The 115,343-nt window shown below is 38.9% G+C and carries 116 protein-coding genes (2 of these 116 running past the window's edge); 67 read left to right on the forward strand and 49 right to left on the reverse strand.

The window, feature by feature from the left end; translation table 11 throughout:
• Positions 1-966: the 3' portion of an efflux RND transporter permease subunit gene (locus SHI21_RS06470; protein WP_323575463.1), read on the forward strand. It extends 1,371 nt beyond the left edge of the window; the window shows 966 of its 2,337 coding nt (coding positions 1,372-2,337); its start codon lies beyond the left edge, outside the window; it ends in the stop codon at positions 964-966.
• Here the strand turns inward: SHI21_RS06470 and phhA are convergent, their stop codons facing one another.
• Both phhA and SHI21_RS06480 read right to left on the reverse strand, forming a co-directional pair.
• The gene (gene phhA / locus SHI21_RS06475) at positions 967-1,761 is read right to left on the reverse strand and encodes a phenylalanine 4-monooxygenase (RefSeq protein WP_323575464.1); all 795 of its coding nucleotides are present in this window, start codon (positions 1,759-1,761) and stop codon (positions 967-969) included.
• Positions 1,758-2,183: an SRPBCC family protein gene (locus SHI21_RS06480; RefSeq protein ID WP_323575465.1), complete on the reverse strand. Its 426-nt coding sequence runs from the start codon at positions 2,181-2,183 to the stop codon at positions 1,758-1,760. Before SHI21_RS06480 ends, phhA begins: the two co-directional genes overlap by 4 nt.
• Before the next feature lie 137 nt (positions 2,184-2,320).
• On the opposite strand from SHI21_RS06480, the gene SHI21_RS06485 reads away from it, so the two are divergent.
• The 4 genes from SHI21_RS06485 (at position 2,321) to SHI21_RS06500 (ending at position 4,991) form a co-directional block, all read left to right on the forward strand.
• Positions 2,321-2,554: a hypothetical protein gene (locus SHI21_RS06485; RefSeq protein ID WP_323575466.1), complete on the forward strand. Its 234-nt coding sequence runs from the start codon at positions 2,321-2,323 to the stop codon at positions 2,552-2,554.
• Between the two features lie 28 nt (positions 2,555-2,582).
• Positions 2,583-2,795 carry a hypothetical protein gene (locus SHI21_RS06490; protein WP_323575467.1) on the forward strand — a complete coding sequence of 71 codons (213 nt, stop codon included), beginning with the start codon at positions 2,583-2,585 and terminating at the stop codon, positions 2,793-2,795.
• A gap of 76 nt (positions 2,796-2,871) precedes the next feature.
• Positions 2,872-3,540: a response regulator transcription factor gene (locus SHI21_RS06495; protein WP_323575468.1), complete on the forward strand. Its 669-nt coding sequence runs from the start codon at positions 2,872-2,874 to the stop codon at positions 3,538-3,540.
• 2 nt (positions 3,541-3,542) lie between these two features.
• Positions 3,543-4,991 (forward strand): sensor histidine kinase, encoded by a 1,449-nt coding sequence (locus SHI21_RS06500; protein WP_323575469.1) that lies wholly within the window; start codon positions 3,543-3,545, stop codon positions 4,989-4,991.
• On the opposite strand, the gene SHI21_RS06505 is transcribed toward SHI21_RS06500, so the two are convergent.
• On the reverse strand, positions 4,988-5,530 hold the full coding sequence (locus SHI21_RS06505) for a hypothetical protein (RefSeq protein WP_323575470.1): 543 nt from the start codon (positions 5,528-5,530) through the stop codon (positions 4,988-4,990). The two genes, SHI21_RS06500 and SHI21_RS06505, sit on opposite strands and share 4 nt — an antisense overlap.
• A gap of 315 nt (positions 5,531-5,845) precedes the next feature.
• Here SHI21_RS06505 and SHI21_RS06510 point away from each other — a divergent pair, with 315 nt between their 5' ends.
• Both SHI21_RS06510 and SHI21_RS06515 read left to right on the forward strand, forming a co-directional pair.
• Positions 5,846-6,325: a hypothetical protein gene (locus SHI21_RS06510; RefSeq protein ID WP_323575471.1), complete on the forward strand. Its 480-nt coding sequence runs from the start codon at positions 5,846-5,848 to the stop codon at positions 6,323-6,325.
• 14 nt (positions 6,326-6,339) lie between these two features.
• Entirely contained in the window at positions 6,340-7,059 is a 720-nt protein-coding gene (locus SHI21_RS06515; protein WP_323575472.1) for a YceI family protein, read from the forward strand.
• On the opposite strand, the gene SHI21_RS06520 is transcribed toward SHI21_RS06515, so the two are convergent.
• The 3 genes from SHI21_RS06520 to SHI21_RS06530 form a co-directional block, all read right to left on the reverse strand.
• Entirely contained in the window at positions 7,060-7,569 is a 510-nt protein-coding gene (locus tag SHI21_RS06520; RefSeq protein ID WP_323575473.1) for a hypothetical protein, read from the reverse strand.
• 14 nt (positions 7,570-7,583) lie between these two features.
• On the reverse strand, positions 7,584-8,855 hold the full coding sequence (gene tyrS / locus SHI21_RS06525; RefSeq protein ID WP_323575474.1) for a tyrosine--tRNA ligase: 1,272 nt from the start codon (positions 8,853-8,855) through the stop codon (positions 7,584-7,586).
• Positions 8,856-8,961: 106 nt separating this feature from the next.
• Positions 8,962-9,345 (reverse strand): hypothetical protein, encoded by a 384-nt coding sequence (locus SHI21_RS06530; protein WP_323575475.1) that lies wholly within the window; start codon positions 9,343-9,345, stop codon positions 8,962-8,964.
• Between the two features lie 162 nt (positions 9,346-9,507).
• Between SHI21_RS06530 and SHI21_RS06535 the strand changes: the two genes are divergently transcribed.
• Together SHI21_RS06535 and SHI21_RS06540 are read left to right on the forward strand one after the other, a co-directional pair.
• Positions 9,508-9,870: a thiol-disulfide oxidoreductase DCC family protein gene (locus tag SHI21_RS06535; protein ID WP_323575476.1), complete on the forward strand. Its 363-nt coding sequence runs from the start codon at positions 9,508-9,510 to the stop codon at positions 9,868-9,870.
• Between the two features lie 27 nt (positions 9,871-9,897).
• On the forward strand, positions 9,898-10,911 hold the full coding sequence (locus SHI21_RS06540; RefSeq protein WP_323575477.1) for a cation diffusion facilitator family transporter: 1,014 nt from the start codon (positions 9,898-9,900) through the stop codon (positions 10,909-10,911).
• An 85-nt stretch (positions 10,912-10,996) separates the two neighbouring features.
• Here SHI21_RS06540 and SHI21_RS06545 read toward each other — a convergent pair whose 3' ends face one another.
• Entirely contained in the window at positions 10,997-11,212 is a 216-nt protein-coding gene (locus SHI21_RS06545; RefSeq protein WP_323575478.1) for a hypothetical protein, read from the reverse strand.
• A gap of 80 nt (positions 11,213-11,292) precedes the next feature.
• Here SHI21_RS06545 and serS point away from each other — a divergent pair, with 80 nt between their 5' ends.
• The gene (gene serS, locus SHI21_RS06550; RefSeq protein WP_323575479.1) at positions 11,293-12,570 is read left to right on the forward strand and encodes a serine--tRNA ligase; all 1,278 of its coding nucleotides are present in this window, start codon (positions 11,293-11,295) and stop codon (positions 12,568-12,570) included.
• A gap of 8 nt (positions 12,571-12,578) precedes the next feature.
• On the opposite strand, the gene SHI21_RS06555 is transcribed toward serS, so the two are convergent.
• Positions 12,579-13,307, reverse strand: a complete 729-nt coding sequence (locus tag SHI21_RS06555; RefSeq protein WP_323575480.1) for a phosphatase PAP2 family protein — start codon at positions 13,305-13,307, stop codon at positions 12,579-12,581.
• A 193-nt stretch (positions 13,308-13,500) separates the two neighbouring features.
• Here SHI21_RS06555 and SHI21_RS06560 point away from each other — a divergent pair, with 193 nt between their 5' ends.
• Positions 13,501-14,136 (forward strand): response regulator transcription factor, encoded by a 636-nt coding sequence (locus SHI21_RS06560; RefSeq protein WP_323575481.1) that lies wholly within the window; start codon positions 13,501-13,503, stop codon positions 14,134-14,136.
• Here SHI21_RS06560 and SHI21_RS06565 read toward each other — a convergent pair.
• Entirely contained in the window at positions 14,108-14,890 is a 783-nt protein-coding gene (locus SHI21_RS06565) for an NAD(P)-binding domain-containing protein (protein ID WP_323575482.1), read from the reverse strand. The two genes, SHI21_RS06560 and SHI21_RS06565, sit on opposite strands and share 29 nt — an antisense overlap.
• 61 nt (positions 14,891-14,951) lie before the next feature.
• Here SHI21_RS06565 and SHI21_RS06570 point away from each other — a divergent pair, with 61 nt between their 5' ends.
• From SHI21_RS06570 to SHI21_RS06590, 5 genes are read left to right on the forward strand one after another with little or no spacing between them, the layout of a single operon-like run.
• Positions 14,952-15,383: a c-type cytochrome biogenesis protein CcmI/CycH gene (locus SHI21_RS06570; RefSeq protein ID WP_323575483.1), complete on the forward strand. Its 432-nt coding sequence runs from the start codon at positions 14,952-14,954 to the stop codon at positions 15,381-15,383.
• Position 15,384: 1 nt separating this feature from the next.
• Entirely contained in the window at positions 15,385-16,026 is a 642-nt protein-coding gene (locus SHI21_RS06575) for a hypothetical protein (protein ID WP_323575484.1), read from the forward strand.
• A 13-nt stretch (positions 16,027-16,039) separates the two neighbouring features.
• Positions 16,040-17,404, forward strand: coding sequence for a TldD/PmbA family protein (locus SHI21_RS06580; RefSeq protein WP_323575485.1), 1,365 nt, complete (start codon positions 16,040-16,042; stop codon positions 17,402-17,404).
• Positions 17,405-17,420: 16 nt separating this feature from the next.
• Positions 17,421-18,662 (forward strand): metallopeptidase TldD-related protein, encoded by a 1,242-nt coding sequence (locus tag SHI21_RS06585; RefSeq protein ID WP_323575486.1) that lies wholly within the window; start codon positions 17,421-17,423, stop codon positions 18,660-18,662.
• Entirely contained in the window at positions 18,662-19,099 is a 438-nt protein-coding gene (locus SHI21_RS06590) for a hypothetical protein (RefSeq protein ID WP_323575487.1), read from the forward strand. The genes SHI21_RS06585 and SHI21_RS06590 overlap by 1 nt, the downstream gene beginning before the upstream one ends.
• On the opposite strand, the gene SHI21_RS06595 is transcribed toward SHI21_RS06590, so the two are convergent.
• A complete protein-coding gene (locus SHI21_RS06595) occupies positions 19,092-19,439 on the reverse strand; it encodes a hypothetical protein (RefSeq protein ID WP_323575488.1) in 348 nt (115 codons plus the stop codon). The genes SHI21_RS06590 and SHI21_RS06595 overlap by 8 nt on opposite strands.
• Before the next feature lie 257 nt (positions 19,440-19,696).
• On the opposite strand from SHI21_RS06595, the gene SHI21_RS06600 reads away from it, so the two are divergent.
• A complete protein-coding gene (locus tag SHI21_RS06600) occupies positions 19,697-20,053 on the forward strand; it encodes a hypothetical protein (protein WP_323575489.1) in 357 nt (118 codons plus the stop codon).
• Positions 20,054-20,096: 43 nt separating this feature from the next.
• On the opposite strand, the gene SHI21_RS06605 is transcribed toward SHI21_RS06600, so the two are convergent.
• The 3 genes from SHI21_RS06605 to SHI21_RS06615 are packed head-to-tail and all read right to left on the reverse strand — an operon-like array spanning position 20,097 to position 22,957.
• Positions 20,097-20,828 carry a YebC/PmpR family DNA-binding transcriptional regulator gene (locus SHI21_RS06605; protein ID WP_323575491.1) on the reverse strand — a complete coding sequence of 244 codons (732 nt, stop codon included), beginning with the start codon at positions 20,826-20,828 and terminating at the stop codon, positions 20,097-20,099.
• 40 nt (positions 20,829-20,868) lie between these two features.
• Positions 20,869-21,372, reverse strand: coding sequence for a GNAT family N-acetyltransferase (locus SHI21_RS06610; RefSeq protein ID WP_323575493.1), 504 nt, complete (start codon positions 21,370-21,372; stop codon positions 20,869-20,871).
• A 1-nt stretch (position 21,373) separates the two neighbouring features.
• Positions 21,374-22,957: an ABC-F family ATP-binding cassette domain-containing protein gene (locus tag SHI21_RS06615; RefSeq protein ID WP_323575495.1), complete on the reverse strand. Its 1,584-nt coding sequence runs from the start codon at positions 22,955-22,957 to the stop codon at positions 21,374-21,376.
• Positions 22,958-23,172: 215 nt separating this feature from the next.
• Here SHI21_RS06615 and SHI21_RS06620 point away from each other — a divergent pair, with 215 nt between their 5' ends.
• From SHI21_RS06620 to SHI21_RS06630, 3 genes are read left to right on the forward strand one after another with little or no spacing between them, the layout of a single operon-like run.
• The gene (locus SHI21_RS06620) at positions 23,173-23,445 is read left to right on the forward strand and encodes a hypothetical protein (protein WP_323575497.1); all 273 of its coding nucleotides are present in this window, start codon (positions 23,173-23,175) and stop codon (positions 23,443-23,445) included.
• A 2-nt stretch (positions 23,446-23,447) separates the two neighbouring features.
• Positions 23,448-23,579 carry a hypothetical protein gene (locus SHI21_RS06625; protein WP_323575498.1) on the forward strand — a complete coding sequence of 44 codons (132 nt, stop codon included), beginning with the start codon at positions 23,448-23,450 and terminating at the stop codon, positions 23,577-23,579.
• Between the two features lie 22 nt (positions 23,580-23,601).
• Entirely contained in the window at positions 23,602-26,301 is a 2,700-nt protein-coding gene (locus tag SHI21_RS06630; RefSeq protein WP_323575499.1) for an SNF2-related protein, read from the forward strand.
• Between the two features lie 10 nt (positions 26,302-26,311).
• Here SHI21_RS06630 and SHI21_RS06635 read toward each other — a convergent pair whose 3' ends face one another.
• Positions 26,312-27,256, reverse strand: coding sequence for an HD-GYP domain-containing protein (locus SHI21_RS06635; RefSeq protein WP_323575501.1), 945 nt, complete (start codon positions 27,254-27,256; stop codon positions 26,312-26,314).
• Positions 27,257-27,423: 167 nt separating this feature from the next.
• Here SHI21_RS06635 and SHI21_RS06640 point away from each other — a divergent pair, with 167 nt between their 5' ends.
• The 16 genes from SHI21_RS06640 (at position 27,424) to SHI21_RS06715 (ending at position 37,844) form a co-directional block, all read left to right on the forward strand.
• Positions 27,424-29,046 (forward strand): ABC-F family ATP-binding cassette domain-containing protein, encoded by a 1,623-nt coding sequence (locus SHI21_RS06640; protein WP_323575502.1) that lies wholly within the window; start codon positions 27,424-27,426, stop codon positions 29,044-29,046.
• Positions 29,047-29,051: 5 nt separating this feature from the next.
• Positions 29,052-29,681, forward strand: coding sequence for a 2-hydroxychromene-2-carboxylate isomerase (locus tag SHI21_RS06645; RefSeq protein ID WP_323575503.1), 630 nt, complete (start codon positions 29,052-29,054; stop codon positions 29,679-29,681).
• A 2-nt stretch (positions 29,682-29,683) separates the two neighbouring features.
• The gene (locus SHI21_RS06650; RefSeq protein WP_323575504.1) at positions 29,684-30,241 is read left to right on the forward strand and encodes a peptidylprolyl isomerase; all 558 of its coding nucleotides are present in this window, start codon (positions 29,684-29,686) and stop codon (positions 30,239-30,241) included.
• A 35-nt stretch (positions 30,242-30,276) separates the two neighbouring features.
• The gene (locus SHI21_RS06655; RefSeq protein WP_323575505.1) at positions 30,277-30,759 is read left to right on the forward strand and encodes an FKBP-type peptidyl-prolyl cis-trans isomerase; all 483 of its coding nucleotides are present in this window, start codon (positions 30,277-30,279) and stop codon (positions 30,757-30,759) included.
• The gene (locus tag SHI21_RS06660) at positions 30,759-31,736 is read left to right on the forward strand and encodes a hypothetical protein (protein ID WP_323575507.1); all 978 of its coding nucleotides are present in this window, start codon (positions 30,759-30,761) and stop codon (positions 31,734-31,736) included. Before SHI21_RS06655 ends, SHI21_RS06660 begins: the two co-directional genes overlap by 1 nt.
• A gap of 17 nt (positions 31,737-31,753) precedes the next feature.
• Positions 31,754-32,209 (forward strand): 6-pyruvoyl trahydropterin synthase family protein, encoded by a 456-nt coding sequence (locus tag SHI21_RS06665; RefSeq protein ID WP_323575509.1) that lies wholly within the window; start codon positions 31,754-31,756, stop codon positions 32,207-32,209.
• Between the two features lie 8 nt (positions 32,210-32,217).
• Positions 32,218-32,874 carry a GTP cyclohydrolase I FolE gene (gene folE, locus SHI21_RS06670; RefSeq protein ID WP_323575510.1) on the forward strand — a complete coding sequence of 219 codons (657 nt, stop codon included), beginning with the start codon at positions 32,218-32,220 and terminating at the stop codon, positions 32,872-32,874.
• A gap of 153 nt (positions 32,875-33,027) precedes the next feature.
• Positions 33,028-33,348: a hypothetical protein gene (locus SHI21_RS06675; protein ID WP_323575511.1), complete on the forward strand. Its 321-nt coding sequence runs from the start codon at positions 33,028-33,030 to the stop codon at positions 33,346-33,348.
• A 167-nt stretch (positions 33,349-33,515) separates the two neighbouring features.
• The gene (locus tag SHI21_RS06680; protein WP_323575512.1) at positions 33,516-33,815 is read left to right on the forward strand and encodes a hypothetical protein; all 300 of its coding nucleotides are present in this window, start codon (positions 33,516-33,518) and stop codon (positions 33,813-33,815) included.
• A 102-nt stretch (positions 33,816-33,917) separates the two neighbouring features.
• Positions 33,918-34,976: an SAM-dependent methyltransferase gene (locus tag SHI21_RS06685; RefSeq protein ID WP_323575514.1), complete on the forward strand. Its 1,059-nt coding sequence runs from the start codon at positions 33,918-33,920 to the stop codon at positions 34,974-34,976.
• The gene (locus tag SHI21_RS06690; RefSeq protein WP_323575515.1) at positions 34,976-35,440 is read left to right on the forward strand and encodes a DUF2062 domain-containing protein; all 465 of its coding nucleotides are present in this window, start codon (positions 34,976-34,978) and stop codon (positions 35,438-35,440) included. The genes SHI21_RS06685 and SHI21_RS06690 overlap by 1 nt, the downstream gene beginning before the upstream one ends.
• A complete protein-coding gene (locus tag SHI21_RS06695) occupies positions 35,428-36,222 on the forward strand; it encodes a DUF1295 domain-containing protein (RefSeq protein WP_323575516.1) in 795 nt (264 codons plus the stop codon). Before SHI21_RS06690 ends, SHI21_RS06695 begins: the two co-directional genes overlap by 13 nt.
• Positions 36,223-36,320: 98 nt before the next feature.
• Positions 36,321-36,656, forward strand: a complete 336-nt coding sequence (locus SHI21_RS06700) for a hypothetical protein (RefSeq protein WP_323575517.1) — start codon at positions 36,321-36,323, stop codon at positions 36,654-36,656.
• 183 nt (positions 36,657-36,839) lie between these two features.
• A complete protein-coding gene (locus tag SHI21_RS06705) occupies positions 36,840-37,148 on the forward strand; it encodes a hypothetical protein (RefSeq protein ID WP_323575519.1) in 309 nt (102 codons plus the stop codon).
• A gap of 32 nt (positions 37,149-37,180) precedes the next feature.
• Entirely contained in the window at positions 37,181-37,519 is a 339-nt protein-coding gene (locus SHI21_RS06710) for a hypothetical protein (protein WP_323575521.1), read from the forward strand.
• Between the two features lie 25 nt (positions 37,520-37,544).
• The gene (locus tag SHI21_RS06715) at positions 37,545-37,844 is read left to right on the forward strand and encodes a hypothetical protein (RefSeq protein WP_323575523.1); all 300 of its coding nucleotides are present in this window, start codon (positions 37,545-37,547) and stop codon (positions 37,842-37,844) included.
• Here SHI21_RS06715 and SHI21_RS06720 read toward each other — a convergent pair whose 3' ends face one another.
• Positions 37,845-38,876: a serine/threonine protein kinase gene (locus SHI21_RS06720; protein WP_323575525.1), complete on the reverse strand. Its 1,032-nt coding sequence runs from the start codon at positions 38,874-38,876 to the stop codon at positions 37,845-37,847.
• A 7-nt stretch (positions 38,877-38,883) separates the two neighbouring features.
• Positions 38,884-39,663 carry an S-adenosylmethionine decarboxylase gene (locus SHI21_RS06725; protein ID WP_323575526.1) on the reverse strand — a complete coding sequence of 260 codons (780 nt, stop codon included), beginning with the start codon at positions 39,661-39,663 and terminating at the stop codon, positions 38,884-38,886.
• A 130-nt stretch (positions 39,664-39,793) separates the two neighbouring features.
• Here SHI21_RS06725 and speE point away from each other — a divergent pair, with 130 nt between their 5' ends.
• The 4 genes from speE (at position 39,794) to SHI21_RS06745 (ending at position 45,724) form a co-directional block, all read left to right on the forward strand.
• The gene (speE, locus tag SHI21_RS06730) at positions 39,794-40,687 is read left to right on the forward strand and encodes a polyamine aminopropyltransferase (protein WP_323575527.1); all 894 of its coding nucleotides are present in this window, start codon (positions 39,794-39,796) and stop codon (positions 40,685-40,687) included.
• Positions 40,688-40,982: 295 nt separating this feature from the next.
• A complete protein-coding gene (locus tag SHI21_RS06735) occupies positions 40,983-43,250 on the forward strand; it encodes a hypothetical protein (protein ID WP_323575528.1) in 2,268 nt (755 codons plus the stop codon).
• A 217-nt stretch (positions 43,251-43,467) separates the two neighbouring features.
• Entirely contained in the window at positions 43,468-44,931 is a 1,464-nt protein-coding gene (locus SHI21_RS06740; protein ID WP_323575530.1) for a hypothetical protein, read from the forward strand.
• Between the two features lie 46 nt (positions 44,932-44,977).
• Positions 44,978-45,724, forward strand: coding sequence for a hypothetical protein (locus SHI21_RS06745; protein WP_323575531.1), 747 nt, complete (start codon positions 44,978-44,980; stop codon positions 45,722-45,724).
• Between the two features lie 28 nt (positions 45,725-45,752).
• Here the strand turns inward: SHI21_RS06745 and SHI21_RS06750 are convergent, their stop codons facing one another.
• From SHI21_RS06750 to SHI21_RS06780, 7 genes are all read right to left on the reverse strand, one after another.
• Positions 45,753-46,874 carry a patatin-like phospholipase family protein gene (locus SHI21_RS06750; RefSeq protein WP_323575532.1) on the reverse strand — a complete coding sequence of 374 codons (1,122 nt, stop codon included), beginning with the start codon at positions 46,872-46,874 and terminating at the stop codon, positions 45,753-45,755.
• Entirely contained in the window at positions 46,859-47,272 is a 414-nt protein-coding gene (locus SHI21_RS06755) for a response regulator (RefSeq protein ID WP_323575533.1), read from the reverse strand. The genes SHI21_RS06750 and SHI21_RS06755 overlap by 16 nt, the downstream gene beginning before the upstream one ends.
• 15 nt (positions 47,273-47,287) lie before the next feature.
• The gene (locus SHI21_RS06760) at positions 47,288-48,718 is read right to left on the reverse strand and encodes a PAS domain S-box protein (RefSeq protein ID WP_323575534.1); all 1,431 of its coding nucleotides are present in this window, start codon (positions 48,716-48,718) and stop codon (positions 47,288-47,290) included.
• 182 nt (positions 48,719-48,900) lie between these two features.
• Positions 48,901-50,055: a hypothetical protein gene (locus SHI21_RS06765; RefSeq protein WP_323575535.1), complete on the reverse strand. Its 1,155-nt coding sequence runs from the start codon at positions 50,053-50,055 to the stop codon at positions 48,901-48,903.
• Positions 50,056-50,167: 112 nt separating this feature from the next.
• Positions 50,168-51,229: a hypothetical protein gene (locus SHI21_RS06770; RefSeq protein WP_323575536.1), complete on the reverse strand. Its 1,062-nt coding sequence runs from the start codon at positions 51,227-51,229 to the stop codon at positions 50,168-50,170.
• Between the two features lie 91 nt (positions 51,230-51,320).
• The gene (locus SHI21_RS06775; protein ID WP_323575537.1) at positions 51,321-52,196 is read right to left on the reverse strand and encodes a hypothetical protein; all 876 of its coding nucleotides are present in this window, start codon (positions 52,194-52,196) and stop codon (positions 51,321-51,323) included.
• A 26-nt stretch (positions 52,197-52,222) separates the two neighbouring features.
• Positions 52,223-53,131: a TIGR02147 family protein gene (locus SHI21_RS06780; protein WP_323575538.1), complete on the reverse strand. Its 909-nt coding sequence runs from the start codon at positions 53,129-53,131 to the stop codon at positions 52,223-52,225.
• A 289-nt stretch (positions 53,132-53,420) separates the two neighbouring features.
• Here SHI21_RS06780 and SHI21_RS06785 point away from each other — a divergent pair, with 289 nt between their 5' ends.
• Positions 53,421-54,635 carry a class I SAM-dependent rRNA methyltransferase gene (locus tag SHI21_RS06785; RefSeq protein WP_323575539.1) on the forward strand — a complete coding sequence of 405 codons (1,215 nt, stop codon included), beginning with the start codon at positions 53,421-53,423 and terminating at the stop codon, positions 54,633-54,635.
• Here SHI21_RS06785 and SHI21_RS06790 read toward each other — a convergent pair.
• Entirely contained in the window at positions 54,632-55,159 is a 528-nt protein-coding gene (locus SHI21_RS06790) for a DUF2799 domain-containing protein (protein WP_323575540.1), read from the reverse strand. The genes SHI21_RS06785 and SHI21_RS06790 overlap by 4 nt on opposite strands.
• 167 nt (positions 55,160-55,326) lie before the next feature.
• Between SHI21_RS06790 and SHI21_RS06795 the strand changes: the two genes are divergently transcribed.
• A complete protein-coding gene (locus SHI21_RS06795) occupies positions 55,327-55,998 on the forward strand; it encodes a transglycosylase SLT domain-containing protein (RefSeq protein WP_323575541.1) in 672 nt (223 codons plus the stop codon).
• An 18-nt stretch (positions 55,999-56,016) separates the two neighbouring features.
• Here SHI21_RS06795 and SHI21_RS06800 read toward each other — a convergent pair whose 3' ends face one another.
• Both SHI21_RS06800 and SHI21_RS06805 read right to left on the reverse strand, forming a co-directional pair.
• Complete coding sequence (locus tag SHI21_RS06800; protein WP_323575542.1) at positions 56,017-56,421, reverse strand: hypothetical protein; 405 nt, start codon at positions 56,419-56,421, stop codon at positions 56,017-56,019.
• A gap of 9 nt (positions 56,422-56,430) precedes the next feature.
• Positions 56,431-57,657 carry a C1 family peptidase gene (locus tag SHI21_RS06805; protein ID WP_323575543.1) on the reverse strand — a complete coding sequence of 409 codons (1,227 nt, stop codon included), beginning with the start codon at positions 57,655-57,657 and terminating at the stop codon, positions 56,431-56,433.
• Positions 57,658-57,858: 201 nt separating this feature from the next.
• On the opposite strand from SHI21_RS06805, the gene SHI21_RS06810 reads away from it, so the two are divergent.
• Positions 57,859-59,706 (forward strand): hypothetical protein, encoded by a 1,848-nt coding sequence (locus SHI21_RS06810; protein WP_323575544.1) that lies wholly within the window; start codon positions 57,859-57,861, stop codon positions 59,704-59,706.
• Positions 59,703-60,377 (forward strand): Type 1 glutamine amidotransferase-like domain-containing protein, encoded by a 675-nt coding sequence (locus tag SHI21_RS06815; protein ID WP_323575545.1) that lies wholly within the window; start codon positions 59,703-59,705, stop codon positions 60,375-60,377. The genes SHI21_RS06810 and SHI21_RS06815 overlap by 4 nt, the downstream gene beginning before the upstream one ends.
• A 158-nt stretch (positions 60,378-60,535) precedes the next feature.
• Here SHI21_RS06815 and SHI21_RS06820 read toward each other — a convergent pair whose 3' ends face one another.
• On the reverse strand, positions 60,536-60,916 hold the full coding sequence (locus SHI21_RS06820) for a YbaN family protein (RefSeq protein ID WP_323575546.1): 381 nt from the start codon (positions 60,914-60,916) through the stop codon (positions 60,536-60,538).
• On the reverse strand, positions 60,913-61,782 hold the full coding sequence (locus SHI21_RS06825) for a LysR family transcriptional regulator (protein WP_323575547.1): 870 nt from the start codon (positions 61,780-61,782) through the stop codon (positions 60,913-60,915). Before SHI21_RS06825 ends, SHI21_RS06820 begins: the two co-directional genes overlap by 4 nt.
• 205 nt (positions 61,783-61,987) lie before the next feature.
• On the opposite strand from SHI21_RS06825, the gene acnA reads away from it, so the two are divergent.
• From acnA to SHI21_RS06855, 6 genes are all read left to right on the forward strand, one after another.
• The gene (gene acnA, locus SHI21_RS06830; protein WP_323575548.1) at positions 61,988-64,651 is read left to right on the forward strand and encodes an aconitate hydratase AcnA; all 2,664 of its coding nucleotides are present in this window, start codon (positions 61,988-61,990) and stop codon (positions 64,649-64,651) included.
• Between the two features lie 212 nt (positions 64,652-64,863).
• Positions 64,864-66,759 carry a S41 family peptidase gene (locus SHI21_RS06835; RefSeq protein WP_323575549.1) on the forward strand — a complete coding sequence of 632 codons (1,896 nt, stop codon included), beginning with the start codon at positions 64,864-64,866 and terminating at the stop codon, positions 66,757-66,759.
• Between the two features lie 148 nt (positions 66,760-66,907).
• Positions 66,908-69,091 carry a carboxy terminal-processing peptidase gene (locus SHI21_RS06840; protein ID WP_323575550.1) on the forward strand — a complete coding sequence of 728 codons (2,184 nt, stop codon included), beginning with the start codon at positions 66,908-66,910 and terminating at the stop codon, positions 69,089-69,091.
• 5 nt (positions 69,092-69,096) lie between these two features.
• Complete coding sequence (locus tag SHI21_RS06845; RefSeq protein ID WP_323575551.1) at positions 69,097-69,321, forward strand: hypothetical protein; 225 nt, start codon at positions 69,097-69,099, stop codon at positions 69,319-69,321.
• 35 nt (positions 69,322-69,356) lie between these two features.
• Complete coding sequence (locus tag SHI21_RS06850; protein ID WP_323575552.1) at positions 69,357-70,031, forward strand: RDD family protein; 675 nt, start codon at positions 69,357-69,359, stop codon at positions 70,029-70,031.
• 50 nt (positions 70,032-70,081) lie between these two features.
• Positions 70,082-70,468, forward strand: coding sequence for a hypothetical protein (locus SHI21_RS06855; RefSeq protein ID WP_323575553.1), 387 nt, complete (start codon positions 70,082-70,084; stop codon positions 70,466-70,468).
• Between the two features lie 34 nt (positions 70,469-70,502).
• Here the strand turns inward: SHI21_RS06855 and SHI21_RS06860 are convergent, their stop codons facing one another.
• Entirely contained in the window at positions 70,503-71,591 is a 1,089-nt protein-coding gene (locus tag SHI21_RS06860) for a type IV pilus twitching motility protein PilT (protein WP_323575554.1), read from the reverse strand.
• Between the two features lie 57 nt (positions 71,592-71,648).
• Between SHI21_RS06860 and SHI21_RS06865 the strand changes: the two genes are divergently transcribed.
• Positions 71,649-72,662 carry a glycosyltransferase family 9 protein gene (locus SHI21_RS06865; RefSeq protein WP_323575555.1) on the forward strand — a complete coding sequence of 338 codons (1,014 nt, stop codon included), beginning with the start codon at positions 71,649-71,651 and terminating at the stop codon, positions 72,660-72,662.
• On the opposite strand, the gene SHI21_RS06870 is transcribed toward SHI21_RS06865, so the two are convergent.
• Both SHI21_RS06870 and SHI21_RS06875 read right to left on the reverse strand, forming a co-directional pair.
• Positions 72,613-74,286, reverse strand: a complete 1,674-nt coding sequence (locus tag SHI21_RS06870; RefSeq protein ID WP_323575556.1) for an amidohydrolase family protein — start codon at positions 74,284-74,286, stop codon at positions 72,613-72,615. The genes SHI21_RS06865 and SHI21_RS06870 overlap by 50 nt on opposite strands.
• A complete protein-coding gene (locus tag SHI21_RS06875; RefSeq protein WP_323575557.1) occupies positions 74,286-75,326 on the reverse strand; it encodes a DnaJ domain-containing protein in 1,041 nt (346 codons plus the stop codon). Before SHI21_RS06875 ends, SHI21_RS06870 begins: the two co-directional genes overlap by 1 nt.
• A 55-nt stretch (positions 75,327-75,381) precedes the next feature.
• On the opposite strand from SHI21_RS06875, the gene SHI21_RS06880 reads away from it, so the two are divergent.
• Positions 75,382-76,383, forward strand: coding sequence for an enolase C-terminal domain-like protein (locus SHI21_RS06880; RefSeq protein ID WP_323575558.1), 1,002 nt, complete (start codon positions 75,382-75,384; stop codon positions 76,381-76,383).
• 9 nt (positions 76,384-76,392) lie between these two features.
• Here the strand turns inward: SHI21_RS06880 and SHI21_RS06885 are convergent, their stop codons facing one another.
• The gene (locus SHI21_RS06885) at positions 76,393-77,634 is read right to left on the reverse strand and encodes a hypothetical protein (protein ID WP_323575559.1); all 1,242 of its coding nucleotides are present in this window, start codon (positions 77,632-77,634) and stop codon (positions 76,393-76,395) included.
• A 108-nt stretch (positions 77,635-77,742) separates the two neighbouring features.
• Here SHI21_RS06885 and SHI21_RS06890 point away from each other — a divergent pair, with 108 nt between their 5' ends.
• The 3 genes from SHI21_RS06890 to SHI21_RS06900 are packed head-to-tail and all read left to right on the forward strand — an operon-like array spanning position 77,743 to position 80,522.
• Positions 77,743-78,432, forward strand: a complete 690-nt coding sequence (locus SHI21_RS06890; RefSeq protein ID WP_323575560.1) for a hypothetical protein — start codon at positions 77,743-77,745, stop codon at positions 78,430-78,432.
• A 27-nt stretch (positions 78,433-78,459) separates the two neighbouring features.
• The gene (locus SHI21_RS06895) at positions 78,460-79,596 is read left to right on the forward strand and encodes a glycosyltransferase family 4 protein (RefSeq protein ID WP_323575561.1); all 1,137 of its coding nucleotides are present in this window, start codon (positions 78,460-78,462) and stop codon (positions 79,594-79,596) included.
• 56 nt (positions 79,597-79,652) lie between these two features.
• Complete coding sequence (locus tag SHI21_RS06900; protein WP_323575562.1) at positions 79,653-80,522, forward strand: flagellin N-terminal helical domain-containing protein; 870 nt, start codon at positions 79,653-79,655, stop codon at positions 80,520-80,522.
• Here the strand turns inward: SHI21_RS06900 and SHI21_RS06905 are convergent, their stop codons facing one another.
• The 8 genes from SHI21_RS06905 to SHI21_RS06940 form a co-directional block, all read right to left on the reverse strand.
• The gene (locus SHI21_RS06905) at positions 80,523-81,887 is read right to left on the reverse strand and encodes an ATP-binding protein (RefSeq protein ID WP_323575563.1); all 1,365 of its coding nucleotides are present in this window, start codon (positions 81,885-81,887) and stop codon (positions 80,523-80,525) included.
• Entirely contained in the window at positions 81,868-82,584 is a 717-nt protein-coding gene (locus SHI21_RS06910) for a response regulator transcription factor (RefSeq protein WP_323575564.1), read from the reverse strand. The genes SHI21_RS06905 and SHI21_RS06910 overlap by 20 nt, the downstream gene beginning before the upstream one ends.
• Before the next feature lies 1 nt (position 82,585).
• A complete protein-coding gene (phoU, locus tag SHI21_RS06915; protein WP_323575565.1) occupies positions 82,586-83,224 on the reverse strand; it encodes a phosphate signaling complex protein PhoU in 639 nt (212 codons plus the stop codon).
• Between the two features lie 17 nt (positions 83,225-83,241).
• Entirely contained in the window at positions 83,242-84,018 is a 777-nt protein-coding gene (gene pstB, locus SHI21_RS06920; RefSeq protein ID WP_323575566.1) for a phosphate ABC transporter ATP-binding protein PstB, read from the reverse strand.
• A gap of 2 nt (positions 84,019-84,020) precedes the next feature.
• Positions 84,021-84,869 (reverse strand): phosphate ABC transporter permease PstA, encoded by an 849-nt coding sequence (gene pstA, locus SHI21_RS06925; protein WP_323575567.1) that lies wholly within the window; start codon positions 84,867-84,869, stop codon positions 84,021-84,023.
• Positions 84,870-84,873: 4 nt separating this feature from the next.
• Positions 84,874-85,788 (reverse strand): phosphate ABC transporter permease subunit PstC, encoded by a 915-nt coding sequence (gene pstC / locus SHI21_RS06930; RefSeq protein ID WP_323575568.1) that lies wholly within the window; start codon positions 85,786-85,788, stop codon positions 84,874-84,876.
• A gap of 110 nt (positions 85,789-85,898) precedes the next feature.
• Positions 85,899-86,117 carry a hypothetical protein gene (locus tag SHI21_RS06935; RefSeq protein ID WP_323575569.1) on the reverse strand — a complete coding sequence of 73 codons (219 nt, stop codon included), beginning with the start codon at positions 86,115-86,117 and terminating at the stop codon, positions 85,899-85,901.
• 113 nt (positions 86,118-86,230) lie between these two features.
• Positions 86,231-87,238, reverse strand: a complete 1,008-nt coding sequence (locus tag SHI21_RS06940) for an HD-GYP domain-containing protein (RefSeq protein WP_323575570.1) — start codon at positions 87,236-87,238, stop codon at positions 86,231-86,233.
• Between the two features lie 264 nt (positions 87,239-87,502).
• Here SHI21_RS06940 and SHI21_RS06945 point away from each other — a divergent pair, with 264 nt between their 5' ends.
• The 3 genes from SHI21_RS06945 to SHI21_RS06955 all read left to right on the forward strand — a co-directional run bounded on the left by SHI21_RS06945 (position 87,503) and on the right by SHI21_RS06955 (position 97,669).
• A complete protein-coding gene (locus SHI21_RS06945; protein WP_323575571.1) occupies positions 87,503-91,180 on the forward strand; it encodes a tail fiber domain-containing protein in 3,678 nt (1,225 codons plus the stop codon).
• A gap of 179 nt (positions 91,181-91,359) precedes the next feature.
• Positions 91,360-92,322, forward strand: a complete 963-nt coding sequence (locus SHI21_RS06950) for a hypothetical protein (protein WP_323575572.1) — start codon at positions 91,360-91,362, stop codon at positions 92,320-92,322.
• 241 nt (positions 92,323-92,563) lie between these two features.
• On the forward strand, positions 92,564-97,669 hold the full coding sequence (locus tag SHI21_RS06955) for a tail fiber domain-containing protein (protein ID WP_323575573.1): 5,106 nt from the start codon (positions 92,564-92,566) through the stop codon (positions 97,667-97,669).
• 48 nt (positions 97,670-97,717) lie between these two features.
• Here SHI21_RS06955 and SHI21_RS06960 read toward each other — a convergent pair whose 3' ends face one another.
• A complete protein-coding gene (locus tag SHI21_RS06960; RefSeq protein ID WP_323575574.1) occupies positions 97,718-98,224 on the reverse strand; it encodes a hypothetical protein in 507 nt (168 codons plus the stop codon).
• A gap of 319 nt (positions 98,225-98,543) precedes the next feature.
• Here SHI21_RS06960 and SHI21_RS06965 point away from each other — a divergent pair, with 319 nt between their 5' ends.
• Positions 98,544-98,705, forward strand: coding sequence for a hypothetical protein (locus SHI21_RS06965; protein ID WP_323575575.1), 162 nt, complete (start codon positions 98,544-98,546; stop codon positions 98,703-98,705).
• Between the two features lie 59 nt (positions 98,706-98,764).
• On the opposite strand, the gene sfsA is transcribed toward SHI21_RS06965, so the two are convergent.
• The gene (sfsA, locus tag SHI21_RS06970; RefSeq protein WP_323575576.1) at positions 98,765-99,457 is read right to left on the reverse strand and encodes a DNA/RNA nuclease SfsA; all 693 of its coding nucleotides are present in this window, start codon (positions 99,455-99,457) and stop codon (positions 98,765-98,767) included.
• Positions 99,458-99,563: 106 nt separating this feature from the next.
• Between sfsA and SHI21_RS06975 the strand changes: the two genes are divergently transcribed.
• On the forward strand, positions 99,564-100,907 hold the full coding sequence (locus tag SHI21_RS06975) for an HD-GYP domain-containing protein (protein ID WP_323575577.1): 1,344 nt from the start codon (positions 99,564-99,566) through the stop codon (positions 100,905-100,907).
• A 2-nt stretch (positions 100,908-100,909) separates the two neighbouring features.
• On the opposite strand, the gene SHI21_RS06980 is transcribed toward SHI21_RS06975, so the two are convergent.
• A complete protein-coding gene (locus SHI21_RS06980) occupies positions 100,910-102,283 on the reverse strand; it encodes an HD domain-containing phosphohydrolase (protein ID WP_323575578.1) in 1,374 nt (457 codons plus the stop codon).
• Positions 102,284-102,426: 143 nt separating this feature from the next.
• On the opposite strand from SHI21_RS06980, the gene pyrE reads away from it, so the two are divergent.
• The 3 genes from pyrE (at position 102,427) to SHI21_RS06995 (ending at position 105,469) form a co-directional block, all read left to right on the forward strand.
• On the forward strand, positions 102,427-103,056 hold the full coding sequence (pyrE, locus tag SHI21_RS06985) for an orotate phosphoribosyltransferase (protein WP_323575579.1): 630 nt from the start codon (positions 102,427-102,429) through the stop codon (positions 103,054-103,056).
• An 84-nt stretch (positions 103,057-103,140) separates the two neighbouring features.
• Positions 103,141-104,412, forward strand: a complete 1,272-nt coding sequence (locus SHI21_RS06990) for a citrate synthase (RefSeq protein ID WP_323575580.1) — start codon at positions 103,141-103,143, stop codon at positions 104,410-104,412.
• Entirely contained in the window at positions 104,384-105,469 is a 1,086-nt protein-coding gene (locus SHI21_RS06995; protein WP_323575581.1) for a class I SAM-dependent methyltransferase, read from the forward strand. The genes SHI21_RS06990 and SHI21_RS06995 overlap by 29 nt, the downstream gene beginning before the upstream one ends.
• Here the strand turns inward: SHI21_RS06995 and SHI21_RS07000 are convergent.
• Together SHI21_RS07000 and SHI21_RS07005 are read right to left on the reverse strand one after the other, a co-directional pair.
• Positions 105,466-106,269 (reverse strand): transglutaminase domain-containing protein, encoded by an 804-nt coding sequence (locus SHI21_RS07000; RefSeq protein WP_323575582.1) that lies wholly within the window; start codon positions 106,267-106,269, stop codon positions 105,466-105,468. The genes SHI21_RS06995 and SHI21_RS07000 overlap by 4 nt on opposite strands.
• A 120-nt stretch (positions 106,270-106,389) precedes the next feature.
• A complete protein-coding gene (locus SHI21_RS07005) occupies positions 106,390-106,848 on the reverse strand; it encodes a hypothetical protein (RefSeq protein WP_323575583.1) in 459 nt (152 codons plus the stop codon).
• Between the two features lie 193 nt (positions 106,849-107,041).
• Between SHI21_RS07005 and SHI21_RS07010 the strand changes: the two genes are divergently transcribed.
• A complete protein-coding gene (locus SHI21_RS07010) occupies positions 107,042-109,426 on the forward strand; it encodes a hypothetical protein (protein WP_323575584.1) in 2,385 nt (794 codons plus the stop codon).
• Between the two features lie 47 nt (positions 109,427-109,473).
• On the opposite strand, the gene rpmE is transcribed toward SHI21_RS07010, so the two are convergent.
• On the reverse strand, positions 109,474-109,704 hold the full coding sequence (rpmE, locus tag SHI21_RS07015; protein WP_323575585.1) for a 50S ribosomal protein L31: 231 nt from the start codon (positions 109,702-109,704) through the stop codon (positions 109,474-109,476).
• 152 nt (positions 109,705-109,856) lie between these two features.
• A complete protein-coding gene (locus SHI21_RS07020; RefSeq protein ID WP_323575586.1) occupies positions 109,857-110,147 on the reverse strand; it encodes a hypothetical protein in 291 nt (96 codons plus the stop codon).
• A 102-nt stretch (positions 110,148-110,249) separates the two neighbouring features.
• Here SHI21_RS07020 and rpmG point away from each other — a divergent pair, with 102 nt between their 5' ends.
• Positions 110,250-110,429 carry a 50S ribosomal protein L33 gene (rpmG, locus tag SHI21_RS07025; RefSeq protein ID WP_102244260.1) on the forward strand — a complete coding sequence of 60 codons (180 nt, stop codon included), beginning with the start codon at positions 110,250-110,252 and terminating at the stop codon, positions 110,427-110,429.
• Positions 110,430-110,569: 140 nt separating this feature from the next.
• On the forward strand, positions 110,570-112,015 hold the full coding sequence (locus SHI21_RS07030) for an HD domain-containing phosphohydrolase (protein ID WP_323575588.1): 1,446 nt from the start codon (positions 110,570-110,572) through the stop codon (positions 112,013-112,015).
• Here SHI21_RS07030 and SHI21_RS07035 read toward each other — a convergent pair.
• Both SHI21_RS07035 and SHI21_RS07040 read right to left on the reverse strand, forming a co-directional pair.
• The gene (locus SHI21_RS07035; protein WP_323575589.1) at positions 112,012-113,046 is read right to left on the reverse strand and encodes a DUF4340 domain-containing protein; all 1,035 of its coding nucleotides are present in this window, start codon (positions 113,044-113,046) and stop codon (positions 112,012-112,014) included. The genes SHI21_RS07030 and SHI21_RS07035 overlap by 4 nt on opposite strands.
• A gap of 5 nt (positions 113,047-113,051) precedes the next feature.
• On the reverse strand, positions 113,052-113,825 hold the full coding sequence (locus tag SHI21_RS07040; RefSeq protein ID WP_323575590.1) for a hypothetical protein: 774 nt from the start codon (positions 113,823-113,825) through the stop codon (positions 113,052-113,054).
• Between the two features lie 199 nt (positions 113,826-114,024).
• On the opposite strand from SHI21_RS07040, the gene SHI21_RS07045 reads away from it, so the two are divergent.
• A protein-coding gene (locus SHI21_RS07045) for a S8 family serine peptidase (RefSeq protein WP_323575591.1) crosses the window boundary here: on the forward strand, positions 114,025-115,343 show its 5' portion. Its footprint extends 370 nt past the window's final position; the window shows 1,319 of its 1,689 coding nt (coding positions 1-1,319); it begins with the start codon at positions 114,025-114,027; its stop codon lies off the right edge, out of view.

Consider the following 115,343-nt stretch of genomic DNA (forward strand, 5'->3'; position numbering starts at 1 on the left):
GGAAGGGCGATTACGCCTTCTGCGATTTTAACCCGCGATTTAGAGCAGGTTAAGTCGTTAGAGACATGGCTTAAGAGTGAGGAAAATGATGAAATAATTGATCAGGTTATTTCATACAATACGCTTGTGCCGGATGATATGCAGACTCGTTACTCTCGCATTCAGAAAATGAAAGGAAAGATTAACGAACTTTCACCAAAAGAGATCGAAGAAAAAACTCAGTTGAGTTATGAGCAGGTCCAACGCTGGTTAAATACATCACCTTATGGAGATGAGCTGGTTCCTGATTCTCTTGCTGGAAATTTTGGTAAAGATAAAAATATTATTTTAGTTTACCCGAAAGAGCGCCAGGGGACTTATGACAATATTAACCGCTACGCTGGAGTTCTCCTGAAGGCCAAAAAGCTTTTCCCGGGAATGGAAGTAGGGTCTGATACATTAGTATTCTCTGCGATTTTAAACCACATCATCGAAGATGGAAAAATCGTTTTAGTTCTCTTCTTAGTTGGAGCATTTTTTGTGTTCTGGCCGGACTTTAAGAATCTTAGATACGCACTGATTTTAGAAGGTCAGTTGATCATCGGATGTCTTTTACTCGTGGCCTTAATGGGACTATTCCATGAGCCGTTTACGATCTTAAACGTCGCCATTATTCCTGCGGTACTCGCGGCCGGAATTGATATGGGGGTGCATCAGATCCACGATGAAATTGAACACAAGGATCAGCCGTTACCGAACCCGAGAAAACGTGGAGAAGCTCTCTCTGCGGCCAGAAGAATTTCAGGGCCCGTTCATTTGGGAATGCTGACATCTATCTGTGGTTTCGGAGCACTACTTTTTGCTGAAGCAAAAATGCTTAACGGAGTAGGTTGGATTTCCATGATGGGACAGATTTCAATGTATCTGATCTGTATGGTTCTCTTCCCAATGCTTAAAGATTACGTTTACTCATTTAAGAAAAAATAGTTATTTCGCTTTCTTTTTACGTTCAAATTTGGCCGGGAAGTCTGGTAATAAAAAAGACTCCTGTGCCATTTTTAACGGATCCTTCTCAATCAATTTAAATAAATCATCAAAGCTATTAATGACAAAATACACCGGCTGAAGAATATCAATTCTAAAAGGTGTGCGAAGAGCGTCCATGGGATCAAGCTCACGTCTTTCTGGAATGTCACTTTCAACAGAGTAGATCACTTCTGATTTCGAAGATAAAATCCCGCCACCGTAAGCTTTAATTTGTCCCTCTTCTCTGATGAGACCAAACTCAATGGTGAACCAGAACAATCTAAACATTCTCATTTGTGTTTTTTTATCTGCTAAAAGAGCAAGCTTTCCATACTGGTGCATGAACTCAGCGTAAGGAGCGTTTGTCAGCAATGGACAATGCCCAAAAAGTTCATGAAAGACATCGGGCTCCTGGATATAGTCAATATCTTCGGGAGTGCGGATAAAGTTCGCGGCCGGAAATCTTTTGTTCGCCAGCAAACTAAAAAATTCTTCAGGCTGAATAAGAGCGGGAACAGGTTCAACTCCCCATCCAGTATGTTGTTTTAAAATTTCAGTGATCTCAAAATGCTGAGGGATCTTATCAGTGAAATGTAGTAGCTCTACACCTTTTAGATACTCTTTTGAAGCGCGTGTTTGCATTAATTCTTTTTGTCTCTTAAGCAAAAAGGCCCAGGTTTCATTTTCAGTATTTCCATAATGAGCACGCCCATCCTTATCAAGAGGGAGTGATTCATAGACGTGTTTTGCTTTCATGACAGCTCTCTTTTATAAATGGATTTTCTCATGGAAAACATGGCGTACAAGGCGGGATAAATTAATTTATCCATGAAGGCATTTCCAGTTGAGTATTCGATATCATCAACCACGTTGCACATATTATTTCCAGTGCGCTCAATTCTATGAACATGCAACCAATGCTTAAGTGGGGGAGGAATGATCACGCCACGATCGACGAAATAAATTTCATCTTCACTTTCATAATAATCAGTGATGTGACTGACCCATCTTTGACCTGCAACTTTTAAGTGAACTTCATCACCTTTTTTGCATCCGTCAAAACGCTCAACAACTAAATTAACCACCGGAGGTTTGAGTGCCTCAAAGAGTTTTAAGTTGAATTGGGCGAAAACCTCGCGGAAGTTTTTTTGAATTGGGGTCGATATGAGAATTTTCATTCTTGTTTCTCGGTCTTTTAAAGGTTTTGCTTAGTCTTATTAGGTTCTTAAAAGTTGATAAAAAGCATCGGAACAGAATTAATTTTTTTTAATTTCACCTAAATGTCATTTTAATCTCGGTGACCGATACTTGGTACATGAAAACGTTGTGCATCTTACTTTTTACCGTTTTTTTGGCCATGGCGGCTGCTGAGGATACTTCTCAGAGAGCTTTCCCCGGAGCTGATGCGGCAGCAAAGAAAAGTGCAAAGGTAACTAAGAGTACCAAGGCCTATCGCAAAGCTAAAGAGGAATGCCTCAAAAAGAGCGAAGAGCTTAAGGGAAAAAAATTAACTGATTGTATTGTAGATTATCAAAAAGAAGCGAAATAGTTTGCTTCTACCTAACCTAGGGAGTTTTATGAAATCTTTATTAGTAATCGCTATGGCACTTGTTTCTGTTTCTTCATTTGCTGCTGACCACAAAGATGCTGCTCACAAAGCTGCAATGGAAGCTTGCAAAGAACACTCAAAAGATAAAAAAGCTATGGAAGCTTGCGTAACTGAAAAAATGAAAGCTCCAGCTATGGAAGCTTCTGCTCCAGCTGCTGCTCCAGCTCCAGCTCACAAATAGTCTTTAAAGAAATTTAAGATAATTGTAGGGGAACTCATTGAGTTCCCCTTTTTATATCTCTATAATGACTTCACCTATGAGAATATTAATAGTCGAAGATCAGCCGAAAATGGCAAGTTTTATCAAAAAAGGTCTAGTTGCCCAAGGGTACATGGTCGATATATCTGAAACCGGAATGGGTGCAGAGAGTATGACTGTTGAAACCGAATACGACCTGGTCGTCCTAGACGTCAATCTTCCCGATCAAAATGGAATGGATACCGCAAGACATTTAAGACGCGACGGATTCCGTATGCCGATTTTAATGTTAACGGCACTCGCTACAACCAAAGATAAAATTCATGGCCTTGATTCTGGAGCAGATGACTATCTGACGAAGCCTTTTGAGTTCGAAGAACTCCTGGCCCGCATTCGTGCACTTCTTCGCCGCAACCACGGAAGTGAAAGTTCAAAACTTCGCTTTGGTGATATTGAACTGGATTTGGTTCAAAGAAGAGTGGTGCGTGCTCAAACTGAAGTGAATCTGACTGCTAAAGAATTTTCACTTTTAGAATACTTCATGAGAAATCCCGGGCGTCCTATTACCCGCATCGAAATCAGTGAACACGTTTGGGATGTTAACTTCGATACCAATACAAATATCATCGACGTTTATATCAACATGTTAAGAAAGAAAATTGATTCGCCATTTGATAAAAAAATGATCCATACCATGGTTGGATTTGGTTACATCTTAAAAGATTAATTATGTTCCTATTGCAAAAAATCAGTCTGAAACTGAGACTCTCACTTTTGTTTGGTCTCATCTTTACCGGAATGCTTTCTGGTTTTTGCTATATTCTTTATACACAATTCTCAAAAATTCAGATTGCCGAGTTCGATACCAGTCTTTACAACTACGCAGTCGATGTGGCCGAGTCTTTAGACATCGATAAATTTGGTGATGTTGAATTCGATTCAAATATTTTAAAGCTCAATGAAAAAATCCTGCCCTTTACACTGAAAAATAGTTTTATATCAGTATTGGATATTAACGGGCACATTATTGAAACGCGCCCGCATTTACATGAATCACAATTTTCGCCTTTGACTGAAAACGTCGTGGCACGTGTCTTAAAACAAGGTGCAAGTTTTTCAACGATGGTTTTTGAGAAAACTCCTCACCGAGTGATTAACTATCTTCTTCCGGTGCTTCATAAAGACACTCCGTTAATCCTGCAGATCTCAGTTCCAGAAACAGACTTCTTAATCATTAACCGCAACCTGATTAAATTTTTCTATATCAGTGTTCCGGTGATGTTATTTATCTCGCTGCTTATCGGATACTTTTTTGTGAGACGAGCGCTGTCGCCTATGATGGAGATTATTAATAAGACAAAAATAATTGAAGTCTCTAACCTGGAAGAGCGTGTTCCTGTTCCCCAAAGTAAGGATGAGATCTGGCAGCTTGCAGACACCATCAACCATCTTTTAAGTCGTCTGGATGAAACCTTCAGTGCTCAAGAGCGCTTTATTCAGGATGCTTCTCATCAGCTCAAAACACCACTGACTATTATGAAAGGTGAATTGGAAGTTTTTAAATCAGAAAAAAGAAGTGAAGTCGAAACGAATGCGATGATTGAAAGTGTCTCTCAGGAAGTAAACTTCTTAATCAAGCTGACAAACAATCTTTTAATTCTTGCCCGCGTAGATAGCGGGACAATTAGTTTAACATTCTCACCAAATCGCCTGGATGAAATTGTCATTTCACAGGTTTCACGTTTATCAAAACTGGCCGTGATGAAAAACATTTCTCTACAGATTAATTTTGATTCTTTTTACAATGCTACAGAAGAAGAACTCACTATTATGTGTGACCGCGACCTGGCCGGAGTTTTATTTTATAACCTGATTGAAAATGCCATCAAGTACTCGCCGGAGCATTCAACTGTCGAAGTGGTTGGGATTCATAAACCTGGATCTCTGGTTGTAACGGTGTCGGATGAAGGGGACGGAATAGAGTGCGATAGCCTGGAGAAAATCTTCGAGAGATTTTATCGCCTGCAAAGAACAGCGACGAAAGCACAGGGAAGCGGGCTAGGGCTTGCAATCTGTAAAGTTGTGGCCGATTCATTAAACGCTAAAATCTGGGCCGAAAAAAATGTCGGTCGTGGATCAAAGTTTTACTTCGAAATTAATAACCAAAAATTATCTTAAGCGGCCTTTAAGTAAAAGCACTTAATCTGGTCATTTGAATACAACGTTGAAAATGGGCTTAGCCATGAGTTTTCTGAAACTCTGAACACAATTTTGTGATCGAAGCTTTTAGGAGAGTTCTTTAAAAGTGATTTTGGAAATAGTGCCAGAGGTGAGCCTTCAAAATGAAACTCGATTTTTTTACTTTCAGGTAATTTTCCTGAGTATAAAGCAGCAAGGCAAATGTAAGCGCCATAGTCGTGAGCTTCAATGACTAACGTATCACTCTTGCATTTAACGATCTGATCAATCAAAGCTTTCGCATCCGCGTTCAAAGTAAATGGACTGATTTGACGGTAATGATTTAGCACTCGTCTGTGGCGAGTTGATAATTGCTTTTTTTCTTCCGGTGAGAAATTCAGGAAATCAAATGACGACATCATCGTCTGGTCAAAACCTGCTTCAAGGGGTTCAGTGCTATAGTTCATCAGCGTTTTCTTCATAGACTTAGCTTCAGGCGAAAACAAAATTTTACCTTTGAAGTTATGAGACTTTTGCATCGATGAGTCCTTGTAGAAGGGGGAGTTCCCTAATAATAAACCCTTTCGGTGCAGTTTTTAAAAAGCTGAGAAAAAGTTGAGGGGGTCTTGCAGTTTTGAGCATTTATTGGACGTAGGAGCTTTTTATTTACGCCTCATTTTGTGGTAAATGACCTGGATTTTAGAAAAGAGCAGCATATGGCGGGGACGGGGCCTTAAATTAGGCCTAGTCTCTCAATAACCTTAATTAGTATCCTATTTATCCATTTATATAGAGAAAAAGAAGGGCCTCGTTTCTCTTTTTTTTTCCTATTTTTATCTCTATAATTTCTAAATATGAAACGCCTATTGAATACTAAACTCTTTATCGCTGTTATTTTTTTTTGCATTGGTTTTTTTACCAATCATCTGCTGACAAAAGTCAGAGGGGCGCCTATGATCGCCACTAATGACGAGCGCTTTCCCGTCGATATTGATGACTTTGATCATACCAGCATGATGGATACGATTAATCGTTTAAGTAAGGAAAGAGCAGAAGCACGTGCCAGCGCTATGGGAGATGTTTCAAAGCGTGAAGACGACGACAATGTTTATTATGATATCCCACAAAAAACAATCAATGGGGTTGAACATAGACTCAATGTTGAAGTCAAAGATGGTATGATTAAAATCAGTGAAGACCAAAAATCATCTGGTGATACGTTGGTTGAAACTTCATCTGAAAGAATGTTCTCAATTGATCCAGGTCTGGATGGCGACAAAGCAGAAGTCATCAATGAAAAAGACAAGATCGTTATCAAGATTCCTAAAAAATAATTAAGGGGCCCAATATGAAATACTTATTACTACTACTTGCTCTTGCTATCGCCTTATCAACGGCATCGCATGCAACGACTCTTGAGATCGTTAGAGAGCACTCTCGTGTCTCTTTTGATGTTGATTATATGATGATGACAAAAGTAGAAGGGCAATTCAAAGGCTACCATGGCTTTTTTGAAATCAATGATAAAGAAAATCAACTTTCAAATATCAGAGTTGAAGTGACAAGTGACACTGTTGACACGAATGATACGAAAAGAGACTTCCATGTGAAAGGTCATGAGTTTTTATACGCCGCTGTTTACCCTGATATCATTTTCAAAGCAGCAGGCCCTGTGACAATTTCAGATGCTAAAAAATTCGAAGTAAAAGGTGATGTGACTCTAAGAGGAATTACGAAACCATTGGTGCTTACGGGCGTTTATAAAGGTAAAGGAAAAGACCCTTGGGGGAAAGATAGCTACTTCTTAGAAATGACAGGAGAAGTGAATCGCAAAGACTTTGGTATTGTTTGGAACAAACAAGTTGATACAGGCGGATACTTACTGGGTGATATGGTGAGATTAACGATCATCGTTCAAGCACAAAAGATTGGTGATAAAACGCCTTTTTCAACTCATATGATTCCATCGACGAAGGGGATTGTTGAAAGACATGACTTAAAGACGGGGAAGATCAAGAAACTTACGACGCCAACAGATCCAAAAGATCAGTCAGCGCCGAAGAAATAATTATTTAAAACGGAAAGAGAAATTAATCATTGGTCTGACTGTAGATGTTGTAACGTCTACGTTAGTCGTTTCATTCGATTGAGTGATCGAGTGGTACACAATACTTGCTCCGATAAAGAAGTTTGTGTTCACTTTCATTTCATAACCAAGACCTGCAATGTAGCTATGTCCTGTATCACTTGATCCATCGAATTTCACGTATGGATGCCATGCCAGTGCCACTAAAAAAGTCTTGTCTTGATTGAAGTAATAATTAATACGTGGACCAATTTCAGTTGTTCCCACTCCGCCACCAGTCGACTGGTTATCTGTCACAATAAAGTTGGGTCCAAGATAAAGTTGCTCTTTAACTGCTACAGGCATAGCAATAAAAAGGTGTCCTTCTTTTTTTGTGTAGTCAGTTTTGTCTACAGTCGTCGAATCGTAGAAGACTGACATGTCAAACATCAGGTCTGCTTTAGCGACTGTTGATCCAAGCAATAGTAGAGCTGTTAATAAAATCCTTTTCATTTGTTACTTACTCCTTAAGCAAATTTAACAACACAATAATTCTTTTTACCTTTTCTAATAACCAGACATGTTTCAGAGGCCAGGTGAGATTCATTCATCACGGCCATCATTTCAGGAACAGTATCGTTATTTAAGTACACACCCTTTTGTTCTACAGAGCGTTTTGCTTCGCCCTTACTTCCAAATAGAGGAGTGGCAGCTAGCATATCTAAATACGGGATTCCAGCTTGAAGGTCAGAGCGTTTTAATTCAACTGATGGAACATCTTTGAAGATGGCAATCAGGTCTTTATCTTTTAGGTTCGTGATCTTCTCACCGAAGAAAATTTTTGTTGCTGATAGGGCAGCATTCAATCCTTCTTCTCCGTGAACAAGTTTTACAACTTCAGCGGCAAGAGTTTTTTGTGCTTCTCTCATGTGCGCTTCAGTTTTAGTTTTTTCTTCAAGCACAGCAATTTGATCCAGGCTTAAAAATGTAAAATACTTTAAGTACTTCACAACAGAAGTGTCATCACTGTTAAGTAGGTATTGGTACATCTGGTATGGAGATGTCATTTCCGGGTCAAGATAGATCGCTGTTCCACCTTCTGACTTTCCGAATTTATTTCCGTTAGCATCAGTCACTAGTGGAATAACAATCCCGTAAACCTGACGTGAGTCCATTTTACGAGTGTAGTCGATACCAGCTGTGATGTTACCCCATTGATCACCGCCACCCATTTGCAGGATAACGTCGTTGTGAAGAGCAAGGTGACGGAAGTCGTAGGCCTGAAGCATTTGGTAGCAAAATTCTGTAAAGCTTAATCCCACTTCTGATTCGAGTCTCTTTTTCACAGAGTCTTTAGCAATCATGTCAGAAATTCTAAATCTCTTTCCAACGTCTCTTAGAAATTCAAGGAATGAGAATTTTCCCATCCAATCATAGTTATTCACCATGATCGCAGGATTTGGTCCATCGAATTTTAAAATTCGTTGGAATTGCTTTTTTTGAGCTTCAATATTTTCTTTAATCACTTCTTCAGTAAGTAAAACTCTTTCAGTACTTTTTCCTGAAGGGTCACCGATCATTCCCGTTGCACCACCTAGAAGAACGTAAGGCCTGTGACCAGCATCTTGAAAGCGCTTCATCGTGATGATAGCAAACAGGTTTCCGATTTGAAGAGACTTTGCTGTTGGATCATAACCAATATAAAAAGAGATTTTCTTTGTATTTAAGATTTCTTTGATTTCAGGGTTTGAAACATCAGCGATCAGGCCGCGACTTTCTAATTCTTCGTAAAAATTCATGAGATATTTTCCTTTGAAATGAATAGAAGAATTATGACAGAAAAATGGCGATAAGAGAATCCTCGCGAAGGTGATTCTCTATATTATTGAGTTATTTGAACTTTTTTTATTTGAGAAATGCTTGTAGATCGCTAATTAGCGAGTCTAAACGCTTAGAGTAATTTTGAATCCCGGCGTAGTCCAGCTTGATTTCTTTCGTCGCTAGTTCTGCGCGATCTTCTCTGATATTTTGGAAACGGGCCGCGAAGCCGACATGAGCGTATTCCGCTTCTTCACGACGGTTTTCGTCGGATGCATTATTCATTTTAGTGGCAACCAGGCTGATAAGGGCCATGGCCTTTTGTTGTTTAACATTCAGACCTTGTTCCAGATCCTGCAACCACATTGCTTCAACCGCCTGTAGTTTTCCTTCTTTCACGTCTGCAAGATTCGCCTTTTGAGCGAAAGCTGGTGTGGTAACTAGGATAGAAAGGACGATTAAAAACTTCATAAAAACTCCAAGCATACTGCTTATAAAACCAACAGCTGTTTAAAAATAAGACAGCTTAAGTCCTTCTATTACTCCCATAAGAGTTGATTTTTCTATTGGGTGAAGACTCTCTACCTAGTCATATTGCAGTAGGGATGCCAAGATTGGGGAGAGGCGATAAATATGGATAAAATAGTGTTTTACGACGGGCAGTGTGGGTTATGTCAGAGGTCTGTCTCTTTCCTTGCTAAAATTGATAACAAGAAAGAACTTATCTTTGCACCATTAAACGGTCAGACCTATAAACAATTTTTTAAAGGCAGTAGCGATCTTACGACGGTGGTGTTTTATAACCGTGAGCAAATCTCTGTGAAGAGCGAGGCCATTATCGAAGTTTGTAGAAGCTTAGGTGGTATAAAAAAACTAGCTATGCTCCTTAGAATTATCCCTCTGAAACTAAGAGATAAGATCTACGACTTAATTGCGGATCAACGAAAAAAAGTTTCATGTATCATACTATCGAAAGATGAACGTTTTTTGAAATAAGAGACATTCTTTGTTATAATCCTTTTAATGGAAGTATCAAAAAGTCATCCTCACAATTCACGCGGCGATAAAGAAAAAATCTGGATTCCAGTGATCTCGCTTATTGTAGGAATTGTACTTTTATTTTTTAAATTCTACGCCTACAAAATTACGAATTCCCAATCTATTTATTCTGATGCTCTGGAAAGTATCGTCAACATTGTTGCCGGCATTATCACTTTGATCGTTATTGTTGTTGCTGCAAAACCTGCTGACGATGACCATCCTTATGGACATGGAAAAGTCGAAAGTATGGCCGCGAGTTTTGAAGGTGGGGCGATTTTATTTGCAGGGCTTTTAATTATTTTAAAGGCCGTTGAAGTTTATTATCGCGGCGAGATTGTCACTGAACTTGATATGGGATTACTGATTACTGTTGGAACAGGTGTTGCCAACGGACTGATGGGTTATATCATTTTGATTCGAGGGAAGAAGTTGCATTCGGAAGCATTGAGATCGAGTGGAACGCACTTGATGACAGACATGATGACGAGTATTGGTGTTGTCATCAGTTTAGTATTGGTGAAGTTTACAGGTTACATGTGGATTGACCCGGTGATTGCGATTATTTTTGGATTTATGCTTTGTATCTCGGGAGCAAAAATTCTTATTCGTTCTGGTTATGTTTTGATGGATGGATTGGATAAAGAAACTTTGCAGGTTGTCGCTAAACTTTTTGAGAAGAACTATAGACCGGGTGTGATTGATATTCATTACACGAGAGTGATTCGAAGCGGGAGCTTCCATCATATCGACTGTCACATGGTGATTCCTGAATTTTGGACTGTGTCTGAAGCTCATTATTTTAGTGATAATTTCGATATGAGTTTTTTGAAAGACTATCCGGTTGAAGCTGAATTGCGAATTCATCTTGATCCGTGCAGGAGAGTTTACTGTGAAAATTGCGAAGTGAAAGACTGTCCTATCAGAAAGAAGGATTTTATTAAGAGGATTTCGTTAGATAATATGGAAGAAGTGACGTCGCCGATAGAAAGCCGATAAAAAAATGCAGCCGCAGCTGCATTTTTACGACTTATAAAAATATAAAGAGTCTAAAGTTTTTCGAAGAGTTTATCGGCTAAACGGACTACTTTTTAAGGCCAGCAACTTTTGTATTAATCGCCATCTCATACTGCTTTAAAATATCAGAATCAAGTTCCGTCTTCTCAATCGACTTAATCGATTTCATCGAATTTTTCATTTCTTCGCACGAGTGGATTCCACCATCACCATCGACCGGACGGTTTCTTCCGCCTTCTTTCATCCAAGTGATTTCTCTGCTACAAAATTTACAACGGGCCATGACTAATCCTTGCGTTTTCCTATACAATAAATGCCATCTTTATGGCATTATAGGAGTGCTTATTATAACAAGGGATAACCATGCTAGATATTAAATTCATCAGAGAAAATTCTGACATTGTGAAGAATGCCTGCAAATTAAAGAACATTACTCTAGATATTGACCAACTACTTGCACTGGATAAAGAGCTAGTAGGGCTCAAAACTGAGGAACAAAACCTTTTAGCTCAAAAAAACGCACTAACAGCGAAGATTCCCAAGGCTTCTGCTGAGGAGCGCCCAACTCTTATTGCTGAGAGTAAGGCCCTTGATGAAAAGGCCAAAGCTATTAAGCCTCGCGCTGAAATCGTTGAAGCAGAACTTCAAAACCTTCTGTGGATCACTCCACAAATTCCTTCTCCAAAAGCACCGGTTGGAAAAGACGATAGTGACAACGTTGAAATAAAAAAACACGGAGTCCTACCGAAATTTGATTTCAAGCCTCTTGATCACGTAGCTCTACTTGAAAAAAATAACTGGGCAGACTTTGAGCGAATCGCAAAAGTTTCTGGTTCGCGTTCATACTCTCTTAGAAATGAAATGGTTTTAGTTGAAATGGCGATGCATAGAATGGCCATGGATAAATTAATGAAGAAAGGTTTTAACCTTGTTTCAGTTCCAGCATTCGCTCGTGAAGAAGCTTTATACGGAACAGGACACTTCCCGGCAGGAAGAGACCAGGCCTATTTCATTCCAGAACATAATCTTTATCTTGCAGGAACTGCTGAAGTTCAAATCAACTCACTTCATGCAAATGAAATTTTAAAAGAGTCTGAGTTGCCTATTTTATACGCAGGATACTCACCATGTTTTAGAAGTGAAGCAGGATCATACGGACGTGACGTTCGTGGTTTAATCCGCGTTCACCAATTCATGAAAGTAGAGCAATTTGTTATTTGTAAAAATGACCCAGGTGAATCAGAGAAGTGGCACCAGAAGCTTCTTGAAACATCAGAAGAAATCGTTCAGGACTTAGAACTTCCATATAGAATTGTAGAATGCTGTACGGGAGATATGGGAACTGGAAAAGTTCGTATGTACGATGTTGAAGCATGGGTTCCATCAGAAGAAAAATACAGAGAGACACACAGCTGTTCAGCACTACACGATTGGCAAGCTCGTCGTACTCAGACAAGATACAGAGACGGGGAGAACAAAGTTCAATTCGTTCACACGTTAAATAACACTGCGATTGCGACTCCAAGAATCCTGGTGCCATTTTTAGAAAACCACCAGCAAGCTGATGGCTCAATTAAGATCCCAGCTAAACTTCAACCATACATGGATGGAAGAAAGTTTATTGGTAAGAAAGAAGAATAAAAAACTAATTAGAAATCGTAAATAAGTGCAAGGCCCTTCGTATCCCAATCAAAAATAGGGACTATTGTAAGGGCCTCTTTTTCTTCCGCGCCATCTGCTTTTTTCTTATCTACTTTCGATATCCCAATTCCATAGGCCATACCAATAGTCGCTCCAGCAAGAACGTCGTGAAGATAATGGCGGTTGTCGTTGATTCTGCTTGCAGCAACAAATGATGAAAGCACTAAAGCAGGAGCACCCCATTTCCAACCGTGCTCTTCAAGAACGTATCCACTAAAAGCAAAGGCCGTTGTCGCGTGTCCTGATGGGAATGAATTCCTCTCATTGGTTTTTCCCGGACGAGGCTCTCTAATGGCATATTTTAGTCCTGTCGTTAGAGTGGCCGCATAAGCCGAGGCCTTAAGCATTCCGATGGCACGAGTGTATCCTTTAGGGTCTCCATTGACGCCTGCAAGGGACATCCCAATAGCGTAAAGAGCATTGGGAACAAGTTGTCCGGCAAGATCGCCAAACTTAGACAAGCTTCCCAGCGGTTTATCGTTACTCAAATCTTTTTGAGTGTAGTCGACAATAGAGTCTTCAAAAATTAAAACACCAAGAGTAAGGGCACCACCAACATAGAGAACATTGCGTGCACTGGTGGTTACCGGTGAGAGGGCCTCTGTTTTAAGGTCGCTTGTATCCCAAGCAAAAGTCGTTGAACTAAACGTGAGCATTAAGAGAGTAAATAGCTTCATTAAGTAAGTCCTTATAAGTTAGATTACAGTTTATTCTCTAAGGCATTTTTTGCAATATAAGATATTGATCGCACCAGATTTTATGTGCACTATCTGACTAATTTCACTGACCAAAACAAATTACTTGTGAAGATTCCCTAACATAAACAAAAAATATCATAAATTTTGTCTAACTTGCACCGATAATAAAAGCATGGATATCAAAATTATGATCGTTGATGACGATCAAATTACATCAAGAATATTATCGCAGAGACTAAGCAAACGCGGCTTTACGGTTGTTTGTGTTGGTTCGGGTAGAGAGTGTCTGGAGTCGCTTCAGTTCGATACTCCTGATCTTATTATGCTTGATATTGTGATGCCTGAGATGAGTGGTATTCAGTTACTGCAGTCTATCCGTTCAGTGTATTCATCGATTGATATCCCCATCATTATGGCGACAGCAAAAAATGAAGCAGAGGATATTGTTGAGTCTCTAAAGTTTGGGGCCAACGATTATATTCAAAAGCCAGTGAACATTGATATCGCTGAAGCGCGAATCAACGCTCAGATCAATGCCGTTCGAAACTATAGAGATGCAATGGAGAAAAAAGAAGTTGAAGCACTCAACACTTTAATTGCAACTTACAACCATGAAATTAATAATCCGCTAACGATTGCTTTTGGCCTTTTAAGAAAGGCAAAAAAAGAGCAAAGCCTTGAGTACTTTGATAAAATCGCTGAGTCGCTACAAAGAGTGACAAATATCGTAAAAGAGATTGAGAGAATTACCGCAAGAACTGAGTATGTCGATTTAGAAGTTACTCAGAAAATGTACAAAATTCGCTAGGATCTAAGTAAGTCATTCCCAATTTCATTTTAGATTTAATATTAGAGATGACTGTCTCTTTCATGCTTTTTTCGTAATGAAGGTATTGAGGTGGAGCGACATTTAATTTCGTGGCCATCATTGAATAGTATTCACTCTTTCTAAATTTCACATCACTTACGATATTAAAAGTTTCACCCCATACAGACGTGTTAAGGACTGTTGTGATGGCCTTAATGCAGTCATCTCGATGAACCAGGTGAAGGAAGGCATGTCCACCTGTGAGTTCAGTTTTTCCTTGCAAGTTATAAGAGGGATGGCGTCTATATCCATAAAGTCCGCCCAGTCTTAAAATCGTCGCATGCGAGAATCTATTTTTAATATAATTTTCAGTTTCAAGTAAAAGAGGAGAGCCTGTTGAACAAACATGATGTTCAGCTTCCTCATTAAGGTTACCAAGGTTTTTTCCATAAACAGAAATTGAGCTGATAAAGATAATTTTTTTATCAGAAGGGATTTGATCAAAGAAATGTTTTACGTGACTCACGCCTAAAGGTGGCACCATGTAAATTAAGACACCGGAATTTTTGATACTTTCCGGAGCAAGATCGAGGGCCGCATCGAATTGAATGTAAGGAACATCGTCCTCAGCAAATTCAGCACTTTTATCATGGGCAGTTGTGGCGATAATATTATGACCGGATCTTTGTAGATCCAGCGCCAGCGCTTTTCCTAACCATCCGCACCCAATTAACGATAAAACTTCTTTCTTCATTTGATTAGCTCCAGTCTTCATATTATCATTGAGCAAATTTAAATCCTATAGGAGTTTTTGAATGAAAAATATTTTTGTGACAATAATGGTATCTCTTTTTATCGCTACAAATGCAAATGCATACACTGATCCAAAAGTGGGTGGGCTTGTAACTCTAAAAAAAGGTCTTGAAAAAAAGATCACAAAAAATGGTGTGCTTTATGTTTTCGCTAAACAAGCAGGCCCTGACTCTGGCCCGAATGACAGAACTCCACCAGTAGCAGTTATTAAAATTGCCAACCCGACTTTCCCTCAAGCGTTCGTGATCACTCAAAAAAACGTTATGATCCCAGGATCAGAGTTTAAAGGTCCACTTCATGTGATCGCTCGTTTTTCACCAGACGGAAATGCTCTAAATAAGTCTGGAGCAATCGAAGGAATGGATCCAAAGTTTCCATCTGCTGATTTAGGAAATAAAAATCTTAATATCGAACTAAACGTAGAATTAAAATAATATGAGTACGGTTCCTGACTATTCACTATTTCCAAATAAAGAAGAGTGGGGAACCGGCGACGAGGCGATGGATAATAAATTATCTGTCGCCTTGAAAAAAGTAAAAGATGATTTAACTCTCGCAAATATCAAAGAGTTTTATCTCTACGGACTCTCTCTTAAACCCCGCGCTTACAATCCTGCATTTCATACGACTATCGATCTAGTAACGAAAGCTTTTCTCTTTTGTTTTGATCCTGAAGGATATAACGATCAATTGATGCAGAAAATGAAAGGGGATTACGAAAGTAAAAAGAAGATCACTTTTCAACTTACTGATGTTGCAAACATTCTTACTGAGCTTAAAACCAACAAAGTTTACCGCTACAAAGGTCAGATCGATTTTTATTTGAGTCGTATCGAAATAGCTGAGCGAAATCCTTTTGTAAGACAAGCTCTCAAGCGTTCTCCAATAGATTTGCATACTAAGATCATCATGAAAGACTTTAGAGCATGGATGAGCGGTGAAAGTGTTCGCACAACTTACGATGACGCTTTCTTTAACGCGCTAAAAGTAGACAACCAAATTCTTTTAATCGAAAATTTTGGCGAATTTTGGTATCATCAAGGTCAGATTTTCTCATTTCCACTTTTCGAAATTTAAAAAGGAGACCTCCATGGATCTTAAAAACATTTTAGATCACTTAGATCTAAAAAAATTCCCGTGCCATTTTGTGGATGTGAGAATTGAGCGTACTCAATCCAGTAGCTTTTTATTCAGAAATGGAGAGTTGGTTTCGGCAGCAGAAAAACCAGTTCTTGGGGCATTTGTCAGAGTTCATCACCATGGCTCATGGTTTTATGCTTCAACAACAGCAATCACTAATCTAGAAGGTGAAATCAATAAACTTATTGACCAGGCCAATGCCGGAAAAAAATCATCGAACACTTACGTTGTTCCGGAAAACAATGGGGTTCATCATTTAATTAATAAAGCGGCAGATGCTTTTTCAAAAATCCCATTAGAGACAAAAGTAAAACTAGGGGAGAGCTATCTTCCTTTGATCAAGAAGATTGATAATTTAAAAGAATCTGGAATTCACTATACGGACATTTATAAAGAGAAGTTTTATAAGTCTTCAGTTGGAACAGAATTCTCTTATGACTTTAATCAGGCAGGGTTTGGTTTTAGTGCTGTCCTGAAAAAAGATGAGGAGCTGGTTGATGACTGGTTTAGAGTTCATGTAACTGATTTCAAAAAACTTCATAACCTTGAAAAAGATATTCTGGATTTCTTTATTGAGTCTCAACGCTTCCTTGGAGCTGAAACAATCACTCCGGGTAAGTATAAAGTTGTCCTTTCTCCTGAGATCACAGGTGTATTTACTCATGAATCGTTTGGCCATAAGTCAGAAGCAGACTTTATGATGGGAGACCCCGAAGCAACGAAAGAGTGGAAAATTGGAAGTACAATCGGAGCCACGTGTTTATCAATCGTCGATACAGGTATGCATGATAACACTTCTGGGTATTGCCCAATTGATGATGAAGGAACACTGGCCCAAAAAACTTACCTGATTAAAGACGGTGTCCTGACAGGCCGTTTACATTCAACTCATACAGCGAACGTGTTGGAAGAAAAAGCGACTGGAAATGCCAGAGCAATGAATTTTGAGTTTGAGCCTATCGTACGTATGACTTCAACTTATATTGAAGGTGGAAATGTTTCTTTTAATGAATTGTTAAAAAGAGCAGAAGGTGGAATTTACTTCTACAACTTTAAGCATGGTTCAGGCGGAAGTACTTTTACGATTGCACCCAATAGAGCTTATCGAATTAAAGATGGAAAAATTGCAGAACCAGTGAGAGTTTCAGTTCTTTCCGGATCAGTTTTTGAAACATTAAAGATGATTGAAGCTTGCGGTGATGATTTTCACCTGGAGAGTTCAGCTTTCGGTGGATGCGGAAAAATGGAGCAGTCTCCACTTCCAGTTGCTGATGGTGGACCTTCTATCTTAGTTAGTGGAATGCAAGTTAGTTAAAAACAAGGATTAAAAAATGAAATATGATATTTTAAAAACGACAGAAGAGTCCTTAAGTATTGAAGTCATCGCAGGGAACATTAATTCTTCGCGAAGTAAAAATATTACTAAAAAAGGTGTTCGCCTTTTTGAAGAGAATAAAATTTATACGACTTCATTTGTTGGTGATATTAGTGACGGTGACCTGTTAAAAAAAGCGCAAGGGGCAAAGACTGTAGGAATTCCTTACAGCTATGAACTTCCATCTTTTCAAAAGATGAGTGTCATTGATGAAGAGAGTTTAAACGCACCTTTAAGTAAGATCGTAGACGAAATTGAAAAAACTCAGGAGCGTCTTAGAGGTTTTTCAAACCAGTTCGTTTTTAATGGTAAGTTCAGCCGTGAAATCCATTCAGCGACATTAACGAATAGTGAGGGGGTGACACTTGAAAAGAAATTCGCTGCTAATGAGTGGTATTATCTTTTCAAAAAAGTAGGATCTCCCAATTTGATGGATGGATATTTTCAAGGACGCTCAAGAATTCTTGCCTTGAATGATATTGATGATGTTCTTAATAAGAATATTCCTTATCTGGAAGCTTATAATAACGAAATTAAATTCCAGAATGGAAAGTACCCGGTACTTTTTTTAGAAAGTGAACTGACTTCAAAACTTTCAGAGTCTTTTCTTGCTGATAAATACTGCGAAGGTTCTGCTCTTTACAGTGGAAAATTAGGTCAACAGATTTTCAGTAAAGATTTTTCTTTGTACGATGTGAACTACTCCCCAGAGCATGGAATTTATCGCAAGTTTGATGAAGAAGGAGTCGTTCGAAAATTGGTAAAACTTCCATTGATCGAAAATGGAGAAATGAAGAATGTGATTGCCGATCTTCGCAATGCTAAAAAGTATGGTGTAGAGGCAACTGGTAACGGAAGACGCTCTTTTGATTCGGCCATAACAATGAGTTTTAACTCTTTGGTTGTGGGAGCAGGGAAGAGATCAACGCAGGAAATTTTAAACTCGCTTGATAACTGTATCGTCGTCTTTATGGGACACGGTGGGGACTTCACAGATAAGGGAGACTACTCAACTCCCTTACAATTGTCTTATCTGGTTCAAAAAGGGGAGATCATTGGACGCCTTCCTCAGCTAACAGTGAATACAACAACGAATGATATGTTTAATAGCCGCTTGATCGAAATCGCCAGAGATGGATTTCAAAAAGACTATCAACATCCATCAATCTTCACTGAAATGGATGTAAGCGTAAATTAATGGAAATCATCAAACTAAAACCAGACAGTACGTACGAAGAAACTCAAAAGCTGAGAGCAAGTGTCGACTGTCTGATTTTTGATAAAAAGAAACTCGCAACGAAAGACTCTTTTATGGTCGACGATGAAAACTTCGATATCAGAAAGCAGCCCTTACGTTTAGCTGTCATGAGCCTTCACGATCTAGACAGCACCTGGAACATCCTTACAGACCGTTTCAGACGCAATACCATGATCATCGCTCCAGATGATGAAGTCAGAGACAATCCCGAAATTGTGCAATTTTTAGAGTCTCAAGGCGTGGCCTTACTCATGACTAAAAGATTAGAGAATGGAAAGTTAAGTTATGACGGGCTCGTAAGAAGTCTTACGAGCCTGCGCTTTAACACCCTTTTGGTTGAAGATAAAATTGATATGATTGAAGAACTATCTATTTAGGTTTTGAAACACTATCGACTTGTTTTTTAACTTCGTTGGAATCTATCTTTGCTCCTTTTAATAATCCAACTGCTGCATCCGGATCTTTTCTCACAACATCTACTGCTGTGTCGGTAATTGAGTTCACTTGGGAATCACTCATCGCCTCCAGTTCTTTTTTTGCTTTTTGAAAATCAGCTTCAGAAATTTTGCCTTGTTTCTTCAGGGCCTCCATACTTGTTATAATGTCTTGTTTGGAAACTTTGATATTGCTTAATGGATCGGTGTCGAGATTATCATTGGCAGATAGAGGAGATTGAAACAGGAAGAAAGTTAAGAGAATGACTAGTAGCTTGCCCATGATCATCTTTGAATCCTGATAGGTTTTTAACTTGGCCCAGAATATCACGGGTCTCAAATTTAGAAAGGAATACTCCTAAGTAGCTAATTCCTTATATCCATTTCGCAGATAATCCCAAAAAGGGTGCCTCAAATTTATGGGGTAAGGGAGTTCCTGTCTGAAAGAGTACTGTTTAATAAAGTCAGGGGAATCAAATGGCCAATCAGATCCTGCTCTCTATAATTTGAGAAGCTCTCAAAAAAATTCAAGGAGGATTTATGAAATTTTTAGCTATAGTGTGTTCAGTAATGTTCTCAGTACAAGTTTTCGCAGTTACTCCATATACGTTTCACTGCACGTTTTCAGGTGACTCATGCAAGATTTCAGAAGTGACTAAAATGGATGAAATCGAAACAGGATTATTCGGTGGAGTAGAAGGCAACTTCGAATTATATTATGAGAAAAAGTCTGAGACTATGTACATCTATCTTGGAGATGACTTGAAAGGACTTTCAATTGGTGCACATACAATGGCACAACAGAATGAAGCAAAAAATGGTTTAGTAGGAATTATTTTAGGTGAAGACTCATCTACATTTAAAGAACTTAGTATCGCTAGACCTGTTTTAAAATAATGAACAAAAAAAAAGGCCATCTTCAAGATGGCCTTTTTTATTTCTATGCTTCAGCGAAAGAGTCGTCGTATTTAACGTTGTGGTAAACCTTAGTCACGTCATCATCACCTTCAAGGAGATCAACTAACTTAGTTACGATTTTAAACGTATCTTTATCAATCTCTTTTAAAGTAAGAGGAACGCGCTCTAGACCAGCTTCATCAGCAGTGATCTTTAGTTCATCAAGTTTAGTTTGGATTGGCCCGAATGCTTCCATCGGCCCTGTCACAGTGAAGAACCCGTCTTCTAAAACGACATCATCAGCTCCAGCATCAATCATATCCAGAGTGAAGTCATCTTCAACCAGGTCTTTTTGTGGGATTTCAAATACAGCTTTGCGCTCGAATACGAATTGAAGACAACCAGTTGTCCCCAGAGATCCGCCGCACTTGTTAAAGAAGTTACGAACGTTTGCTACAGTTCTTGTTCCGTTGTTTGTAGAGGCTTCAACGAAGATCGCTACGCCATTCGGGCCGTATCCTTCGTAAGCAATATCTGAGTATCCTTCGTCTTCGTTTCCTAGACCTTTTTTGATCGCACGATCAATGTTGTCTTTGGGAACGTTGTATTTTCTAGATTTTTCTAAGGCAATTCTCAGCATGAAGTTACTTTCGATTTCTTCACCACCGTTTTTAACGGCCTTAGTTACTTCGCGAAGGCATTTTGTATACATTAGAGAGCGGATCTTATCCTGGTCACCTTTTTTCTCTTTGATGTTATTCCACTTACGTCCCATGAGTCTTCCTGTTGAATTAAATTGTATGGTTAAAAGTTTATCAGTTTTTTAATGGAGCTTCAAAATAAATAAAACCGTCGCCTGTATGTTTTAGAAAAAGAGGCGCACGGGTCTTAGCAAACTTCTCCAGTAGCTTAGTCATTTTCAGATTACTAGTGTGGTATTGACCATAAAAATGAGTGAGTCCCACCTGAAGAGCGCGGTCAGAAATTGTATTAAATAATTGAATCCCGAGACCTTTTCCCTGGTAACTATCAACGATAGTAATACCAATTTCAGCATAAGTCGGGCGTTGGCTGTCTTTAATTGCTCTGATCACTCCACCTGGAAGAAGTTTTCCATCCAGATGGTGAACAGCAACGTAGGCAAGGTGATTAATTTGATCAACTTCAGTGAGGAACTTCAGTTCATTTTCAGTAAATTCTTTTTTGCTGGCAAAAAATCTCTGCCTGATTGATTCGGGAGAAAGCATCTGAAGTCCCACTTGCAGTGGGATCTTGTCTTCAGGAAGAATCTGTCGAATCTCAAAAAAGTCTTCTTTCAAATTATTGTAGTCCTAAGTATTCATCAAATGATTTTTCAACGTCGATGATTGTTCCGTCAGGTTGGATATCAATAATTCTATTGGCAACCGTCTGTACGAATTCATGGTCATGACATGAGAAAATTAAAGTTGAGTCGTATTTTTTAAGCCCTTCGTTCACCGAAGTAATACTTTCAAGGTCAAGGTGGTTAGTAGGACCATCCATGATTAAAACGTTCGGAGCTTCTAACATCATTTTAGAAAGCATCATACGAACTTTTTCACCACCGGATAATACGTTGGTCTTCTTCTGACTTTCTTCACCCGTAAATAACATACGTCCTAAGAATCCGCGGACGAAAGATTCGTCTTTGTCTTCAGAGAAGTCTCTTAGCCAGTCTACCAGGTTGTATTTTCCTTCAATGAAGAATTCAGTGTTGTCAGCAGGGAAGTATGATCTCTGAGCTGTTACACCCCAGTTAATCTGTCCAGCATCCGGCTTATCTTTTCCAGCAAGCACGTCCATAAGAGCGCCACACTGTTGATCTGTTCCAAGAAGAACGATCTTATCCGTTTTTCTTACCTGGAAAGAAACGTTTTTAAACATAACTTTTCCATCAACAGACTTAGATAGTTTCTCAACTGTAAGAACGTCTTTACCAATTTCTTTTTTCGCTTTGAAATGAACGAATGGATATTTTCTTGTCGATGGTTGAATATCTTCAAGGGTAATTTTATCAAGAGTCTTTTGTCTAGAAGTGGCCTGTTTCGATTTCGAAGCGTTCGCTGAGAAGCGTGCGATGAAATCTTTAAGCTCTTGCATTTTTTCTTCAGTCTTTTTGTTTTGGTTAGACTTTAAAGTCATAGCAAGTTGAGAAGACTGGTACCAGAAGTCGTAGTTACCTGGGTAAATTTTAATTTTACCGAAGTCGATGTCGGCCATGTGAGTACACACTTTATTCAAGAAGTGACGGTCATGGGAAACAACGATAACTGTGTTTTCAAATGTAGATAAAAAGTTTTCTAACCAATGGATCGCTTTCATATCCAAATGGTTGGTAGGCTCATCCAGTAAAAGAATATCTGGTTTACCAAAAAGTGCACTCGCTAAAAGTACTTTTACTTTTTCTCCACCGTTTAGTTCTGCCATTTTTTTAGTAAGAAGTTCTTCTTTGATTCCAAGACCTGATAGAAGTGTCGCTGCTTCAGATTCAGCTTCCCATCCGTTCATCTCACCAAATTCAGCTTCAAGATCAGCAGCACGAAGGCCGTCTGCATCCGAGAAATCTTCTTTAGCGTATAGAGCGTCTTTTTCTTCCATGATTTCTAAAAGTTTTTTGTTACCCATGATAACAAGTTTTAGAACTTCAATGTCTTCGTATAAAAAGTGATCCTGTTTAAGGATTGAAAGACGTTGTCCCGGAGTGATGAAAACATGTCCTGATGAACTTGGAATTTCACCAGATAAAATTTTAAGGAACGTAGATTTTCCCGCGCCGTTAGCACCAATTAATCCGTAACAGTTTCCTGGAGTAAATTTAATATCTACTTCATCAAATAGTTTTCTAGCACCGTATCTCAGGCCGACGTTCTGGCAAATAATCATAATTCAATTCCTCATTTTAATTCGTAGTTTCTTGTAGCGTAAATGAGAGGAAAAGTCAGGGGATATTCGTTCGATATTTCGCCTTGTTGGGGCGCCCCAGCATAATTTTAGGGATTCTTTCGTTTACGAATGATGTTTTGGGGGAGTAAGACTAAATAACTACATTATTTTTATCGACTCGCTGGGTTGTAAAACCGGCTTGAGAAAGGAGAAAAATGGAAAACGAAAACGCTACCACACAGGAATTCCTGCCAAAATACGAAGCTGCCCGAATCGCAGTCGAGCGCGCTCGCCAAATCGTGAAAGATAACAACGATATGATCTCTAAGCTTAAGTCTGAGTCTAATATTGACGAAGATTCCGAGTTTGATCCTTTTGTAGAGGCCGAGAATTTCTCTCACAACGATTCATATGCTTTTGACCTATATAAAATAAAGTCGTCTAATGGAGTAAGAGATTTTATTAAGAATATTTTCGGAGTTCACTAATCATGAGCAAAAAAAGCGCGCGTAGACATTCCCTAACATCAGAAGAAATTGCCTTAGGAAAAAAACGTATTTACATCATTGTAGGTATGATTATCATTGGACTTGCTGTAGCACTTTATAAAATTAACAGCTAAGTAAATAAAAAGGACATTAATAGTGAAGAGTCTCGTTCCCGGCCAACGTTTCATGAGTGAGACGGAGCCAGAATTAGGGCTTGGTATTCTCGTTCATGTAGAATCCAAGACCGTCAAAATATCATTTTTAGCAGCAAAGACAGAAAGAGTTTATGGATCAAAAGGCGCACCGATTAAGCGTGTGGTTTTTTCTTCAGGTGATGAAGTCACTTTGAGATCCGGACAAAAGCTGACGATTGATGATGTGATTGATAACGATGGCCTTGCCGCTTACAGAAGCGCGGATCAAGTGTTCGATGAACGTGAACTTTCTGATTCATTAAGTTTCAATAAACCAGAAGACCGCCTGTTTAATGGCAGCGTGGATTCACCGGGATTATTTGAACTAAGATTTCAAACACTATGGAATAAAAACCGTCTGACTCAATCACCAGTGCGTGGTTTTGTTGGTGGAAGAATGAATTTAATCCCTCACCAGTTTTATGTAGCTGAACAAATTGTGGATCGACCGATTCCAAGAGTTCTTCTTGCTGACGAAGTTGGTTTAGGAAAAACAATTGAAGCGGGTCTTGCTCTTCATCAGCTTATTTTATCTGAGAGAGTCAAGCGCGCGCTTATTTTAGTTCCAGACTCATTGGTGTATCAGTGGTTTATTGAAATGCTAAGAAAGTTCAATCTTTCTTTTGTGACAATGAATCAGGAAACACATCTTGAACCGGGGACAAATCCATTTACTGAAAATGACTTTGTCATTGTGAATATTGGTCTATTAAAAGGTGCTGAGATGGCCCGCAACCTGATGAAGGAAGCACTATGGGATATCATGGTTGTCGATGAGGCCCATCAGTTAAAATGGAGCCAGGAGCACGTTTCAACTGAATATAAAATTGTTCAGATGATCGCAAAGAGATCAAAAGGTTTATTACTTCTAACGGCGACACCAGAGCAGTTAGGAATGGAAGGACATTTTGCTCGTTTAAAACTTCTTGATCCGGATCGCTTTTTTGATTATCCAAAATTTTTAGAAGAGACAACTCACTATGAAGAAGTGGCAGCACAAGCGCGCGAGCTTCTGAAAAAGGGTGGAGCTGAGAGCGAGGCAAGGCTTGCTGAGCTTCAAGATCTCCACGGGCCAGGAAGAATCTTCTTTAGAAATACAAGAAACAGAATGAGCAAGCACTTTTCTTTTTTCCCAAAGAGAATCCTGCACGCTTATCCGCTAGAAAGTAAAAAAACATTGTACCTTGGTCTAGAAGACGAAGAGACTATAGGCCCAAGTTTCGACATGAAGCTGGATTGGTTAACTGAATTCTTAGGTCGCCACATCGGTGAGAAAATTCTTTTAATCACAAAATCAAAAACCAAAGTTATGTGTCTGGAGACTTTATTAAAAGATCGTTTTCCAGGTATGAACGTTGCTGCTTTCCACTCGGGACTGTCATTTGTGGCCCGCGATCGTCAGGCCGCTTATTTTGCTGATCCGGAAGGAGCAGACATTCTTTTATGTACGGAAGTAGGAAGTGAGGGGAGAAACTTTGAGTTTGCTCACCACTTAGTTTTATTTGACCTGCCAATGTACCCGGACCTTTTAGAGCAACGTATTGGTCGTCTGGATCGTATCGGACAAGACAGTGATATTCACCTTCATGTTCCATATATCATGAGTTCATATGATGAAATTTTATACCAGTGGTTTAATACTGGAATGGATGCCTTTGTTCACTCTGCAAAAGGGGCGAGCATTGTTCATCAACAACTTCAGGGTCTACTGGAAGAGTTTTTAAATAAACCAGAATTATGTTTTAAAGACCCACAAGTTCTTCAGGATTTTTTAGAAACAACAGCTAAAGAATTTAAGACAGTGACTCATAAACTTGAAGAAGGGCGTGATATTTTAGTTGAACTCAATTCTTTCAAAGAGGACGTTGCTAAAAAATTAGTGGATGAAGTTCGCAAATTTGATGAAGAAACGAACCTCATCAATTACATGAATAATGTATTTCAAGAGCTTGGTGTTGATATTGAAGACCTTGATGATGAAGTGTATTTCATCAGACCAAGTGACAATATGTACGTGCCTTATTTCCCTAATCTCCCGGTGGACGGAGTGAGAATTACCTATGACAGAAAGACTGCCCTAAGACGTGAAGACGTTGAGTTTTTAACATGGGATCACCCGATGGTTGTGGGGGTGATTGATTTAATTTTGAGTAACACTTTTGGAAACATGAGTGTCATGATGAGAAAAAAATCAGGACAGACTAAAACTTACATTGAAACGTATTTCAAACTTCAGGTTGTCGCTCCAAAGAGCTTGAGTCCCGAGAGATTTTTCCCGCCAACTCCAATTCGTATCTTAGTGGATAGCACAGGTGAGAACTTGAGTGCGAAATTTGATAAGTCTGATATTGACGAAAGAATCACTGGCGCTGATCAAGAGACAGTGAGAAAGGCAAAAGGACTTCCGAAGGCCGCTGTTCAAAAAGTTCTTCAGGCAGCTCATCAACATGCTCTTCTTGAGGCAGTTGAACTAAAGAAAAAGTATAAGCAAAACATGATCGAGCATTTAGATCGTGAAAAAACTCGTCTATTAAAACTGAAAGCAGTCAATCCAGTGGTTCGCCCGGAAGAGATTGATTCAATCACTGAGCAGATCGAAATCCTGTCGAAGTGTTATGAAGAAGCTGAAGTTGTAATGGATTCATTGAGAGTAATTTTCTAAAAAAACAAAACTATTCGAGAAGCAGTCCTTCAGTATGGAGGACTTTCTTGAATTCATTTAAAAGTTTCAAGTCATAATTACCAAGTTCATCAATCATCATGTCTTTTAAAGTCTGGGCAGGTGATGTTTTATTGGTAATAGTTCGTTTATCGTAGTTATTCACTAAAGATAAAATCTCCTCTGAAAGAGAGAGCTTTTTCTTTTTATTCGGACCTAATCCACTGAGAACTTCTTCATGATTGCTCACTAGTTCAAGGATGGCCGGAGTCACGTATGCTTTGTCTTTTAAAAGAGAGGCTGCGTCTTTTGTATGCATGTAATAAACGCGTTTATCATCATTGCTTAAAAGCTTTTTAGGTTTATAAAAAAGCTCCATATCAGCTTTACTCATATTGGTCATACCAATATCGTGGATAAGAGCGGCCGTACCGATATCATCCATTTCTTTTTCTGAGCATTTTAATATTTCGGCAAGTTTTACTGATAAAGCACAAACATTTAGTGAGTGTTTAATAACTTCTTCACTTTTATCTGCTTTTTTTCCAAAGATTTTTTTAAGCGCATCAGGGTTGTTTAAGATTACCTGGCGCATACTTTTTGCGGCCTTTTCAGTCGCGCGGTAAGCACTTTCACTTCCCGGGTCTTTTTGCATTCTTTCAACTGCAGATTCAGCAGCACCTTCGGCCATAGAAACTTTTTCTTCAATATCAACTTTGGGATTTGAAAGTGTTTCATCCAAGAGAGCGTCGAGAAATTTTTGGTAATTTGATTCATCACCTTCAGTGATAAAGAACTTGGCAATTTTCTGTGCTTTTAGTTTTAAAAACTTTTCTTCACTTAGTTGCTCGCCACGTTTTGCGTAACAAAGGTATTGCTCTTTAAAATGAATATACAAGTCGAACGTAAGTTCTCTTAGAGGTTTGACTGTAGTGATACGAAGGGGAGTGAATTCCATATGAGTATTTTAGAGAAAAAAGGAAAAATTACAATTTGGATTTTCGACTATTTAAGAATATTACCAGAGTAAAGCACTTATTAGGCCCTGAGGTTAGCGTCATTCGTTGTTAAGCTTTGCGAATTGGGGTAAAGTGAGTCAAATTTTTTAGAGGAAAGAGCACGATTATGATCAGTTTCAATAACGTTTCAAAACACTATGGCGGACAAATTCTTTATGAGAACGCTTCATTCATTTTACGCCCAGGAGATAAAGTTGGTTTAGTTGGCCCTAACGGTGCTGGTAAAACGACTGTCTTTCGCGTTTTGATGAAAGAGGAAGGTTTTGATGGCGGATCGATCACTGTTCCGGAAAAAATTCGTGTTGCTTATTTCTCTCAGAATATTGGAGAGATGAAAGGACGCACAGTTATTGAAGAAGTTATGAGCGGAAGTGCAAAAGCTTCTGAGCTTGCTCAAAAGATGAGAGTGATTGAAACAAAACTTGAAAACGATCTTGATCCAGATGAAATGGAAAAAGTATTAATCGAGTTAGGAGATTATCAAACTGAGTTCGAAAAACTTGGTGGATACGATCTCGATGTAAGAGCAAAAGAAATTATTACGGGTCTAGGAGTTATGCCTTACGACCACGATAGAGATGTTGGATTATTCTCTGGTGGATGGAGAATGAGAATTGCGCTTGCAAAAGTTCTGATTCAACAACCAGACGTTATGTTAATGGATGAACCTACCAACTACCTCGACTTAGAAAGTATCGTGTGGCTTGAGCAGTGGTTAAAAGATTATAAGGGCGCTGTCCTTATGACTTCCCATGACCGTGACTTCATGAACGGAATTGTAAATCGTATTATCGAAGTAGCAAACAAGCAGATCACAACTTATACAGGTGACTACGACTACTACGAAAAAGAAAAAGAGATCAGAAAAGTTCAGCAAGTTGCTCAATATGAGTCTCAACAAGCAATGCTACAAAAAGAAGAAGAGTTTATCGCGAAGTTCGCAGCACGTGCCAGCCACGCTGCTCAGGTACAATCCCGCGTAAAGAAAATTGATAAAATTGAAAGAGTGGAACTTCCACCTGAAGATATCGTTATGGACTTCTCGTTTCCAACTCCACCTCGTGGAAGTAACGATGTTGTTATGATGAAAGAACTTGCTAAGAACTGGACTCGTGATGATGGAACTCTTCACAAGATCTTCTCTGGATTAACTGCGACGGTAAATCGTCAGGACAAAATTGCAGTTGTCGGAGTCAACGGTGCCGGTAAGTCGACGCTTCTGAAAGTTATTTGTAATTTAACTGAGGCCAGTGGTGGAGAGTGTTCAGTTGGTCCATCAATTCAAGTTGGATACTTCTCACAATTCTCACTTGATTTACTAAACCCAGAAAATACAGTGCTTGATGAAATCTCAAACAGACTTCCTCATGCTTCAAACGGATATATCAGAAACCTTTTAGCGGCGTTTTTATTCCGCGGTGATGATGTTGAAAAGAAAATTAAAGTTCTCTCAGGTGGAGAAAAATCGAGAGTTGTTCTGGCGACATTAATGTCTTCTAACAACAATCTTTTAATTCTCGATGAACCTACCAACCATTTGGATCTAAAATCTCGTGACGTATTATTAAATGCCTTAAAGACATTTGATGGAACAGTTATGTACGTATCCCATGATAGACACTTTTTACATGGACTATCGAATCGCGTATTCGAAGTTGATAAAGGTGGAATCAGAGTCTTCGATACAAACTTCCAATACTATGTTGATAAGAAAAAAGAAGAAGGATAAAAATTATGAAGAAAATTGAATTTTACTTTGATTTTCTCTCTCCGTACTCATACCTGGCATGGACATGGGTAAGATCTCAACCTTACGAGTTTGAGTATTACCCGGTCAGTATGGCCACGATCATTGCTTCTTATGATACTAAAGGTCCGGCGCAAATCGAGCCGAAGAGGAACTACCTTTTTAAAGACCTGCTTCGTGCAACGAAGATGAATAATATTCCTTTTACCACTCCCAAAAATTTACCATTTAATTCGCTGTATGCACTTAGACTGGCCCTGATCGGCACGGCAGGTGACAAGCAAAAAGAAATCATTGATGTCATCTACAGAGCAGGATGGGAGCACGGATTAGATATTGGAAGTGATGATGTTTTAAAAGAGATCTTAAAAGAAAAGAATCTCTACAGTGATGAATTAATCGAAAAAATGGAAAGTAAGAATGCCCGCATTGAGCTTAAGAGCAATGTTGAGCGCGCTCTTCAAAGAGAACTCTTCGGTGTTCCTAGTTTTGTCGTCGACGGTGAAATGTTCTGGGGTTATGATTCGACAAAGTATTTAGAAATGTATTTAAATGGAATGGATCCGTTAGATAGAGAAATGTACCAACAATTTATCGCTAAATTTACACCGAGGTAAAAATGAAATCGTTACTAGTATCATTAATGTTACTTTCTTCAGTTAGCGCTTTTGCTGCTAACCCAAAAATCACTATTAAAACGAATAAAGGGGATATCGAAGCTGAACTTTTCGAAGACAAAGCTCCAATCTCTGTAAAAAACTTCCTAAGCTACGTTGAAAAAGGTCACTACAAAGGGACTATCTTTCACCGAGTGATCAATAACTTCATGATCCAGGGTGGTGGTTTTGATAAAGATATGAAGGAAAAGTCAGTTGGTGCCGGAATTAAGAACGAAGCAGCTAACGGTCTTAAAAACGAAGCGGGAACTCTTGCTATGGCAAGAACTAACGTTGTAGATAGCGCGACAGCTCAATTCTTCATCAATGTAAACGATAACGCATTCCTTGATCACCGTGATGCCTCAGACCAAGGGTTTGGGTACGCAGTTTTCGGGAAAGTGACAAGCGGAATGCCGATTGTGAACAAGATTAAGATGGTAAAAACAGGGTCTCGCGGGATGTATGAAGACGTTCCAACAGAACCAGTAGTTATTTTAGACATCATCAAAAAGAAGTGATAGGTTAGTCGCAACAAAAAATAGACGGGGATTTTATGCAAGTTCAAAAAAACAAAGTCGTAGCAATCGACTATAAACTAACAGACTCAAAAGGCGCGATGATCGATTCATCTGAAAGCCATGGTCCACTTACTTATATCCAAGGGATTGGTAATTTAATTCCAGGACTTGAAAAAGAACTTGAAGGTAAAAAAGCTGGCGACAACATTAAAGTTAAAATCGACGCAAAAGACGGATACGGAGAAAGAAACGATTCTCTATGCCAAACAGTACCTCGCGCACAATTCGAGTCAACTGAAGCACTAGAAATCGGAATGCAATTCGAAGTAGAAACTGAGCAAGGTGAACTTGTTGTTTCTGTAACGAAAATCGATGGCGACAACGTAACTGTAGACGGGAACCACCCTCTTGCAGGCGTAGAGCTTCACTTCGACGTAACGATCAAGTCAATCAGAGATGCTTCAGCTGAAGAAATCGCTCATGGACACGTTCACGGAGAAGGCGGACACCACCACTAATGAATTATCTTAAGACTTACCTTCCTTATCTTTTCGGAAATAAAGAAGGTAAGTCTTATGTTTTTCCGCAGGACCTTGATTGGGACAATTTGAATTTCGAAGAGTCCCTAATGATGTACAGTCTCAACGACGACATCGACTCTTTCATCAACACACTCGACATCACTAGTTTACTTCCATCGCAAATCTTTCATTTATTCAGCTATAAAAAACAACTTGATCATTATTTCTTCACGAACCTTACGAGTTTCTATCCGGAAGAGTATGAGCTTTTTTTAAAAGCGAAGAAGGGCGAAGTTTTAAAGCACGATGATGTTCAGGAAATTCTCAATTACAAAAACCATGAACTCTCAATGTTCGCCATTTTCAGAGAAGGCAGACATAAACCAGGAAAGATTTTTGTAAAGGATTCGTACAATCGCTTTGTTCACAATCTAAATGGAAGTGTATGGTCGATTCCAATTCTCGGTGTATCGGGGAGAGGGCTGCCATTTAACCATTCTAACGGAACAACTCCCTGTGGAGTCTTCACTGTTGATTCAGTCATGCCTGAGGCCAACCAGCACGCTGAGTTTGGGAAGTTTAGACGACTTATCGTGAACTTCATTTCTCAGTCAGAGGGTGAAGAGAAAATTAAACAAATGCTACCGACATCTCACTACAAAAAATCATGGTGGCAACAATGCGTGGTGGCCCGTGAGCTTGGTCGCAGCCTGCTTCGAATTCATGGAACAGGAACCATCAACAAAAATCCTTTTACCCCGCATTTTCCAATGATTCCGAGCTCGGGTTGCCTGACAACTACAGAGACTCATTTGATGGGATTGGTTCAAATCAATCACCAAAGGAATCTTCTTGATACCTTGATGAAGGCCCAAAACCTTCCAGTTACCTATGAAAACGAGTCTAAAATTCATGGTGTCTTGTATGTCATCGACTTCGATGGTACATATCAAACACTTGAATTTAAAAGCTAGTTACAAGGTTTCAACCAATGTACATCTCAACTAAAAAATTTACGGGCTTTCCCTGTACTCACCGCCAATGGAGAGACGAAGGTCACTGCAAATATGTTCATGGATACTCTCGTGAGTTCATGTTCTGGTTTAAAGCATCGTCTCTTGATAACAAGGGATGGGTTATGGACTTCGGTGGATTCAAAGAATTTAAAAAATTCTTAGACCACACTTTCGATCATACATTTTTGGCAAACCAAGATGATCCCGAACTTCCGTTATTTGAAGAGATGGATAAAAAAGGAATCATCATGCTTCGAGTTCTTCCAAGTGTTGGCATGGAAGGGACTTCAAAGTTTTTGCATGAGAAAATGAATGAGTATTTAAATAAGCACACTCAAGGGCGCGTTTACTGCTTTAGAGTTGAAACCAGAGAAAACGAAAAGAACTCTGGGATTTATGAAGAAGATAAAAACGGATTTACTGCTGTATAGGAATTTTTATGACAATGATTGACCCAAAAGCGATATTAAAAAAAGTAACACCGACTCCACAAGTTGAGACGGGATTAACTAACGATGAAAAGAAAGTAAAGATCACAGCACTGTTCACTGAGATCATGAATACGTTAGGCCTTGACCTGACTGACGACTCGTTAAGAGAAACTCCTCACAGAGTGGCTAAGATGTATGTAGACGAAATTTTCTATGGTCTTGAAGTGGAAAAATTTCCAAAGATTACAATCGTTGAAAACAAGTTTGATTATGACCATGCGGTTATCGAAGTGAACATCGTGACGAACTCTCACTGTGAGCACCACTTTGTTCCAATTATCGGGAAAACACACATTGCTTACATCCCGAAAAATAAAGTTTTAGGTCTATCAAAACTTAACCGTATCGTAGACTACTTTGCCAAGAGACCTCAGATCCAGGAGCGCTTAACGCTTCAGATTCACCAGGCCCTGGTAAATATACTTGAAACTGATGATGTAGCAGTTGTAACAGATGCAATGCATGCGTGTGTGAAGACTCGTGGGATTAAAGATGTGACGTCTATGACGAGAACATCGAAGCTTTCAGGAGCGTTTAAGCAGGATACATGTCATCGTGCTGAGTTCTTGAATACGATTCCTAGAGCTCAAGAAGTTATCTACTAAATTTAATACAGCTCTTTGGAAAGACTATTCTAAAGAGCTGTTGTAATTTTATATTTCAAAACATTATCTAGAGTAATTTTTTCCAACAATCCTCACATTTTTTATCAGCATGCTAAATGTAACGTAGTTATCTAATACAACAACGGAGTATTTATGAAAAAAGTGATAGTAATGATGGCCCTTATTGTCTCATCTGTATCAGCACATGCTAGAAGCATGTCTGCTCAAATTGCAGGAGCTCCGATTGTATCGACAGCAGTTACGACTTACGGAACTGGAATGATATCGAGTGGATGGAGTTTGAGTAAAGAAGCACGACAAATCATAGCTGACGGAGAAGAGTACGCTCTAACAGGTCAACTAGCTCCATACCTAAAACAAAGCGTAGAAAGCCTTCAAGCTCAATCAGATGATTTATCAACGGCTGAAGCTGTCGATCTGTTAATTGAAAAAGCTGTTTCTATTCTAGAGTAAAAATTAAATTCTATAATTTAAAAGCGCGATCTTAGAATCGCGCTTTTTTTTTGCTTGCTGACTACAGCAAGCTGAAATGATTTGAAAAAAATATAAAAGGCTTAATTATTTTTTTTAATGAGCTATGTTGCATTTAACAACAACAGACTCTTTTAAAAGGATGAATTATGAAAAAGTTTTTAGTATTAGCAGCTATCTTATCAACAGTTTTTTCTTTTCAAGCAAAGGCCGCGGCCATCGCAGGATCGTATCTAGCAACTACATTGGCATATGGATCACTTTATATGTCAGAACATAACAAAGTGGCGCAGGTCTACGCTGATGGGCAAGAGTTTTTAATGAATGGAGATATGTCATTATCGTTAGAAGAATTAGTTCGTAACACAAAAGCGACTCATCCAGAGCTATCTGAGTATGAAATTGTAGATGGATTAATGAACGAAGCAGGAGCAATCCTAGGAAACTAATGATTAGTCATTGTCTAACGTTAGGTTGACTTGTCTAAGACGAATCAATTTGTAGAATCAACCCCCTAAACCTATACTATTTGAAGTTTAGGGGGGTTTTAAATGAACGAACTACTTGTTAAGAATTTCATCAAAGTTTTAGAAAATGGTTACATGCCTGATCCGATCACAAGAGTTGGAATCAGATCGCTTGTGAAAGCGAGACTGCATGAAAGTTTTCGAGAGACCGCCAACGACCCTCAATACCTTAAAAATTACGCAAAAAAATTAAAGCTATCACCACTCGCTATCATGACGAATGAGGCGAATAAGCAGCATTATGAAGTTCCTACGGCCTTCTATGATTTAAGCTTAGGCCGTCATAAAAAATACAGTTCTTGTTATTGGGACCAAGACACAAAGACTTTGGAAGAAGCTGAACAAAAAGCTCTTGATCTTTCAATTGAGCATGCTCAAGTTCAGGATGGCATGCGTGTTTTAGAATTAGGTTGTGGATGGGGATCTCTTTCATTAGAGCTTGCCAGACGTTTCCCTAATTCAAAAATTGTTGCTGTTTCAAACTCCAAAACTCAAAAAGAGTATATTGATAACCAGGCCATCTCTCGTGGGTTAGAGAACCTGACGGTATTAACACGTGATCTAGGATTAGAAAGTAATTATGATTTTGGTACTGAGAAATTTGACCGCGTGATGAGTATCGAGATGATGGAGCATTTAAGAAACTATGAATTGTTTTTTAAATCTCTCGCACCTTCAATTAAAGACGATGGGAAATTTTTTATCCATATTTTTACTCACAAAGAAACACCATACTTCTTTGAAACAGAAGGTGAAGACAACTGGATGGGAAAATACTTTTTCTCAGGCGGGCAAATGCCTTCTCGAGATCTATTTGATCTATTCAATAACGACCTAGTGGTTGAAAAGAAATGGGATTGGAATGGAGATCATTACAGCAAAACTCTTGAAGCATGGTTAGATAATACTGATCAGGAAAAAGCACAAGTGCTCTCGATGTTTAAGAAGACTTATGGCGAAGGCTCTGAAGTTATCTGGTACAACCGTTGGAGAGTGTTTTTCATGTCATGTTCGGAATTGTTTAAATACAATGACGGAAAAGAGTGGGGAGTGACTCACTATCTTATGACGAAGAAAAAATAATGTTTAAAAAAGTTAAAACAGTGATTGTTGAGCAGATTAAAATGGGAGTCACCCCAGAGAAGCTTGCTCAAAGTGTAATGACTGGAGTGATTATTGGTATTATTCCTTTTTTAGGAACAGCGACATTACTCGCGGCCCTGACAGCGACCAAGATGAAGCTCAATCATGTAGTGACTCAAACGGTGAATTATTTGATGTATCCGGTTCAGATCATTATGATTCCTGTTTACATCAAAATCGTAGGGTTGATCTTTGATGTTGGGGACACTCCCGTGCGCCCGGATTTAATCTACGCTCAATTTAAAGAGTCTCCTTCAGTCTTTCTTATGAAGTACGGATTGATTGGCTTCTATGCTCTTTTTGTCTGGGGATTTTTAGCACTCGTACTTTATTTTATTTTTTATCCAATCATCTTAAAATCAATTGTGAAGTTTAAAGGGAGACGTGCCGCATGGAATGGTTAGCACTTTTTGGACTGGCATTGGCCGTGACTATTGTTGTGATGTTTCTCAGCTGGTTATGGGCCGTTAAGGTTAATAACTTTGGATTAGTTGATGCTGTATGGGCCTTTTGCTTTTTACTTCAGGCCATTATCTTTTATATTTTCTCTGATGGTTTTGCGACGAGAAAGATTCTTCTACTTGCAATGATTGGATTATGGAGTTGTCGCTTAGGGTATTTTTTAACTAAAAGAATCTATGGCCATCATCCTGATGAGGATACCCGTTATAAACATTTAAGGTCTGAATATAAAGAAAAATTTAAATCACGCTTCCTTCTGTTTTATTTTTATCAGGCCATCAGTGTCTCTGTCTTAACTCTTCCTTTCATTTTTGTTTTTAGAAATACGACTGAGTCTATCAGTGCTTTTGAAATAGCGGGCGCTATTTATTGGCTAGTTGCTGTTTGCGGAGAGGCCGTGGCCGATCATCAAATGAGCGAGTTCAAAAAGCTCTCTCAAAGTCGCCCGGAAATGGGGAAGACTTGCAATATTGGTTTATGGAAATACTCACGTCACCCTAACTACTTTTTTGAGAGTAATATATGGTGGGGATTCTTCATCTTTATGATTGGCTCTGGAGTTTTTTGGGGTGCTTATTCAGCGGTTATTATATTGCTTTTACTACTTAAGGTTACAGGCGTACCTCCTTCAGAAGAGCAGTCTCTTAAGACTCGTGGAGAAGAGTATCGTGCCTATCAGAGGAAAACTTCGATGTTCATCCCGTGGTTCCCTAAACAGAGCTAATTCACTCTTGCTTTAATTGTGTACATATTACACGTTTTCTTCAATTTTTTTCTGGTTGAGGTATGAATAACCATCAACACTTCAGACAAGGATTATATATGAAAAAATTAGCAATTATGTGTGCACTTATGACTACGACAATTTCATTTCAAGCAAACGCTCTAGAAGCTATTGCAGGTACTTATATTTCAGCATCATTGGGATTATCTACAATTGGTGGAATGACGAGTTCAGGAAAAGAATGCCAAATTATGGTTTGTAAGCGTTCAGAGCAAATCGTTTTAGATGCTCAGGACTACTACGCATCTGGAAAAATGTCTGAGTTCCTAGCAACTTCAGTTAAGGAATTAAAAGAAACTGCTGGTGACATTTCTGATGATGAAGCTGTTGATATCTTAGTTGATTTCGCTCACCGTACGTTAGAACTTTACTAGTCTTAATTTTTTATCTTTCCTATATAAAGGCTTCCATTCGGAGGCCTTTTTTTTATTCTAAAAACCATTTCTCTCTGTCTAAACTTTAGACACCCCCTTATAAATCCTACACTTTATATTGTTCTGAACTCTAGAAATGCCATGATGACTCATTATTACTCACGACAACCTCAAAGGATGTTTATGAAGAAGCTTATCATCATGCTTGCTGCCGTTTTATCAACTTCAGTTCATGCGGCACCTGAAAACCCACTTCTAAGTACAACGGTTGCCCCTACTGCTGGAACGATACTATCTACAATGACGACCCAAGGTGATGCGATCATGAAAGAGGCGCAGGCGATCCTTAAAGAAGGTCATGAATATTATCAAACAGGAAAAAAGGGGATTCTCATCTCAAAAAGAGTCGAGGAACTTCAGGAAGAAGAAGATATGTCTGAGAACGAAGCAGTCGATACATTAATGAAAACAGCTCAAGAAATTTTAAACTAACTTTTAATAACGTTAACTAACAAGGACAAAAAATGAAAACAATTTTAATTACACTTTCTCTAATGGCTTCAATTGTTTCAGCGCAAGCTTATGCAAATAGCGATGCATTCTCTGCAAATACGGCAGCAGTTACATTCTCTCCATTGCTTCCTTTTGTTGGAACAACCGCTCTATCAACTATGCTTTCATCGGATACAAATGTTCATAAAGAAGCACTTCAAATTATGAAAGAAGGACAAGAGTATTATCAAACAGGTGATATGGGGATTCTAATTGGAAGTAAAGTTGAGCAACTTCAAGAAGAGCAAGACATGTCTGATGATGAAGCAGTTGATTCAATCATGAACCAAGCAGCAGCACTTTTAAATTAAAAATTAACTACACCAAAGGAATTTTATGAAAATGTTTTTAATCGCTTTAACACTTATTTCTTCAGTCGTTTCGACTCAAACTCATGCGGCCGCTTTAGTTGCAGTGGGATCAGTTGCATTGACTTCAGGTTCAATGACTTCGTATACAGGAGCTCTTCGTAAAGCTGAATTTATTGCTAACGATGGTTTAGAATATTATAATTCTGGAACTTTATCTCCAGAGCTTGCTGATGCAGTAAGAAATGTTTTAGAGATTCAACCAGAGATGTCTCAAAATGAAGCTGTCGATTTATTAATGAATGAAGCTTCGGATCTTTTAAAGTAATTAGTATTCATCATATGACGATGGCCTTGAGAGCTGCTCTAGATAATAGATCTGCTCTCGAAGGTCATTGATTTGTCCTTCCCAATAAGAAGGGGACTCAAAGAATGGAAATGCATTCTTAAAAGCTGGGTCATCAAAACGTTTTGCAATCCACGCCGAGTAATTAATCATTCGTAGTGTTCTTAAAACTTCTGTTAAACGAAGCTCTTCATAATTAAAATCCCTCATCGAAGTGTAACCTTCTAAAAGAGTATTTCTTAAATTGTCTGCGTATTCATCGCGACCAGGAAGAAGTAGCCACATATCCTGAACAGCAGGACCCATGACCATATCGTCGAAGTCGATTAAATTGAAAACATCGCCACGTTTTAAAATATTTCCAAGATGACAGTCACCGTGAATGCGAATGTTCGTTACATTTTTAAATGAGTCTTTCGTAAGATTATAAATCGTCTCTAGTACAGTTTTGTAACTAAGCTCGTAATGAGCGGGAACGATTTTTTGTCCGATCAGATAATCCAGATTGGATTTCAAATAGACTTCAGGATTGATGGTTAATCGGTGAGGAGCATTCTTCATTGAACCGACATTGTGAAGACGAGCAAGCAGGCGTCCTACTTGTTCCATTTCTTCTGTCGTGAATTCATCGGGAGCGCGTCCACCTTGTTTCGGGAAGAGCGTGTAGTAAAGCTCAGGATCGGGAAGAGTGAAGAGCGTTTTCTCTTCAAACTGAATTGGTGCGATCACCGGAACTTCAAATTCAGTCAGATCCAATAAGAAGTCGTGCTCCTCTTGGATCTGCTGCTTAGTCCATCTGCCAGGACGATAAAATTTTATGATTTTTGAATGGTCGCTTGGATTGTCTGAATCACTTTCAATTTCCACTTCATAAACGCGATTTTCCATCGAGTTCATGGCCATGACTCTTCCAGTGGTTCTAAAGCCTAATTTTTCAACCGTATCTAAAACCAAATCCGGGTTTAGTTCGAAGAAAAATTGTGTGGCATTTGTGCCCCAAAGGTTTGTAGTCACGAAGCTCCTAGTGAATCATATGGTAAACTTCAAGCATCTCTTTATTCAGAAGTTCCATTTTCTTTGGAACATCCGGGTGATTAACATCTGATTGATTCAGAAGGTAATTTTCAGGACCTTTTGGTTTTACCATGAACTTTGATTGCCAGATATTACTTTGAGGCATGTTGATGTCTGCAGAGTAAATGAATTCAGCTTTGATTTCTGGCTTAATGAAATCCTGGATTGAGTTGAATGGTTGATCGTTGTAAATCTTCTTCCCATTTTCTGTACGAGCGTAACCACGAACAACGTAGTCTACGTATACAACGTCACATTCGAAAGATTCGAATAGATAGTTGATTGCGTTTAATGGAATAATTTCTCCACAAGTTGCTACGTCGATGTCTACTCTGAATGAGCAGATCCCATCTGGATCAGCAGCATCTGGGTATGTGTGAGCAGTGATGTGTGATTTATCTAAGTGAGCACTTACCTGAACAGAAGGGATCGGCTCTCCGCCACCCTTAATGTCAGACATAAGCACCATTGTTGAAGCTCCAACCGGATCATAGTCCTGAACAGAAACGGCAAGAATATTAGCTTCGATGATTTCTACAATCTTCTTTGAGATTTCAGCGATTCTATTAGCGTTATATTTATCGTGAATGTAATTTACGTACTGTGCCTTTTGCTCGTCATTTAGAGCAATACAAAAGTCGTAAAGGTTGAAGCTTAAAATCTTCGTCAGATTGTTGAATCCAGAGATTTTAATTTTTTCAGAAGGTGCGATTTTAGATTGAAACATAAGACCAATTTTCCTATCAAAAAAGTATTGCGTAATTAAATTTCACGAACTATCTATGTGTCACAGAATACATTGTGTGACAATGCTTATCAGCACATCTGATAGCTATTTGACCAAGAATTGGAGACTTATGACAACTGAAATCAACGAAAAAAACCTAAATGAATTGTTAATCGAAAAGGATTGGTATTCTGAGCGCTATTTTCACAAGAATGTGGCCACTTCTTTCAAAATAAAATCCATTTTGCACTCTGAAAAGAGCCAGTACCAGAAAATCGACGTTCTTGACACATACGGTGTAGGACGCTTGTTACTTCTAGACGGAAAAACTATGGTTTCTGACCATGATGAATTCGTGTACCACGAAGTTATGGGTCACATACCATCAATGGTTCACCCAAAAATTAAAAATGTTCTAATCATCGGTGGTGGTGATGGGGGGATCGTTCGCGAGTTCGTAAAGCACCCTGAAATTGAAAGAATCGACCTTGTTGAAATCGACGAGAGAGTTATCGAAGTTTCTAAAAAATATTTCCCTGACTGTACTTCTGGTCTTTCTGATAAACGTGTAAACGTTCTTCCACAAGATGGTGTTGAGTACATTAAGTCATTCAAGAATTTCTTTGATGTAATTATTATCGATTCAACTGACCCAGAAGATTTTGCTGCTGGATTGTTCACTCAAGAGTTTTATAAGCACGTGAGTGATGCTCTAACAGATAACGGAATCATGATGGCACAAACTGAAAACCCATTCTACGATGAGTATGGGATTAAGTCGTTCTACGATAACCTTCGTAACGTTTACCCGGTTGTTAAGTCTTTCACAGGGCCAATGCTAATTTACCCAGGAGTATTCTGGACGTTTGCTTACGCTTCTAAAGGACTTGTTCCTACAACTCTTAACGAGTCTAAGATGCCTTTCATGAAGGAGCTTGAGAAGTCGCTTAAGTGGTACAATATGGATTGGCATAAAGGTGCCTTCAATATTTCGAACATTCATAAAAAAGTTACTGGTTGTTAATATGAAAGGGTCCCGATTGGGGCCCTTTTTTTTACCAAAAAATTCTAAACAATATTATTGCAATTAGAATATCTATTCCAGTTTTTGAGATGACTTCTTCCTTGAACATATCTTAATCACTTTCCCTCAGATTCCTTAAAAAATGGCCACTTTTCATTGGAGAATAAGTTTTTATTTACTCCCAGAATAGGCAGTAACTACCCGAATACTAGGAAATTAATTTACCGTTTAATATTATTTAGAGAGTCACGATAAAGTGTTTAGATGGTTATTTGAATGAGGACTGTAATCTATTATGAGTTCAACGAAAGAGTTAAATAAAAGTTGGCACTATAAGCAATTTTTAATTGCAGCTGTTTTGTTTTTGTTTGTAGGTTGTATTGAAAAAAGTTCTCTTGAGGTAAGTTCTAACAAAGTAAAAAAATCTGAAAATCTAAACGTTACTGTTTCTAATATCCAAATCATTAATCATCAAATCGTACTTACTGGAACACACTTAGATAGTGTGACGACTTTCAATGTGAAAGAAGGGGCCACGGTAACGAATCTTCAGATAGAGTCTAAATCTGCAACATCAATTGTTGCCAATACATTAATGAATGTAACTTTTGCTGCCGGAAAGATTTTTGATTTTATTTTATCGAGTGCCAGTGCTTCATCAACTTTCACAATTAATTTTTCTCTTTGTGATTCTACTCTTGGTGGAAAAGCTTTTGATTGCTTGACTACACCATTAGATAAGCAAGTTCTCTCTTATGATCAGGTCTCTGGAAAATGGATGCCACGAGATGTGAACGGACTTAGTTATATTGGAACATTTGATGCGAGCACTGGAGCGAATCCCGCCATTAAACCGGCCGGGCAATATTATATTGTAAGCGTGGCCGGTGATATTTATACAAGTTCAGTTATCCTGGGTATTGGAGACTGGATTGTTTCTAACGGAACCATATGGCAAAAAATAGATAACAGTACAGTGATCACTTCCGTCTTTGGAAGAACGGGTGTGGTAAGCGCTATAAAAGGTGATTACACTCTCACGAAACTTGCTGACGTTGATGTGACAACAATCACACCATTAAGTGGTGATGTCTTAAAATTTGATGGAACTAATTGGGTTCCAGGTGTTGTGAGTGGAGGCGGTGGCGGAACAGTGACAGCGGTATCGGGAACACCACCGATTGCGAGCACTGGAGGAGCGACTCCAGCGATTTCTATTTCACAGGCAACGACTACGACTGATGGATATTTATCTTCAGCAAATTGGAATACATTTAATAATAAAGAACCGGCCATTACCGCACAGGGCACGACGAAGTTTTTTAGAGGCGATAAAACATTTGTCACTCTTGATACGAGTCTCGTTCCTGAAAATACTAATTTGTATTTTACAGATGCCAGAGCGATAGCAGCACCGATTACAGCACCGACATTAACGAACTCGGCAATCGCCACAAGTGATACGATTCAAGTGGCCCTTGGGAAATTACAAGCTCAACTCAACAATACTTTAAGTCTTGCCCTTACCGGATTATCAACTGCAACCAGTTCAGCAATCACTGCAGCTGATTCTATCCTGATAGCACTTGGGAAATTACAAGCACAAATTACCACTACCGATGGAAGTTATGTGGCAAAGGCCGGAGGAAGCACTCTGGCGGGTACAACAACTCTTACGGGAGTGATTAACGTTTCAACGGGGCTGGGAAGAATTACAGTTGTAGATTCGCCGGCCATTGCAACTGATGTGGCAAATAAAGCTTATGTCGACAATGCAACGAGCTTGCAGAGACCGAGCTCTTATTCTCCGTCGTGTCCGACAAATTATATTTCAGTGCCGGCGATCCCTTATTATCCAGGCCCGAGTTTTTGTGTGATGAAATATGAAGCAAAAACGGGATCGAATGTCGTTGCTGCTACGACTGCAGCAGCAGGCACACCGGTAGCGACTATCAATAGAAATAATGCACGAACGTCTTGTCGCTTAATCGGAGCAGGATACGATCTTATTTCAAATGCCCAGTGGCAAACGATTGCCAGAAATATTGCCGATCAACCAAGCAACTGGAGTACAGGAACAGCTTATTCAGGAGAGCTTAATCGTGGGCACTCAGATGGCACACCAGCAAGTAAATTAGCTGCTTCAACTGATAACGATGGTTGTAGTGGGACAGGACAAACTTGTTCAGATGTTGTTTGGGATTCTCAACGAAGAACAAACACTCTTTCAAACGGAGAAGTGATTTGGGATATGGGTGGAAATCTTCTTGAATGGGTAAGTGACAATAATGTGATCTCTCAAGGCGCAGGTGATTATACTTCAATGCTGAATGCGGGAGATAATAAGCAAATCAGATATGGAAATGATCAGTTTTGTGGAACTCCTACGGTTTCACCTTACTGCGGGATGGGATTTGGAAATGTGGGAGGTACATCTGGTGCAGTTCTTCGTGGGGGCTATCTCAGTGATGGTGACCTTGCCGGTGTGTTTGCTACGCTTATGAATTATACTCCTACTGACACTGATGCGGCGGTTGGCTTTCGTTGTGTTTTCATCCCTTAATTTCTTTACTGTCTAAAGTTTAAACACCTGTCGGTCCGCTGACAATAAAACTCAATAAAACCCCTTGAAACCATTCTAATTCTACTAGGCAGCCCTTTTGCAATGCTGACTACAGTAGGCTAGAAAAAATACACCCGAGCTGCGTCTTGATTGAGACCAACGCCAGTCTGTATTAGTTTGTAGTCAACACAACAACAGATTTCTACGGAAGTAACTTATGAAGACAGCAAGTTTTAAACAATTCACAACAACACTAATGCTTATTGGGACAATGAGCTTTTCATCAGTGATTTATGCTGAAGAAGTGGCGTTGCCAGTTATTTCGAAGCCTGCAATCCTTCAAGAGGGGACTCAAAGAGAATTATCAGCAGCTCAGATTGCTGAACTTCTTCCTTGGGCGAAAAACTCTAAAAGTTTTCTAGTTGATCTATTAGACAGTATTCAAAATATGACTGCTACTGATCAAGTAGAAAGAATGGTTGAAGGAATTAAAAGTGTAGTAAGTGAAAGCGCTCCTAAAAATTCAGAGCTTTTAATGAGATATGCGCTAAACCGTAGTTTAGTTTTAAGCGAAACACTTTCAAAAGAAATGGGATCAGATGAAGTTGGGACTATCGATGCGAAGGTTAGAGTTTTAAAACTTTCAATCAATATGGCCTTAAAATATTACGATGCTGATATGGAGACAATGTCGAAAAAAGCACCAACGAACTTTGCTGAGTTTGGTATTCAGTATTTTAGTTTTTTAAGTGAAGTTAATAAATCTATTTTCGATGCATCAGCTCAATACACAATTCAAAGAACATCTTTAGAATGGTTACAGTGGGATTTATACCGCGATCTTAATAACGCTGGTTACGCACCTCAGATCGTAAAGATTAATAATAATCTTAAAGTTTTTCCTGCGAAAAAGATTACAGATGCGCAGGCAATTAATTATATCCGTCAAATGAAACAAGTAACGAATAACTTGAACTTAAACGTGATTAGAAAAAAATCTGAGCAAGAGTCAGTTGATAGACCATCATCTTCAGATGGTACTTTTCTTGGAATGGCCAAAGAGAGTTTACTTGCTTGTGTTAATTTAAAATCGAAAACCTATGATAGCACACAGGCGTTAAATGAGTGTAGTTCTGAAATTAAGCGTAGCGGTTTTGATTATAGCGCTGATAATTTTTCACAATGTTTTACCTATGTAAACCAATCATTGCGTGCAGCTGAATCTGTAGATACTTGTACGGCAATAATTAAGTCATCAACTGTAGATTTTAGCGATAAGAATTTTCAAGAATGCCACAGACTTGTTAACAAAACGCTTAGCTCAATAGATTCTGTTAAGTCATGTCTCTCTTATGGAAATAAAGTGGATTTTCTAAGTGCTAATTTTCAAGGGTGCTACACTCTAAAAAATCGAACTCTCACTTCCAATGATACTATTAAATATTGTGTAGGGGCCGTAAAGAATGTATTCAATTTCACTGATGCTAGCTTTCTTGCCTGTCATGGTTTTGTTAGTAAATCATTAACATCAAGTGAGTCTGTTGATATGTGTATTGATTTTTCCAAGAAGACGAATGTTGATTTTACAAGTGGTGAATTTCAGCAGTGTTATACGATGCTAAATGGAAGTTCTACAAGTGTTGATTCAGTCAAAGGCTGTGTTAAAATGATGGACAAATAATTAAAGAGAATAGCGATACCTTTTATATATTACGATTGGAGATTTTATGAACTTTAAAAAAATGACACTTCTTCTAGCTTTATCAGTTTTAAGCTCAAGCGCATTTGCTGGATTTTTAAAAGACGGTGGATATCTTGGAGCACATAACGGCAAGGATAAAGTTAACCTTTTAGTTAAGCCAGCTCCAGGACGCGAAGGATCTTTCTTTGCTGTTCTCATGAAGGACGAAAAGAAGATTTCTTTATACTTAGTAGATGAAATCAACTCAAGCTCATACTCAATGACTCCACTTGAAGTAACAAAAGATGGAGAGATTGGTGTGGTGAATGATGACCCAAGTCTGGTTATTTCTTCAGCTAAAAATAACAAAGGACAAGATGTATTTAAGATCATGAGTGCAAATTCATCGAACAATAGCGGTTTCTCAGGATACTTTGAATTTGATGGACAAGCTTCAAAAGTAGAATGGCTTGATATTGAAGGTGGAGAATACAAAACGGCTGAAACAAAAAATGCACTTCAAATTTCTCAAGTTGATTCAAAAGAAAGAGAAGCAACAGCTGTTTTTTTAACAAAAGATATTAACGGGACATTTACTCTAAGAGAAAAATTCCCTTCAATGTATTTAATTAACCAAAACTCTGTTTTGGCCACTGGAACAAAGAAAAATCAATTGCCAAGTGCGATTGGCGTTTTCTTGCAGAAATCAGGAATGTTTGGTGGTAAGTCGATAGAAATGATTTTAATCAATCCTAAGAATGATAGTGATTTAAAAACATTTACTCGTAAATAAAATATAATGGCCCCTTGTGGGGCCTTTTTTAAGTATCAACAAAAATCAAAATTTCTTTTTTTCTCTTCATCGTATCTTCATATCCAAGCTCAACAACTTGCTGAGTGTAAGAAGAGTCAAAGGCCAAGTAACTTAATAAATCCAAACCAGATCTTCCAGTTATCCCAATACTCTTTAAAAAGTATCTTAAAAGTGTCGGCATTTTTTCATCTAGTTTCGCTGTCATTTCTCCTAAATCTCTCGAGGGGATTAGAGAAAGAATTGGAATGTTTTTTCTAGGAGATTTTTCTCCCATTATCTTTACCAGTAAATTCATTTTTTCCAACATTTCTAAATCAGCTTCTAAAGAGTCTAGAAAAATAGCATTCATCATAACCCCACCAATTTGACTAATCTGAGGCATCGCATTTGGAGTGAGACTCATTTCTATAATTTGATTCATGGATCTGGGGGACCTGATCCCGATAGCTATTATCTTGGTTGCACCTAAATGAATAGCAGGTGAAAGTGGAGTGGTCTGGCGAATACAGCCATCACCATAATAGCTTTCATTGATTTTAGCTGGGGGGAAAAAAAGCGGAATGGCAGAGGAGCCCATGACATGATCAACGCCAAGTTCACCCCGGATGGCAAACCTTGAAGGCTTGGACCATAAAGGGATTTTTTTATCACCATCAAAAAAGACGACGCTGGAGCCGGAATAATAATTAGTGGTGGATAGTGCAACAGAAGAAAGAAGTTTGGATTCAATTAAAAGTCTTATTTCTCCAAAATCAATTTCACGTGATAATAATTTTTTAAGAGGAGCAGTATTTAAAATACTATTAAAGTTTCCTATGTTGGTGCTTTTAAAAATGGTGTCCTTAAGCCAGCTGGTTCCAAGTTTCGTCATGGTGAAGTGATCCATATCAAAAACATCTTCCGGATAAATTCTTTGCCAGAAATCTGAAAGGTATTGAGTGGCACTACCCCAATCTCGTGCAGCACTCGAAAGAAAAGTAGCATTGATGGCACCGGCAGAATTGCCCGTGATGATATCAAAAAGGTTTTGATCTTTTTTTATAATTTCATAAAGTGCTCTGACTGCACCTGCCTGGTAACACGCACGGGCCCCACCCCCATTTAAGACAAGTGCTAATTTGTCGCGCATGACGTATTACTGCTATCCCCACAATGTTTGCAAACTGCGCTGATGAGAGCGTCGAAGTTAATGGGCTTGGGGATGTAGCCATCAGTCTTGGGAGAATTTTTTGAATCACCGATGGCCGTTACGACAACGATAGGAATTGAAGAGAGCATGATATCTTTATTAATTTCTTCAACGAACTCCCAGCCATTCATAACCGGCATCATTAAATCCAGAAGAATGAGACAAGGTGTAGGAATTTTTCCCAGCTGATCAATGGCCTCTTTGCCGTTATCGGCAGTGAAGACGCTGTATCCCTCATTTTCCAGTGTGGCCTTCAAGCTTTCCTGGATATCAATATTATCTTCCACTACAAGAATACTTTTATAGTTCGGATTTACTTCGTTGTTAGTTTGGTCCATAAAATTCTCACTTTCCTAATTAAGGTTGAGTTCAGTAATTTTTTCTATAAGAGGAAACTCGAGGACAAATTTTGTATGAGGGTCTATTTGTTCAATATGGAATCGTCCGAAATTTTCTTCGATAATTCCCTGAGAAACGGAAAATTGTTTGGGATCAATCTCTTTAGGTTTGTCTGCACAGTTAGAAATATAGATTTTAATAACATGTCCTTGTTCATGTCCGATGAGCTGCACCCAACTGTCGCGCATGGTATGAACTTCGTCGTATGCATTATTGAGTAGGGTGACAAAAACCTGAGTCAATTGAGTTTCACGGCATTTGATCGTAACGTCCTCGGAAAGCTTTATATCAAGCCTTACCCCATGAACGCGGAATCGTTCTTTACAGAGTCCCACTGCTGTATCAAGAACCTTATTAAGGGGAATTTCTAAAAATGGCTCATTCTCAGTATTGCGGGCAAATACGGTCAAGCCTTTAGTTGTTTTGATTAGTCTGTTTATAGACTCTTCAACGTTAAAGATTTTTTTCTTAATTTCCTCTGGCTGCATGTTCTCTTTTTCGAGTTGACCCTGAATGTTTGAAATATGCCCGGCCATGATCGCCAGTTCACTATGGATAGCGTAGGCGATTCCGCTGGTCATTTCGCCAATAGTATAGACTTTCGAAGAGTGAATCAAATCGAGCTCTTCAGCACGGTAATCAGTGATATCACGAGCGGTAAAATAGACGAGATTAGTTTCCTTATCGGGAACTACAACCCAGTCAAAGACGCGGTAATCACCGGCCTTGGTCTTATAGCGATTGATAAAGTGAACAGAATCTTTTTTTTCTAATGCTTGTTTTAATTCTATCTGCGTGAGCTCGACATCTTCAGGATGAATAAAATTGATAAATTTTTGCGAGACGATTTCTTTAAAACTATGTCCGAGCACTTCCTGAAAACGTGGATTAATTTTTTTAAAGTATCCTTCTTTATTGGTGATGACGGTGAGATCATGAGAGATATTAAAGAGCAACTGAACTTGTTTAAGGTCGTTGAGATTTTTCTTGGTTTCAGTAATATCAGTAAAGGTGCTTATCAACTGAGTCATCTTATTTTTTTCTTTATCAAAGATGGGAACTGAATTGAGGGATATCCAGCGCATCTCTCCGTCTAATCGAAAAATACTTAAGATAATATTTCTTTGGGTTTGTCCCGTTTGTAGGGACTTCATACCAATATGATTTTTACCAGGAAAAATTTTATCGGGTATTTGAATGTCTACATAATCTTGAAGTAGTAAATGAGCTTCCGTCACTCCTAAGATATCGAGAGCGGCCTGATTAAATTGAATAATTCTTCCATCGCCATCTTGAAGGATCATTCCTTCAACCATGCTTTGGAGTAGAAGAGCATTGAGATTTGTACTTGCTTCTATCGCAGATTGTTTTTCGGTTGTTGACATTAAAGCTCCCAGGTAAACAAATACAAGGACACTCTGAATTTTAGTTCAACATGATGAGCAGGTGCTGTCAAATTTGTGAGGTAGGCCAATTGATTGAAAGAGTCGGGAAGTGGCGCGTAGATAAAAAAAAACGGCCTTAATTATCTCTAATCAAGACCGCATTAAAAAACTTATTTTATAAACTATTCAGTTACAACTAAGATTCTTGAAACAACAGCTGTTCCACCGCGAGAAACTAGCTCGATTGAGTCTGTGTAATCTTCAACAGTCACGAAGTAACTTGGGTCACGTCCTGGAACGTAGATTGTTCCTTTCACATCACCGTTAACTACGACGTCAAACATCGCATCGTTTCTTACGCCTTCAGCGCTGATGATTAGCTTTTTAATATATCTTGCACCATTAAGTCTTACTTGTTGAGTTGTCCCAGCGTAAAGAGTCACTGAACCTCTTAGAGCGTCTGTTGTACGAGCTTCTGGTTGAGAGTATCCACCAGTGTTGTCTCCGTATCCACCGATTCCACCGCACTCACGTACAGAAGCTTGAGTCGCAGCTTTTACAGCTCCCACTAATTCCTGAACGGCCATGTATTCGTCAGCGTATGTGCTTCTTGTAGAAAGATATAAAGCGATATCTGCAGACACCTGGTCAAGACGATCAATTGTACAAGCGTATCTTGAAGCGAAGATTGATTCGCTTAAGTCATTGGCCATTGCCGCTGTTGTTACTTTTAATGCTGTTAAAAGAAGAGTCGGTGATCCGATTGGATAGATTGTCGCTCTTCTTCCTTCATTCGCAGTTGTACTCATAGTGCTTAAGACCATGCTTACTTGCTCTTGAGCGAAGTTCACAAATAGTTTTTCGAACTGAACGTTGCTCGTACTGATTGCTGAGAACCCTCTACCTGTCTGGAAGTATGGGATGTCCAGACGGTTAGAAACATTTTCTACGAATAGAAAGTAGTTGAATAAAAAGTTGTTGATCGTTCTTACTTTTTGTCTGCTGTTTTCAGTTGCTTTTAAGTTCTCAAGTAGAACAAGTCCGCGCTTGATTGCTTTAGATGTAAGAGTTGATCCATAGGCCGGTTGAATTCTGGCAGCAGCATTTCTCAATCCATTTTCCAGGATAGCAGCTGAGCGCTCGTGGTTACCAGCTTGAGATTCAATCTCAGCAAGACGGTAAGCAGATTTTAAAACTTGTAAACGGTCTCTGCAGAAGCTTGATACTGATCCGTAGTCTTCTCTAGACTCAATTGTCCCAACTCCATTGTCTCTTGCCATAACAGGTGCTGCTGCCATTAATCCTACAAGGCCCAAAATCATAAGTGTGTTTTTCATGTCGTACTCCAAAAAAAGTTGCATTTGTTGTTGAACTGTTTTTACCAATTCCTGCAACTTTTACAATCTAAGAAGTACATACTTGAATTTTTTGAGCTGACGTCAGTCAGCACTAGTTCCTGCGTAATTTCACGAGGATAATGTCATATAAAGCAGGGTTTGAAGGCGTTGATTCTGAAACTCCAAAAGGGAAGTCTGTTTCTGCAAAATAAATTGCACAATTTTTACATTCACCTTTTTGTAAAATATATTTTTTTAGTGGCATTCTAAAAGAACTTAAAACAGGAAGATCCTGGATTGTTGATTTTAAATCTGACGGTGAAATAGTCTCAGTAAATTTCGGAGTGATCACACTCGGATAAAGGAAGAATTGCTCTCTTGATTCTTTATTGGCAAATTGAAATTGATTGTGAGCTTTTGCCACTTCAAATGTAATTGCACTCTCTGTAAAGTCTTTGCATTCAGGTTTTGCCAGATTCATCTCAGTTAAAATAGCATCAATTAAAAATGATCCTTTTACACCAGTGTGAGATTGTCCCGCTGCGAGTTTCCAAAAAAGATTATCTTTTCCACAGTGAGTGTACAGGTAATAAAAATAAAGTTGGTTATGACCGTATTGTGCTGGATCGTTATTTTCTACGTCGTACGTTCTTAAAAGAGGAGTCATTGGATTTTGAATTGCCGCTGCTGTATTTCTTCCATTCAACTCATTTGTCGTGATGAATTCGAAAACCTGTGCCATTCCTTCGCGAACCCATGCCGCTTCATCAGGATTGATCTGGTAATGAATCGCATGAAAAATTTCGTGAGCAAGCAGCGCCTTAATTCCGTTTGAATAAACCTGTACCAATTGAATAGAAATTTTATGTTCACCAGAGTCTTGAGGAACAAAGAGTCCATCGCGCCCTGGTTTATCAGTAAAAGAAATATTAATTTTTAAGTCGATTGTCTGGTCTATAAGATCGGCAGGAATTTTGGTTTTAACTTGAAGCTCGATAAATTCATTGAGCTCCTGAATTTTTTGAATCAATTTGTTTTTTTGGTCTTCACTCATTTTTGAGTAAACCGTTTTATCAATTCCGAATGTCGCCAGATTGCCAGTAGCAGACGCAGTCTGGAATGACATAAATAATGCCATTGCCACTGCATAAAGAATTGATTTAAAGAGTTTCATAGACCCCAGTTTAGCTGGGAATAGGGCAAAATTAAGAAGGCCTGGTAAGATTTACCAGGCCCTTATAAAAGTGATTAAATTTTAGACATTATTAAAGGCAAGCGTCTGCTGAAGTTAAGCTTCTAGAAATGCGTTTAAGTTCTTTAGCTGTGTAATCCAGGGCCTGTTTCTCGTCTTCGAACATTTCCATATTACCCTGATCATATGCTCCCAGGGTGTCTGTAAACATGTTTAAATCACTAATAGCGCAGCTAAAGCGGTAGTTCCAAAGGGACTCGTCCAGATCCTTTGCTGTTCCAGCAGCTAGAGTTAAAGCAACTTTGATGACTGAGCGGGCGTCGCCCACTGGAACGGTCTGAGTTCTGTTTCCAATTCTGACCTCTTTTACAAGATTATCTAAAATCCAGTTAAGTTGTGAGCTGGCATAAGTTACAAATGTTTCTTCGAAGCGAGCTGCTCTCTCATCCATGTTAGATGTGCTTGCGTTCAGGTATGGGATCTGACCGCCAAGGTCTAAATTCTTAGCAACTACTTCAATCATGAAGTCGTAGTAAGAGTTAAGTACGTTGTTTGCGACCATCGCTTTTCTTTCCGGATTTCCACCAAGACCATCTCCCAAGTGGGTAGAGATTGTTAAACCTCTAACTAAACTCTTATGCAGGAAAGATTCTTTTGCGCCTGATCCGTTTGTTAAAGCTTGTTCAATACCACTAGCTAAAAGCTTGTTTGCGATATTGTAGTCACCAGTGTTATCCAGTTTTAAGCGGGCCCTTTCTTTATAGTTTCTTAGAAGACTTGTTTGTCCTTTACACCATGTTGCCAGGTATTCAGAACCAACGTTACCACCACCGATATTTGATCCAGATCCTTTAGAAACTCTCTCTGAGCTTTCGCGTTCAACAACTCTTGCGTTTGCTGTGACTGTTGTTCCAAGTGCTAGTGTTAAGATAAGTAATGCTGTTTTCATAAATGCTCCAAATAGTATTTTAAAAATTATTCAATGTTTGTAATGTGGTTTAACTGAATCCCTAGGTTTAATACGCAGTCAACTTTATCAGTTGTCGTCGCATATTTATTAAGGATGTGCTCTCTAAAAGCTTTAATCTCTTCTCTGATTAAATCAAAGTTTGCTTTGTCAGTTGCTAAAACTACGCAGCTTGCAGAGCGGTTTTCATAAGCATCTTCGCTTAGTGAGTCTTTTGCTTTATCTAAAAATTGAGAGTGAAGAGCATTTACTACAGTGTAGTTCATAGAAGAGTCAGTGAAGTTAATCAGCTGATCAGCTAGAACTAAAGTACCTTTTTCATTGCGCTCTAATAGACCTAACTTAATAAGGTCATTAATAGCTTCAACGATTTCTTTTTTAGAAACTTTATTTTTAAGTTTTTTAGAAATGTAATCGAAGTCTTCTCTGAAACTATCAAGAGACACTAGTTCTCTGATTGCTACCATGTACCAGTTAGTGAAATAGTTATACTGAGATCTTAAAAGTTCGAACGCTTCTGAAGTTTTTCCCTTCATGTTTTTATTGATGCGTTCAAAGTACAGAGACTTTTCTTTTTCAGTTGTTGCCTGGTTATAGTGAACAAGGTTTTCAAAGTGAAAAGTTTCTTTTTCATTTAGCTTTAATGTTTTAGCAAAACCTAAAATTGTAGAAGAAGAAAGGTTTCTCTTTCCACTCATAATAAGGTTGAAGTATCCGCGAGAGTTTTCTCCAAAACCTGCCTGACGTACATAAGCTGTCGCCGAGTATTTTGGATTTCTCGTCTGGATGTGTGCCAGAGAGTCAGAAAGGAAGGCCCTGTAGTCTACGTACTCGTAAATCGAGGGCTTCTCATTCTTGGGGGCAGCAGTGGGGGCCGCTGTATCTTCTATTGGTGTGTTGAATTCTGTGTGTTCCATATAATCTTCTCAAAGTATGTTTGTTTTCTTCATGCAGTTTAGCCCAAGGCCGTATTGTTAAACAGGCTTTGTGTAATTTTTATGGCCTACTGTAGTCTGCACGACACTTTCTGTTAGAATGTAACCAAATCTATTGTTTACATGGACTTAAGCCACTTTAAGGCCGTTCCAGAAGCGGCTCAAAATGAGATTTTTAGCTTTTTATGAAAGATTTTTTGTCGCCTGATGACGAATCAGGCCATTTAGCTTAATAAGGTAGGAGATATTTTATTAAAACAGGACCCCAAAAGTGCTAAATCCATTAGTTAATGTTGATGACGTTAAAATCCCAGATATTCAGTTAATCCGTGATGTGAATAAACATCTACTGCGTGGACACCGCTGGATTTTCGCTGATTGCTTTGATGGAAAAACTCCGTCAGGTCTTGCTGTTTTAAAATCAAGAAATGATTCTATCGCTATTGGATTGGTTCAGGCCGATACGCAAATGCGCTTTCGTGTTTTATGTCTTATGGAAGAGCCTTATGTTCGTGCGAACAATCTTCCACTAACATTAAGAGTGTGGAGTGAAACTCAACTAAGTAGAGCGATCGCTCTTCGAATTAATTTTAGAAGTGAAATGACAAATAGCTTTCGCCTGGTGAACGGTGAAGGTGACGGGATGCCTGGTTTAACAATCGACATCTATGACAACACGGCAGTTATCAAACATGACCATCCAGTGTGTGAGAGATTTTATAACCACCACGGGATTGCGGCCTTCATTCAAAAAGAAATGCCTTATATTGAAAACGTTTACTATAAGAGAAGAAATGATGAAGAGGTAAAGGGGATCGACATTGTCGGGAAACTTCCTGCTGAAGTGATCTTTAAAGAAAATGGGAGCTTCTTTGCCAGCAACATTAGAGATGCTGCTAAAACAGGATTCTTCCTTGACCAACGTGATAATAGAAAACTTATCGGACAGTTCTCTAAAGATAAAACAGTTTTAAACCTGTTTAGTTACACTGCTGGTTTTTCAATCTTTGCGGCCCATGGTGGAGCTAGCGAAGTGACAAGTGTTGATATCGCTAAGGCGGCCATCATTGCAGCTGAGAGAAACTTCGAAGTTAATAATCTTAAAACGAAACACAATGCGATCGCTGACGATGCTTTTGCTTATATAGACGAGCAGATTAAAAATAAAGTGAAGTGGGATTTAGTTATCACAGATCCACCAAGCTTTGCTCCCAACCAAAAAGCTGTGGAGACGGCGACAGCTGCCTACACAAAAGTTTTCACTAATTCTTTAAAGCTGGTTAAGGGTAATGGAATGTTTGCTGCAAGCTCATGCTCAAGCCATATCAGCACAGAAATGTTTTTAAACATCTGCCGTGAAGCTTTTTCTAAAACAAGAAAGAAGGGGACGCTGGTTTATCTGGGCGGACAACCTTTCGATCATCCGTATCCACTGGCGATGGACGAACTTCGTTACTTGAAGTTTGCTCTTTTTAGAGTTGATTAACGAAATTTAAAATTATTTTTCATTCCTTCAACTTCAAGCGCTTGAATTTCACGTCTGATTTTCTCTAGCTCTTTTTGAAGTTTAGTGTAGTCATCAAGATTCATGGAGCTGTCGCTGATATGAGGCTTCATCTCTTCCATCTTATCCATGATATCTGTTTCTACATCTTTTAGTTCAGCGTGGTGTTTTCCCACCAGGTATTTTTCTCTGAAAGAAGCTTCGCGCTCCGGAGGACAAAAGCTGATATATCGGTCCGAACGTTTTCCAAGTTCGAAGGCCTTGTTAGGAAGACAGTACTCCATCCATCCTTGATAAAATCCTTTTTCATAACCAGCAAGATCGATATCGGGGTTGCGGGCGAAACATTTATCTCTTAATTGATCAGTGTATTTTTTAGGAGATCCAGCGCGTCCTTGAGAAAGCCCTAACGCGTTCATATCTTTATCGCAGTCTTTTTTAGTGATAGTTGAACATGACAAAAGTAAGAAAGGGACTGACAAGAGTGCGAGTACGCGTAAAGACATGGTAAATCCTCAAAAAATAACTTATTTATGACTCAAACATTATCGGTGAAATCTAATTATAGGCCAGTGTTTCTTGAACTTTTAAAAAAGTATGGCTAGCATGGGCCTTTAAATAAAAAGTAAATACCGGAGTAAAGAACTTGGTGCGTAATATTGGTAAAATAGCGATGCTTTTAGCATTGTCTGTAGTTGTTGTTTCTTGTGGAAATGGATCGTCACCGACAGGTTCTGAAACGAGTGCAATTAACACTGACATTAAAAATTTAAAATTAAACTTTCATCCGTTGCAAACAAAGTACGATTGGAAACCTCAGTATGGTCAAAGCATTCTGGGTTATATGAACAGACCCGAGCTTTCAACTCTGGTTGATACACGCTTAAATATTTATGACCTGAGTAAGCTTAATTGTTTTGGATATAATCAGGCATCAGTGTTTGAGAAGAAAATGTTCTGGATTACTTTCATGGCCTCAATTGCCCATGCTGAATCGACATTAAATCCCAACGTTGTTTACCGCGATTTGGACGGAACATTGAGCTCGGGACTTCTGCAGATTGACCTTCAATCGGCCAACCGCCACACCTATGCCTACACTGGAAAGACTTACACGCAAAAAGATCTCTATAATCCCGACTTAAACTTAATGGCCGGTCTTTATATAATGAAACACCAGCTTGAAGGGGGGATGAATTCCGACCGTCCTGATATCGCTGGCAGACTCTTCACGGAGCGCAGTTATTATTGGTCAGTCCTTACGTTAAAGCGTGATCTGATCATCAGAACTTTCACCAAAAATGCTCTGGCAAATTTAAGTTTCTGCTTCATTGGGCAGCCTTAATTTCATTGGTAAAAATGTTTATTTATTTTTTAAGATTGTATCAAAGTCCATAAAACTTTTTTCGGAACCAAAGAAGCAGGTTGCAGTGTCTTCCCATTTGTCTTTGATTTTCACCTGAAGAAAACGAGGACGTCCTCCAACGTTGTAGCATTGAGAGAAAGCAGGGCTGCCTACACCGCCACCAGGATGCTTCAGGATGTTGTTTTTACCTCGAGATAAACAGCTCTTTGGATTTTTTTGACAGTCGGAACTAATTAAAAAAAATGTGCTTGTTTGCCAGCAACCTGAAACCTTAAATTCAGATCCTTTCTCTGTTGGATCTTCAATAAATTTCAAATTTAACTTTTCACAGTTCCATTTTAAATCAGCGGCATAAATGAAATTTGAAAACAGAATGAATGTTAATGCCATTAAAAATTTCAAAGTGAACTCCTAATATTTGAAAGCATTTGAAAGTGATTTCCAGATAGAACTCACGCCTTCTGAAATGCCTTTGGCCACTTTGGCAGCGGTCTCAGATACTTTCCCCATAAAACTGCTGATATCCGACTCTGTAGGAAGCTTTGAAAAGATACTATCGTTATCAGTCTGTTTCGAACCACTGTTAAATATGTCCTTAAAGATTGTTTCTTTTTCTTTCACAGCTCTCATTCTTTCATTTTTGATGACTAAAACGTCAGTTACACCAGTTTGAAGTTGATCTTGATCCATCCAAAATGAACCTTTCTCCGGTTCACATTTGGCAGCAATTGCTGGTTGATAATAAGTGCAACCTCTTCCCCAGGAGTTTCTTACTTGGTACTCACATTTTCCATTGGTACCCATGCGTCTTCCGACAATCATCAGCTCGTGAGCGCCATGGCCACCAGGTAAAGATTCTGCATTGGCAAAGAAGGATGTATTCATACCAATACTTGGCATCGAATTATTTTCGAATGCTTCATCAATCACGTTAGCTATTGTTTTGCTACCTAAGCTGGATTTATAAATAAGGTCAACTTGTGGATCAACTTTAACTCTTCTGCCTTCGCATAGTTGATTGAGAAGATCCCTGAAGCTCGCTAAACTGTCATATTGATTTCTGTTAAGAACATCTTTAATCATGTCTGCAGTGACACCGGGAAGAGAGGGCTTGATAACTTTTTCATAATTCTCAGTACAGCTGGCACAATAATCAGCAGGTCTTCCTTTGATGACGTAATCATCGTGAATCTTTTGAAAAGTTTCCATTAATTTTAAAATTGCAGAGTGACCTAAGTTAGATGACGAAGTTTGATTAGAGGGGATAACTGATTCAGGACAATACCCATTTGTTCTCGCAATATCCGTTGCGGACAGTGGGCTGATTCCTCTTAGCTCTTCTAATCGTTTACCTGCTACTTTATTACTTGTTCTTGGATTGGCACCTTGATTTGCATATTCATTAATAGACACATCAAGAGAAGATATGGGCTCACCGATAGCGAAAGATAATGAATCTGCAGGAGCGTAGGCCCCACACCATCCAACGCCATCTTGATCGCGCGGTGTTTGAAAATGTTTTATTAGGCCTTCTTTTCCAACTGACTTTAAGTAATCCGGATCAGTTAAATCTTTTGGACTACAATCCGCGTTTGCATTGGAAATAAGAATAAATGAGAAGAGGATTATCGTTTTCATTATTAACATGTCGGATAGTTGAACGAAAAGCTTTAGTAATGTCCAAGTAATCGTTTTTAGACTAATGAGGGGAGGCACATTGTCTCTTCAATTTTTCATTGGAAGCTCATTGGGGAGTTTTAACCAGGCAATATTTGCTTAGAACAATTTGCCCTTTTCAAAAAAATTGGAATTATTTAATGGGATCTCCGACAATGAATTATGGGAAATACAAAATTAAAAGAGTCTAGGCCTTCTAAAGAATCTACACCTTATTCGAAGTTCAAGGAAATTGACGGAAGTCACCCCTTGAAAAAGAATGTGCCCGAAGCGGTAGTTGAGTACCAGGTTCGCACAAGGCATGGAGGGCAGGTCGCATTTTTTAATTTTGATCTCGCTCGCGAAATAGGACTTATCCCGGAAAATCATCCAGACGAATTTACCAAAGAACTTAAAGAAGAAATCTTAAATACATTCAGCATCGTGATCATTAACGAATACGATATGATGAATAATTTTAATTATCCCAAAGAAGAAATCAAACCCAATACTTACATGGCCACTCGCTACCTTCAACTTCAGCATCCGTGCAAGAAGGGGACGACGTCTGGAGATGGAAGAAGCATTTGGAACGGTCAGATTTCAAAAGGTGGGAAGACTTGGGACGTTTCAAGTTGCGGAACTGGAGCAACAAAACTAAGCCCGGCATGTAATATCAACAAAAAGTTTTATCAAACGGGAGACCCGACGGTTTCTTACGGTTGTGGATACTCGGAAAAAGATGAAGGATTAAGTTCACTGTTTTTCAGTGAAGTTTTAGCAAAAAATGGTCTGGTGACTGAAAGAGTTTTAGGGATCATTGAATACGCTAAAGGTCTCTCGATCAACATCCGCGTTCACGACAACCTTCTTCGTCCTTCGCACATGTTTAATCACTTAAAACAAAATAACCTGCCAACACTTAAGCGAGTGGTGGATTACTACATCGACCGTCAGATTAAGAACAAAGTCTGGAAGCATGCTCCGACTGAACCAAAATCTCTTTATGATTATTTCCTTAATCAGGTAGTAGAGACGTTTGCTGAAATGTCGGCGAACTTTGAAGATCAGTATATCTTTTGCTGGTTAGACTGGGATGGGGACAATATTTTAATGGACGGTGGGATTATCGATTACGGATCGGTTCGCCAGTTCGGATTGTACCACCACGAATACCGTTATGATGATGTTCAGCGCTGGTCGACGTCGATTAAAGAGCAAAAACAAAAAGCACGCTACATAGTTCAGACTTTTGCTCAAATTGTTGATTACATCAAAAATGAAAAGAAGAAATCAATTGAAGATTTTAAGAATCACCACTCGATGGCCTCTTTTGATAAACGCTTCAACGATTATAAAAACAGAAATATCCTGACGAAAATCGGATTCACTCCAAAGTATGCAGAGTTTCTTTTAGAAAACTGCAAGAAGGATGTGGAAGATTTCAGAAGTGATTTTACTTATTTTGAAATGGCGAAATCAGTAAAAGGAATTCAGAAAGTACCGGATGGGATTAACTGGAATGCGATCTACTGTATGCGCGACATTTTAAGAGAGCTTCCGCAGATGTTATTGTCTCGTGGGATCAACGCTCCTTTAGTAAGTTCTGAATTCGTAGACATCATTAAGTCTAGTTATGCGACGAAAGCGGATCTTAAAAAATCAATCCGTCGTGATATGAAAATCAGAAGCTATCAGAAAAATTACGTGAAACTTTTAAACAAAGTGGCAATGAAGTTTAAAATAGCTCCGGAAAAAGTTCTTCTTGATGTCTCAATGAGATCAAGTGTGATTAATAAGTACGATAGAGTGACGGGAGATTCAATCACAACTATCGTTCAGAAAATCATGAACCAGAAACCAAAGTTATCTGCTGAAGACATCAATACGACTTTAAAAGAGTTTACAGCGTATCAAAACCTGAACCCTGATAAAGACAGAAAACCTTCTAATTTTGAATCTGAAAAAGAGCAGTCACGCCTTGTAAAAGGGATGCTACAGATCGTACGCGAGTATAGAGACGGGATATGAAAATAGTTCTCTATTCGGGGGGAGGCGAGAAAGAAAATCGCTTCCTGAATAAGCGTGCCCTGGATTTGACAGGTGCAGATGTTCCAAAATTAACTTTCATTCCTTCCAGCTCTTACGATGCCGAAGAAGACTTCAAGTTTTTTGTCGATGAATTCTCCAAACTTGGCGTTCAGCGCTTCATGCATTTTTGTGTCGACACTCCTTTTACTAAAACCATGCTTAGTGAAGTTTTAAAAAGCGACCTGATTTTTTTAGGTGGTGGAAATACGTTTTATTTTCTGAAACATCTAAAAAAGCATAAGATGTTCGATCATTTTAAGAAATTCTTAAAAAGAGGTGGAGTGCTTTGTGGCCTGTCTGCAGGTGCTATTGTATTAACTCCTCACGTGCATACAGCGAGCTTTCCGCACTTTGACCGCGATGAGAACCCATGGGATATGAAAAACCTCTCAGCTATGAGATTGGTCAACTTTGAGTTCTTCCCTCATTATAAAAACTCGCAACGTTATGATAACGAACTAAAGCATCATTCTAAAAAATCTAATCTTCCGCTTTATGCGTGCGCCGATGGTGGTGGGATTATCATTGAAAAAGAAGGCCTTACTTTCTGTGGAAAGACCCACGTTTTTTATCAGGGAAAGAAGTTCACTCTTTCTCACTATCTAGGTTAATTAATTGCAAAAAAATAAACAAATTTTTAATAAGTGCGGTAGAATAAATATCTTAAAAAAATAAAAAAACAGGATGTTTTTTATGAAGAAAATTTGTGCATTGATTTTTGTTATCTCTTACGCTCTGGCCGCGGCAGTTGTTCATGCCGGAAGTTTTATCAAGTAAGATCTTTTTTAGAAGCACTTGATGGTCTGGTCCAGATAAAAACCAACACACCCACAAGTACACTCGAAGCAAAAATCTTGATTGCTAAGGGGATATCCAATGTCGGAATTCTCCAGGAAATAATCAGACCAAGCATAATAGTGGCTACCCATTTGGATTTAATGCCAATCACACCACGCTCGTGCCAGTCTTTTAGAGAGGGTCCCAGGTATTTGTGATTCATCAGCCAGTTGTGAATTTTTTCGCTGGATTTTGAATAGAAATATGCGGCCAGAAGTAAGAATGGAGTGGTGGGAAGTACGGGAAGAAAAGCTCCGACAATCCCCAGGGCCAGAAAGAAGTGGCCTAAAGTGAGTAAGACAATTTTTTTCATTTTTCGATATCGGCGAAATAATTATTAATATTAGTTTTGAGCTCAAGATAAAAGGGATTAAAAATATCCAGCTGAGCAATGGTCTTTCTAGTGACCAGTGAAATAGGGCGAGTCACTTTGAGTTTTCTATAATGTTTCTTTTTAATATTTAATTCTTTACATAATCCCAGCGGGATCAATCCATTCCCTAAACCAACTTTTGTCATTTGATAAACGGCGAGAAAAGACTCTACATAAATAACAGAGTTCGCAAAAAGCTGTGGGTATTCTTTTTTAATCGAAGGCCCGATACTCTTCCAGGTCGCAGAGTTTTCTTCAATAGTAATCAGTGGAAGATTGCGATTGGGTTTATCTTTATTTTCTGCATAAAGTAATGCCAGGGGTTCATCTACCAAGTGATAAGAAGCTAAGTCTTTTCTGGCATCGTTAGATGTGCAGATTCCTAATTGGTATTTTCCCAGTGTGACGTTTTCTAAAAGCATTAAACTTCTATGAACATGGATATCTAGTTTGAGATTCTTAAAACTTTTAAGAGTTTTATCAATAACTGCAGGCCCGAAGCTTCCGGCGATAGAGTCGGAGAGTGCTAAAGAAAAATGGGAAATGTGATTTGATTTGTTTGCCGTATTGATGGAAAGATTCTTTAATTCCAACAGAAGCGGTTTAGCTTTACTTAGAAACTGCAGTGCTTCAGGAGTTAGTTTGAGGCGCCTACCATCTGGTTCGACTAATTTCATATCGAGTTCAATTTGTAATGCTTGAAGGCGTTTACTCACGGCAGATTGAGTTAATCTCAAGCTGAGAGCAGCTTGGCTTACCGTTTCGTGTTTTTCAAGTGCCATAAGGGCTTCAATTCCGTCCAACATATTCCTTATACTACTACATTCTATTCGAATTATTCAATTTTTTCGTGCTTCTTTTTCGCATAAAATTCCTATAGAGGCCGCTGTGCAGGAAAAAAACTTGAGAACGGTTAGATTTTCCTTCGTGACGGTGCTTTTAATAACATTTATACTTGGCTTACAAAACATTCAGATACTTTGAGTTAATCCCCAATAAAGGAGTCCCTTCATGAGCAAGGTTAAAAAAACGCTAACAGTTGGTTCTAAGAACTACACTTACTACAGCTTAAGAGAAGCAAAGAATTTAGGTCTTACAGACATCGACAAACTTCCAAAGTCTCTAAAAGTTTTAATGGAGAATTTACTTCGCCATGAAAATGGAAAAGACGTAACGTTCGAAGACGCAAAAGCGATCAACGAATGGGCGAAGACTCAATCATCTGATAGAGAAATTGCTTACTACCCAGCTCGCGTTCTTATGCAAGACTTTACAGGAGTTCCTGCAGTTGTAGATTTAGCGGCAATGAGAGAAGCAATGAGAACAATCGGTGGAGATCCAAAAAAGATCAACCCACTTATTCCCGTTGACCTGGTTATCGATCACTCGGTAGCTGTAGATTTCTTCGGTCACTCTGATTCATTTGAAAAGAACGTTGATTTAGAATACGAAAGAAACAGAGAAAGATACACGTTCCTTAAGTGGGGACAAAAAGCATTTAAAAACTTCCGCGTAGTTCCTCCAGGAACAGGAATTTGTCACCAGGTTAACCTTGAGTATTTAGCACAAACTGTTTGGACTAAAACTGAAAATGGTGAAACGACAGCATACCCAGATACATGCGTAGGAACTGACTCACATACAACTATGGTTAACGGACTCTCTGTTTTAGGATGGGGTGTTGGTGGTATCGAAGCTGAAGCAGCAATGCTAGGCCAAGCGGTTACTATGACTGTTCCAGAAGTTGTTGGTTTCAAAATGACTGGAAAAATTAAAGAAGGGATCACTGCTACAGATATCGTATTAACTGTAACTCAAATGTTACGTAAACACGGTGTAGTAGAAAAATTCGTTGAGTTCTACGGTCCGGGTGTAAAAGCTTTATCTCTAGCAGACAGAGCGACAGTTGCGAACATGGCACCTGAGTACGGAGCGACTTGTGGATTCTTCCCAACTGATGAAAAGACAATTGAATACTTAAGATTCACAGGAAGATCTGAGGAGCAAGTTGCCCTTGTTGAAGCTTACTCGAAAGAGCAAGGTCTTTGGTTAAATGAAGGGGATGCTGATCCAGTATTTACTTCAACTCTTGAACTTGATCTATCTACTGTTGTTCCATCTCTATCTGGGCCAAAACGTCCTCAAGATAAAATCGAACTTACTGCAGCTGCAGACGCTTTCGGAAAAGAACTTGTTGGAGCTTTCAAAGTTAATCCAGATGAAGCACACAAAGAATACGCTGTTGACGGTGAAACATACAAACTTAAGCATGGTGCTGTAGCTATCGCTACAATCACTTCTTGTACAAATACTTCAAACCCATCAGTTATGATTGCTGCTGGTCTTGTTGCTAAAAAAGCAAGAGCTCTAGGCCTTAAGTCTCAGCCATGGGTTAAGACTGCTCTTTCTCCTGGATCAAAAGTTGTAACTGACTACCTTGTAGAGTCTGGTCTTCAACAATCTCTGGATGAATTAGGATTCAACCTTACTGGATACGGATGTATGTCTTGTATCGGTAACTCTGGTCCACTTCCAGAAAACATTTCTAAATCAATCAATACGAACAACCTTGTTGTTACTTCAGTATTATCTGGAAACAGAAACTTCGAAGGACGTATCAACCCAGACGTTAAAGCAAACTACCTGGCTTCACCTCCATTAGTTATCGCTTACGCGCTTGCTGGTAACATCAACATCAACATTTCTAAAGACTCACTTGGAAAAGGATCAAATGGAAAAGATGTTTACCTAAAAGACATCTGGCCTACTCATGAAGAAATCCAAAACGTACTTATGTCAAAACTGACAAGTGCTATGTTCAAACAACGTTACGCTAACGTATTTGATGGAGACGCTCACTGGCAGTCAATTAAGATTACTGAAGGTGAGTTCTACGCATGGGAACCAGATTCAACTTACATCAGAAACCCAACGTTCTTCCAAAACATTGCTGATGGAAAAATTGATTCAATTAAAGTTGATGGTGCAAGAATCCTAGCTCTATTTGCTGACTCAATCACAACTGACCATATTTCTCCTGCTGGATCGATTAAGAAAACATCACCTGCTGGTGCTTACCTTCAAGAAAAAGGTGTAGCTGTAGCGGACTTTAACTCTTATGGATCACGTCGTGGAAACCATGAAGTTATGATGAGAGGAACATTTGCTAACATTCGTATTAAAAACGAAACAGCACCTGGAACTGAAGGTGGAGTAACGAAGTACATTCCAACTGGTGAAATTCTTCCAATCTACGATGCAGCTATGAAGTACATCTACAACCAAACTCCACTTGTGGTTATCGCAGGTAAAGAGTACGGAACTGGATCATCTCGTGACTGGGCAGCGAAAGGAACAATGTTACAAGGTGTAAAAGCAGTTATCACTGAATCGTTTGAACGTATCCACAGATCGAACCTTATCGGTATGGGTGTTCTTCCATTAGTATTCCCAGAAGGAACGGATAGAAAGACTCTAGGTCTTGTAGGGGATGAAACAATCTCTCTTCACCCACAAGGGGATTTCAGACCAGGTATGAAGTACGACATGATCGTAACTCGTGCAAATGGCGAGATCGTAAGAACGGTTGTAACGTCAAGAGTGGACACTGTGGATGAGTTAAACTACATCACAAACGGTGGTATTCTTCAGTACGTTCTAAGAAATTTAAAATAAACTTTTTTGAGTTTTAAGAGAGAGGGGGATTTGAAAAAATCCCCCTTTTTTTTTGCCCAATGGCCTATCTAATAGTTAGGTATCCTGTGCGCTCAAATAGTGTCTAAACTTTAGACAGGCACTTCCTATGTCTTGTAAAAAATTCCACTTCAACCTATAGACAGGCCCATCTTGCTAAAATCAATCATTCACTCACGAATGGGAGACTTACAATGATCAAGACATCGATTCTTTCTGCTGTACTAATGACTTCTGCACTTCTTCATACTCCTGAAGTTAATGCCAGAGTTCTTGATCCATCAAGTGGAGCAATGGTTAATACAGGCCTATTAAAAGATGTTTATTCAGGAGTTAAATTTAACTATCTTAATAAAGAAGACCGTCTTCTTGTTTTAAAAGATTTATTAAAAACAGTAGAGCTTCAATATGCGCTTCTTCCTTTAAAGAAGCAGCTGATTGGTCTTAATTATGAAAAGTTAAAAGCTGATGCTATCGCCGCAGAAGAAGCTAGCGATGATATTCTTCTTGATACTAAAGACAGAAAAAATAGTGAACTAAGAGATAGAGTGGCCTTTCTTCAAGCAAGCAGCAATATGGATTTTATCGATAGAATGACTGTTTTGATCGCTCAGTTTAAAGACACGCACTTTGGAATTTACGATAAGATCGCAAGACCATTTATCTATACTGGTCTTCGTTTTTACAGGATTGATGGAAAGATCGTTGTATCTCAACTAGAAACAAAGTTCCTTGGAATGGCAAGCAAGCTTTCAGGAGCTGACTTATCAACGATTAAAATTGGTGATGAAGTTATCTCAATTGATGGTGTGCCGGTAGAAGATAAAATTAAAGAATTAAAACCTTATATCTCAGGAAGCTCTGACGACTTTATCGATTCAGAAGCCATCCGCAGCCTGACACTTAGAAATGTTAAATATGAAAAGAAAAATTTCATTAGAGTTGTTTTTAAAAATGCTGGAACAATTAAGCTTCCAATTTTTTCAAACAGTACAATGTCAGACACACCAAGACTGGATGCAATTACATTCTTAAACAAGTTTGAAATTCCATCAGATACAAGCTCAATTGGAATTACTTTTGATCAGACACTTAAGAAATGGACTGACTCTGATATGTCATTCATTGGATACAGAGCAAGCAAGATTGCAAAAAACTTAAAAGACCTTAAAGAGTACGTAAGTGATTCTGGATCAGCGGCAATCAGAACAGGATACTTTATCAATAAAGGGAAAACATACGCAGTTCTGCAAGTGCTAACTTTCTCAGCACCGAAAGTTAAGAATGGAGAGAACGCACTGGCATTTATTGATGCTTTAAGAAATTTCGTACTGGAAGTTAAAGAAAGTGAAGTGCCACTTATCCTAGACCTGCGTGTAAACAATGGTGGAAATGGTTCATACCCATCAAAGCTAATGAGCATGTTAATTGCTGATACAAAAGCTGAATTCGCAAGTTCAACTGAAGCTCTAAGAATGACTCAATATATTCGTCAAATTAACGAAGGGTACCTGGTCCAAAGAGTTGCTGCTGAAGATGAAAATGAAGGTATGACGATTGATATGATGAAAGACTTAATTGATACGGCACTTGATAATAATGACGAGTATACTCCAATGCACGTTATGGCCGGAACAATGAAAGCTGACCCAAAAGTTGGTGGATTCCCTAATAAGATTGTAACGCTCGTATCACCTGACTGTATTAGTGCATGTGATAAAACAGCTTTCTTAATCCAGTCGACAAAAAGATCTCCGATTATTGGATCTCATAGTAACGGAACAGGAGCAGGGTTTACATCAAGTAATGAATTGAACACTCAATGGTCAGACCGCTTAAATATGTTTTCAGCAACAGTACCAAACTACTTATTTGGTAGACCAGGAGCTCTAGGAACTTTAGTGTTTGGAGAAAACTCTGTATTAGAAATGTGTAGTGAGAATAAGCCAACTCCTGCAGATATTCAGTACAAGGCAACAGCTCTGGACTTAAATAGAGAGAACCTAGGTTGGTTACAAAAAGCTGCCGAGGTACTTGAGTCAAATAACGTACAACTAAAGTCAGATATTCGTTCGACGATTTCAATCTAATAGAAGATAGCTTACATTCAAGATCAGATATTCGCTCGGTGTTTCTATCAAATAGAAACACCGAGCAATTTTTTCTTTTGACTCCTACTCCTCATATTGGGGTATCATTGGTTGATAGTACTTTGTGCCTTCAATCTTTGGAGAAAAAATGAAACGTCTGTGCCTTGTATTGGTATTGTTACTCTCTTTTAATGCTTATTCACAGGCGAAAGATCCGAAAGATCCAAGGCGTGAAAAATTAATTGGTAACATTCTAAAAAATGCTCTTGAAACATATCACTATCGTGGAATTAAAATTAACGATGAAGTGTCTCAAAAAGCATTCCAACAATATTTAAAGAAAATTGATGGATCAAAACAATTCTTAACTAAGTCAGACATTAAAGAACTGGAAGCTTACCAGTTTCAAATGGACGATGAAATGGTTAGTGGGGATTACGTTTTAATCGAGAAAGGTTTAGCAGTCATCAAAAAGAGAATTGCTCTTGCTGAAGGACTGAGAAAAGAACTTTTCAAAAAACAATTTGATTTCAATGGTAATGAAACGCTGGAACTTGATCCTGAAAAAAGAGATTGGGTAACAGACGACACAAAACTAAAAGCTAATTGGGAAATTGTTTTTAAACAGGCCACTCTTAATAAGTATCTTTCTCTAATTGATGAACAAACAGAGAAGCCGGTAGCGAAGGGAGCAAAAGCTTCTACAAAACCAATTAAGAAAGTAAAAGTTGAAAAGAAACTTACAGATGCTGAATTAAGAACTAAAGCACACGAGTCAGTTTCTAAAAGATTCCAAAAGATTTTCGAACGTCTTGCAGCTCAAGACAGAGAAGATCAAATGGATAACTTCTATAACTCAATCACAGCTATTTTTGATCCACATACTAACTACCTTCCTTCTAAGAAGAAAGAAGATTTTGATATCGACATCACAGGTAAACTTGAAGGAATCGGGGCCGTATTACAAGAAGACGGATCATTCATTAAAGTTGTTCAAATCGTTCCAGGTGGACCTGCTTGGAGAGGAAAGGAACTTGAAACTGATGACGTCATTTTATCAGTTGCTCAAGGTGCAAAAGAAGCAGTTGACCTTACAGATATGAAAGTGGACGATGCTGTTCGTTACATCCGTGGTAAAAAAGGAACTGAAGTTCGTTTAACAATTAAGAAAGTTGATGGATCAAGAAAAATTATTTCTATCATCCGTGATGAAATCGAAGTGGCGGCATCTTTTGCTAAATCTTCTGTTCTTCAATATAAAGACTCAGACGTAAAAGTTGGATACATTCAACTTCCAAAATTCTACCGTGATTTTGAAAACTCAAAAATCAACTGTACTGATGACGTAAGAAAAGAAATCGAAAGACTTAAAAAAGCAAAAGTAGACGCTATCGTTCTAGATTTAAGAAACAATGGTGGGGGAGCTCTGGAAGATGCTCGCTTGATGTCAGGACTTTTCATTGAAAAAGGGCCGATCGTTCAAGTTAAAAACCACATGGGACAAATTGAAGTATTAGAAGATGACGATACAAGTGTTTCTTACGATGGACCGTTAGTCGTACTTCAAAACCGTTTCTCTGCTTCAGCATCTGAGATTTTAGCAGGAGCTATGCAAGACTACGGACGTGCAGTGATCGTTGGCGGGGATTTCTCTCACGGAAAAGGAACTGTTCAAGCTGTTCTTGATTTAAACCGTGGTCCATTAGTTTCAATCTTTGGTGAAACAATGGGAGCTCTAAAAGTAACGATCCAAAAGTTCTACCGTGTAACTGGAGCTTCAACTCAGTACAAAGGTATCACTCCAGATTTAATCCTACCGGATATCTACAGCTACGTTGAAAGCCGCGAAAAAGATCTTGAATACTCTCTTCCATGGGATCAGATTCAAGCAAAACCTTTTTCAAAGTGGAACAAGTTTACTTATAACGTTCCTGACTTAAAAGCGAAGAGTGCAGCTAGAGTAAAAGTGAACCCTCGTTTTGCTAAGATCAACCGCAATGTTGATTACTTAAACAAAAAGAAAAAAGAAACAATCGTTTCTCTTAACCTGAAAAAAGTTCAGGATGAAGAAGCTGCTACAAAGAAAATGGCAGAAGAGTTAAAGCTTGAAGACGAAGACAAAACTGTTATGGTTACAAACTTTGAAGATTCACTTAAAGCTCACGAAAATATCCGTCCAGCTGATATGAAAAAATGGGCAAAAGATTTCGAGCAAAGAAAAGATGAGTGGATTAAAACGTTGAGACAAGATGCTGTCCTGGGAGAGTCAATGATGATCGCCGGGGATATCGTAAAGTCACTAAAAACTAAAAACACAGCTTCAGCAAAGTAAGAGATATGTTAGACAATCAAGATATAAATACAATTTTAGAAAAATTAGAAAATTTAGAAGATGAAGAACTGGCAGTTGAACTCCTTAAGGAGTTCAACTCTGCTTCTAAAGATCTCGGCAAACTACTGCTTAACCTCGACAAGTCATTGCCTCATGAAGAGTGGAAAAAGCAATGTGACGAAGCTCAGAGCAGAGTCAATGCAGTCGTCTCTCGTATTCATGATTTATAATCACTATTGGTAAATGAAAAGTAGGATGCTTTTTTATGACTGAAAAGAAAACGGGAACAAGAACTATTGTTAAGCCACAATCTATGTCCATGTCGGAAGGAACATCACAGTTCCATGTCGAGACGGCCCCTCTAGACCCATTTGATGATGGGAAGAAAAGAAAACTAAAACTCGACTACGATACTCAAAAACCTGCTAAAAGTAGACAGCAGCTTTATAACGAAATGAAGCAGGAAGAAGAAATTCTTGATCAGGACGTTTATCAGTATGCTTCAATCGTAGAGAGAGGAATTTCTCTGGCAATTGATTGCGTGTTTATATTTATTCTCTATAAGCTTGTTGTTTTTCTCGTTCCACTTGAGTTTAAGCTTTCTCATTACTTCATGGATCAATATAAAATTCAGTTCATGTTTGGTGAAGCTGCTTTTATAAAGTTACTTCTTATTTTAAGTACTATTGCTGCTTTATTCTTTGGAATCGTTTTTCCGATGGCCTTTTTCAATAATAGTCTTGGGAAGAAGTTGGTTGGATTGAAAGTGAGAGGGGATGAGAAGTATACGCTGACGATTTCGGAAGCGTTTATGAGAGAAGTTATTATGAAGCCGATTAGTATGGGGTGTTTGGTTGGGTTTGTTCTGCCGTTTTTTGGTGGAAAGGAGAGGAAGTCTCTTCATGATAAGGTGATGCATACTTTTGTTATTAAGGGCTAGTCGTAGAAACGAATGACAACGATTTGATGAGCAAATAGCAGATGAAAATTATGAAGTTATTTGAAAATAAGAAATCTCGTTTCATTATTATATCAATACTTGGTGCTCTACAAGTCGCTTCCTTTACAATTATTCCAAAAGAATCCTCTATAAATCTATTTTTAGTGGTTAATTTATCGTATTTTTTCTTAGGATTAATATCTATTAATTGGAAAGAGGCATGCAAAAATATTTTTCTTGTCACTATCCCAGTGTTCCTTTTTATGACACTCATTTTTCTAGTACCAGCAATAATTAAAGGAAATATTACTGATGTTTTTTGGCCAATTAAAGCAGGACTTCAAATATGGAGTCTTACTTTAATCGTTGGGATGCCCATATTTTTTCTTGGCTTCGGGTCTCGATACATAGCTCTTTTAATTTTAAAAAGAGAGTAGCTATCTTAAAGCTGATAAACGAATCAAATACCGGCTATTCAACAATCAATTTCTGAATAAAGTCCGCCTGCGAAGAAACCGCATCCAGCGCCACTTCTTTATCAATAAACCCTTTCTGATAAAGAAACATAATATGCTGATCGAAAGTCTGCCCACCGTTAGTCGACTTACCTTGACCTTGTGAAATAATACTTGGAATTCTATTTAGATCATCTTTCCCACTGATACAGTCGCGGATCCCCGCTGACGTTACCATGATCTCTTGAGCAATAACCACTTTGCCATTTTTTCCGGCAAGCATTCTTTGTCCAATAATCGCGTGAAGATTTTCAGCAAGTCTCTTTCTCACTTCCGGCTGCTCGTGAGCAGGGTACATAGAAATCAGACGGCCGATTGTTGTAACAGTATTTGTAGTGTGCAGAGTAGAGAATACCACGTGACCAGTTTCAGCAGCTTTTAAGGCCGTATTAGCTGTCACTTGATCGCGCATTTCTCCTATTGAGATAACATCAGGGTCCTGACGAAGGGCCGCTCTTAAACCAGAATTAAAGTCTTCTGTGTCTCTTCCTACTTCTCTTTGCGAGATGCGGGATTTCTTTTGCTCGTACATATACTCAATCGGATCTTCGATTGTGATGATATGAGACGCTCTATTTTCATTTATGTGATCGATCATTGCTGAAAGAGTTGTACTCTTTCCTGATCCTGTTGCCCCGGTAACCAGAATCATCCCGCGTTTTTGAAGTGCGATTTTTCCCAGAGTCTTGGGCATATCAAGTTCAGCTAAATTGGGAATGCGAGTATTGATGATTCTCAAAACGATTCCAATTTGGCCAAAGTAACTAAAAATGTTGTAACGAATTCTGCAAAGATCTGGGATAGTGATGGCCCCATCTAATTCTTCTTTCACCAGGTCAGCTCTCGGCCCACCAGGTTGATCGGCCGTTAAGATTTTTACGATATCGTGAAGGTCAGTCGAGTTAAAAGTTTTAGTCTGAACCGGAACAAGATCCCCTGAAATACGTAAACAAGGTGTCTCGTTAGTACGAATATGGATGTCACTAGCTTTGTGTTGGATAGCAACAGTCACTAAAGAAGAAAGATTTTTTAAAGTAAACGCCATGCCCTAATACCCAATTCAATTTCAATATGGTTCGATATAGTTTATTATCCTAGGAGAATGAAAATAAAGAAAGTTCTAATTATTCGCTTTTCCAGTTTCGGAGACATCGTCCAGTGCTCTTCAGTTGTTGAACTAATTCGTCAGAAATACCCTGAAGCGGTTATTGACTGGGTCACAAGAAGCGAGTTCGATTACCTGGTAAAACTCAATCATGACGTCAATCACGTCTGGTCATTCAATAAAAAGCTTGGTTTCAAAGGCTTACTTGATTTGGGAATGAAGCTTCGTGCTGAAAACTATGATCACGTTTACGATGCCCATAACAATTTACGTTCATCACTTTTATCATTAATGATGAGATTTAAACTGTTGCAAAAACCTAACTGGTTAACACGTTCAAAGGATCGTTTTAAACGAATTTTATTATTCACTTTCAGAATTAATACTTTTCCAAAACCTTTTAAAGGGATCCACTCATACCGAGCACCATTATTGAAATGGGGGATTGCTCCCAACGATGATGAAAAGCTTGTGACTTGGGATTTCAAACCAGAGGCCCGTGCTAAAGTAAGTCCTTTCTTAAAAGATAAAAAGACCATCGTACTGGTTCCTTCTGCGGCCTGGGAAATGAAGAGATGGCCTCTGCCTTTATGGAAGAAATTAATTTCAATTATGCCTGAGCATAACTTTGTTGTGTTAGGTGGGAAAGAAGATCATTTCTGTGAAGAGCTAAAAGCAATTGATCCATCTCGAGTTGAAAACTTGGCGGGAAAGTTGTCTCTGGTTGAAAGCTGCGCTCTGATTGAGAAATCAGAACTGGTTATTTCTGCTGATACAGGATTACTTCATGTGGCCGATGTTTTAGGGATTAAAGCATTGTCTCTTATGGGGCCTACTGCTTTTGGTTTCACAACTGGAAAGCAGATTCATACAATGGAAGTCGATCTACCGTGCAGGCCGTGCACTAAAGACGGCCGTGGCAGTTGTTCTCAGGATGTTTACCAGAAGTGTATGGTGGATATTACTCCTGAGATGGTGTCGCTTGAAGCTCAACGCATTCTCCGCGAATAGTTTTTCTCATTTCCCACAACAAATGACTAATGTATGGACGACGAGTTTCTTTCGTCGCGACCATTAACAGTTTTGTAATTTTTAAACTATTTGGATTTGAGTAAAGAAGAATCAAAAGTTCCTGAATATAGTTCGTACTCAACGTAATGTAGTTGTCGGTCCCTATTCCCAGCTGAACCCCTTTTTTCTCCCACCACGAAAATGGATGGTCTTTATAATCCGGGAAAGCACCCGTTAATTTTAAATTTGAAGAGGGAAGAGCAACCAGAGAAACTTTCTTATTAATCATGCGGTTTAAAACGTCATGCTGATAATGCTCAACTTCGCGGGCCGTATGAAATTTTGTTTTGAGGAACTTCACCATTTCTTTCGGATTAAGAGTTATACCATTGATAATTTTTTCTCTAACTTCTTCGTCATGCCATTCCATATCCATAATTTCATCATATTCAAAGCTTTTTGGATTAAGTGGTTTTTGCTGCTGATTCATTTCCATAATACGTTGGTATAGACGGTGAAAATAAAAGTTGGGATTGATCCCAAGACTTAGCCCGTGCTCAAGTGTATCTATATGCCAGATGTTGAGAGCGTTATCTACGGCCTGAACACCGAGCCTTAAAATCTTCCATGTCTCGCCATGGTGACTTCTGATTTTGAATCCCTGGAATTGCAGGCGACGAAGCCCTGATTTCATTTCAAGGAAATGTTTTTTCTTATAAACTTCTTTCTCATCTCCAACCGTATCAACTTCACTTAACACTTCAGAGAGAAATGGATACTTTTTCAGAATTTCTATAATCGTCATAACCTGATCTTCGAAATGCTCTTTCTTAGAAGGGTAAGCACTTTGATCAAAAAAGTTAGACTCTTTTCTAAAGCTAGGTGAAAGAATGAAATTAAAGAATGGTTTTTCTGCTTTAAATTTCATGAAGCCTTCATAAAGGCCGAGAACAACATCGTCTTCAGTTAAATTTTCTAATCCCGGGATTTGTTCATCACTGATTCCAGTACTTCTTGAAAGAGTGAATTTAAGTCTGATTTTTCCAACATTATATTTTGAATAGAGCTCACTGGCCATGTGGTAGGCAGCTTCAACGTGGGCCTCTTTAGTCGTCAGAATAAGTTTTGATAAATAAAGAATTTTTAAATAGGTCTTAAATTGTTCACCCTCTTTTAATCTGATTAAACGGTCAACGTCTTCAACAGAGTTAAGTGGAATAGCATTGTCACCGTAAACTTGTTTGATCTTATCTTCATACAGTTGCTTATCCGGACCTTCTAGTAATACTTTTAAGCGAGGAAAAATAAACTCAGCAGAAAGAGAGCCGGTTAAATGGATATGCTCTTCATGATATGAAAGTGGAAAATCTTTAAAAAATCCGAAAAATGCCTCTGAAAAAGGGTGAGACAGGAGTGTTGAAATATCGACATCGTTATTATGAAAACCAATAATAAGTTTTCTAAATTCAGCTAATGACTTCTCCACTAAAGGATTAGATTTTAATTCAGGATGGTAAGCAAGGAGCTCCAGAGTATCGTTGATCGTAATTCCGTTGGTCTCACTGATCACATCAATGAGTGCACATTTTATATCATGAATGACTTTTTCATTTTTTGAGAACATTATTTTTTCCTTTCTACGCTGATGATGTCGTAGGCTTCTTGTATATGATTAAAATTTAAAATAGCTTTTTTCTCTAAAGCTTTTGGCAGTTTCAATTGTCCAATTTTATCGGGGTGCTTTAGCATCGCCATCTTCTTATAGATCTTCTTAATTTCTTCCATTTCCATTTCAGGAGTGGCCTTAAGAATCGTATAAGCTGTAGCGATATCTTTTTTGTGTTGAACCTTAGGCGTAGGGATTAAAACGTCCGCATAAGTCAGGAGCAGGCTGAGCTCTTCTATAAAGATCGAATGCCCTTTGGCCCATAGATTGGCCTCTTTTTTCAGGATTAAATCTGTGGCCTCTTTCATTGTATCTTCAGAGTATTGATGAAGAGTGAGTTTATTTTCATAAAGACGATCTTCTTTCATTTCTCTTTTAGCAGACAAGGCAAAGAGTACTTTTAATTGTAGTGCCAGGGCAAATTCCATAGGATCGACGTGACATTTTTTGGCCACTCGATCGATAAGATTGAATTCTTTGTTTCTGATTTCTTCAATCATAATAAGAAACAACATCAGTAGGCTAAGGTAGTGCTTAATAGCATCCAATGATTTTTGATTTTCAACACTCAGGTAACCCAAGTACTTTCTCTTTTCTGATAAAAGGATAAAGGCATTCACTTTCGTTTCAGCAAGTGTGTATGAATAAGTTTTAGTGATCTCGTCTTTGATACCTTTGGCGAAATCTCCACCACCCCAGCGGGTTTCTTTGTAGAGTGTTTCAACTTCTTTTGTCACAGGAGCGGAAGGAGCATGAGAAACAGATTCATTTGTTTCTTTGAGGACAACAGATTCTTGTCTGCCCACTAACCCATATTGAGAGCGCAGTCTTTCTTTCTGGCGTTTGATCATTCCATCAATATCATTTTCAGGATTGTAGGCACCAGGGATTTTTCTTTTTAAGATTTCAAAGATAACTGGCCCCACCACTTTGGCGAAGACAACAATTAAAACGACACCGAGACCGACTCGGATGATAATATCTTTATTAACAGACATAAATTATAGTATCATTAAATGAAATTTAATAAAATTACCTTTGCGAGAGTAACTGATGTTTACGTGGTCAATAAAAGAAATAGAACTTCCTCTAAAGTTTACCTGGAATATTTCACGAAATAGCTCAGATACTAAGAAGAACTTCATCGTTAAGGTGAAAAATGGATCAATTGAAGCTTACGGCGAAGTGGCCTTCAATGTGCGATATGGTGAAAGCCGCGACCTGATCCTGGAAAAGTTCGAAGAATTTAAAAACAATGCCCCTCAAGAGTTCAATGGCGTCGAAAGTGTTGTGGCCTACCTGGAAACAACGGATCTTCCGCAGTCATTAAAATTCGGGATAGAGTCAAGCTTCGTTCATTACGTAGCAATTTTGTCAGGTAAGACAGTTCCTCAGTTAATGGGAACAAATACTATTGCCAGCGTTAAGACTTCTTTTTCAATTCCTATTATGGAAATTGGAAAGATCGAAAGTTTTATCAAAGACAACAACCTTCAAAGATTTTCAGTATTAAAAGTAAAAGTGAATCGCGAGATCGCTCAGGATTTCTGTGCAGAAGTTTTAAGATTAACGAACGTTCCTTTAAGAGTGGACGCTAACGAGTCTTTTGAATCAGCAAGAGAGACACTACAGTTCTTAGAAAAATTCCCACAAATTAATCGTCTGGAGTTTTTAGAGCAACCACTACCAAGTAATATGCACGATGAAGCGCTGGAATTAAAAAAGCATTCAAACGTCATGTTAATGGCCGATGAATCGGTGACAAAAGAAGAAGTGAACGAATACCACGTTGAGAGATTCCATGCTGTAAACGTGAAGATGATGAAGGCCGGTGGATACATGCGTGCCATTAAGCAATTAAGACAAGCGAAAGTGCTGGGTCTTAAAACAATGCTTGGGTGTATGGTTGAAACAAGTCTGGGAATATCTAGTGCACTAAATATCGCAGGCGGCGTAGATTTCTACGATCTTGATGGGTGTCTTTTAATTAAAGATGATCCATACAAGTTAGTCAGTGAAGAGAATGGAAAGATTTTTTATTCTTATATTCAATAGCTAGTAAAATTAGAAGTACATTCTAAAATCAAAATCAATACGGTCATAGCTGGCCGTATTTTTAGCATTAAGCAGACGTTGAGCTGTCACTCCAATATCAAGTGGCATATCAAATTTTTTCATCTTATAAGCTTCAACTGTAGAAAACCCAATTCCTACTCTGACCCATTGATTACTTGAATTTGTTTCAGACTCCAGTGCTTTTTTTACATCCGGGTCAGAGACATCATAGTAATTTGTTTTACCAGTCATTCCCATCAGGTATGAGGCGTTTAAGTTCATCCAGTAAGTAGGGTTGTAAGTTGTAGTGAAAGTGGCCTCGACTTTATCACCAAGTTTTTGACTTACAGTACGCTTGGTCTGAGCAAGAGGAAGATCAGCATCTTCAATCCAGCGGACTTCTTTTTTAGATTCGAACTGGTATGTGTAGCGGCCTTTTAAATCAAATTGAAATGTACTATCTAAAAATGAAATCCCTGAGGCCACTTCAACGAATCCATCATACTGACCGTCACCAGTCGATACGTCTTGAAGAGAATCAGGATCATCTGGAGATCCAGTTGGAAGAACAGCACCAGCAGCAACAGAAACCCCTTTGTCAGAGAAATCTGTTAAGCGATAAATAAATCCGATCTCAGCATCACCAAGAGCGTCTTTTTCCCATTTACCAATAGGTTTATACCCATAGTAATTTGTGACAAGAGATTGCAGTAATTCTTCGTTCGTATTTGGCAACTGAAGTGTTAAGTCTTTTACGAATTTTCCCATCGCTGTATCAGGATTAGCATTTCTTATCGTCGCCTGAACTGCTGCTAGGTTTGAAGCTTTTGTCTGACGGAACCTGATATCAGTCTGAATATGATAAATAGGAAGTGACCCATAAACCGTTAAACGGTCTGTAATCCCGAATCCATAACCAAAACCCTGGGCATTTACATCTGCGGCCACATTCGCCGAGAATTCCCCTAAGGAGAAGTTAGTATAGGCCTCTGGAGAAATCGCTTTTAATTGCTCGAAATAAGTCTTAATAACCGAACTAATATCTTCCAGGCGGCTGGAAGTGAATTCCTCTCTCATATTAAGAGTTTCATTGGACCCGGAATCACTGTACTCAGACTCTATCTTAGAGACCATTACCTGCTTAAACACGAGTGTATTAACGTGCTTAGGTAGGGTGTCGTAAGACGCCGCCAGAAGGCCTCCAATAGGAAGCATTCCCAGAGCGAGAATGGTAAGTAGTTTCGTTTTCATTAGGGTGAATTCTATCGGATTTAAAAAAAGGGTGTTAAAGATAATGTCTTTAGTGAAAAAACTACAAAGTCACCCCACAAAATTTATACACATGTTATAAATTGGGGAATGAAAAAAACGCTTTCTCTGCTTCTAATTCTTGTGGCCCTAATGGGATTCACTTCTTGTGGAAAAGAGAAGCTGACTCCTCTTGTGAAGCCTATGACTGTGGACCAGCTCCGCAATGATCAACCTATTAATTTCTCATATAAAGTCGATGCTACTCAGATTGATGAGTACGCTAGAAATACAGGTAAATTCCCGGTTTTTGGAAAGCTTTTTCAAACCATTGCATTCGTTTTAGCTAATACGACGATTTCTACTAAAGGTGGAATGGAACTTGATTTAGAGGCCATGGATGTCGATTTAAATTCGCTTAGTGAAATTGATTTTACATTCATCGATTGGATTCGCCTGGATTCATTATTGCTTCATATTGATAATGCCAAAAGAAAAGACTCCTTAGGGTTTATTGAAAAAATCGAAGTGTACGCAATCTTAGATCGCGCGCAAGAAGGCTTCCCGGTAAACGAAAATGGGATGGTAAAACTTGTGTCATTTGATAAAAAGCTAAATGACTTAGAGTGTGAAGGAAGATGCTTAAATCTCAAAATTGAGAAGCTAAATTGGAAAGAACTAATTAAAAATAATCCCAAAATCAAACTTCAGCCAAAGATTGTTATTAATTCCGTCCCAAAGAGCACGATGGCCCTAGCAGGTTCAGTAAGTTTTAGTATAAAATTCAACCTAGGTTTTTAAACTAAAATTCTTGTCAGGACTTCTCTCATGCGCCTTGGTTTCGATGGAAAAAGAGCTACCCAAAATTTTCGCGGTTTAGGAAATTATTCAAGAGGATTAATCGAAGGTTTACTTGATTACTCTCAGGAAGAAATTTTTCTTTATACTCCTTCTGTTGCTGATGAAAGAGCGCAGCGCTGGTTAAAAGAGCACGCGAGCCCTCGTCTTAATATCCGCGAACCTCAAAGTTTACTTGCTCAAAAGATCCCTTCATTATGGAGATCTTTTTCAATGGTTACTGATCTTAAAAAAGACAACCTGGATTTGTACCACGGACTCTCGCATGAGATTCCAGTTGGGCTTGATGGAGCAAAATTTAAATCGGTGGTGACGATTCACGATTTGATTTTTCTAAGATACCCGGAGTTCTTTCCACTTATTGACCGTATTACTTATAAAAAGAAATTCAGCTACGCCGGTAAAAATGCAGATATGGTTATTGCGATCTGTGAGCAGACAAAAAGAGACTTGATTGAGTTCTTAGGTGTTGATGAAAAGAAGATTGTTGTTCACTACCAAAGTTGTGATCCGGTTTTTTATGAAATGAGAGACTTCTCAGAGCAAAAAGCACTCATGGCCAAATACAGTTTTGATCGCCCGTTTATTTTAAATGTAGGTGCATTCGAAGAAAGAAAAAATCAACTTGCTCTGATTGAAGCTTATGCAAAAATCACCAATCAGGTAGAGCAGGATTTAGTTCTCATCGGAAACGGAAAAAAATATTTAGAAAGCTGCAAGAAGAAAGCAGAGGATTTAGGACTCGCAAATCGTATCCATTTTCTTTCAAACATTCCTTTTAATGAGCTGCCTGTTTTTTATCAAACAGCAGATCTCTTTTGTTTTCCTTCACACTTTGAAGGCTTCGGTCTTCCTATTGTTGAGGCCCTCTTTTCTAAAACTCCTGTCATCACAAGTTTTGGTTCATGCTTTCCGGAGAGTGCTGGCCCAGATTCTGTGTATATTGATCCACTATCAGTGCAGGATATCTCTGACAAAATGCTTAAAGTATTAAACGACGTAAGTTTGCAAGAAAACATGATTGCTAGGGGATTTGAGTTCGTTCAGCAATTTCATAGACAGAATGTGAACGCAAAACTTCTTGAGTGTTACGCTAAGCTATTCTAAAAAAGGGCAAAAAATTCAGGTATAAGAAAATACTGCCGATAAGTCCTTGAGGTTTCATGGTTGAAACTTTAAATGTGTTCTTCAAGGATGATCTAGTAATGCGAGTCTCAACGAATTTAAATTCGATGACGGCACAAAGGTATGTTCAACAGCATACTGAAGAGCTGGCCACAGAAGATATGAAATTATCTTCAGGGGATCGTATTGTTAGGTCTGCAGTTGATCCCGCAGGTCTTGCGATTTCAGAAACAATGCGAGCAAAAATTCGCAGTAACTATCAAGCAGAAAGAAACTCAAACGATTCAATTTCTCTACTACAAGTTGCAGAAGGCTCACTGGGAGTTATGCAAGGAATGGGTTCTCGTTTACGTGAACTTGCTATGCAAGCGGCCAACGATACGTTGGGAAGTGCTGAGAGAAGTGTAATGGATGCTGAATTTCAGCAACTAAAAAATGAAGTAGAACGTATCACAGCTTCAACAAGCTTTAATGGTAATAACATCATTAAGGGAAAAGAAAGTGTCTACGATCTTCAGGTTGGAATCAATGGTCTGGCAAGCGATGATAGAATCCGTTATGACATGAGTAAGATTCTGGACTCGAGCACTAACTTTGGTATCAAGCATGTTAATTTAAGAACAAAAGAAGGGGCACAGAGTTCACTTTCGTCAATTGATAAGATGATGTCGGATATCGGATCTTCAAGAGCGCAATTAGGAAGTATGAGTAACAGAATCGGATCTGTTATGAATAACCTTTTAGTATCTCGTGAAAATATCTCAGACAGTAATTCAAAAATCCGCGATACAGATGTTGCTAAAGAAGTGGCGAATAAGATGAAAGGTCAGATTGCCCAAGCTGCAAGTTTAGCGATGTTAAAAAATTCTAATGAACAACCAAACATTATTCTAAAACTTGTAAGTTAATTATTTTTTATTTGGAAATAGGATTGTAAAAGTTGTCCCTTTGGAGAACTTGCTGCTTACCTTGATTTTACCGTCATGCTTTTGCACGATATGTTTAACGATTGATAAACCAAGTCCGGTTCCGGCCACTTCACTGGAGCGTGAAGCATCGACTCTGAAGAATCTCTCAAAAATTCTATGAAGTTGATCTTCAGGAATTCCCATCCCATCATCAGTGATTTCCAGCATCGAGTTTTCACCCACGATAGAAGTCGTAATACTGACGTTTCCAAGGGCCCCGAGGTACTTGTAGGCATTATCTATAAGATTAATCATAACCTGCTCAAAGAGGTTATAGTCCACGTATAAAATAGGAGCTCTGAAGTCGTAAGTGAATCGAATCGACTTCAGCGGATAATTAATTTTTAGCTCTTCTGCAAGACCTTCAATGATAGGTTCAATATGAATTTCTTCTTTAAATAAATCTTTTCTCTTTTCAACTGAAGTCAGTCTTAGAAGATCGTTAAAAAGACTTAGAAGACGTCTGGAGTTATTATCCAGCTTTTCAAAGATCGGTTTGTATTCAGCGTCGAACTCTTTATTTTTTTCCAACAATATCTTTAGTGTCTGAGTCTGGCCATTTAAAATGGTAAGAGGAGTCCTGACTTCATGAGAGAAATTGGCGACAAAGTCTTCGCGCATTTGATCGGCCAGTTTTCTTTCTGTCACATCGTGCATAACACAGAGATAATTCTGAATCGTTTTAAGAGGGAAAACTTTAATCTCAAAATACTTCTTAAAGGAATCCTGAATCGGGTTGAAGCTAAACTCATCTAGCTTTTGCACTTCATCTGTCGAAATAGATTTTTTAATAAAATCATGAAACTCATGGTTGCGGGTCACTTCTAAAAGAGAACTCTTTTTAGAATGGTCAGGAATATTAAATAATAAATCGAAAGTCTGGTTAGAGTATAAAATGATCTGGTCTTGGCCAAAAATGCAAACGGGATCGTGAAGAGAGTCTAAAAGGATTTTGTACTTTAGATTCTCAATTTCATACTCAGACTGAATTAACTGGTGATGGACATCGCGCTTTGAGAGCGTGTCTTCGATCACTGACCAGCTTAAGTCTTCAGGTAATGTGGTTGATTCAAGTTTTTTCAGCAGTCCTTTAGTGGGAAGAGCAAAAAACTTCAAGAAGAGCAGGTTGAAGACAATAAAGATAAACCATGTCAGGAGATAGAAACTCCAGAACGTCGCCCCCACATTGTGGAGGCCGAAAGACTTCTTGAAAAAGTTGTAAACGAAAGCGCCTAGCGCGAATAAAAAGAAGGCCTGGAAAAAGAGAATCTTTTTATAACGAATCTCAATCATGGCCAACGACACGGTAACCAATCCCTCTGATCGTTTCAATAATGGCAGAGTAGTCACCTAATTTTTTTCTAAGGCCGAAGATATGAGTGTCAATCGTTCTGTCTGTGACATGAACAGGGCCATCCTGGATGTATTCTACCAGTTGGTTTCTTGTTAAGACTTTCCCTGGAGAAAGCATGAAACAACAAAGGATTTTGTACTCAGATAAAGTTAATTCTAAAAGTTGTCCTTCAATCCAAACTTTACATTGATCTAAATCAACAACCAATTCTTTGTGGCGGAGAATGTTTTTATTTTCCGGTGTGCGGTTGCTGACTTCTCTACGGCGAAGAAGTGATCTTACTCGCGCTAGCAGAATCGCCAGGTCAAATGGCTTCGTCATGTAATCGTCAGCACCGGCATCAAGACCCTCAACGATTTGTTCAGGAGTACTAAGTGCCGTCAGCATTAAGATCGGAGTTGTTTTCGTTGGATTAAAAAGACGAATGAACTTGCAGATCTCCATTCCGTTAACCGAAGGAAGCATGCGATCCAGGATAAAGAGGTGAGTGTTTGCAGCTTCTTTTCCATCGTTACTTTGAATATAATCCAAAGCTTTTTTACCATCGCCAAAAGTCAGGATGTTGTGACCCAGGACTTTTAGTTGAGACAGAATCAGCTCGCTGATTTCCTGTTCATCTTCAACAACGATAATATTAGCGTTTTCCATATTAAGAATCCTTTTTTCCAGTTTTGTATTCAGGGTTGTGACGGATGTCTGATCCTGACTCTAAAAAGATAACGTCTTCGGCGATGTTTTTAGCATGGTCACCGATGCGCTCTAAGTTTTTAGAAATTTTGATGATACTGTAGCCTTCATCAAAACTGATTTCATTATTTTTAATCTGGTTGATGTAGTCTCTTACGATATCGCGGTTCATAGCATTGATTTCCTGGTCGTGATGAATAACATCGGTTGCCAGTTTCGTATTGCTTCTCACGAATGAATCAAGAGCATTTTTTACCATCAGGTTTACTTCAAGGGCCATATTCTTCAATAGAAGAATTTCACGGTTGATAGTCACCTGGTGTCTTTTGATTTTTACGGCCTGGTCTCCCATGCGTTCTAAATCAGCATTGATTTTCATAACAGCGATTGCCGTTCTTAAGTCTTTTGCTGTAGGGCCTTTAAGCGCTATATATTTAAAACAAGCATCATCAATCAGGATGTGAAACTCATTAATCTTTTTTTCTAAAACGAAGACGTCTTCCATCGTTTTTTCTACGTTGAGCGAACTCGATAGAGAGGCTTCAACCAGACTGGCCATTTTTAAAACGTGATCGCGAAGATCTCTTGCACAAATATCCATAATAATTTTTCCTAGATTTAACCGAAACGCCCTGAGATATAATCCTCAGTTTGTTTTTCTTTTGGGTTCGTAAATATATCCGAACTCAGACCATGCTCTATCATGTTCCCATAAACGAAAAAGGAAGTGAAATCAGAAATACGGGCCGCTTGTTGCATGTTATGAGTCACGATAATAACCGTGTATTCTTTTTTGATTTCGTTCATCAGCTCTTCAATCTTTGCTGTAGCTATCGGATCAAGTGCTGAGGTAGGCTCATCCATCAGGAGAACCGGAGGATTAACCGCTAGAGCGCGCGCAATGCAAAGGCGTTGCTGCTGACCACCTGAAAGAGATGTCCCCATTGAGTTTAGTTTATCCTTAACTTCTTCCCATAGAGCAGCTTTTTTTAAACAAACTTCCGCTGCCTCAAGCAAAGTCGATCTTTTTGAGATCCCCTGAAGTCTTAGACCGATGACGACATTATCTAAAATTGTCATTGAAGGAAATGGGTTGGGCTTTTGGAAAACCATCCCGATTCTTCTTCTAACGTCTACAACGTCGACTTTTTTATCGTAAATATTTTTCCCTTCAAGCAGAACTTCTCCTGCTGTGCGGGCCCCTTCAATTTCTTCGTGAATGCGGTTTAAGCATCTCAGGTAAGTCGATTTCCCACAACCTGAAGGACCAATGATAGCATTGATAGTCTTCTCGCGGTAATCAACGGTAATCCCTTTTACAGCTTGAAAGTCGCCAAACCATGCTTCTAGTTTTTTAGCTTCAAGAATAACTTTGGCGTCACTGAAATTCGACATTGTTAAATCCCTTTCTTATCTTTAATTTTTGTCAGAATAAATCTGGCAAATAAATTCATTGTTAAAATGAGAACCATCAGGACAAAAGCACCGGCCCAGGCCTGGCGTTGCCAGTCTTTATAAGGCGAGATCGCGTAAGTATAAATCTGTACAGGAAGCGAGGCCATAGGCTCGTTTAATGAATAGCTGTAGTACATATTTCCGAATGCGGTAAATAATAGAGGAGCAGTTTCACCGGCCGCACGAGAGATCGCTAGAATCATCCCGGTTAAAAGATTTGAAATCGATCCCTTCAAGATAATGAACAAAATAACTTTCCAACGTGGAAGACCAAGGGCAAGGCCCGCTTCACGGATATGGTCTGGTACCAGTTTTAAAATTTCTTCTGATGTTTTAATGATAATTGGAAGCATGATGATACTTAAAGCGATACCACCGGCAAGAGCAGAGAAGCTCTTTAAGGGAACAACAACTGTTAAGTAAGCAAAGATCCCGATAACAATCGAAGGAATCCCGCTCATTAAGTCCACAGTCATCTTAAGTGTTTTAGAAAGTTTACTTTTACGAAACTCAGATAAATAAACCCCGCACGTCACCCCAATAGGAATAGCAATCGCGGCCCCTAAAAGAACAATGTAGATTGTTCCCAGGATCGCATGCCTCATCCCACCACCAGTTTCACCAACCGGTTTAGGAAGCTCAGTAAAGAAGCTCAAACTAAGTGAGCTTGCTCCTTGTACTAAAACGAACTGAATAATCATGAACAGCGGAATTAAAACAGCAAGAGCACTCGCAAGTGTTAATAGCAAAAAGAGTGTGTTCTTGAATTTTCGATACAGTCTATAATTCATTCAATCACCCTTTTGAAAAACTTTTTACTATCGTTCTAGCAAAAAGATTTGAAAGGAAAGTTATTAAGAAGAGAAGTAGTGCTAAGTAACATAGTGATGAAACATGCAGTGGCGTATTGGCATCAGCATATTCATTGGCCATGACTGAGGCCATGGTTGCTGCCGGAGAAAAGAGCGATTTGGAAATAATCGGTGAGTTACCAATCAACATGGTCACGGCCATGGTTTCACCAAGTGCCCGTCCCAATCCTAAAACAACTGCAGAAGTGATTCCTGAAATTGAAGGTGAGAGAACAGCGAGTTTAATCATTTCATATTTTGTAGAGCCAAGTGCATACGAAGCTTCTTTCTGGTGAGCAGGAATAAGCTCAAAGATTGATCTACAAATTGAAGAGATGGTTGGGACAATCATGATGGATAAAATAAGTGCCGCAGTTAAAATCCCGATCCCGAAACTTGGCCCCTGAAAAATCGGAAGAAATCCAAAGTGGAGTTTTAAAAAAGGAGCAAGGGTGCTTTTAACAAAAGGAGCGAGATAGAAAATACCCCAAAGACCAAAGATAATACTCGGGATGGCCGCAACCATTTCAATTAATAAAGCAACGATTCTTGAAAATGATTTAGGAAGGTATTCAGTAATAAAAAGTGCGATCATTACACTCACTGGTGTAGCGATAAGAAGTGCTGTCAGTGAAGTGGCCAATGTTCCAAAAATAAATGGGAGAGCACCATAGCGATCTTCAACAGGGTTCCATTCAGTTCCAAAAAGGAAACGAATTCCGTTGCTGCTAATTGCCGGCCATGCCGCTTTTATTAAAATATAAATGATCCCTAATAATAGAGCGATCACTACCAAAGAGATGGTTCTTAGCACGTAGAATAATAGGGCATCTTGCGTCTTAGATTTCAATTTAAACATAGGTTTATAATCGACAATTTTGGTCAAAATATAAAGGTCTGAATGTTAGGATTCTGTTAAGAAAGGAGAAAAAAGCGGGGAATTTACGCTCCCCGCATGCGATTAAGCTTTTAGTGAGCGGTTTGAGAGACATAAAGCCTAAAGCTCTTGTCTTTAGAGCGGCGGATAATGCATTTACCACCCTCTTTGCTTTCAACCAGAAATTCGTAGAAGTCTGGTAGAGTGTCAGCGATTTCTAGCACTGATTTTCCTTCGTGCTCTCCGAAATCAACATAAACCAGTTCTTCGGCAATTATACCCGTTAACGGACTAATATCAGTTGTCGCCATTATTTCCCTCCGTAGAATTTCTTGGCAATTTAAAAATCTGTAACACAAGTGTTTCACATCAAAAAACACTTTGAAAAGATTTTTACGCTGGAGGAAAATACTCCGCTATTTAATTAGAGGGATTTAAAGAAGTTTTTGAAATAGAAGACGATCAATTTGAATTCCTGAGGGTATTGCTCACCAATTAAAAGACGAATCAGATCCAAACTTTTATATAAAGACTCTGCTTTTCTAAACGGCCTGTCAGTTGTCATTGCGGCCACTGTGTCCATCACTGAAATCATCATGGTTTCAAATCCAAAAATATTATTCGGATCATCTTTCGATGAGAGGTTCATCTGGTTAGTCAGTGTGCTGTAGATATGGTGGTTCTCAATGATCTTTAAATGATTGGGAGGTAGTGGCACGCGACCTTTCAAAATGTTCACAGAGAGCTGTGGGTGAGAGGCCAGGAGTTTTTTGTCATCATCAGTTAAATGATCATCATTGTATTTTTCAACCGGAATGGCCGACATACCAATGTCTTTAAAATAGCTGGTCAGGAAAAAAAGCTCGATATCTTTGTCGATATACAGACGTGAGTTTTTCATGACGCCTAAAAGAAACAAAGTTGAGAGAAATGGTTGGGCAAAGATGTAGTGATGGCCTTGCTTGATAAATTCTTTGTAAAGCGCTTCGTGAATTTGAGGTTTGTTGAATAAAAAAGTCGCCAGGTTCTTTGCACTTTGAACTTGTAGGTTCAGGTTGTTGTCGTCTGTCGGGTCTTCGTAAAGGTAACCCATATTCAAAGTGAGTAGGTTGGTTTGAAGACGAGCTTTTTCTAGTGGATCACCAATAGAAAGTGAGCGAGTGACACTGGTAAGGTTATCCTGCTGAGCAAGCTTTAAGAGATTGCGGTCGTCTTCTATAACAAAGAGGTTTGCTAGCTTTTTTTGTAACAGCTCTTTTAATACTGGAGTGCTGATCTCTGCTTTTTTATGAAGAACAACTTTTAGGAGACCATCTACTTGCGCGTAGATGTCGCATGGTGCTTCAGCTATAAAGAAAATCTCTCTAAATGAAATTGGAGTGAGCTTATAGTTAAGCGAATTTTGTTCAAGAACATCAAAAGGATTCTTCATTTAGAAATTATAGCAGAAATTGCAAAAGGCACTATCAGGATAATTTTTTGCCAGTTTATTCAGATTGAAAATATCTAAGAGATGAGCTGAGCCTCAAATTAACGGCAGTTTGTTTTCATACATGAACATACATAAGCGTGGACTAGATATTAAAGGTCCAAATTTAGTAGATTCTCATAGGTAAAAATGCACCAGGTTCGTCTTTAATGTAAGGCAAGTTATACTTAGGAGAATGACCCATAGTCTTCATAATAGTTGGTGGAAATGCGCAAACAAAATTTAAAATTATTAATTCTTTTAATTCTGATTAGCGGTTGTATTGCTGATAAAGGGAAGATTGATATTTCTTTAAAAAGAAAGACTAATACATCAGTTAGTGTATCTGCCAATGTTTCATCAGTTCAAATTATTAATAATCAATTAGTCATAACAGGTGCCGGTTTCACAGATATTTCAGCAGTAAAAGTTAACGGGAATTCACTTAATCAAGATTTCAGTATCGAATCTAAAACAGACACTAAGATTATTGCCAACTCCCTGAGTGCAGTTTCTTTTGATGTTTCAAAACTATTTCATTTAATTTTATCTGACGCCAATGCAAGTGCGACTTTTCCAATTGATTTTTCTTTATGTAGTGCCACTTTAAATGGCTTTGGTTTTAATTGCGCTATCACTGCCATTGATAAAGATGTTTTATCTTACGATGCGAATACTGGAACATGGAAGCCTCGCGCGTCCACTGGGATCAATTATCTTGGAGCATTTAATGCTTCAGCAAACCCTCCGGCACCAACTCCAAATCCATTTCCAACTTCCGGGTCTTATTATATTGTCAGCGCAGATGGAATGATTGGTGCCACTTCATTCGTAGTAGGTGATTGGCTTATTTCAAATGGAACTGCCTGGCAGAAAATTGGTAACTCAACACTTGTGACATCTGTCTTCTCACGCACAGGAAATATTGTTGCTCAGGAAGGAGACTACGATCTTGATAAACTGACTGATGTTGATTTATCAGTGGCACCAGTGAATGGAAAAGTTTTAAAATTTAACGGAACTCATTGGGTAGCAGCAGATGATCTTTCAGGTGGGGGAGCTGCTTCAGTGGTCACAGCTACGATTGCTGACGGTGCAGTAACCGATGCAAAGATCACAGCAGTGGCCGCTTCAAAAATTACCGGAACAATTAACAGTTCACAAATTCTCGATGGAACAATTGTTAATGCTGATATCAATGCGGCCGCGGCAATTGATTACTCGAAATTAAATATTCCTGCGGCCACAATTCCTTATGCAAAATTAAATATTGCCGACGGTGATATTCCTGCCGCAAAAATTTCAGGTCTAACGGCCGTAACAACTGTTCTTGCAACTGCCATTACTGATGCTGATACAACTCACGCACCGGATGGGAATTCGGTGTACGATGCTCTTGCTTTAAAGCTCAATACATCAGGTGGAGCACTGACAAGTGCAGGAACAATTTCTAATGTTCCTAATCCGGTTGGCCCTTTGGATGTTTCAAACAGACAGTATGTTGATACGAAATTAGACAAAACTGCAGGTGGGACAGTTCTTGGAAGTTTAAGTCTGGACACTGATGTAAAATTAAAAGGAACTGCAAACTACGTTACATTAAAAGCAGACGGGGCCACTACTGCTTATACTTTTACTCTTCCTCCAAGTGCTGGAACAAGTGGACAAGTTCTAACGACCAATGGATTAAATCCCTCTACACTATCGTGGACAACTCCCACTTCCGTCACGGGAACAACATTGACCGGTGATATTGGTGGAACTGTAGGCGCTAACACTATTGGATCTGGAAAAGTTACACTTGCGCATTTAAGTGCAACTGGAACAAAAAATAATACAACTTATTTAAGAGGGGACAATACATGGTCCACTTTTATAACAGATGTCCGTGATGCAACTCTCGGAACAGTGACTCCAACTGTAAGCATTCCTCTTTTACCGATTACTACTGGCGACACTCTCGCAGTGGCGTTCAATAAAACTCAGGGACAGCTCAATAATATTGCGGCCAATTCCGTAACCAAAGATGGTGTAAACTTTTTAACAGGTGCAACTGCTATTCAAGGTATGACGGCAAGGTTAACTGTTCCTACTCCGTTAATCACTGATCTCGGTGATGCAACCAATGTTCAGTATGTATCAAATGCCATTGCTGCGGCAACAGTCTGGACTACAGCAGGCCCAGATGTTTATAGGGCAACTGGAAATGTTGGAGTAGGTACGACGACTCCAACTGCATCACTTTCTATCGCTGGCACTGCGACTAGTTCAGGAACAGCTACATTGACGGCCGTGACTACGACAACAACTATGACGACTTCAGAAACAGTCACTTTAAATGTTGGCGATTATTTAATTCCTACTACAACGCCAGCTCAAGCTCGTACCGTTACAGTTGGAGGAACTGGAACTTCGTTTACAGTTTCACCTGCCTTTACGGCAAACGTGACTGGAGAAAATTTTACTGTTTATCCGGCGACCATGAATATAAATGGAAAATTTGTAGTTCAAGGAAGTACTGGAAACGTGGGAATTGGAACCAGTCGACCGGACTCTGGTTTAAGTATTGTGGGAGGAGGTAGTTTTGAAGACGATCTTCATATTGATGCGTACACCGAGACACAAGAGGGAGCAATAATGCTTAGACGAGCAAGAGGCACAGTAGATGCTCCGACAGCGTTACTGGCCAATGATCGTATTGGGTTTTTAGCTTTTAGAGGTTATACCGGAACAACATTTAACGAAGTCGCATCTATTAGTGGGCATGCAGATACTGATCTGGCCTCAGTTTTATCCGGGCATTTACGTTTTTTCACTCGTTCAGCAGGATCGTATTTTGAAAGAATACGCCTGGCGAGCAATGGGTATGTAGGAATGGGAACCACGACTCCTGCTCACGCTCTTGATGTGTACGGGGATTGTATTGCATGGATGGGAAACTGTATTAATACGACAGGCCCCTCTAATGTTATTTCTTACGTTGCGACAACGCTAAAATTTTCTTCTAACGGGACACAAGCGATTAACTTGAATCGCTTCTTAGGTGCTCAGGGAACAGCAGTCGCCACAACTGATATAGATGGTGTTCTCGTTACGAGAGGAGGGATACTGAGCAATATTTACGTTAGGGCCGACGCTAACACCAACGATGGGATCACTAGTTTTACAATTTATAAAAATGCAGCTTCAACTGGAGTGGTCGTGTCTCTGGCCGCAGCAACAACTACAGCTTCAGACACAGTAAGTAGTATACCAGTCGCGGCCGGAGATAGAATTTCCGCGCGAGTTTCAACTCTCGGAACAGCGGGGGTTTTGACCCGAGCGATGTTGTCAGTCGATCACGTGATTACAACAAATGTTTTCAGCAGTCAGTGGGCCACAAATGGTTCTGATATATCTTTTAGTGGTGGGAGCGTTGGTATTGGAACTACAACTCCAGCATACAATCTTGAAGTCAATGGAACAGTGGCCGGTACATCGGCCTACGCTACAACGTCAGACGGAAGATTTAAAAAAGATATAACAGTCATTCCAAATGCACTTGAAAAATTGACTTCTCTTGAAGGGGTTTATTATTTTTTTAGAAGTGATGAATTCCCGGAAAAGAATTTTTCTCACCATCGTGAAATGGGAGTGATCGCTCAAAAAGTAGAAAAGGTTTTCCCTGAAGCAGTCTCTCGCGATGATAAAGGATTTAGATCAGTGGCCTATACAATGCTTATCGCGCCGATCATTGAATCAATCAAAATCATTAAGGGCCGGTTAATAGGGCACGATAAAGAGCTGCAAATTCAGAAGAAAGAAATTGCTTTCGTTAAACAACAAAATGCTAAGCTCTTAGAGGAAAATACAGCAATCAAGTCATATCTTTGTAGTAGAGATCCTAATGCTTCCATCTGTAAATGAAAGTTAATTTTATTGATGCCTCAAAAAAGACACACCTTCCAGCGGCCTAATGAATTCTTAGGCCGCCAAAAAAAGAATAATTTCAGATACATTTAATTTTCCTTTTTTTCTCACCAGCACGCTCCAGTACCCGTCTAGAATGACCGTAAAGGATCATACTTGAAAATTTGGAGACCGTTATGACAATCAGAGGCGTAGTAAACCCACAGAGCTTAAAAGAATATCTTGGATCAAGAGATTTGACTGAGCATCTCAAGCTTACCAAAGAGTTGTCATTCCACTGGGCCAACTGGGACCAGACATGTCTGGCGCAAAGACGTCACTATAAAAACTTCAATAACAATTTTCATTTGCTTCGTATGAATCAGGCGCTGAGTGAACTGAAATCAAAACCAGTGTGGTTATGTAATAAAATAAAAGTCATCAAGACTGATTTATTTTCATTATATGAGTCTTATCTTGATAGCCGTTTACGTTTAACGTGGTTTGAAAGAAAAGAAGAAATTCTCTTCTCATACGATAGTGAGCAAGGCCCTTATTTCACGCTGACTTCAATGAAGTGGCTGGATAAAGATATATACTCTCAGTTCGTTATGAGAAAAATTCTTCTTGAGCATTATACCCTTAGATCATTCCGTCTGAACGCGACGATTCCTGTTCATTTCAAAATGGACAACGACGTGAACACTTATACTGATAAAGTTGAAATCCACCAATTATCAGAGTTAGGATTTATCTTTAAAATCGCTGATAAGAATTTTTTAAACAAGATTAAAAATTCGACAATGCTGGAGCTGGCGATTCCGATAGCGCCTTATAAGCGTATCGATGCGATGGCGATTGAAGACGTGTTTAAGAAAATCGACAAACATGAAATTTCAATCGAGAGAGATTCAATGCTCTATAAATTAGAGTCGAGAATTTTAAACTTCTATGGAAATTTAAATAATGCTAAAAGAAGTGCTGATGAAGAGTTCTATATCTTCGCTCGCTATGAGGATCTTTTACCCGCAGGACACGAGACAGAATTGAAGAATGTTTTTGCTCCTCTGGTGGAGAAAACCAAAAGTCATTTTACGAGTGATTTACAAGAATTCGAAAGACTAAAAATGAATAAGCAGTATGTGAAGAAAGCCGCCTAAAAAAGCGGCCTATTCTTGGATTTTTCTTCCTAGCTACAAAAGCTCTACACCAATCTTAAAGATTTATTAAATTTTTTGTTTATTAAATAAAATTAAACACTTAAACAGATTTTATGTTCAAGAGATATACTTTTGTAGTACCGGATTTTATTCGGTACTTTGGATGTGACTGATTGCGTCTGGTTCTGATTTATAATTTAACCATAACAATTCTCTGGGGTAGGCCCATGAAGGTGACTCGATGGTTAAATGTAAAAAATTTAAAATTCTAAAAGGTTTATTTAGCACTCTATTGGTTGTTTCTATGTTGGCCGGATGTATCGCCGATAAATCAACTCTTAGTGTTTCAATGAAGAAAAAAGAGAACCTAAAATCAGCTTCAGTATCTTCAGTTCAAATCATTAATAATCAACTCGTGATCACGGGGCAGGGCCTTGCAGATATCACTCAAGTTAAAGTTGATGGAAATTCATTAAGCGAAGACTTCACTATTGAGTCTAAGTCGAGCACTCAGATCATTGCAAATTCTATCAAGGCCTTTTCTTTTGATGTTTCAAAAGTTTTTGGATTAATTTTATCTGATGCTAATGCAAGTGCGACGTTCCCAATTGATTTCTCAATTTGTAATGCCACTTTAAATGGTAAAGGGTTTAACTGCGCTATCGCAGCGATTGATAAAGATGTTTTATCTTACGATGCTGTATCAGGAACATGGAAACCAAGAGCAGCTACCGGGATTAATTATCTTGGAGCATTTAATGCTTCGACAAACCCTCCGGCCCCAACTCCAGTACCGTTTCCATCTTCTGGTTCGTATTATATTGTAAGTGCGGACGGGATGATTGGAACAACATCATTCGTGACAGGTGACTGGCTTATTTCAAACGGTACGGCCTGGCAAAAAATTGGTAACTCAACACTCGTAACATCGGTCTTCTCACGTACAGGACATATTGTTGCTCAGGAAGGGGATTACGATCTCGATCAACTAACTGATGTCGATTTATCAGTGGCACCAGTGAATGGAAAAGTTTTAAAGTTCAATGGAACACATTGGGTAGCAGCGGATGATCTTTCAGGTGGTGGAGCTGGCTCAGTTGTAACAGCTACCATTGCTGATGGTGCCGTGACTGATGCAAAGATAGCAGGAGTGGCCGCTTCAAAAATTACCGGAACAATTAACAGTACCCAAATTCTCGATGGAACAATTGTTAATGCTGACATCAATGCAGCAGCGGCAATTGATTACTCGAAATTAAATATTCCTGCAGCAGCGATTCCTTATGCAAAATTAAATATCGCTAGCGGTGATATTCCATACGCAAAATTAAATATTGCTAACGGAGATATCCCTGCAGCAAAGATTTCAGGATTGCCTGCAGTGACAACTGTTCTAGCGACAACAATCACTGATGCAGACACAACTCACGCACCAGATGGAAATTCTGTCTACGATGCTCTGGCATTGAAGTTAAATACATCAGGTGGGGCGCTTACAAGTGCTGGAACAATTTCTAACGTACCTGATCCAATTGGGCCTTTAGATGTTTCAAACAGACAATATGTAGATACAAAATTAGATAAAATCGCAGGTGGAACAGTTACTGGAAGTTTAAGTCTAAACACTGATTTAAAATTAAAAGGAACGACCAACTACGTAACACTAAAAGCTGATGCAGCGACAGCAGCTTATACATTAACACTTCCTCCATCGGCCGGAACAAATGGTTACGTCCTTTCAACAAACGGAAGTGGAGTTTTAAGTTGGGTTAGTGCATCTGTCTCTGGTAGTACCCTCACGGGTGATATCGGAGGGACGATCGGTGCCAATACCATTGGGGCCGGCAAAGTTACTCTCACGCACTTGAGCGCCACGGGGACCAAAGACAACACGACATACTTAAGAGGAGACAATACCTGGGCAACACTTAAATCAGACATACTAGGAACGAGTCTTACAAGTTTATCGCTTGCCACTGGAACCGCTATCACATCCTCAGATTCAATTCTTGTAGCAATGGGAAAATTACAAAAACAAATTACAGACCTTCCTGCTGGTGGGGCCGCTGTTCTTGCAACAACGATTACTGATGCAGACACAACTCATGCACCAGATGGAAACGCAGTCCACGATGCTCTTGTTTTAAAACTTAATACTGCAGGTGGATCATTAACTGGTGGTGGAACAATCTCAAATGTTCCGGACCCAATTAATGGAGATGATGTTTCTAATAAAACTTACGCTGATACTAAAGTCGCTAAAATTGGCGGCACGATGACGGGAGATTTAAATCTCGACACTCAATTAAAATTAAAAGGAACGACAAATTACGTTACATTAAAAGCGACTGCAGCAACTGCTGCTTATACATTAACACTCCCACCAACTGCAGGAACGAACGGATATGTTCTTTCAACAGATGGTAGTGGTGTATTAAGCTGGATCAGTGCTGGTGGACCTGCTACGGGATCACTGACTACAGATCAACAAGCGGCCGTGACGATTGATCCATTTGGAACAACCGCTGGTAATACTGGTGAAGTGAGATTTAAAGAATTAGCAGCAGGTGGAACAGATTATGTTGCTTTAAAAGCTCCTAATGCTGTCGCTTCAAATATTGTTTTCGTTCTTCCTTCAGTTGTTGGAGCGAGTGGAGATGTCCTAACGACTAACGGAGCAAATCCAGCAGTGCTTTCGTGGACAACTCCGACCTCTGGAACTGGAACAACGATGACCGGTGATATCGGTGGAACAGTTGGGGCCAATACAATTGGTTCTGGAAAAGTGACACTGACTCATTTAAGTGCAACGGGAACAAAAGATAACACAACTTATTTAAGAGGGGATAATACTTGGGCAGCATTGAAGGCCGATGTATTAGGAACTCCACTTACAAGTTTATCGCTGGCAACTGGTACGGCCGTTACTGCATCGGATTCTATTCTTGTGGCGATGGGGAAATTACAAAAACAAATTACAGATTTACCAGCAGGTGGTGCTTCACTTGCAACGACCATTACAGATGCTGATACAACTCACGCACCGGATGGAAATGCAGTTTACGATGCTCTTGCATTGAAATTAAATACATCAGGTGGAGCACTTACAAGTGCAGGAACGATTTCCAATGTCCCTGATCCAGTTCTTCCGTTAGATGTTTCAAACAGACAATACGTTGATACGAAATTAGATAAGACAGCAGGCGGAACAGTTACTGGAAGTTTAAGTTTAGACACTGACGTAAAATTAAAAGGAACAACAAACTACGTAACATTAAAAGCTGATGCAGCGACAGCAGCTTATACATTAACACTTCCTCCATCGGCCGGAACAAACGGTTACGTCCTTTCAACAAATGGAAGTGGAGTTTTAAGTTGGGTAAGCTCATCAGCAACTGGTACTACTCTTACAGGTGATATTGGTGGAACAGTTGGTGCCAATACAATTGGGGCCGGTAAAGTTACACTTGCTCATTTAAGTGCAACGGGAACAAAAGATAATACAACTTATTTAAGAGGGGATAATACTTGGGCTTCTCTTGAAGGCGGAGTTCTTGCGACACCTCTTACGAGTTTATCATTAGCGACTGGAACAGCTATCACAGCTACAGATTCTGTACTCTCGGGGATGGGGAAATTACAAAAACAAATTACAAATTTACCGGCAGCTCCAACTGGAACAGCAGATGCAACAACATATTATGCAGGGGACGCTACCTGGAAAAATTTTGATACGAAAGTAAGAGGAGCGGTTCTTACAGGATTAAGTACAACAGGAATTACCAACGCGACTTCTGCGATTGCTGCGACTGATTCAACTTTAGTTGCCTTTAATAAATTACTTTTTACTCAAGGTGATTATATTTCGAAGTCTGCTAACCAGACTATTTACGGATCACTTAAAGTTAACTCTCTAACAGGTTTTATTGAAGTACCAGATCCAATTGGAATTATGGATGCTGCTAACAAGCAGTACGTTGATAGTAAGGTTGGGATTTGGGCCGTTGGTGGTGTTGGTTATACGACGACAGCTAACACGACTAGTACAGCGCTTGGGATTGGGACTACAACACCAGTTTCTACCATTTCATTTGGTGGAACAGTTGATCGCTCAATTGCAGTAGAGAGAAATACAACCGCAAGTACTATTGGTAAGAATTTATCACTTAGTGCAGGTGGAGCAACTGCTGGTGGATCAAATAAGAAGGGTGGAGATGTTATCATCAGCGCCGGGAAATCTACAGGTAATGGTGAGTCTGCAATTATTTTTCAGACAAGTGGTAACAATAATAGTGGGAGTACAGATCGTGCAGTTGTAGATAGAGTGACAATTGATGGTTGGGGAGATGTTGGGATCGGTACAATGGATCCTTACGGAACTCTAAATATTTATCAAACCAATAGAGAGTCTACTGTTTTATTGGAAACAGATAGTACTTCAAGCACAGCTTTATATCCTGGATTCAATAACGATAACTATATGGGAAATCCCACTACCGGTAACGGTGGGTACCCAATGGTTAACCTGACAAATTACCGAGGAAACTATAATACAAGTGCTGCCGCTATGAAATCGGGAGAAACTTTAGGTTCGATTGCTTTCAGAGGAAGTTATACTTCGTCTAATTACAATACATATGTCGGTGCAAGTATGTACGCAGTAACCTCGCAGCTCTTTGCTAGTGGTGCCGCAGGAACTTCACTTAAATTTACAACCGTTCCAAATGGATCAACGACAGTTACTGATAGAATGACTATTTATCATGATGGGAACGTGGGAATTGGTGTGGCCGCTCCTACTTATAAACTAGATGTGGCGGGAACATTCAACACATCAGGAAATATCACGACAGCAGGGACGATTGCAGCAACAGGGACTATTAACTCTTCAACTATTATTGAATCAGCAACAGGATTTAATATCGCAGGTGTTTCAATCTGTACAAGTTCAGGATGTACTGCGACTTCAGACGTGCGCTTAAAAGAAAACATTAAACCTTTAATGAGCTCTTATGAAAAAATTCAACAACTAAATGGTGTGAGCTACGACTGGAAAGATAAAAAAAGATTTAGTGATAAACACCAGATTGGTTTAATCGCTCAGGACCTTGAAAAAGTTTATCCGGAAGTTGTCTTAACAGATAAAGCTTCAGGATTAAAATCTGTGGCCTATGACCACTTAATCGCTCCTTTGATTGAAGCTTTTAAAGAGTTGGTTTCAAGATTTAATCAGACTGATAGAAAAATTGCTTCTGTGATGGCGGAGAACTCTGAGTTGAAGAAAGAGAATGCTGCTATTAAAGCTTACTTATGTGAAAAAGATCCAAAAGCAAAAATCTGCAAATAAAAAAGGGCCGCAATAGCGGCCCATCCTTTATAAAATCTAAATGTATTTCTATTTCATTTGAATTTCTTTTACCCCAACAGCTCCCAACATAAATTTTTTGTTAACAACAATGTGCAGTTTAGTTACAATCGTTTTTCCTTTGAATAATCTCCATTCTCCATCAGTTGCTTTTGCTAATTGCAGATCGTACTCTTTTCTTTGTCCGTTCACTCCATTGTATAATGTATCGATTGTTACGATTCCACCTTGATCAAGGTCGAAGTTATCACTTTTTAAGTTTAGGACTTCGTGGTCACCACGCTTTTCTAAAACTAAACCACCTTCAGTTAGTTTTTCGCTGGCCATAAGCTCGCGGTCAACTTTCTTTCCAGCAGCTGAGTAATTATCTTTATAGAATGCTTTGATTGAATCTGTTTCTTCATTTGTTTCTGCGACGAATGTATAAACTTGTTTATTTTCATCGTTAGTGATTGTTGCAATGACTTCTTCTCTTGCTAGAACTCTTCCAGATAGTAGTAGTGTTGCGAACATAAATAGACATGTAGATGCGTTCATATTGTTTCCCCCCCGAGAACCGTTATGTTAGTCACGGATAGAGGTAGTGCAGGGGCAATGCCAAGTATTTCAGTGTGATATTGACACCAAAACGACCAAAAACCTCTGGATCTCTGCAAATAGTAGTGTCGAATTGTCGTGTAATGCGTCCCCACAAGCCTTGTTTTGTGGTCACAAAGGGAAACTATTTGATGCTTTAAGTTATTGAAAGGAATGAATTAAGCACTTAATAACAGATGGAAAGACTAAAGTATTTTTGGGAGCATCCGATAGGAATAGTACAATAAGAAAACAGTGCAAGTATTTAGGAGGTAGTCCAATGGGTGACAAGAACGAAAAGCAGAAGCACGGTAAAAAACTTACGACCAAAGAAAAGAAAGCTCAAAACCATTTGAAGCTTATGCAAGGTTCAAAAGATAAGCACGGTATTACAACTACTGAAGCGTCTGTGAATTTTAACAAAGATAAAAAAGCGGCCTGATTTTTTCAAGCAGCTTCTTTGCAATATAAGGCCTGGGTATATCCCGGGCCTTATTGATTTTAGACGATAGGTAATTTCTTGTGGATGATAATTTCTTCCGGCGACATCTTACATTGATACACCAAAATCTCCACACCTTCAGCAATCACTTCTTTAAGCTTTTTACAGTAGGCAGGATCGATTGTTTGTTCAAGCTTGAATGAATGGCAGTCTTCTCTTTGAACCACGTATAACATGACTGTACGAATGCCCTGACGCTTAAGTTCCAGTAGCTCACCTAAATGTTTCAGGCCTCGTTCAGTAACAGAATCTGGAAACAGACAGTGTCCATGATCATCAATCAACGTTACGTTTTTAACTTCAACATAACACTGCTCATGATCACCATTAGATAATAAAATATCGATACGGCTCAAACCAATTTTCGCTTCTGGTTTTAAATCCTGGTAACCTTGGAGTTCCTTGATAGCACCATTTTGAATGGCCTCAATCGCTAAACCATTTGTCAGCGATGTATTGATTCCGATCCACGTTTTACCGTTGTTGATCATCTCAAAACTGTATTTTAGTTTTCTGGTAGGTGAGTCATGAAAACTCATCATCGCAGGCCAGCCTTCACCTAAACAGGTTTTCATGGTTCCTGTATTGGCAGTGTGTGCGACACAGACAACATCACCGACAAGAATGTCAGCGAAAAAGCGTTTATAACGTTTCTGGAAAATACCGGCGTGTAGTGGAGTTTTAAATTTCATAATAGCTTACTAATTTAGTTTGAATGGCAGTTCTTTTCAACATAATTTTGGGGCACAAAAACGATTTAATGTTAAACTGTGGACATAACTGTTTTAAGGGTAAACGATGGGCCAGATTCTCGTCATTTCTGACAATGAAATTCTCAATCAACTTTATGTAACGAACCTGGAAGTTTATCTGGGCGCAAAAGTTGTATTGGTGAATTCTACAGATAAGGCCTTTGAACAATTAAAAAAGAGTAGAGCGGATCTGTTAATCACCATTAACATGATCAACGGACAAGACTCGGCAGGAGTTATTTACGAACATCTGTTAACGAATAATTACAAAACGAAATTAGTAGTCATTGGAAATCCCAGCAAAGAACTTGCTGACGTGATTGTCGTTCCTAATTCATACAATTTACAAAATCTTTTAAGATCATGCGCTCAGGTATTGGGTGTGACTGCGAAGTCTATGGCCGAAAAAGAAGTGCCTCAGTATTACCCGATTGAAAATCAGTTCCTGGTAAAAATCAGAGAAGTGCCTTGTAACGTTTATCTGCAAATGAAAGATGGGACATACACAATCGTTGCTAAAAAAGGTGACTTGATTGGCTCGACCATAAAACAATTTGTAAGCGAAGGAGTGACAACTCTTTTTGTTAATAGCCTGGATCGTTTGTTAATCATCAATGTGATCTCGACTTCGATTGTCGATTTCCTTGAGCAAACTGAAGGATTAGAAACAACAGAAAAAAGTGAAGCGCTAAAAACAGGTTTCTTGTTCGCGGCTTCGAACTTTAGTGATTCACCAGCGGTGACTGCTGAGATCATGACTCTGGCCAATGCCTGCGCGAAAGTCATGGATGAAATCGTGACAGAAACTCCAAGCTTAAAAAAATTGCTAGCAATACTAAACGCTCAACGCGATGGTTTTTTATACACTCACTCAATTCTTACGGCCTTCGTGAGCAATCACATTATCCGCAGAGTTTCATGGGGTGGAGATAGCCACATTGAAAAAATTAACTTCGTTCTATTTTTTCACGACATCATGCTGGCGCCGATTTATTTAAAACACCCGACATTAAAATACGAAGAAGACCTGCTTTTTAGTGAAGAGCTGACAGATAAAGAAAAAGAAACAGTTCTCAATCATGCTCGTCTAGCTGCAGAAGTCATCGTGACTTATAAACGTGCACCTATTGGCGCTGACCTTTTAATTAAACAGCATCACGGGATCACAAATGGAATTGGATTTGCCATCGATTTTAAAGACGATATTTCTCCAATCTCAAAAATTGTTTTAATTGCTGAATCAGTAGTTGAAGAATTTATGAAACAACGTGACCAGAATCCTGATTACGTTATCGATATCAAAAAGATCATGGAGTTCCTGAATGAAAAATTCAAGAGAACGACTTATAAAAAGATTATTGAAACTCTAGAGAACTTCCCAGCTGTTTAAGTTTAAACTCGCTGCTTGAATGCTTTCTCTAATGCTTTTAATGGATCCTTGAAATTCCCCGTATTATACACGCGCTTCATACTCGTCAGAATATCTTTATGCTGAGTAGGAGACTTCTGTGTTAAGGCCATACGTGAAACAAAATTAGAAGCGAGAATAAAGATACACGAAATCGTCGTGAGTCCTGATGAGTTCAATCCTTTTGGAAAACCATCCCCGGTTGGATGCTCATGTTGTTCCATTAAAATAAAATCTACATCAGAAAATCCGTTGAAGTATGTTGAAAGGTGAGCGGCCTTCTGTGGGTGATTCTTAAAATCTTCCTGTTCCTCTTCACTGAACATCTTTAAGTTCGGATCATTGATAGACCTGATCTTGATAAGGTCATCATTACCTAACGAAACGTCCTGAAGAAGAGCAGCTAAAATCAGCTTCCCTCTGGTCATGTCGGCAGTCCATCCCATGTTAAGCAGGATGCGTTCGCAGACGTAGGCCGTCGCTACACTTTGTTCGGCAAAAGTAATGTTTCCTGATTCACTGATACTATCAAGCAGCTCAGAAACGTTTTCATAACTGCGAACCAGGTTAGAAACTGATTCGATAAAATAATGAGCAAGCTTATTCACTTCATCCGAAACGCTGGCCGCACGGATAAATTGGTGCATGAAAAATGCACTCTTCAAATGCAGCATCAGGTATTTCTTTCTGTCGGAGAGTTTCGCTTCATAAATCTTTAAAAGATTTTTAATCGAAGTATCTAAAAACTTTAAATGCTCATCCTTTCGAAGGAAAAGGTACTTAATATTTTTACGTGAATAGTTTTGAATGATCTGGTGAGAGTAGAATTTATCTTTTGAAATAACTTTACCAAATTTGGTTGCCGTTAATTCAATGTAAACATCATAGGGAACTGATTCAAAAAGGTAAAAGTTACGCAGTCTCATCGGATGCAAGTCATCGCGGGAGAATTCTAGAATCGACTCTTCAAATTCTTCTTTCTTAACCCAATCAATCGCTAGGTTTACGGCCTTTTTAAATTCATCAAGAATAAGTGGAAGCTCAACCAGAGCATTGGTCTGTTGATTGTGAACCATATCGTTAGTGAGTTGTGCTTTTACTGAATTCATCGTTCCGATAAAAACAAAAGGTCTCACACCAAGTGTGTCGATGATCGAGTGATAAAGATCCACCACGGTGATATTTTTATTATCAATAGAGACAACCACAAATGAAAACGGGCCGTCGTTAGTCATGAATTCCATCAGACCTTCAGGCTCACTGCATAGGACTAATTGTACTTTTGGAAAATGATTGCCCATCATGCGAACGATGTTCTTATTGTCCTCGGGCGTATTACCAATAAATAATGCTTTCAATAGCGACAACTCATGTTTGATAGGGGATAATTCTTAAGCTATTTTAACTTATAAATCCGGCAATATGTTGAATTTTACTAATTTAAAGCAAAAATCGGCACTTGCCCTTAAGACTCTCTGGGTCTAACCAGCAAGGATTACCTATGAAAATGGACATCGCCAGAAACCTACTTAATCTAGGCGCAGTGAAGTTTTCCCCTCAAAACCCGTTTACATACGCTTCCGGCCTAAAAGGCCCTATATACTGCGATAATCGCACAATCCTGTCGCACGTCGAATTCAGAGACCAGGTAGTGGCCGCTTTTATTGAAGTGATTAAACAAAATAAACTAAGCTTCGATCAGCTGGGAGGAATTGCTACTGCAGGGATTCCTCACGCAGCATTCGTGGCCGATCGAATGAAAAAACCTATGGTTTATGTCAGGCCAAAAGCAAAAGATCACGGCAGGAAAAACCAAGTAGAAGGGGATTATAAACCGGGACAGAAGGTTCTTCTTTTTGAAGACCTGGTCAATCAGGGTGCGAGTCTCGAAGATTCAATGGCGGGGCTTACTTCAGCAGAACTTACCTGCGATGCATGTTTGTGTGTTGTGGATTATGAAATGCAAAGTGCAAAAACAAGATTAAGTGAATTATCTATTCATTTGTACTCACTGACAGATTTTTCCGCATTAACTTCTGCAGCTTTCGAGTTAAACTTAATTAATCAAGATGGATTGAACCTCCTTAGAGAATGGCACGCTGATCCTAAAGCGTGGTCTGCAAAATTTTAAAATAGAAATTTCGCTGGACGAGCATTTTTTAAGTGCGGTATTTTAAGCATAGTTTTTTACGACCCAATCATTGGAGGAATCTATATGTCTTTAAAGGCAAAAATCGAAATCGACGGAAAAGTTCTTGAGTACCCTGTAATCGAAGGGTCAGAAAAAGAGAAGGCAATCGACATCTCTAAATTACGTGCAGACACTGGATGCATCACGATCGACCACGGTTTTTTAAACACTGGTTCATGCGCTTCAGCAGTTACATTCCTTGATGGTGAGTTAGGAATTCTTCGTTACAGAGGATACCCAATTGAGCAACTTGCAGAAAAATCATCTTTCATCGAAGTAGCTTACTTATTAAACTACGGACAACTTCCAACTGCTGCTGAACTATCTTCTTTCGAAAAGAAAGTAGCTTCATACTCTCAACTTCCTGAGTACATCACTAGCATGATTAAGCTGTTCCCAAAGACAGCTCACCCAATGGCAATTGCTTCTTCAGTAACTGTTGCTCTATCAGCACACTACCCTGAACTAAACAATCCAAACCCAACAAAAGAACAAAAAGATGAAATCTATGCTCTTCTAATGGGTCAATTCAAAATCATCACTGCTGCAATCCAAAGAACAACTACTGGGCAACCACTAGTAGCTTCTAACCCAGCTCTTTCTTACACAGAAGACTTTATGTCGATGATGGGTATGAAAGCTTCTAAAGACGTAGCAAAAGCTCTAGACGTTCTTCTAATCCTTCACGCTGATCACGAACAAAACTGTTCAACATCAACTGTAAGAGTAGTTGGTTCATCTAACGCTTCAGTATTTGCTTCAATCTCAGCTGGTATCGACGCACTTTGGGGACCACTACACGGTGGAGCTAACCAAGAAGTTCTAGAAATGCTTGAAGAGATTTCAAATGCTGGTGGCGATTACAAAAAAGCACTTGAGCGCGCAAAAGATAAGAACGATACATTTAAACTAATGGGATTCGGTCACCGCGTTTATAAAAATTTCGACCCACGCGCAAAGATCATTAAAGTTGCATGTGACAATGTTCTTGCTCAACTTGGTGTAAAAGATCCATACCTAGATATCGCAAAAGGTTTAGAGCAGACTGCTCTTGCTGACGACTACTTCGTAACAAGAAAACTATACCCGAACGTAGATTTCTACTCAGGGATTATTTACAGAGCTCTTGGTATCCCAACAAACATGTTCACAGTCATGTTTGCTCTAGGAAGAATGCCAGGATGGTTATCTCAGTGGAAAGAAATGAGAGAGACAAAAGAAACTAAAATTTCTCGTCCTCGTCAAGTTTACATTGGTGAAACAAACCGTGAGTACACTGATCTTGGAAAAAGATAATTTATCATTAGACGAAAATTTGGAAGGGGCCTTCGGGCCCTTTTTTTTATCTATCGACGACATTCGTCCACATCTTTTAAATCCTGATTTAGGCGAGAACGATCTCGTGCGCCTGATTCAAGAGATGTCGATGAAGTTCACAAAACGCCGCGATCAAATCGGCGATTACGTTTTAGATGATGATCACGTGTCTGCGTACACGGCCCTTTATCTCACGACTAATATTCCTAAACTTCATTTCCTTTTTTCTAAACTAAGTCCGGAAACTTTAGCAGATATAAGTGCACGCACTTTTATCGATATCGGCTGTGGCCCGGGAACTTTTTCATTGGGAATAAGCTTACTCAATGAAGCCCCACCAAAAGAAATTATCTGTGTGGATTCATCTCGCACCATGCTTAATCAGGCAGAAAAAATGATTAAAGGCTTTTTCTCAAAAGCGAATGTCCAAACTCATTTGAAATACCGAGAAACAAACCGCGAGAGCGTTTTATTCTACGGTCACTCAATCAATGAAATGGGAATCGATAGAGTTCAGGATCAAATCATGACCATTGATCCAGAGTACGTCATCTGGATAGAGCCGGGGACAAGCGAGCTTTTTTCTGATTTAAAAAGATTAAGAACAACTGTCTTAGATGCCTACGATGTTTTATACCCGTGCCCAAGTAATGCCGGATGCCCGAACAGTTGGTGTCATCAGGTTCTTCGCACGTCTCATGACCCAAGTGTCGAGCGACTTTCTCAGTTAGTGAGCCTCGATAGAAAGATTCTCCCAATGACAGCTCATGTGTATAAGAGAAAATCAAACCGTGCTCCATCTAATGAAGCGACCATTATCCGCTACATCACTGAAACAAAATTTAGTTTTGAATACGAAGTCTGTATGTTCGAAAACGATAAAAACAAAAATGTCGTGGTTGAAATCCAAAAGAAGCAATTGGATAAAAAACTCGAGAAGAAATTTAAAAACCTAAATGTAGGTGAGAAGCTTAATTTTACAGTTGAGAAAATCGTCGGTGATAAATACCGAGTGAAACTTAACTCTGTAACCTAGTATCTCATTTCCATTTCTTTATGGTGATCTTTTTCAAATCTCTCAGGCGCCATGAAGTAATAACTTTGATATTTTCTTCCGGCATCCCACGTAGGATCAACCATTTTCCATTCATCGTTCACATAAACTTCATTCCATGCATGTTGACCCCAACCATAAGACATCAACGCTTTTCCGTTAATAACTTTGGCCCTGATTCCATAAGCTCTCGACATGGCAGCTAATAAATTAGCGTAACCTGAACAAACCGCAACCGGATTTTCCAGAACGCTTAGAGCATCATAAACATGAGTCATATAAGACTTATCTTTGTATCTCACTTGATCGTATTTTACAGTTTTAGCAATGTAATTATAGATGGCCTGGAATGCTTCTTCTTCAGTACCTGCAGCTTCTGTTACATCTCTCACTAGCGAAACAACTCTTGGATCATCTGATTGAACAACGTCAGTTGGAAGTAAAAAACTCATATCTCTACTGTCAGTATTTTCAACCTGAATAGAGTCGAATGAATTGTAAGTGGTGTAACGATCAGTATTCGAAGTCTGATACATTTTTATTTTATATTTTCCAGATCCAGCTTGAAGTGCAATCGTCGTATTAAATTTTCCAGCAGTTGCCGGAACCATATACTCTTCTTCGTAAGACCCTTTCTTGATATTGAGCATGATCCATTTTGTACTTGATTTCGCCTGGCCACTCACTTCCACCAAGCTGTTATTCACAGTTGAAGGACTGGTAACACCAGCAAGGGCCATTGAAGACATAGTCAGAATAAAAACAAAAAATAGATTTTTCATAGACCCGATTATCCCATTTTTAGGGGGTGGGTTCATTAGAGGAGGAAGGATTTACAGGCGTGTATAAAAATTGAACACAAATGCGGGAGGAGCTCTCCCGCATTTCAATGATTTAGTTAATTACTGGCAGCTTGGATTGCTGAAGTTTGCGATTAAATACTGAAGTCTTTTATCAACAGTCCCCAGGTTTCCAACTCTAAGGTCAGTTAATCCGGCCTGTAGTTGACCTAGAACTTCCTGACGAGGAAGGCATGGACGATTGTTTGCTGGACGACCATTTTGTTGTAAACATCTCAATCTGTCAGAGTCAAAAGTTGTATTTCTACATGCATCGATTTCGTAAGCATCGTATTGTTTTCCACCGATTAAACCAAGACACTGAATCTTGTTTGAATCAAAAGTGAAGGCCGCACACATTCCTAGGGCCTGATCATCAAAGTAAGAGTGTGGTCTGATGGTCTCAACACATTTATTGCGGTCAGATTCAAAAGTTAAATCTTTGCAAACCATTCCGTAAGCAGTGTTTCTATCACCGGCCATTGCGACACTTGAAATCATAGTTAAAAAAACGATCAGCATTTTCACTCAAAAGCTCTCTGGTTAAAATTATATTGCTTAAACTTTTGCGTGTTTAAGATAAGAATTCAAGACACATAGAGATGAAAGTCTTCACTTCTTTTAGGCCAAACCTATAAAATTTATAACCTTACTCCTTTATTTCTCAACTTTTTCTTAATTACTTTATTATGCCTTACTACTGATGAGGCCAAAGATGAAAAAGTTAACTGTATTATTTATAATGCTAACTGCGAGTTTTGCTCTTCGCGCTGATGAAGGGGTAAGACCGTCGCGCCTGCTTCTTAGCTCTTTTGCTAATCAGTGCCCACAAGTAGTTACTCGCAATGTAACGGCGACATTACTGAGCCTTCAGTCTCTTTACAGTACAATCGAAGAATTAAAAAAAGACACGAATTGTGGTGGAGCTGTCGCGTTTTCTGCGGCCGTTGGAAGATACACATCGCTATATGAAAGTTTTGAAACTCAAAGTTCAGAAGAGCACGACAGAGCTGCCTTGGAAAAAAAGATTGCTCTTTATACAGGTCTTTTAAACGACTCATCACTGGGATCAACACAGAAAGATTACCTGCAAACTGAAATCGTTTCTTCGCAAGCATCGCTGGTTAATGTCAATTCGAACCTTACACGCTTTTCAAACTTCTCAGGAAAAGAAGCAAGAGTTGCAGATCAGTTGGTAAGAGCAGCAGATGATTTTTTAACAGAGCTTCAGACGACTCAGGGAAATGCCTGTTACCAGAAAAACACAGCAAAAATTAGTTCAATAATGAGTAACGCTCTTTTAGTGACAGCGGCCTTTGCTTCTGGTGGAACGTCTCTGGCCCTTGCTGGTGGTGCCGTTATTGTTAAAGCAGTTGGTAAGCATGTTAGTGAGCTAAAATACAACAAGGCCCTTGATAAACTTCAGGATATTGAAATGCCAACGGCACTTCGTTGCGTTTCTCAGGCCCTGACAGATCAGTATTGTGCGACTAATGAAACTCAGGAATTAATTTCGGATCGTATTGATTCAATCAATTCAACTGGAGCAGGATACGAAGGGATTAATTTACTTAGCTATCAGTTAAAACCATTATCAAGCTGGCTGGAAGAAGTTTATTCTGGAAGTGCGATTACTTCAGAAGGTGATTTAACTAACCGTGAAAAATCTGAAATCCAAGCGGAGTTTTTAAGAAAGGCAGACACTTATCTTGAAACTTTTGGATCAATTAAAAGAAAATTCTTTTTAACTCTGGAAAATGAAAATAATTTAAAGACTGCGATCTCTCAAAATATTGAATGTCTCGTGAATCTTCTCAGCTACCCAAGCTTGAATCCATGTGCAGGTATGATGGCAGAGAGTTCAATTGAAAATCCGATCTTTACGACTTACTCTCGTAGCTTACTTGCCTATGAACTCTACGAGCCAGGACTTCACACTGTCATACCTCTTTGTGGTGAAATTCCGTGCACATCTTTTGCTGCTTACGTAAACTATTACAAACTTCCAGTGACAATAAATGACTGGGACAGAGTTATTAAGAATGCTTCTGGAATTGTTCAGTCGACAAAAAATCTTGTGAATCTAGAAAGATCAAAAATGATCTCGGTTGATGCTTATTCAATTATCGTTAATGCTAAAAGAGAATTAAAAGGCGAGACAAGTCCACTTGTGGGCCTGAAGAAAATCGTGGCCAATGCAGATCGTATTACAAAATATCTATCAGCTCTTGGATGCAAGCAAAATGCAGACTGCGAAGGACAAAATAATAACTACGCAGCTGAAATTAAAAACATTGCAAAAACTAAGCAGCTTACCAATTACATTATTGCACTTGTTAATGAAGGGATGATCCCTCGAACAATTCCTGACGAAGTTCTGCCACCTGAGTGTGCAAAAAATAAACCCTCGTCTGCATTTATAGACTCTGATGATATTTTAGAAATAAAAGGTTTCCAGATTACTTCATGTATTTCGAAAATTTTAAAACTTCAAGAAAGAGGAACTGTCGTTTATTTTAGCAAAGTCAGATATATGGTCAGCTATGAAATGGAAGCAAGACTTCTTAACAATGACCTTGGTGCTGGGGTTGTGAACGTTATCAATTCGACTAAGCTTGACCTGGTTCAATCAATTCTAAATTCATACTCGACGGGTGATAGCTCAATTTCTTTAGCGGAGTTAAACATCAGTTTAGAATCTGCTCAAAATAACTCTAAAGAAACGCTGAATTCGTTTTTTGATTTCTTTAAAAAGAACGTTATCGAATCACTAAAGAGTGAGAAAGTAACACAGATCGAAAAAAACGATTTATGTTTTAGAATTTTACCTTACGTTTACAGTGCTAAAGAAAGTTTCATCAAAGACATCTATCCAGTGTGCTCTAAGGCGCAGTTTAGTGCTTATAAAAATGGTCCGGTTATCCGTTTCACTGATTATGTTTCAGAAACACCAAGAAGTGGTTTGAAGAAAGCGAGTTATGATCTGGTTAATCCTCAGGACATGACAAAGTTTTTCTGCGGATACCGCAAATACAATAGGGCCAATCTGTTAATTGATGAGCAAAACAAGCAAAGAAGAAAGCAGCAGAAGTTAGAATAAGAAAATTGACCAAAAAAAAGGCTCCCGAAGGAGCCTCTTTAATAAAATTACTTTTTAGCGTTAGCTGATTTGTTTGTATAATCAGTACCGAATTTTTTCTTGAATTTTTCAATTCTTCCTTCAGTATCGATTACCTTTGTTTTCCCAGTGTAAAATGGGTGACAAGCAGCACAGATGTCGATTTTTTCTAATTTAATTGTTGAACCAGTAGCGTAAACAGCTCCGCAAACGCAGCTAACGTTACATGCTTCGTACTTTGGGTGAATTCCTTCTTTCATTATGGACCTCTTTTTCTATAGATGATCTCTGCTTTGTATACAGAACCAGGTTTTTTTATAAGCCAGTAATATGGCCAATATTGTATTATACGTCAATCAATTTCAATAGGACAGGCGTGCCGGCCGATGTCTAACGAGAACCGTTTTGTGACCTAGTGAGCGGCACAACTAGAGCAGCCATCGCCATGAACCTTAGCTCCGGCATCCTGAAGGTCCCAGTGTCCATATTTTTCATTTAGAACCTGTAAGGCCTCATCTAATGTCTTATGAGCGCTCTGGTAAAGCTCAGCGTAGTCTTTGTCGGTCATTGTCACCAAATATTGGAATTCCACTTCTTGGAGCCCTGCTTCAGTTTCAACCGGCTCAGCGCCTAAGGATATGAAAGCTCGTAGGGGTTCTGAATAAAAATGTGAAGATGTCCAATTGTCGTTATTAATATTCATAAAAATCTCGCTTTTTTAAAAGGTTTAACAATTTTTGGTTGTCATGCCAATGACAAACGTGTAATTTCAGCTCTGTTTTAATTTTCGTTCGTGGAGGCAGTTGTGGCTAAGAAAGGTCCTAGAGTTATCGTAACACTTGAGTGTACAGAAGCAAGAAAAGAAGGGAAATCTCCTTCAAGATATACAACTACAAAAAATAAGAAGACGACACCTGATCGTTTAGAGCTTAAGAAATATAATCCATTTCTTAGACGTCATACTCTTCATAAAGAAATTAAGTAGTTTATAATTCTTATTGAATTTAAATATCTAAGTAAGTAGCTAGAAAGACTTGTCTTTTTAGCTACTTTTTTGCTTTAGTATTCCGTTCATTATTCCGATAAATTCCTTGTGAAAAGCATGCTTTTTAACAGGAACTATCTTTGGCGTTAAAACTTCTTATTGTCGATCCCGATGAAACTTGGCTTGCCCAGGCAAAGAAGTATTTTACCGACTCGCACTATGATGTCCATACCGTCATCAACGGTAAAGAGGCCCAACTCACAATGTACAATACACAGTACTTCGCTGTGATCATGAACTACGCAACAGAAAATCATTCATGTCTTCAGGTTTTAAAATTTATTAAAACCAATTACACCAATCAGCGTGTGATCATTCTTCTTAACGACAAGGCCCGTATTGATAGTGGGGAAGTGACGGAAGAGAAGTTGAAAAAACTTGGTGTTTCTGAGCTTGCTGTCAGACCATTTGAAGTTTCACACATCAAAGAACTTCTTGAAGGGCATCAGTCGCTTTCAGACATGATGATGTCGATGAATAAAAAAGAAGGGATGAGTGATGAAACTGAAGTCTCGATGGGAGATGATAGTTTTACTTCGATTAAGATTGATGAATTTTATTCATCATCGGCCGTACTGTTTGATGTCTACATCAAGTTGTCTCAAGACAAATATTTAAAAATTCTCCATACGGGCGATACGTTTTCAAAAGATCGTCTCGATAAATATAAAAACGATAAGAAAGTTAAAAATCTTTATTTCCATAATAGTGATAGAAGAAAATTCATTCACTACAATAACTTTTTAACCAAAAAGTTAATCGATAATAAAAATGTTCCGGTTTCTAACAAGGTTAACATTTTAAAGAATGTGACTGAGAAATTTATCGAAGAAGCTTTTACCGTGGGAATTAAGCCTCAGGTTATCGAACAAGGGAAGGAAGTTTGCGAGAGTGTGTTTCAGTTGATTGAAAAACAAACGGATCTTTATACGGTGTTAAAGTCGTATCAGGACTTTGATCCAACAGCTTATTCGCATGCTTTTTTAGTGACACTTTATTCAACGGCAATCATTAAGCAGTTCGAGTGGCAGTCAAAGGCCACGATTGAAACGACGGCCATGGCCTGTATGTTTCACGATATTGGAAAGACAATGCTGCCAAAAGAATTTATAAATCTTAGTGTGAAAGATATGAGTCCTGAGCAAGTTGATGTTTACAAGAAACATCCTGAGTTGGGATTTCAAATTGTAGAAAACAACCGCCTGATTAATAACTCGGTAAAACAAATTATCCTTCATCATCATGAAGCTTTTGATGGAACAGGATTTCCTTTCCAGAAGAAGGGGAGCAAAATCCCGACACTTGCTAACATCGTCTGCCTGGCCGATGATTTCGTGCATATTATGATTGATGAAAAACTTCAGCCAACTGAAGCTCTGAGACGAATCCTGATGGATAAGATCGGAGTGAAACGTTACAACTCAATTCTAGTTGAGAAGTTCATCAAGGTGTTCGTTGATCCTGATAAGGTTCACAAAGACACAGTCCTTCCTTCCAACTCTAGAGTCGTGAAAAAAGCTTCTTAATTTGCTGGTGTTGTTGTCAGCGCTTTTAAACTGTCATTAGTCAGTTCAAAAAGATTCATGAAATCTTTCTTCACGATATAGATAACAGGGGAGTGGTTTTCATTGATGATGAAGTGGGCTTCATCTTTAAGTGGAACTTCAACCAGACTTTTAGTCACAGGACTGACTTTGTATAAAAGAGTCGTGCCTTCATTCTTTTCAATTTTTACAGTGTATTCAGCATTTGAAATAAGGGTTTGTGACTGCTTTTTTTGAGCGTCTGTTGGAGCATCCAGAGTAAAGCTACTCTTTAACGTGACAAAGTCATCAACCATGTCTTCCAGGCGCTTTATATCAAGTGCCTTATCATCAGCAGTTACCCAGATACCATCTTTCTTATGAATTTCGAAAGTTGGAACAGTCGATGCTTTTTTAAAGATCTTAAAGCTCGTCATTGTATTGAAGTTGATATCGAATACTGAAGATTCAACTAAGTCAGCTAGTGTAATATTCTCTAGTGAGATTGAAGGAGCTTCAACATGATAGATGCCGTTTCTTCCAGAGATCTTCATATAGGTAGAGTTGTCGATTGTATTCATAATCCCTACACTCAGGATGATGCTCTTATCTTTATCATCAGTCAGGGTCAGGATCGCTGTAGGTTTTTCTAATGAGAAGTTGGAGTTGTTGGCCTTGTCATCGTCTAAAAGCTTTTTAGTCTTAATAACATTTAAAGATGAAAATAGTTTTTCAACGAAGACAGAGTTCACCGAGATGTCACGTGGGCTGGTCATGTGCCACTGAGATGAGCTTTGAGTGTCAGCGCGCTCAAAAGTAAATTCACCTGATTTATTTTTTAAAGAGAGGCTCGTTACATTGTCGAGTTCTTTGTTGGAAAAAACTAGTGATTGCTCAATCACTTCCTTCTGGCCTTTAATAGGTGTCTTGAAGATGTTTGATAAGAACATCGTACCAACAACCAATGCCAGGAAGCTTATGAGTACAAGATTGGAAAACAATTTTCTTTTTTCTAAATTGAAAGCATTTGGCATGGAGGCTATAGTCCTAGGTCATCCAATTCTCCAAAGTCACCTTCACCAGAATCAGCTTCCTCTGTAGGAGCTTTTTTCACAATTTTTGTGACATCTGGTTCGATTGATTGAATGAATTGTCTTAGAAGTGCGCGCTCTCCCTCTTTTAAGAAGTTGAACTTGATAAGCATTCTATGTGTGTAATTATTTTGGCTGATGATTCTGCTTTTAATGTTGAATGGGCGACAGTAGATAACGTCAGCATTCACGATAAAAGTTTTGGGGATGCAAAACTGAATCACAATTGATTGTCCTTCAGTGAATGCTTTATTAGAAAAGAAAAACATCTTTTCCATTCCGATTTCAGAAAGGATTGTTTTTCCTTTTGAAATTTTGTCTTCTGATAAATTAACAGGGGACTCGATAGCGATACTGATAACGTTTCCGTCAACAACCGGAGCTCCGCTCATTGAAACAACATTATTAGCTTCAGCGCCTTCTTCTGGAGCAGCGTCATCCACACCGCCTTCCATTGCAGCGGCCATGGCCTTTGCCATTTCATCTTCACCGTCAGCTGGAAGATCTTCTGCTGTTTTTAATTGAAGAACATTATCTCCACCTTCAGACTTTTTTGTGTACTCAGACTGCAGTTCTGCAACCTTTGTATCAAGTACTTCTGGTGTGACTTCTCCGGCCTCAATTTGAGCTTGAATGCGTGCTTCGATCTCGTCTCTTAAAGACCAGATTTTGAGAGAGATTTTTTTAATTAAAACAGGGTCTGATGAGCTGTTGTGTATCATATGATCGAATTATCGCATTTTTACATAAAAAAGATAGAGAGGTGTTTTCGGGTAAAATATTCCTTGAGAAAAAACCTCTGTGCATTTTGGCACCATCGTTTACGCTAATAACAGACTACATTTCTTTAATGAAGGCCGATTCAATTACTATGGTGATTATAAGGTTTTTTGTTTTTATTTGCTCCAAGGAGGGAGACTTATGAAGAAAATGCTATTAGGACTATCGACGCTTGCGATGACAACTGGTTTAGTTGCAGCAGAAGCACCACACGTTCCAGGCGAAATTATTGTTAAGTTCAAGGCCGGTCAGGAAAAGAACTTCTTTAAGAGTAGAGCACTTTCATCACTAGGTATTAAGGGGCAAAGAGAAATCAATCTTTCGTATGATAAGTTATCTGTACTAAAAGTGTCGGATGATAAATCATTATCTTCTACACTCGCAGCTCTAAAAAATAATCCGAATATTGAATTCGCTGAACCAAACTTCATTTATTCAATTGACCCGATTAAAGCAAACAAAGATTTAGTTAAAAAACTTCAAAAGTCTCCCTTCACAGATTTCCTGGCAGCAACGCCGGACGATCCTGATTTCGGAAAACTTTGGGGTATGAGAAATACAGGTTCAAACGAGCCAAAAGGAAAAGCGGGAGTAGAAGGGGCAGATATCAATGCACTTAAGGCATGGGATATCACTCGCGGATCACGCGCTGTAAAAATCGCGGTTATCGATACAGGTGTTGATTACACTCACCCTGATTTAAAAGCTAACATGTGGATTAACTCAAAAGAAATTCCAAATAACGGAATCGATGATGACGGTAACGGATACATTGATGACGTTTACGGATACGACTTCGCAAATAACGATTCAGACCCAATGGACGGAAACGGACACGGGACTCACTGTTCTGGAACAATCGGTGCTGTTCATAACAACCAAACAGGTGTTTCAGGTGTAATGGCAGACGTATCTATCATGGCCGTAAAATTCTTAGGTGATGATGGTTCAGGATCTTTAGAAGCAGCTATTAAGGCCATCGACTACGCTACAATGATGGACGTTGATCTAATGTCAAACTCATGGGGTGGGGGCGGACGCTCAGAAGCACTTCTTGAAGCGATTCAAAGAGCATCTGATAAAGGGATCATTTTTACAGCAGCAGCAGGAAATAGTTCATCTAATAACGATGCAACTCCTTCTTACCCAGCTTCATACCAAACACCAAACATGGTAGCGGTTGCAGCTCTTACAGCACAAAACGGCCTAGCGTCTTTTTCTTCATACGGAAAAACGTCAGTTCATATCGCAGCTCCAGGACACAATATTCTTTCAACTGTTAACGGTGGAAAGTATGATGTGTACTCAGGTACTTCAATGGCAACTCCACACGTATCAGGGGTTCTTGGATTACTACTTGCTAAAGAAGGAAGAATGCCTCATGAAGTGATGAGAGAGCGTTTAACGATGACAGGTGTTCCGGTTACTGCTCTTAGAGGTAAAACAACAACTGCTTCAAG

The sequence above is a fragment of the Bacteriovorax sp. PP10 genome (assembly GCF_035013165.1).
GTDB lineage: Bacteria > Bdellovibrionota > Bacteriovoracia > Bacteriovoracales > Bacteriovoracaceae > Bacteriovorax > Bacteriovorax antarcticus.

Coding starts and splice junctions, on each gene's coding strand:
- SHI21_RS06865 (WP_323575555.1), top strand. CDS start 71,649: ATGAAAATAAAGAAAGTTCTAATTATTCGCTTTTCCAGTTTCGGAGAC.
- SHI21_RS06820 (WP_323575546.1), bottom strand. CDS start 60,916: ATGAAAAAAATTGTCTTACTCACTTTAGGCCACTTCTTTCTGGCCCTG.
- SHI21_RS06810 (WP_323575544.1), top strand. CDS start 57,859: ATGGGAAATACAAAATTAAAAGAGTCTAGGCCTTCTAAAGAATCTACA.
- SHI21_RS07035 (WP_323575589.1), bottom strand. CDS start 113,046: ATGCCAAATGCTTTCAATTTAGAAAAAAGAAAATTGTTTTCCAATCTT.
- SHI21_RS06580 (WP_323575485.1), top strand. CDS start 16,040: ATGGATCTTAAAAACATTTTAGATCACTTAGATCTAAAAAAATTCCCG.
- SHI21_RS06740 (WP_323575530.1), top strand. CDS start 43,468: ATGAAGACAGCAAGTTTTAAACAATTCACAACAACACTAATGCTTATT.
- SHI21_RS06480 (WP_323575465.1), bottom strand. CDS start 2,183: ATGAAAATTCTCATATCGACCCCAATTCAAAAAAACTTCCGCGAGGTT.
- SHI21_RS06950 (WP_323575572.1), top strand. CDS start 91,360: ATGACAATCAGAGGCGTAGTAAACCCACAGAGCTTAAAAGAATATCTT.
- SHI21_RS06545 (WP_323575478.1), bottom strand. CDS start 11,212: ATGGCCCGTTGTAAATTTTGTAGCAGAGAAATCACTTGGATGAAAGAA.
- SHI21_RS06485 (WP_323575466.1), top strand. CDS start 2,321: ATGAAAACGTTGTGCATCTTACTTTTTACCGTTTTTTTGGCCATGGCG.
- SHI21_RS06620 (WP_323575497.1), top strand. CDS start 23,173: ATGGAAAACGAAAACGCTACCACACAGGAATTCCTGCCAAAATACGAA.
- SHI21_RS06880 (WP_323575558.1), top strand. CDS start 75,382: ATGTTTACGTGGTCAATAAAAGAAATAGAACTTCCTCTAAAGTTTACC.
- phoU (WP_323575565.1), bottom strand. CDS start 83,224: ATGGATATTTGTGCAAGAGATCTTCGCGATCACGTTTTAAAAATGGCC.
- SHI21_RS06590 (WP_323575487.1), top strand. CDS start 18,662: ATGGAAATCATCAAACTAAAACCAGACAGTACGTACGAAGAAACTCAA.
- SHI21_RS06680 (WP_323575512.1), top strand. CDS start 33,516: ATGAAAAAGTTTTTAGTATTAGCAGCTATCTTATCAACAGTTTTTTCT.
- SHI21_RS06715 (WP_323575523.1), top strand. CDS start 37,545: ATGAAAATGTTTTTAATCGCTTTAACACTTATTTCTTCAGTCGTTTCG.
- serS (WP_323575479.1), top strand. CDS start 11,293: ATGCTAGATATTAAATTCATCAGAGAAAATTCTGACATTGTGAAGAAT.
- SHI21_RS06570 (WP_323575483.1), top strand. CDS start 14,952: ATGAAAAATATTTTTGTGACAATAATGGTATCTCTTTTTATCGCTACA.
- SHI21_RS06595 (WP_323575488.1), bottom strand. CDS start 19,439: ATGGGCAAGCTACTAGTCATTCTCTTAACTTTCTTCCTGTTTCAATCT.
- SHI21_RS06605 (WP_323575491.1), bottom strand. CDS start 20,828: ATGGGACGTAAGTGGAATAACATCAAAGAGAAAAAAGGTGACCAGGAT.
- SHI21_RS06690 (WP_323575515.1), top strand. CDS start 34,976: ATGTTTAAAAAAGTTAAAACAGTGATTGTTGAGCAGATTAAAATGGGA.
- SHI21_RS06825 (WP_323575547.1), bottom strand. CDS start 61,782: ATGTTGGACGGAATTGAAGCCCTTATGGCACTTGAAAAACACGAAACG.
- SHI21_RS06955 (WP_323575573.1), top strand. CDS start 92,564: ATGGTTAAATGTAAAAAATTTAAAATTCTAAAAGGTTTATTTAGCACT.
- SHI21_RS06560 (WP_323575481.1), top strand. CDS start 13,501: ATGGATATCAAAATTATGATCGTTGATGACGATCAAATTACATCAAGA.
- SHI21_RS06615 (WP_323575495.1), bottom strand. CDS start 22,957: ATGATTATTTGCCAGAACGTCGGCCTGAGATACGGTGCTAGAAAACTA.
- SHI21_RS06965 (WP_323575575.1), top strand. CDS start 98,544: ATGGGTGACAAGAACGAAAAGCAGAAGCACGGTAAAAAACTTACGACC.
- SHI21_RS06850 (WP_323575552.1), top strand. CDS start 69,357: ATGACTGAAAAGAAAACGGGAACAAGAACTATTGTTAAGCCACAATCT.
- SHI21_RS06855 (WP_323575553.1), top strand. CDS start 70,082: ATGAAGTTATTTGAAAATAAGAAATCTCGTTTCATTATTATATCAATA.
- SHI21_RS06575 (WP_323575484.1), top strand. CDS start 15,385: ATGAGTACGGTTCCTGACTATTCACTATTTCCAAATAAAGAAGAGTGG.
- SHI21_RS06745 (WP_323575531.1), top strand. CDS start 44,978: ATGAACTTTAAAAAAATGACACTTCTTCTAGCTTTATCAGTTTTAAGC.
- tyrS (WP_323575474.1), bottom strand. CDS start 8,855: ATGAATTTTTACGAAGAATTAGAAAGTCGCGGCCTGATCGCTGATGTT.
- SHI21_RS06725 (WP_323575526.1), bottom strand. CDS start 39,663: ATGTTTCAATCTAAAATCGCACCTTCTGAAAAAATTAAAATCTCTGGA.
- SHI21_RS06515 (WP_323575472.1), top strand. CDS start 6,340: ATGAAATACTTATTACTACTACTTGCTCTTGCTATCGCCTTATCAACG.
- pstC (WP_323575568.1), bottom strand. CDS start 85,788: ATGTTTAAATTGAAATCTAAGACGCAAGATGCCCTATTATTCTACGTG.
- SHI21_RS06755 (WP_323575533.1), bottom strand. CDS start 47,272: ATGGACCAAACTAACAACGAAGTAAATCCGAACTATAAAAGTATTCTT.
- SHI21_RS06990 (WP_323575580.1), top strand. CDS start 103,141: ATGTCTTTAAAGGCAAAAATCGAAATCGACGGAAAAGTTCTTGAGTAC.
- SHI21_RS06650 (WP_323575504.1), top strand. CDS start 29,684: ATGAAATCGTTACTAGTATCATTAATGTTACTTTCTTCAGTTAGCGCT.
- pstA (WP_323575567.1), bottom strand. CDS start 84,869: ATGAATTATAGACTGTATCGAAAATTCAAGAACACACTCTTTTTGCTA.
- SHI21_RS07005 (WP_323575583.1), bottom strand. CDS start 106,848: ATGCTGATCGTTTTTTTAACTATGATTTCAAGTGTCGCAATGGCCGGT.
- SHI21_RS06540 (WP_323575477.1), top strand. CDS start 9,898: ATGGAAGTATCAAAAAGTCATCCTCACAATTCACGCGGCGATAAAGAA.
- SHI21_RS06530 (WP_323575475.1), bottom strand. CDS start 9,345: ATGAAGTTTTTAATCGTCCTTTCTATCCTAGTTACCACACCAGCTTTC.
- SHI21_RS06765 (WP_323575535.1), bottom strand. CDS start 50,055: ATGAAAAACACACTTATGATTTTGGGCCTTGTAGGATTAATGGCAGCA.
- SHI21_RS06600 (WP_323575489.1), top strand. CDS start 19,697: ATGAAATTTTTAGCTATAGTGTGTTCAGTAATGTTCTCAGTACAAGTT.
- acnA (WP_323575548.1), top strand. CDS start 61,988: ATGAGCAAGGTTAAAAAAACGCTAACAGTTGGTTCTAAGAACTACACT.
- SHI21_RS06750 (WP_323575532.1), bottom strand. CDS start 46,874: ATGCGCGACAAATTAGCACTTGTCTTAAATGGGGGTGGGGCCCGTGCG.
- SHI21_RS06775 (WP_323575537.1), bottom strand. CDS start 52,196: ATGAAAACAGCATTACTTATCTTAACACTAGCACTTGGAACAACAGTC.
- pstB (WP_323575566.1), bottom strand. CDS start 84,018: ATGTCGAATTTCAGTGACGCCAAAGTTATTCTTGAAGCTAAAAAACTA.
- SHI21_RS06585 (WP_323575486.1), top strand. CDS start 17,421: ATGAAATATGATATTTTAAAAACGACAGAAGAGTCCTTAAGTATTGAA.
- SHI21_RS06795 (WP_323575541.1), top strand. CDS start 55,327: ATGCTTTTAGCATTGTCTGTAGTTGTTGTTTCTTGTGGAAATGGATCG.
- SHI21_RS06675 (WP_323575511.1), top strand. CDS start 33,028: ATGAAAAAAGTGATAGTAATGATGGCCCTTATTGTCTCATCTGTATCA.
- SHI21_RS06700 (WP_323575517.1), top strand. CDS start 36,321: ATGAAAAAATTAGCAATTATGTGTGCACTTATGACTACGACAATTTCA.
- SHI21_RS06935 (WP_323575569.1), bottom strand. CDS start 86,117: ATGGCGACAACTGATATTAGTCCGTTAACGGGTATAATTGCCGAAGAA.
- SHI21_RS06895 (WP_323575561.1), top strand. CDS start 78,460: ATGCGCCTTGGTTTCGATGGAAAAAGAGCTACCCAAAATTTTCGCGGT.
- SHI21_RS06885 (WP_323575559.1), bottom strand. CDS start 77,634: ATGAAAACGAAACTACTTACCATTCTCGCTCTGGGAATGCTTCCTATT.
- SHI21_RS06975 (WP_323575577.1), top strand. CDS start 99,564: ATGGGCCAGATTCTCGTCATTTCTGACAATGAAATTCTCAATCAACTT.
- SHI21_RS06505 (WP_323575470.1), bottom strand. CDS start 5,530: ATGCAAAAGTCTCATAACTTCAAAGGTAAAATTTTGTTTTCGCCTGAA.
- SHI21_RS07040 (WP_323575590.1), bottom strand. CDS start 113,825: ATGATACACAACAGCTCATCAGACCCTGTTTTAATTAAAAAAATCTCT.
- SHI21_RS06780 (WP_323575538.1), bottom strand. CDS start 53,131: ATGGAACACACAGAATTCAACACACCAATAGAAGATACAGCGGCCCCC.
- SHI21_RS06555 (WP_323575480.1), bottom strand. CDS start 13,307: ATGAAGCTATTTACTCTCTTAATGCTCACGTTTAGTTCAACGACTTTT.
- SHI21_RS06910 (WP_323575564.1), bottom strand. CDS start 82,584: ATGGAAAACGCTAATATTATCGTTGTTGAAGATGAACAGGAAATCAGC.
- speE (WP_323575527.1), top strand. CDS start 39,794: ATGACAACTGAAATCAACGAAAAAAACCTAAATGAATTGTTAATCGAA.
- SHI21_RS06535 (WP_323575476.1), top strand. CDS start 9,508: ATGGATAAAATAGTGTTTTACGACGGGCAGTGTGGGTTATGTCAGAGG.
- SHI21_RS06495 (WP_323575468.1), top strand. CDS start 2,872: ATGAGAATATTAATAGTCGAAGATCAGCCGAAAATGGCAAGTTTTATC.
- SHI21_RS06660 (WP_323575507.1), top strand. CDS start 30,759: ATGAATTATCTTAAGACTTACCTTCCTTATCTTTTCGGAAATAAAGAA.
- SHI21_RS06640 (WP_323575502.1), top strand. CDS start 27,424: ATGATCAGTTTCAATAACGTTTCAAAACACTATGGCGGACAAATTCTT.
- SHI21_RS06835 (WP_323575549.1), top strand. CDS start 64,864: ATGATCAAGACATCGATTCTTTCTGCTGTACTAATGACTTCTGCACTT.
- SHI21_RS07000 (WP_323575582.1), bottom strand. CDS start 106,269: ATGAAAAATCTATTTTTTGTTTTTATTCTGACTATGTCTTCAATGGCC.
- SHI21_RS06860 (WP_323575554.1), bottom strand. CDS start 71,591: ATGGCGTTTACTTTAAAAAATCTTTCTTCTTTAGTGACTGTTGCTATC.
- SHI21_RS06710 (WP_323575521.1), top strand. CDS start 37,181: ATGAAAACAATTTTAATTACACTTTCTCTAATGGCTTCAATTGTTTCA.
- SHI21_RS06520 (WP_323575473.1), bottom strand. CDS start 7,569: ATGAAAAGGATTTTATTAACAGCTCTACTATTGCTTGGATCAACAGTC.
- SHI21_RS06840 (WP_323575550.1), top strand. CDS start 66,908: ATGAAACGTCTGTGCCTTGTATTGGTATTGTTACTCTCTTTTAATGCT.
- SHI21_RS06760 (WP_323575534.1), bottom strand. CDS start 48,718: ATGTCAACAACCGAAAAACAATCTGCGATAGAAGCAAGTACAAATCTC.
- folE (WP_323575510.1), top strand. CDS start 32,218: ATGACAATGATTGACCCAAAAGCGATATTAAAAAAAGTAACACCGACT.
- SHI21_RS06960 (WP_323575574.1), bottom strand. CDS start 98,224: ATGAACGCATCTACATGTCTATTTATGTTCGCAACACTACTACTATCT.
- SHI21_RS07010 (WP_323575584.1), top strand. CDS start 107,042: ATGAAAAAGTTAACTGTATTATTTATAATGCTAACTGCGAGTTTTGCT.
- SHI21_RS06635 (WP_323575501.1), bottom strand. CDS start 27,256: ATGGAATTCACTCCCCTTCGTATCACTACAGTCAAACCTCTAAGAGAA.
- SHI21_RS06665 (WP_323575509.1), top strand. CDS start 31,754: ATGTACATCTCAACTAAAAAATTTACGGGCTTTCCCTGTACTCACCGC.
- SHI21_RS06735 (WP_323575528.1), top strand. CDS start 40,983: ATGAGTTCAACGAAAGAGTTAAATAAAAGTTGGCACTATAAGCAATTT.
- SHI21_RS06565 (WP_323575482.1), bottom strand. CDS start 14,890: ATGAAGAAAGAAGTTTTATCGTTAATTGGGTGCGGATGGTTAGGAAAA.
- SHI21_RS06900 (WP_323575562.1), top strand. CDS start 79,653: ATGGTTGAAACTTTAAATGTGTTCTTCAAGGATGATCTAGTAATGCGA.
- SHI21_RS06870 (WP_323575556.1), bottom strand. CDS start 74,286: ATGTTCTCAAAAAATGAAAAAGTCATTCATGATATAAAATGTGCACTC.
- SHI21_RS06940 (WP_323575570.1), bottom strand. CDS start 87,238: ATGAAGAATCCTTTTGATGTTCTTGAACAAAATTCGCTTAACTATAAG.
- sfsA (WP_323575576.1), bottom strand. CDS start 99,457: ATGAAATTTAAAACTCCACTACACGCCGGTATTTTCCAGAAACGTTAT.
- SHI21_RS06805 (WP_323575543.1), bottom strand. CDS start 57,657: ATGAAAACGATAATCCTCTTCTCATTTATTCTTATTTCCAATGCAAAC.
- rpmE (WP_323575585.1), bottom strand. CDS start 109,704: ATGAAAGAAGGAATTCACCCAAAGTACGAAGCATGTAACGTTAGCTGC.
- SHI21_RS06875 (WP_323575557.1), bottom strand. CDS start 75,326: ATGTCTGTTAATAAAGATATTATCATCCGAGTCGGTCTCGGTGTCGTT.
- SHI21_RS06695 (WP_323575516.1), top strand. CDS start 35,428: ATGGAATGGTTAGCACTTTTTGGACTGGCATTGGCCGTGACTATTGTT.
- SHI21_RS06815 (WP_323575545.1), top strand. CDS start 59,703: ATGAAAATAGTTCTCTATTCGGGGGGAGGCGAGAAAGAAAATCGCTTC.
- SHI21_RS06500 (WP_323575469.1), top strand. CDS start 3,543: ATGTTCCTATTGCAAAAAATCAGTCTGAAACTGAGACTCTCACTTTTG.
- SHI21_RS07020 (WP_323575586.1), bottom strand. CDS start 110,147: ATGAATATTAATAACGACAATTGGACATCTTCACATTTTTATTCAGAA.
- SHI21_RS06510 (WP_323575471.1), top strand. CDS start 5,846: ATGAAACGCCTATTGAATACTAAACTCTTTATCGCTGTTATTTTTTTT.
- SHI21_RS06655 (WP_323575505.1), top strand. CDS start 30,277: ATGCAAGTTCAAAAAAACAAAGTCGTAGCAATCGACTATAAACTAACA.
- SHI21_RS06945 (WP_323575571.1), top strand. CDS start 87,503: ATGCGCAAACAAAATTTAAAATTATTAATTCTTTTAATTCTGATTAGC.
- SHI21_RS06845 (WP_323575551.1), top strand. CDS start 69,097: ATGTTAGACAATCAAGATATAAATACAATTTTAGAAAAATTAGAAAAT.
- SHI21_RS06890 (WP_323575560.1), top strand. CDS start 77,743: ATGAAAAAAACGCTTTCTCTGCTTCTAATTCTTGTGGCCCTAATGGGA.
- SHI21_RS06790 (WP_323575540.1), bottom strand. CDS start 55,159: ATGTCTTTACGCGTACTCGCACTCTTGTCAGTCCCTTTCTTACTTTTG.
- SHI21_RS06645 (WP_323575503.1), top strand. CDS start 29,052: ATGAAGAAAATTGAATTTTACTTTGATTTTCTCTCTCCGTACTCATAC.
- pyrE (WP_323575579.1), top strand. CDS start 102,427: ATGAAAATGGACATCGCCAGAAACCTACTTAATCTAGGCGCAGTGAAG.
- SHI21_RS06490 (WP_323575467.1), top strand. CDS start 2,583: ATGAAATCTTTATTAGTAATCGCTATGGCACTTGTTTCTGTTTCTTCA.
- phhA (WP_323575464.1), bottom strand. CDS start 1,761: ATGAAAGCAAAACACGTCTATGAATCACTCCCTCTTGATAAGGATGGG.
- SHI21_RS06625 (WP_323575498.1), top strand. CDS start 23,448: ATGAGCAAAAAAAGCGCGCGTAGACATTCCCTAACATCAGAAGAAATT.
- SHI21_RS06770 (WP_323575536.1), bottom strand. CDS start 51,229: ATGAAACTCTTTAAATCAATTCTTTATGCAGTGGCAATGGCATTATTT.
- SHI21_RS06705 (WP_323575519.1), top strand. CDS start 36,840: ATGAAGAAGCTTATCATCATGCTTGCTGCCGTTTTATCAACTTCAGTT.
- SHI21_RS06685 (WP_323575514.1), top strand. CDS start 33,918: ATGAACGAACTACTTGTTAAGAATTTCATCAAAGTTTTAGAAAATGGT.